Annotated in this window: 89 protein-coding genes, 4 tRNA genes, 3 pseudogenes and 1 riboswitch (2 of these 97 only partly in view); of the genes and pseudogenes, 31 read left to right on the top strand and 65 right to left on the bottom strand. The window is 51.9% G+C overall.

Features of this window, described 5'->3' with window-relative positions; all coding sequences use genetic code 11:
• The 16 genes from PORAS_RS07400 to PORAS_RS07325 all read left to right on the top strand — a co-directional run.
• Nucleotides 1–715: the 3' portion of a PBP1 and LysM peptidoglycan-binding domain-containing protein gene (locus PORAS_RS07400; RefSeq protein WP_013760774.1), read on the top strand. It extends 809 nt beyond the left edge of the window; only the last 715 of its 1,524 coding nucleotides appear in the window; the start codon falls outside the window, past its left edge; the stop codon is at nt 713–715.
• 9 nt (nt 716–724) lie between these two features.
• Nucleotides 725–1,402, top strand: a complete 678-nt coding sequence (locus tag PORAS_RS07395; protein WP_013760773.1) for a porin family protein — start codon at nt 725–727, stop codon at nt 1,400–1,402.
• Nucleotides 1,402–2,091: a CPBP family intramembrane glutamic endopeptidase gene (locus tag PORAS_RS07390; RefSeq protein WP_013760772.1), complete on the top strand. Its 690-nt coding sequence runs from the start codon at nt 1,402–1,404 to the stop codon at nt 2,089–2,091. The genes PORAS_RS07395 and PORAS_RS07390 overlap by 1 nt, the downstream gene beginning before the upstream one ends.
• On the top strand, nt 2,081–5,071 hold the full coding sequence (locus tag PORAS_RS07385) for a PD-(D/E)XK nuclease family protein (protein ID WP_013760771.1): 2,991 nt from the start codon (nt 2,081–2,083) through the stop codon (nt 5,069–5,071). The genes PORAS_RS07390 and PORAS_RS07385 overlap by 11 nt, the downstream gene beginning before the upstream one ends.
• Before the next feature lie 40 nt (nt 5,072–5,111).
• Nucleotides 5,112–6,509, top strand: coding sequence for a T9SS type B sorting domain-containing protein (locus PORAS_RS07380; protein ID WP_013760770.1), 1,398 nt, complete (start codon nt 5,112–5,114; stop codon nt 6,507–6,509).
• 18 nt (nt 6,510–6,527) lie between these two features.
• Entirely contained in the window at nt 6,528–7,142 is a 615-nt protein-coding gene (locus PORAS_RS07375; protein WP_013760769.1) for an IMPACT family protein, read from the top strand.
• A 137-nt stretch (nt 7,143–7,279) separates the two neighbouring features.
• Nucleotides 7,280–8,011: a 16S rRNA (cytidine(1402)-2'-O)-methyltransferase gene (rsmI, locus tag PORAS_RS07370; protein WP_013760768.1), complete on the top strand. Its 732-nt coding sequence runs from the start codon at nt 7,280–7,282 to the stop codon at nt 8,009–8,011.
• Nucleotides 8,008–8,859: a Cbp1 family collagen-binding glycoprotein adhesin gene (locus PORAS_RS07365; protein ID WP_004331234.1), complete on the top strand. Its 852-nt coding sequence runs from the start codon at nt 8,008–8,010 to the stop codon at nt 8,857–8,859. Before rsmI ends, PORAS_RS07365 begins: the two co-directional genes overlap by 4 nt.
• A gap of 99 nt (nt 8,860–8,958) precedes the next feature.
• Nucleotides 8,959–9,687, top strand: a complete 729-nt coding sequence (locus tag PORAS_RS07360; protein ID WP_013760767.1) for a YjjG family noncanonical pyrimidine nucleotidase — start codon at nt 8,959–8,961, stop codon at nt 9,685–9,687.
• Complete coding sequence (gene recO, locus PORAS_RS07355; RefSeq protein ID WP_013760766.1) at nt 9,684–10,415, top strand: DNA repair protein RecO; 732 nt, start codon at nt 9,684–9,686, stop codon at nt 10,413–10,415. Before PORAS_RS07360 ends, recO begins: the two co-directional genes overlap by 4 nt.
• A 663-nt stretch (nt 10,416–11,078) precedes the next feature.
• Nucleotides 11,079–13,961, top strand: coding sequence for a T9SS type A sorting domain-containing protein (locus PORAS_RS07350; protein ID WP_013760765.1), 2,883 nt, complete (start codon nt 11,079–11,081; stop codon nt 13,959–13,961).
• 103 nt (nt 13,962–14,064) lie between these two features.
• A complete protein-coding gene (locus PORAS_RS07345) occupies nt 14,065–15,504 on the top strand; it encodes a hypothetical protein (RefSeq protein ID WP_013760764.1) in 1,440 nt (479 codons plus the stop codon).
• A 99-nt stretch (nt 15,505–15,603) separates the two neighbouring features.
• Nucleotides 15,604–17,220 (top strand): hypothetical protein, encoded by a 1,617-nt coding sequence (locus PORAS_RS07340; RefSeq protein WP_013760763.1) that lies wholly within the window; start codon nt 15,604–15,606, stop codon nt 17,218–17,220.
• Between the two features lie 22 nt (nt 17,221–17,242).
• Nucleotides 17,243–17,956, top strand: a complete 714-nt coding sequence (locus PORAS_RS07335; protein ID WP_004331248.1) for a hypothetical protein — start codon at nt 17,243–17,245, stop codon at nt 17,954–17,956.
• An 86-nt stretch (nt 17,957–18,042) separates the two neighbouring features.
• On the top strand, nt 18,043–18,495 hold the full coding sequence (locus PORAS_RS07330; protein WP_004331207.1) for a DUF4494 domain-containing protein: 453 nt from the start codon (nt 18,043–18,045) through the stop codon (nt 18,493–18,495).
• 86 nt (nt 18,496–18,581) lie between these two features.
• Nucleotides 18,582–19,247 (top strand): YggS family pyridoxal phosphate-dependent enzyme, encoded by a 666-nt coding sequence (locus tag PORAS_RS07325; protein ID WP_013760762.1) that lies wholly within the window; start codon nt 18,582–18,584, stop codon nt 19,245–19,247.
• Nucleotides 19,248–19,539: 292 nt separating this feature from the next.
• On the opposite strand, the gene PORAS_RS07320 is transcribed toward PORAS_RS07325, so the two are convergent.
• The 10 genes from PORAS_RS07320 to PORAS_RS07275 form a co-directional block, all read right to left on the bottom strand.
• Nucleotides 19,540–21,816 carry an NADP-dependent malic enzyme gene (locus PORAS_RS07320; protein ID WP_013760761.1) on the bottom strand — a complete coding sequence of 759 codons (2,277 nt, stop codon included), beginning with the start codon at nt 21,814–21,816 and terminating at the stop codon, nt 19,540–19,542.
• Between the two features lie 99 nt (nt 21,817–21,915).
• Nucleotides 21,916–23,106: a hypothetical protein gene (locus tag PORAS_RS07315; protein WP_013760760.1), complete on the bottom strand. Its 1,191-nt coding sequence runs from the start codon at nt 23,104–23,106 to the stop codon at nt 21,916–21,918.
• Complete coding sequence (locus PORAS_RS07310) at nt 23,106–24,038, bottom strand: methyltransferase domain-containing protein (RefSeq protein ID WP_013760759.1); 933 nt, start codon at nt 24,036–24,038, stop codon at nt 23,106–23,108. Before PORAS_RS07310 ends, PORAS_RS07315 begins: the two co-directional genes overlap by 1 nt.
• A gap of 12 nt (nt 24,039–24,050) precedes the next feature.
• Entirely contained in the window at nt 24,051–24,842 is a 792-nt protein-coding gene (gene mazG, locus PORAS_RS07305) for a nucleoside triphosphate pyrophosphohydrolase (RefSeq protein ID WP_044211435.1), read from the bottom strand.
• 180 nt (nt 24,843–25,022) lie between these two features.
• Complete coding sequence (locus tag PORAS_RS07300) at nt 25,023–26,690, bottom strand: sulfatase-like hydrolase/transferase (RefSeq protein WP_013760757.1); 1,668 nt, start codon at nt 26,688–26,690, stop codon at nt 25,023–25,025.
• Nucleotides 26,687–28,375, bottom strand: a complete 1,689-nt coding sequence (locus PORAS_RS07295; RefSeq protein WP_245528018.1) for a phosphoethanolamine transferase — start codon at nt 28,373–28,375, stop codon at nt 26,687–26,689. The genes PORAS_RS07300 and PORAS_RS07295 overlap by 4 nt, the downstream gene beginning before the upstream one ends.
• 150 nt (nt 28,376–28,525) lie before the next feature.
• A complete protein-coding gene (locus PORAS_RS07290) occupies nt 28,526–29,035 on the bottom strand; it encodes a low molecular weight protein-tyrosine-phosphatase (RefSeq protein WP_004331215.1) in 510 nt (169 codons plus the stop codon).
• On the bottom strand, nt 29,016–29,765 hold the full coding sequence (locus PORAS_RS07285; RefSeq protein WP_245528017.1) for a lysophospholipid acyltransferase family protein: 750 nt from the start codon (nt 29,763–29,765) through the stop codon (nt 29,016–29,018). The genes PORAS_RS07290 and PORAS_RS07285 overlap by 20 nt, the downstream gene beginning before the upstream one ends.
• A gap of 145 nt (nt 29,766–29,910) precedes the next feature.
• Nucleotides 29,911–31,155 carry a M16 family metallopeptidase gene (locus PORAS_RS07280; protein ID WP_013760754.1) on the bottom strand — a complete coding sequence of 415 codons (1,245 nt, stop codon included), beginning with the start codon at nt 31,153–31,155 and terminating at the stop codon, nt 29,911–29,913.
• A gap of 159 nt (nt 31,156–31,314) precedes the next feature.
• Nucleotides 31,315–31,908, bottom strand: a complete 594-nt coding sequence (locus PORAS_RS07275) for a 30S ribosomal protein S16 (RefSeq protein ID WP_004331221.1) — start codon at nt 31,906–31,908, stop codon at nt 31,315–31,317.
• Nucleotides 31,909–32,453: 545 nt separating this feature from the next.
• Between PORAS_RS07275 and PORAS_RS07270 the strand changes: the two genes are divergently transcribed.
• Nucleotides 32,454–33,683, top strand: coding sequence for a THUMP-like domain-containing protein (locus PORAS_RS07270; RefSeq protein WP_013760753.1), 1,230 nt, complete (start codon nt 32,454–32,456; stop codon nt 33,681–33,683).
• A 73-nt stretch (nt 33,684–33,756) separates the two neighbouring features.
• Here PORAS_RS07270 and PORAS_RS07265 read toward each other — a convergent pair.
• Nucleotides 33,757–33,827, bottom strand: a tRNA-Cys gene (locus PORAS_RS07265).
• Nucleotides 33,828–34,162: 335 nt separating this feature from the next.
• On the opposite strand from PORAS_RS07265, the gene PORAS_RS07260 reads away from it, so the two are divergent.
• Nucleotides 34,163–34,735, top strand: coding sequence for a DUF4252 domain-containing protein (locus tag PORAS_RS07260; RefSeq protein WP_013760752.1), 573 nt, complete (start codon nt 34,163–34,165; stop codon nt 34,733–34,735).
• A 738-nt stretch (nt 34,736–35,473) separates the two neighbouring features.
• On the opposite strand, the gene PORAS_RS07245 is transcribed toward PORAS_RS07260, so the two are convergent.
• The 11 genes from PORAS_RS07245 to rdgB form a co-directional block, all read right to left on the bottom strand.
• The gene (locus tag PORAS_RS07245; protein WP_004331214.1) at nt 35,474–36,658 is read right to left on the bottom strand and encodes a universal stress protein; all 1,185 of its coding nucleotides are present in this window, start codon (nt 36,656–36,658) and stop codon (nt 35,474–35,476) included.
• A gap of 118 nt (nt 36,659–36,776) precedes the next feature.
• Nucleotides 36,777–37,037 carry a hypothetical protein gene (locus PORAS_RS07240; protein WP_004331210.1) on the bottom strand — a complete coding sequence of 87 codons (261 nt, stop codon included), beginning with the start codon at nt 37,035–37,037 and terminating at the stop codon, nt 36,777–36,779.
• Nucleotides 37,038–37,197: 160 nt separating this feature from the next.
• Nucleotides 37,198–39,147 (bottom strand): glycoside hydrolase domain-containing protein, encoded by a 1,950-nt coding sequence (locus PORAS_RS07235; RefSeq protein WP_004331209.1) that lies wholly within the window; start codon nt 39,145–39,147, stop codon nt 37,198–37,200.
• The gene (locus tag PORAS_RS07230; protein WP_004331232.1) at nt 39,144–39,434 is read right to left on the bottom strand and encodes a DciA family protein; all 291 of its coding nucleotides are present in this window, start codon (nt 39,432–39,434) and stop codon (nt 39,144–39,146) included. The genes PORAS_RS07235 and PORAS_RS07230 overlap by 4 nt, the downstream gene beginning before the upstream one ends.
• A gap of 128 nt (nt 39,435–39,562) precedes the next feature.
• Nucleotides 39,563–39,646, bottom strand: a tRNA-Leu gene (locus PORAS_RS07225).
• A gap of 52 nt (nt 39,647–39,698) precedes the next feature.
• Nucleotides 39,699–40,052, bottom strand: coding sequence for a hypothetical protein (locus PORAS_RS07220; RefSeq protein ID WP_004331226.1), 354 nt, complete (start codon nt 40,050–40,052; stop codon nt 39,699–39,701).
• Nucleotides 40,036–41,574, bottom strand: coding sequence for an AMP-binding protein (locus tag PORAS_RS07215; RefSeq protein ID WP_004331238.1), 1,539 nt, complete (start codon nt 41,572–41,574; stop codon nt 40,036–40,038). The genes PORAS_RS07220 and PORAS_RS07215 overlap by 17 nt, the downstream gene beginning before the upstream one ends.
• The gene (locus tag PORAS_RS07210) at nt 41,571–42,398 is read right to left on the bottom strand and encodes an SDR family NAD(P)-dependent oxidoreductase (RefSeq protein ID WP_013760751.1); all 828 of its coding nucleotides are present in this window, start codon (nt 42,396–42,398) and stop codon (nt 41,571–41,573) included. Before PORAS_RS07210 ends, PORAS_RS07215 begins: the two co-directional genes overlap by 4 nt.
• Before the next feature lie 246 nt (nt 42,399–42,644).
• Nucleotides 42,645–44,051, bottom strand: coding sequence for a C1 family peptidase (locus PORAS_RS07205; RefSeq protein ID WP_013760750.1), 1,407 nt, complete (start codon nt 44,049–44,051; stop codon nt 42,645–42,647).
• A gap of 13 nt (nt 44,052–44,064) precedes the next feature.
• Nucleotides 44,065–46,398 carry a type IX secretion system anionic LPS delivery protein PorZ gene (gene porZ / locus PORAS_RS07200; protein WP_013760749.1) on the bottom strand — a complete coding sequence of 778 codons (2,334 nt, stop codon included), beginning with the start codon at nt 46,396–46,398 and terminating at the stop codon, nt 44,065–44,067.
• Nucleotides 46,395–46,985 carry an RdgB/HAM1 family non-canonical purine NTP pyrophosphatase gene (rdgB, locus tag PORAS_RS07195; RefSeq protein WP_013760748.1) on the bottom strand — a complete coding sequence of 197 codons (591 nt, stop codon included), beginning with the start codon at nt 46,983–46,985 and terminating at the stop codon, nt 46,395–46,397. Before rdgB ends, porZ begins: the two co-directional genes overlap by 4 nt.
• A 45-nt stretch (nt 46,986–47,030) precedes the next feature.
• Here rdgB and PORAS_RS07190 point away from each other — a divergent pair, with 45 nt between their 5' ends.
• The 3 genes from PORAS_RS07190 to PORAS_RS07180 are packed head-to-tail and all read left to right on the top strand — an operon-like array spanning nt 47,031 to nt 48,960.
• The gene (locus tag PORAS_RS07190; protein ID WP_013760747.1) at nt 47,031–47,432 is read left to right on the top strand and encodes an MmcQ/YjbR family DNA-binding protein; all 402 of its coding nucleotides are present in this window, start codon (nt 47,031–47,033) and stop codon (nt 47,430–47,432) included.
• On the top strand, nt 47,413–48,162 hold the full coding sequence (locus PORAS_RS07185; protein ID WP_013760746.1) for a biotin--[acetyl-CoA-carboxylase] ligase: 750 nt from the start codon (nt 47,413–47,415) through the stop codon (nt 48,160–48,162). The genes PORAS_RS07190 and PORAS_RS07185 overlap by 20 nt, the downstream gene beginning before the upstream one ends.
• A 9-nt stretch (nt 48,163–48,171) precedes the next feature.
• Nucleotides 48,172–48,960 carry a TrmH family RNA methyltransferase gene (locus PORAS_RS07180; RefSeq protein ID WP_013760745.1) on the top strand — a complete coding sequence of 263 codons (789 nt, stop codon included), beginning with the start codon at nt 48,172–48,174 and terminating at the stop codon, nt 48,958–48,960.
• Nucleotides 48,961–49,498: 538 nt separating this feature from the next.
• Here the strand turns inward: PORAS_RS07180 and PORAS_RS09020 are convergent.
• The 5 genes from PORAS_RS09020 to PORAS_RS07155 form a co-directional block, all read right to left on the bottom strand.
• Nucleotides 49,499–51,013 (bottom strand): leucine-rich repeat domain-containing protein, encoded by a 1,515-nt coding sequence (locus PORAS_RS09020; protein WP_013760744.1) that lies wholly within the window; start codon nt 51,011–51,013, stop codon nt 49,499–49,501.
• Nucleotides 51,014–51,027: 14 nt separating this feature from the next.
• The gene (dusB, locus tag PORAS_RS07170) at nt 51,028–52,023 is read right to left on the bottom strand and encodes a tRNA dihydrouridine synthase DusB (RefSeq protein WP_013760743.1); all 996 of its coding nucleotides are present in this window, start codon (nt 52,021–52,023) and stop codon (nt 51,028–51,030) included.
• A 2-nt stretch (nt 52,024–52,025) separates the two neighbouring features.
• Nucleotides 52,026–52,586: an RsmD family RNA methyltransferase gene (locus PORAS_RS07165; RefSeq protein WP_013760742.1), complete on the bottom strand. Its 561-nt coding sequence runs from the start codon at nt 52,584–52,586 to the stop codon at nt 52,026–52,028.
• 13 nt (nt 52,587–52,599) lie between these two features.
• Entirely contained in the window at nt 52,600–53,454 is an 855-nt protein-coding gene (locus PORAS_RS07160; RefSeq protein ID WP_013760741.1) for a DUF3822 family protein, read from the bottom strand.
• Nucleotides 53,455–53,638: 184 nt separating this feature from the next.
• Nucleotides 53,639–54,280: a hypothetical protein gene (locus PORAS_RS07155; protein ID WP_013760740.1), complete on the bottom strand. Its 642-nt coding sequence runs from the start codon at nt 54,278–54,280 to the stop codon at nt 53,639–53,641.
• 589 nt (nt 54,281–54,869) lie between these two features.
• On the opposite strand from PORAS_RS07155, the gene PORAS_RS07150 reads away from it, so the two are divergent.
• Complete coding sequence (locus PORAS_RS07150; RefSeq protein WP_013760739.1) at nt 54,870–55,769, top strand: Ig-like domain-containing protein; 900 nt, start codon at nt 54,870–54,872, stop codon at nt 55,767–55,769.
• A 205-nt stretch (nt 55,770–55,974) separates the two neighbouring features.
• On the opposite strand, the gene PORAS_RS07145 is transcribed toward PORAS_RS07150, so the two are convergent.
• From PORAS_RS07145 to rpsU, 4 genes are all read right to left on the bottom strand, one after another.
• The gene (locus PORAS_RS07145) at nt 55,975–57,288 is read right to left on the bottom strand and encodes a hypothetical protein (protein ID WP_013760738.1); all 1,314 of its coding nucleotides are present in this window, start codon (nt 57,286–57,288) and stop codon (nt 55,975–55,977) included.
• A 20-nt stretch (nt 57,289–57,308) separates the two neighbouring features.
• Nucleotides 57,309–59,921: a TonB-dependent receptor gene (locus PORAS_RS07140; protein WP_013760737.1), complete on the bottom strand. Its 2,613-nt coding sequence runs from the start codon at nt 59,919–59,921 to the stop codon at nt 57,309–57,311.
• Nucleotides 59,922–60,311: 390 nt separating this feature from the next.
• Nucleotides 60,312–61,349 (bottom strand): IS110 family RNA-guided transposase, encoded by a 1,038-nt coding sequence (locus PORAS_RS07135; protein ID WP_013760735.1) that lies wholly within the window; start codon nt 61,347–61,349, stop codon nt 60,312–60,314.
• A 618-nt stretch (nt 61,350–61,967) separates the two neighbouring features.
• Nucleotides 61,968–62,165 carry a 30S ribosomal protein S21 gene (gene rpsU, locus PORAS_RS07130; RefSeq protein ID WP_004330390.1) on the bottom strand — a complete coding sequence of 66 codons (198 nt, stop codon included), beginning with the start codon at nt 62,163–62,165 and terminating at the stop codon, nt 61,968–61,970.
• A gap of 546 nt (nt 62,166–62,711) precedes the next feature.
• Between rpsU and PORAS_RS07125 the strand changes: the two genes are divergently transcribed.
• Nucleotides 62,712–65,348: a TonB-dependent receptor gene (locus tag PORAS_RS07125; RefSeq protein WP_013760734.1), complete on the top strand. Its 2,637-nt coding sequence runs from the start codon at nt 62,712–62,714 to the stop codon at nt 65,346–65,348.
• Nucleotides 65,349–65,443: 95 nt separating this feature from the next.
• Here PORAS_RS07125 and hemH read toward each other — a convergent pair whose 3' ends face one another.
• The 26 genes from hemH to PORAS_RS06990 form a co-directional block, all read right to left on the bottom strand.
• The gene (gene hemH, locus PORAS_RS07120; RefSeq protein WP_013760733.1) at nt 65,444–66,433 is read right to left on the bottom strand and encodes a ferrochelatase; all 990 of its coding nucleotides are present in this window, start codon (nt 66,431–66,433) and stop codon (nt 65,444–65,446) included.
• Nucleotides 66,434–66,440: 7 nt separating this feature from the next.
• A complete protein-coding gene (locus PORAS_RS07115) occupies nt 66,441–67,589 on the bottom strand; it encodes a metallophosphoesterase (RefSeq protein WP_013760732.1) in 1,149 nt (382 codons plus the stop codon).
• Nucleotides 67,590–67,601: 12 nt separating this feature from the next.
• Nucleotides 67,602–69,014 carry an MATE family efflux transporter gene (locus PORAS_RS07110; RefSeq protein WP_013760731.1) on the bottom strand — a complete coding sequence of 471 codons (1,413 nt, stop codon included), beginning with the start codon at nt 69,012–69,014 and terminating at the stop codon, nt 67,602–67,604.
• Between the two features lie 122 nt (nt 69,015–69,136).
• On the bottom strand, nt 69,137–70,189 hold the full coding sequence (locus PORAS_RS07105) for a transposase (RefSeq protein ID WP_245528015.1): 1,053 nt from the start codon (nt 70,187–70,189) through the stop codon (nt 69,137–69,139).
• Nucleotides 70,190–70,226: 37 nt separating this feature from the next.
• Nucleotides 70,227–70,619: an ISAon1 family transposase N-terminal region protein gene (locus PORAS_RS07100; RefSeq protein ID WP_013760729.1), complete on the bottom strand. Its 393-nt coding sequence runs from the start codon at nt 70,617–70,619 to the stop codon at nt 70,227–70,229.
• 426 nt (nt 70,620–71,045) lie between these two features.
• A complete protein-coding gene (locus PORAS_RS07095; RefSeq protein WP_004330404.1) occupies nt 71,046–73,202 on the bottom strand; it encodes an elongation factor G in 2,157 nt (718 codons plus the stop codon).
• A gap of 310 nt (nt 73,203–73,512) precedes the next feature.
• Nucleotides 73,513–75,174: a DEAD/DEAH box helicase gene (locus tag PORAS_RS07090; protein ID WP_013760728.1), complete on the bottom strand. Its 1,662-nt coding sequence runs from the start codon at nt 75,172–75,174 to the stop codon at nt 73,513–73,515.
• The gene (locus tag PORAS_RS07085) at nt 75,171–76,475 is read right to left on the bottom strand and encodes a 3-phosphoshikimate 1-carboxyvinyltransferase (RefSeq protein ID WP_013760727.1); all 1,305 of its coding nucleotides are present in this window, start codon (nt 76,473–76,475) and stop codon (nt 75,171–75,173) included. Before PORAS_RS07085 ends, PORAS_RS07090 begins: the two co-directional genes overlap by 4 nt.
• Nucleotides 76,476–76,507: 32 nt before the next feature.
• Nucleotides 76,508–77,482: a methionyl-tRNA formyltransferase gene (gene fmt, locus PORAS_RS07080; RefSeq protein ID WP_044211553.1), complete on the bottom strand. Its 975-nt coding sequence runs from the start codon at nt 77,480–77,482 to the stop codon at nt 76,508–76,510.
• Between the two features lie 10 nt (nt 77,483–77,492).
• Nucleotides 77,493–79,289: a chloride channel protein gene (locus tag PORAS_RS07075; RefSeq protein ID WP_013760725.1), complete on the bottom strand. Its 1,797-nt coding sequence runs from the start codon at nt 79,287–79,289 to the stop codon at nt 77,493–77,495.
• A gap of 10 nt (nt 79,290–79,299) precedes the next feature.
• Entirely contained in the window at nt 79,300–80,697 is a 1,398-nt protein-coding gene (locus PORAS_RS07070) for an exopolysaccharide biosynthesis polyprenyl glycosylphosphotransferase (protein WP_013760724.1), read from the bottom strand.
• 71 nt (nt 80,698–80,768) lie between these two features.
• Nucleotides 80,769–81,356, bottom strand: a complete 588-nt coding sequence (locus PORAS_RS07065; RefSeq protein ID WP_013760723.1) for an L-threonylcarbamoyladenylate synthase — start codon at nt 81,354–81,356, stop codon at nt 80,769–80,771.
• 426 nt (nt 81,357–81,782) lie between these two features.
• On the bottom strand, nt 81,783–82,718 hold the full coding sequence (ribF, locus tag PORAS_RS07060; protein WP_013760722.1) for a riboflavin biosynthesis protein RibF: 936 nt from the start codon (nt 82,716–82,718) through the stop codon (nt 81,783–81,785).
• Nucleotides 82,719–82,767: 49 nt separating this feature from the next.
• Nucleotides 82,768–84,069, bottom strand: coding sequence for a murein hydrolase activator EnvC family protein (locus tag PORAS_RS07055; RefSeq protein ID WP_013760721.1), 1,302 nt, complete (start codon nt 84,067–84,069; stop codon nt 82,768–82,770).
• 33 nt (nt 84,070–84,102) lie between these two features.
• Nucleotides 84,103–84,924: a lipoprotein insertase outer membrane protein LolB1 gene (gene lolB1 / locus PORAS_RS07050; protein WP_013760720.1), complete on the bottom strand. Its 822-nt coding sequence runs from the start codon at nt 84,922–84,924 to the stop codon at nt 84,103–84,105.
• A 27-nt stretch (nt 84,925–84,951) separates the two neighbouring features.
• Nucleotides 84,952–86,715: a tetratricopeptide repeat protein gene (locus tag PORAS_RS07045; RefSeq protein ID WP_013760719.1), complete on the bottom strand. Its 1,764-nt coding sequence runs from the start codon at nt 86,713–86,715 to the stop codon at nt 84,952–84,954.
• Nucleotides 86,712–87,146 (bottom strand): dUTP diphosphatase, encoded by a 435-nt coding sequence (gene dut / locus PORAS_RS07040; RefSeq protein ID WP_013760718.1) that lies wholly within the window; start codon nt 87,144–87,146, stop codon nt 86,712–86,714. Before dut ends, PORAS_RS07045 begins: the two co-directional genes overlap by 4 nt.
• 20 nt (nt 87,147–87,166) lie before the next feature.
• Entirely contained in the window at nt 87,167–88,882 is a 1,716-nt protein-coding gene (locus PORAS_RS07035; RefSeq protein ID WP_013760717.1) for a flavodoxin-dependent (E)-4-hydroxy-3-methylbut-2-enyl-diphosphate synthase, read from the bottom strand.
• A 102-nt stretch (nt 88,883–88,984) separates the two neighbouring features.
• On the bottom strand, nt 88,985–89,494 hold the full coding sequence (gene purE / locus PORAS_RS07030) for a 5-(carboxyamino)imidazole ribonucleotide mutase (RefSeq protein ID WP_004330380.1): 510 nt from the start codon (nt 89,492–89,494) through the stop codon (nt 88,985–88,987).
• A 12-nt stretch (nt 89,495–89,506) separates the two neighbouring features.
• Entirely contained in the window at nt 89,507–89,887 is a 381-nt protein-coding gene (gcvH, locus tag PORAS_RS07025) for a glycine cleavage system protein GcvH (protein WP_004330374.1), read from the bottom strand.
• Between the two features lie 13 nt (nt 89,888–89,900).
• A complete protein-coding gene (galE, locus tag PORAS_RS07020; RefSeq protein WP_013760716.1) occupies nt 89,901–90,995 on the bottom strand; it encodes a UDP-glucose 4-epimerase GalE in 1,095 nt (364 codons plus the stop codon).
• 128 nt (nt 90,996–91,123) lie between these two features.
• Nucleotides 91,124–92,371, bottom strand: coding sequence for a hypothetical protein (locus PORAS_RS07015; protein WP_013760715.1), 1,248 nt, complete (start codon nt 92,369–92,371; stop codon nt 91,124–91,126).
• Between the two features lie 353 nt (nt 92,372–92,724).
• Complete coding sequence (locus PORAS_RS07005) at nt 92,725–93,765, bottom strand: IS3 family transposase (protein WP_013760460.1); 1,041 nt, start codon at nt 93,763–93,765, stop codon at nt 92,725–92,727.
• Complete coding sequence (locus tag PORAS_RS07000; RefSeq protein WP_013760714.1) at nt 93,752–94,141, bottom strand: helix-turn-helix domain-containing protein; 390 nt, start codon at nt 94,139–94,141, stop codon at nt 93,752–93,754. The genes PORAS_RS07005 and PORAS_RS07000 overlap by 14 nt, the downstream gene beginning before the upstream one ends.
• Before the next feature lie 222 nt (nt 94,142–94,363).
• Nucleotides 94,364–96,034, bottom strand: coding sequence for a formate--tetrahydrofolate ligase (locus PORAS_RS06995; RefSeq protein ID WP_004330360.1), 1,671 nt, complete (start codon nt 96,032–96,034; stop codon nt 94,364–94,366).
• Nucleotides 96,035–96,126: 92 nt separating this feature from the next.
• Nucleotides 96,127–96,199, bottom strand: a tRNA-Thr gene (locus PORAS_RS06990).
• Between the two features lie 626 nt (nt 96,200–96,825).
• A riboswitch (cobalamin riboswitch) is annotated at nt 96,826–97,050 on the top strand.
• A 54-nt stretch (nt 97,051–97,104) separates the two neighbouring features.
• Here PORAS_RS06990 and PORAS_RS06985 point away from each other — a divergent pair.
• On the top strand, nt 97,105–99,504 hold the full coding sequence (locus PORAS_RS06985) for an anaerobic ribonucleoside triphosphate reductase (RefSeq protein WP_013760713.1): 2,400 nt from the start codon (nt 97,105–97,107) through the stop codon (nt 99,502–99,504).
• 29 nt (nt 99,505–99,533) lie between these two features.
• Nucleotides 99,534–100,007, top strand: a complete 474-nt coding sequence (gene nrdG / locus PORAS_RS06980; RefSeq protein ID WP_013760712.1) for an anaerobic ribonucleoside-triphosphate reductase activating protein — start codon at nt 99,534–99,536, stop codon at nt 100,005–100,007.
• Here nrdG and PORAS_RS09150 read toward each other — a convergent pair.
• Nucleotides 99,976–100,509 carry a S41 family peptidase gene (locus PORAS_RS09150; RefSeq protein ID WP_081460338.1) on the bottom strand — a complete coding sequence of 178 codons (534 nt, stop codon included), beginning with the start codon at nt 100,507–100,509 and terminating at the stop codon, nt 99,976–99,978. The genes nrdG and PORAS_RS09150 overlap by 32 nt on opposite strands.
• A gap of 30 nt (nt 100,510–100,539) precedes the next feature.
• Nucleotides 100,540–101,733 carry a hypothetical protein gene (locus PORAS_RS06970; protein ID WP_044211418.1) on the bottom strand — a complete coding sequence of 398 codons (1,194 nt, stop codon included), beginning with the start codon at nt 101,731–101,733 and terminating at the stop codon, nt 100,540–100,542.
• Nucleotides 101,734–101,981: 248 nt separating this feature from the next.
• On the opposite strand from PORAS_RS06970, the gene PORAS_RS06965 reads away from it, so the two are divergent.
• The 3 genes from PORAS_RS06965 (at nt 101,982) to PORAS_RS06955 (ending at nt 104,169) form a co-directional block, all read left to right on the top strand.
• Nucleotides 101,982–102,068, top strand: a tRNA-Ser gene (locus tag PORAS_RS06965).
• A 355-nt stretch (nt 102,069–102,423) separates the two neighbouring features.
• Nucleotides 102,424–103,668, top strand: coding sequence for a site-specific integrase (locus PORAS_RS06960; RefSeq protein WP_013760711.1), 1,245 nt, complete (start codon nt 102,424–102,426; stop codon nt 103,666–103,668).
• 27 nt (nt 103,669–103,695) lie between these two features.
• Nucleotides 103,696–104,169 (top strand): DUF1896 domain-containing protein, encoded by a 474-nt coding sequence (locus PORAS_RS06955; RefSeq protein ID WP_004330397.1) that lies wholly within the window; start codon nt 103,696–103,698, stop codon nt 104,167–104,169.
• Between the two features lie 692 nt (nt 104,170–104,861).
• Here PORAS_RS06955 and PORAS_RS06950 read toward each other — a convergent pair.
• From PORAS_RS06950 to PORAS_RS06940, 3 genes are all read right to left on the bottom strand, one after another.
• Nucleotides 104,862–106,370, bottom strand: a complete 1,509-nt coding sequence (locus tag PORAS_RS06950) for a PepSY domain-containing protein (protein ID WP_013760708.1) — start codon at nt 106,368–106,370, stop codon at nt 104,862–104,864.
• Between the two features lie 203 nt (nt 106,371–106,573).
• Complete coding sequence (locus PORAS_RS06945; protein WP_004330373.1) at nt 106,574–107,200, bottom strand: HmuY family protein; 627 nt, start codon at nt 107,198–107,200, stop codon at nt 106,574–106,576.
• A gap of 30 nt (nt 107,201–107,230) precedes the next feature.
• A complete protein-coding gene (locus tag PORAS_RS06940; RefSeq protein WP_013760707.1) occupies nt 107,231–109,273 on the bottom strand; it encodes a TonB-dependent receptor plug domain-containing protein in 2,043 nt (680 codons plus the stop codon).
• Nucleotides 109,274–109,518: 245 nt separating this feature from the next.
• On the opposite strand from PORAS_RS06940, the pseudogene PORAS_RS06935 reads away from it, so the two are divergent.
• A pseudogene (locus PORAS_RS06935) lies at nt 109,519–109,800 on the top strand (PcfK-like family protein); the annotation flags it as partial.
• Between the two features lie 135 nt (nt 109,801–109,935).
• Here PORAS_RS06935 and PORAS_RS06930 read toward each other — a convergent pair.
• From PORAS_RS06930 to PORAS_RS09015, 3 genes and pseudogenes are all read right to left on the bottom strand, one after another.
• Nucleotides 109,936–111,489: a DUF438 domain-containing protein gene (locus PORAS_RS06930; protein WP_013760704.1), complete on the bottom strand. Its 1,554-nt coding sequence runs from the start codon at nt 111,487–111,489 to the stop codon at nt 109,936–109,938.
• 4 nt (nt 111,490–111,493) lie between these two features.
• Nucleotides 111,494–111,796 (bottom strand): cupin domain-containing protein, encoded by a 303-nt coding sequence (locus PORAS_RS06925; RefSeq protein WP_013760703.1) that lies wholly within the window; start codon nt 111,794–111,796, stop codon nt 111,494–111,496.
• Between the two features lie 157 nt (nt 111,797–111,953).
• Nucleotides 111,954–112,115, bottom strand: a pseudogene (locus tag PORAS_RS09015) (TraQ conjugal transfer family protein); the annotation flags it as partial.
• Between PORAS_RS09015 and PORAS_RS06920 the strand changes: the two are divergent.
• Both PORAS_RS06920 and mobC read left to right on the top strand, forming a co-directional pair.
• Nucleotides 112,092–113,048: pseudogene (locus PORAS_RS06920) on the top strand (relaxase/mobilization nuclease domain-containing protein); the annotation flags it as partial. The pseudogenes PORAS_RS09015 and PORAS_RS06920 overlap by 24 nt on opposite strands.
• 313 nt (nt 113,049–113,361) lie before the next feature.
• Nucleotides 113,362–115,343 carry the 5' portion of a conjugal transfer protein MobC gene (gene mobC / locus PORAS_RS06915; protein WP_013760702.1) on the top strand. It continues 22 nt past the right edge of the window, so 1,982 of the gene's 2,004 nt are visible here — the first part of the coding sequence; the start codon lies at nt 113,362–113,364; its stop codon lies off the right edge, out of view.

Genomic DNA, 115,343 nt, shown 5'->3' with positions numbered 1-115,343 from the left:
GTATCGTGTCACGCAGAGATTGCAAAGAGCTTTTGTCGAGCGTTATGCGGGCTGTCAAGTACTCCTCGTGCGTTGTGGCGAGGGGGATCAGACGGACAAGTTTGAGGCTATAGAGACGGCTTGTCGAGAGGCGGGCATAGCGATGCAGAGTCGCTCTCTACGGGAGCTGGCTGTCGGACAGTGGCCTCGCCAGAGTAGCAAGAAGTGTGTGATCCTGCTTAACTCAAGCAAGCAAAAAGATCTCAAAGCGGTACTAGATGCTATGCGTGATGCGCAGCTCTCGACGAGAGACTATCAGCTTTTCGGCTATCCGCAGTGGCAGACCTATGGCAAGAATATGGATGAGCGTCTGCAAGCGGTGGGGGCTACGATCTTCTCCACTTTTTACTGGGATAGGGACCTCCCCGAGAGTCAGCAAGTTAGAGATGCGTACAAGCATTGGTATGGACGTGATATAGAGGAGGGCTACCCAAGCTATGCCCTGCTGGGCTATGACGTGGTGCGCTACTTCATAGCCGCTCTCTCATCGTATGGACGGAGCTTCCAGCAGTACCAGCATCAGCTGCCTAGTGATGGTCTGCAGTCGGGATTTCTCTTTGCACCAGCTGTCACGGGGCGTGGCTCTAAAAGAGGGGGCTACACGAACTTGAACCTCTTCTTCATTACTTATAGTCCACGGGGAATGCAGCGTCAGCAGATCCCTCTGGCAGAGTAGATCAGCCCTATGCGAAGCTTGATGAAATGGTGGAGCGGACTGCTCCTCATACTCCTCTGCTCCGTACTCCCCGCACAGGCTCAGCGCTCGCAGCTGAAGCCTCTAGAGGTGCGCATAGGGGGTGGTGGAGGTGTGAGTGGCTCAATGCTCGACCTGGTGCCACGTGTGGAGATGCTGCCCCACCTAGGAGCTATGGGCTACGTGGGGGTGCTGCTGACTAATCAGAAATATACGGGTATGACGATGCGTCTCTCTTACGAGCAGCGGGGATGGCGAGAGGAGTATACAGAGCCGATCGCTTATAGCTTCTCAAGAGATATGGACTTCATTGACCTGACGCTGATGGCACACATCTACTATCCTTTTGGTCCCTTTCAGCTGGGACTAGAGGTGGGTCCAAGTGTGGGCTACATCATACGAGACGTGAGCAGTCCCACACCGAGCGAAGAGACGCGAGCCGTCGTGCAGAGACGTCATGTCTATCCGCTCTTTAGCAAGTTCTCCTGGGGACTCAAAGGTGGTCCCGTCATGAGCCTAGACATAGCGCAGAGGCATAGGATCACGCTGAGCGGACACTTCTACTATGGTTTGAGTGACATCTTTGCTACGACCGTGCGCGACGATTACGGTCGTGCGGGCGAACTGGGCGTCACGGTGGGGCTGGGCTATTACTTCAAGGTGCGCTGATGCTGGTCTTACTGCTCCTATACTCTTTAATCCTCTTTGTGGTGACTTACCCACTGCTTCCAGTCTCCTTGGTGGGTGTCATCGCCTTCGGAGGTAGTGCACTACTTGCCTCTTGGACCTACCTATGGGGCTACCGATGGCTCTACCATCAGCCTGCTCCGCAGGAGCCTTGTGCACTACTAGCCTTACCACTCCAACCTCTCAGACGATACTTGATGGGGGTGAAGCCTGTACGCTGCCTCCTCTACGCAATCCTTGCGGTGCTCATCTATCTACTGCTCACATGGGGTAACGAAGCACTCGTCGCCGTATGGCCAGAGGGGTGGGGCGGTGCTTGGCTACGCAACTGGAGCAAGCTGGTCGAGGAGGCGCAGACGACGCTCATAGAGGACTCAAATATAGGATGGTCTCTCCTCATCGTCGGGGTGCTGACGCCGATTGCCGAGGAACTCTTCTTCCGAGGGGCGCTCATGGGGTGGATGATGCTGAGGCACTTTCCACGCTGGAGCGTCATCCTCCTTCCAGCACTACTCTTTACCGTGATGCATCTCAATCCCGTGGGCATGCTGCCGATCTTCTTTCTTGCCCTCTTGCTGGGTTACCTTCGCTGGGCTGCGGACTCACTCTGGCCATCGGTCGCGCTACACATGCTTAATAACCTTTTAGTCTTGGGTATCTATGGACTCTAGTGACAACTTCCTCTCGCAGGTCGTCAGGCGACTGCGCAGTAATGGCACTCCGCTGAGAGAGCAGCTGCTGGTGGTGCCGACGAAGCGTGCCGGCACATTCTTACAGCGTGAGCTCGTCGCGCAACTGGTCGATGCTGCCACTATCCTGCCTCGCATCGTCACTATCGATGAGTGGATCACTGAGATGAGTGGACGGGTTATCCTAGACAATACGGCACTCATATCGATACTCTATGAGGTCTACGCAGCTTATCTAGCGGAGCAGGGCGAGGAAAAGGCGGCGACAGATCAGATGCTCCGCCTGAGCCAGACGGAGCGCATGCTGCGAGACTTCCAAGATATGGATCTAGCCTTGGCAAATGTGGAGATGCTCTTGGGAAATCTCGAGGAGCTGGATGCTTTTGATGACTACTCCTTCTTAACAGAAGAGGAGTGTGAAGCAATTCGAAAGTTTTGGACCACACTGCCTAAAGACTTTTTCAAAAAACCGCAAGGCGAGGAGTATCTCCACTTCTCCGTCGTTTGGAGAGAGATTTACAAGCGATTTAATACGCGTTTAACCGAGCTCGGGGTGGCGTACCGAGCAGCAGCTTATAGGCTCGTTGCAGAGCGAGACTTTACTGACGATGATCTACTCAAAGAGCTACGTCGTCATAGTGGCTCGAAGATCAGCTTGGTCTCCTTCATAGGGCTTTATAACCTAACGCCAGCGGAGCAGAAGATCATCAAGAAGCTACAGATAGCCAGTGCTGAGGCTCTTAATCTGCAGCTTTACTGGCAAAAGGTTTCGCTAGACGCTACAGACGAATTTACAGATCATCTCTATCGTACGATAGAGCAAAATGTCGAGCTCCTCGGGGGCGAGATCATAGACGGAGGAGTGGCTCGTGTGTATTCGCCAAAGATTCATCTGCTCTCGCTCAACTCGACCATTCTCCAGCCACAAGTGGTCAACAGTCTCATCGATAAGATTATCGAGCACGATCCTAAAGCACCTGAGGAGCTGCGCATAGCGATCGTCCTCAATGATGAGAAGACACTCATTCCCTTGATGAAGTCGCTCAAGCAACCGACCTGCACATCGCTCAACGTGACGATGGGCTACCCCCTCCAGTACACCTCTGTGGCGACCTGGATACGTAGGTACCTAAACATCTTCGGTCTCGTGAGTCCCTTGGATAGAGAGCTAGCTCGTGTCAAGCTCACCTGTTCACGCTTACAGCTGTGGCTGGCGGCTCCCTTGACGCGCAAGCTCTTTGGCGAGCTGACGACTACCCTGATGGATCAGATAGCTCTGCACCACTACGCCATCACAGCGTCGGAGCTGCGTAAGATCATAGAGGAGCTTACGAATGGGGCTGATGAGGCGGTGCGACAGCCTCTCCTAGAGATACTCACACCCAGCTTCACTGGTAAAGAGCTACTCGGCCGTGTAGGGCAACTGCTAGAGCTGCTCAAAGGGACCTCGTCAGTGCCAGAGGAAGAGGAGGACGAGCCTGCTGACGAGCCAATAGATCAAGTGATCCTCTCGGAAGCGCTCGACCAGATCATTCTCTATGTCACTCAAGTGTCTAACCTGTTACAACCGAATGAGAGTGATCGTCATCTGCTAGACACGCCATCACATGTCGCCTATCTCTTGGAGCAGCTGTTGGCTGTGGGGAGTATCCCCTTCGAGGGCGCTCCGCTAGAGGGCTTGCAGGAGATGGGCTTCTTGGAGACCCGTACGCTCACCTTTGACTATGTGATCATGCTCAATGTGCAGGAGGGCGATCTGCCTAAGTCGAGCCATACGACGACGCTGATCCCCGACCTATTACGGCGAGCTGCTCACATGACTACTTACCGTACGGAAGACGATACCAATGCTTACCACTTCTATCGACTCATACAGGGCGCTAAGGAAGTTTATCTACTCCAAGATACTCGCCCTAAGAGCATCTCCTCGATGGAGCCTTCGCGCTATGTGGATCAGATACGCTATCTGACAAACTTACAGCTCCAAGAGGCCGCTTATGCAGACCCACTGGAAGCGAGAGACGAGACGGTGTCCCAGATCACGGGCAAAGATGAGGAGGTGCGTGACTACCTAGAGCAACTAACTTCGGGCGAGAGGACCTTCTCTCCATCTGACCTGATCACTTACTACAAGTGCCCTTACCAGTTTTACCTTAAGAAGATAAAGGGTGTTGGCGAGCCACGACCTGAGCCTGGCGTGGTGACACAGATAGAGCTTGGCTCGATAGTGCATGAGTATCTGGAGCAGTTTTACAAAGGACTGGTACAGAAGGCTGGGGACGTGATCACTAGGGATCAGCTTGAGCATAAGGTCTCTCGTCAGACGTTGACAGACATCTATAAAGAGATTGTCTCTGACAAGAGTGCCCCAGACGATATCCTCCTGACAGATCTGGAGCGATACATCAGCAAGGCTCTGGAGATAGACCGGCTCTTGCTCGGATCCAGTGGTACGCTCCAGCTGCTGGCTAGTGAGACGAAGATAAAGAACGTCCCCTTCCAGTGGGGCACGCATACGATATACATGACTGGTCAGCCCGATCGAGTAGACAAAGTCAGTGGCGGTATCTGTCGCATCGTAGACTACAAGACGGGGTCTATCAAGCAGCCTAAGAAGCTAAAGAAACTATCCTTCGATACGCTAACAAGCTGGCGCTTTCAGAAAAACAACTATAAGCTGGGTGGCTATATGCTACAGTCTTATCTCTACGCCTTGCTCTATGCTCAGCAGCCAGAGGTTGGAATAGAGGAGCTGCAGCCTACGCTCTACTCACTGGCTCCTGCTGTACCAGCTAGTGAAGGGGCAATATACTTGGACGAACCCAAAGATCTAAACGCAATCAAAGAGATTGTATTCAAATACTTGGACTTGCTAGTAGACCCTGAGAAGAAGTTCTTCCAAACCCCCGTACAGGACATTTGCAAGGAATGCGACTACAAGACAATCTGCGGACGCAAGTAGCTTGACCTCTTGAGATACCATATATATCGTAGCACGCCACATGAAGACTAAAAGCTTGATCCTATTACTCCTCATACTCGTCAGCTCTGCCGTGACACTCTCGGCTCAGAGCGTCTCAGCCAGCCCATCTGCTAGTCCAGGCAAGCTCAGTCAGCCCTATACCCCGACGGGGCAGCAGGTACAGCTCTTGGCTTATCATCCCGCTGCTGGAGAGGGGAGTGGTGCGGTTACCTTGACCTTCCCCATAGCTACGGGAGAGCAGCTCTACAGCTACACCAACTCGATACAGGAGGCGCAGCCCGTCGCTACGGCGCAGTATGCGGGTACGACCGTCACCGTGCCAAATGCGCAGCTGGAGTGCGGGTACTTCACCGCTCAGCCTAGTCAGATCATGATGACGCGGGCCTATTACTGGATCTTTGACTACAGTCGTGTCTCTCTAGGAGATCTCACTCTGACAGCGGACTACGATGCTGCCGAGCCTTGCCAGCAGGTGACGCTCGCCCTCTCTCGTCCGCTTGCTCCCATATCCTATCACACGCTACAAGGCGCTACCATGCAGGCGGATCGTGGCTTAATAGTGCGCTACCAAGACTTAGTCTACAAGGAGGAGACTCACACCTTCACCGCAGAGCAAAAAGAAGAGCAGCTCCCCGAGACCAATGGTGGAGCGTGGCACCTGATAGCGCCGCTGACGGACACCCCCTTTGCTATCATCGGCGATCGCTTTACCGAAGGTGTGGCAGAGCAGTACGGCTTGCCCATAGAGAGTCCCGTGCTACAAGCTCGTCGTGTCGAGCTACACGCTCGCTATCGGCTGCTTAGCGCTGGTCAGTCGCAGGCGGCAGACTCGACCGCAAGCAATGCGGGACAGCTCCCCTCTAGTCTCTCGGCTCCTGCTAACGTGGAGGTAGACTTGATCGCTAATGAGCCTGCAGCGGTCATTTACCAGATAGTAATCGTCGAGGGAGCCGCCCCCTCAGAGGAAGCTCCCGTGGTGCTGCAGTTCAACGGACGACAAGCTCAGTACACCTTCGACAAGATGGGTACCTATACCCTCTACGGCACAGTGAGCGACCGTACGGCCAGTTGTACAGCTACCTCTCAGCCCGTGGTGGTAACGGTACAAAGCTCAAGGCTCGAGGTGCCGAACGTCTTTACGCCCTTTAGCAGTCCTGGGGTCAATGATCTCTTTCAGGTGGTGCATCAGTCGCTTATCTCTTTCGAAGGGCGCATCTACGACTCTTGGGGCGGACTGATCTATAGCTGGAGCGATCCTAATGGAGGCTGGGACGGCACTTGCCGAGGCAAGCCCGTGCCAAGTGGGGTCTACTACTACGTCATCACCGCTGAGGGTGCCGATGGCGTGCAGTACCACAAGAGCGGAGATGTCAATATCCTAGAGAGCGACTTCTCGCAGCAGCCCAACTTCAACTAATCTGAGGGAGCCTTACCGATGAAAGACTTTTACCACACCATTCAGTCGCCAGCCATTGACGAGCAAAACATTCAGCGGAGCCGCTTCATCGGTTACTGCTATCCAGTCTCTAGTGCTGAGGAAGCTCTGGAACGCATCTCGGAGCTGCGCAAAGAGCACTACAGTGCGACGCACGTCTGCTGGGCTTACTCGATCTATGGAGATGAGGAGTACGCGACACGCTCCAACGATGACGGAGAGCCCTCAGGTACTGCGGGCAAGCCGATCTTAGGACGCTTGCTCTCCCGTGACCTAACCGACGTAGCTGTGGCAGTCGTCCGTTACTTCGGAGGGGTCAAGCTCGGTACCAGTGGGTTGATCGATGCTTACCGCTCCACGACCGAGTTAGTCCTAGACAAGGCAACAGTTAGAGAGGTCATCCTATACAGTCGTGTCACGCTCAGCTTCCAGATGGATCTGATGGGATCCGTGATGCTCCTAGTCAAGAACTATGGTGCCGAGATCATTGCTCAGGACTACACCTCTCAGTACCATCTCACGGTACAGCTACGACAAGGTGAGATGCCCACGTTTGTTGCTGCAGCAGGGGAGATCTACGGGGTCACACTGCAAGAAGAGCAAGCTAACGAATAAGTTAGCACGCTCGTAAAAGGTTTGTAGACAACCGCCTTCTCCGCTCAGATCGGAGCAGTGATGCTAGATTCCACGAGTTTTTTGTAAGTTTGCATTGTAATTGTCTCTTGACAAGTCAAGAACGCAGTATAACTACAATGGCTCAACTAACGGTCGTACCGACCCCTATAGGTAATCTAGGAGACATCACCCTGCGTGGATTAGAAGCTCTACGTGAGGCTGATCTGATCCTTGCCGAGGACACACGCACCTCCTCCGTATTGCTGCGGCACTACGAGATAGCGAAGCCTATGGAGAGCCACCATAAGTTCAACGAATACAAGACCTCAGAGCGACTAGCTCAGCGCATTGCCGAGGGTACTTCCGTAGCGCTCATCAGCGATGCCGGTACGCCAGGCATCAATGATCCAGGAGCTATGCTCATACGAGCTTGCATCGATGCAGGCGTGACGGTCACCTGCTTGCCTGGGGCTACTGCTTTCGTTCCGGCTCTAGTCGCTAGTGGACTAGACACGTCTCGCTTTTGCTATGAAGGCTTTCTCCCCGTCAAGAAGGGGAGGCAGACACTCCTCACGGCACTAGCCACCGAGACACGCACCATCATCATCTATGAGTCGCCATATCGAGTCTGTCGCACGCTCTCAGACTTGATCACATACTTTGGCGCAGAGCGGCAGGCGGCTACTTGTCGCGAGCTGTCTAAGCTACACGAAGAGGTGCGGCGAGGTACGCTACAAGAGCTAAGCGACCACTTTGCGGAGACGGCTCCTCGAGGGGAGTTCGTCATCGTTGTAGCAGGCGCCACGCCCACCAAAACTCCCAAAAACAGCAGTAAACACATAACAGAAGATACAACTATACAATTATGAAACAGTCACTATCTCTCACTTTATCAGCATTGGTAGTAGTGCTACTAATGCTCACCGCTTGTGGTAAAAACAGTAAGCAGGAGGAAGAGCGACAGAAGGAGCTCACCGAACTGCAGTCTCTCCGCACGCAAGTTGCTGAGCAGGATTCACTAATCAATATGGTGATCCAAAACTTCGCTCAGATACAGCAGCTAGAGGGTATGATATCGCTAGATAGCAATAGCGAGGTACCCCAGTCTCAGCGTGCTAAGATCGAGGACAATCTGCGCCTGATCAATGAGAAGCTAGAGTCCAACCGTCAGACGATCGATCTTCTAAACAAGAAGCTCGCCCAGTCTGGAAACAAAAACAGCTCGCTAAAGCGTACCATCGGCACGCTACAAGATCAGCTCAATGCTAAGAATGCTGAGATCCTAGATCTCACTGAGGAGCTCAAGCGCAAGAACTACGCCATCGGTGTCCTTGACTCTATGGTCACAGGTCTGAGCAATAACGTAGAGAATCTAAGCAAGACCTCTGCAGCACAGCAAGCTGAGATAGAGCGTCAGGACGCTGCTCTCAACACGGTACGCTACTGTATCGGTACCTCTCGCGACCTTAAGGATATGAACATCGTCCGCAATGGCGAGGTCGTCACAGAGGGCTATCAGTCAGACTACTTTACGCAGATCGATCTACGCAAGGTTACTTCGATACCTCTCTATGCCAAGAAGGCAGAGCTTAAGACGAAGCACCCTGTGTCTAGCTACAAGCTGGTCAAGGGAGAGGACAAGATGCTAACTCTTGAGATCACTAATCCTAAAGAGTTCTGGAGCCTCTCTAAGATACTTGTCATACAGATCTACTAATCAGTTTCTTTACACACTACATTGATGCAAAAGGGGAGGTGCCTGAGACACCTCCCCTTTGAAGTTTATGAGAGACATCACTAGTTTGCTAGCAACCCTATGAAGTATAAAGCACTACTCTTCGACCTCGATGACACGCTCTGGGCTACCTTTGACAATAATAAGGCCAGCCTCCACAGGCTTTACGATGAGGAGGGGTGGGGGAGCTACTATGCGACCTTTGAGGACTACTTTGCCGTCTACTTCCCTCATCAGGAGCAGCTCTGGGACGACTATCGCAAGGGGTATATCAGCAAGGAGCAGTTGCTTCTAGACCGTCTGCGCTATCCACTACGGGGGCAAGTCTCGTGGAGCGACCAGCAGGTCAACATGCTCAACCAAAGGTTTATGCAGTACGTGCAGCAGCAGACGGGTCTTATACCGCATGCCCTAGAGGTGCTCGCAGGGCTACATAGAGACTACACGATCTGTATCATTAGTAATGGATTTGAAGAGACGCAGTACGGCAAGATCAATGGTTCGGGCTTGGCACCCTACATTGACAAAGTGATACTGGTCGACCATGTCGGGGTGCCTAAGCCGGCGCCCGAGTTCTTTGACTACGCACTGAAAGCAGTATCGTGTAGCCGCCAGGAAGCTGTGGTCATCGGGGATAGTTGGCCGAGTGACATCGTGGGAGCACTCAATAGTGGTATCGACTCCATCTGGTACAACCTGTGGCAAGTGCCTATGCCTCAGTATGACGATCAGCGTCACTTGGTCGATGAAATAAGGGATCTACGTGAGTTGCCCGAGATACTTGCACTGAGAGCGTCGCTAGTCTCATGATCACCACTGTCGAGGGCATCGTGCTGCGTGTCATCCCGTACTCAGACCGCTCACTCATAGCTACGCTCTACACCGACCTGTGGGGGGCTACAGCCTTCTCTGTGCCTATAGGTGGTAGGAGCCGAGCCACGAGCAACCTCTTCCAGCCACTACGAGGTCTGCAGATTACAACCCCTTCGCCAGCTAGTCAGCCCGTCAAGCTCATTCGTCAGGTACAGCTCGTCCGTGGTGCGCTCCCCTTAGCTCAGCGACCAGCCGCTAGTGGTTACTTCCTCTATCTATCCCAGCTCCTCAGAGAGTTGCTTGCACAGGAGCCTGAAGATCTGCACCTATACAATATAGTTGCGCAAGCCTTGGAACAGCTAGACGGCATGGAGACTCTTGAGGAGCTACAAGGCTTTGACCTAGCTCTGCTCGTCTCTATACTGCGTGCCAAAGGGTATCTACCCGAGGGGCTAGAGATGCGAAGCCTTGACTCAGAGATCCATAGGACACACTGGCTAGACCTCGAGCAGTGGACGATACTCCCGCTCCAGACCGACTACTCCGTGCCACTTACGCCAGAGCTCCAGAGCTCCTTGCCGAGACTCCTGCGATACGATCTAGAGCACTTTGCACCGAATAGCTTCTCGACCGCAGAGTACGAGACCCTGCGTAGACTACTGCTCCACTTCACCGAGCTCCACTCGCCCTCCTTCCGTATCAAGCACATCATGCCACTGCCCTGAGCCAGAGGAGATACGAGTAGCCTTATGTAGGGGAACTCTTTGATCTGTCGGCTTATTCCTCTTTTGAGGAGCTGGAAGAAATTTAGACTGACCTATTCTAATCAACTGAGACTATAGAACAGAATATCCACGTGGAGATTCTCAATTCTCCACGTGGATATTTTTTATTCTCCACGTAGGGACGAAACGATTCCTCCGAAGTTTCATTTGATTCCTCCGAAGTTTCATTTCGTCTCCACGTGGAGAATTTTTATTTCCTCCGTGGGGATTTATAAATCTCCACGTGGAGATTTACCCCTTCTAAGGGAAAGTCGTATCGGGGCATAAGAGATCCTGTCGATCACCTGTCAGTGCGGTCCCCTTTCAGCACCTCAAAATAGGGATTAGCCATCTGTTTCCTTCTGAGGTTTAGCGTTGTGTTGCTCAGTCACAAAACATTTTATACCTTTGCTAGAAGTCTAGAATTTGATCGAATGTGAGGCTAATAGAGCTAAATCATACTATCATATTAGTGTGTAGACACCAGTCCAGCGCCACGAGCTTGTGTGTGGTCGCTGGCGTGTGCCATGACTATGTTTGATCATGATTTATCCTCCTCATCTGAGACCTCAACAGATAATTCTATTTACGATTTAAACGACCATATAATCCTAACGAAAACTAATGAATCACCTAACGAATCGACTGATCTTACTGATCCTCATTCCGCTCTGCCTCCTCGCTGGAGCTAGTAGTGGTATCGCACAGCAATCCTTCGGAGGCACTCCACAGCTTCTAGGAGAGGGTACGCTACGTACCGCAAAGGCCGGCATATCGCTTGCTCCAGACTTCAATCCTCAAGATCTCATCCGCAAAGAGACCTGGCGCGAGGGAGAGATACAGCGCAAGACTTACAACGTTGGCAAGGTAGTCCCCTGCTCCATAGACTTCGCCACAGAGGCTGAGCTAATCGGCTCCGCAGCAGGCACTGACATCTACCGCCTAGAGATCGATATGGAGCAGAGTCCTGTAGGTCTGAACCTATACTACTCAGACTTCTTCATCCCCCAGGGCGGACGTCTCTACATCTACACCCCTGGTGGCAAGCAGCTCCTCGGAGCTTACACGCACGAGACGCACCCTAAGCATGGAGCCTTTGCCTCCGAGCCACTCAGTGGTAGCAAGCTGATACTAGACTACGAGGCTCCCCGTGGTGTTGCAATGCCCTCTGTTCAGATTAGTGGCGTAGGATACCTCTACCGCTCTGTAATGCAGGCTAAGGTGGGGCATGGTATAGAGAGTGAAGACGCATCAGATCCAGCTAAGGATAGGTACTGCCAGATCAATGTCAATTGCCCCGAGGGCGATAAGTGGCAGGAGCAGAAGAGTAGCTCGGTCATCTATATGCCTGTCTTTGCTGATGGCAACATAAGCTGGTGCTCGGGCAATCTCATCAACAATGTAAATGGAGACTTCAAGCCCTATATCCTCACAGCAGCACACTGCTCAGGCGAAGAAGCTACGGACGACCCTAAGGTGGGAAAGTTCAACGGAGGCTTTGGCATAGATCAGAGCAAGATGGATCAGTGGCTCTTTGGCTTCCACTATGAGAAGCCTCGCTGCAACAATAGTGACTATGGCTTTCAAACCACAAAGACACTCGCTGGCGCTACTATACGTACCTACACCTCCGTCTATGGTTACTCCGATGGTATGCTCCTAGAGCTCAACGAAGAGATACCTCTCGACTACCGTGTCTACTACTCTGGCTGGAATGCGACGGAGCAGACCTGGCAGACGGGAGCTGGCATCCATCACCCAGCAGGAGATGCGACCAAGATCGCTCTTTATAATGGGGGCATGGGTATCGGTCAGTGGGTCGAAGGCTCTGCGTGGCTGACTACAGCATTAGGAGGTCAGGATGATCACTACAAGCTGATGTTTTACAAGGGAAATACTGAGGGAGGATCCTCAGGCTCTCCACTATATAATGCAGATAATGAGCAGATTGCTACCCTCACGGGCGGAAGAACTGCTCCATGTTCTCAAGACGGCTTCTATGGTCGCCTCAGTTCACACTTCAATAAGTACAGTGCCAAGGGTGATCTATACCACATGGATATGTTCCTCGATCCAGACAGTACAGGGGTACTTAAGGTGGCAGGCACATGGCGTGAGGGCTACAAGCCTTTTCTCCCCATAGGAGAGCTACGTGGCAAGCTGGATCTGAAAGATCCTCTCAAGGTAGAGCTCGAGTGGGATGCAGTACCTGCTCACACACAGGGCTACCCCATCACCTATAAGATATATCGCAACGGTACGCCTCTGACAGAGGTGTCTGACACGACCTACACAGACGAGCTCACGCATAGTCTGACGAGTCAAGGCTCTGTCCACTACGCCATAGAGGCACTCTACGATGTCGCGGGCAAGAAGATCTCTACGCCAGCAGCTTACCGTACGATCTATACGGGCAAACTAGTTACAGAGGTAGATGCTACAATCCAAAAAGGAGAAACTACAGGCGTATCAGTCTCTTGGTCAGCTCCTCTCAATACACAGACTATCTCTAAGATTGCTGATAGAGACAAGGTGCATGCGGTGAAAGCATCTTCTAAGTTCGTAAATCAACTTGCTTACTATGGATATTCTGAGATACGTTACTTTGACAAGTTCCGTCTAGGGCACTCACCCTTTGACAAGCCTCTATATGTACATCAGATCAATGTCCTCCCTGTGGCAAGTGCCAATGGTAAGCTACACTACCTCTACCTACGCCAAAAGCTCAATGAGAGCCGTGAATATGCTCAGTACTATAGAAGCCCTAAGGAAAAGGATGTGACAGGAGCTCCTGAGTGGCTCTCGATCCCGCTCAAGAAGCCCTTTAAGCTAAACATGGAGGAGAATCTCGAGGTAGGATTTAAGATCCAGACGAGCTCCCCACACGATGTATACATCGATACAAACTCCAAGGATAAGTACCTAGAAGTAGATGGAGGGCTTATCTCTGTTTTTGTGAGCGGTACGTTCCAGGCGGCACCTAACTTTACAGACCAAGGCTATATGGCTATCGAGCTGGTCGTATCTGACAATCCTACACTCAGCGGTGACACTATTCGCGAGACCCTCACTCGTGGTTCACTGCCCGTACCCTTCCCAGAGGTCAAGGGCTATGCCATCTATCGCAACGATGAGAAGGTTGGAGAGACAGATCCATCCATACTATCTTATCAAGACAACGAGGGCAAGGAGGGTGATAACTACCGCATCGTAGTACTATACGATGCTCCCAAGCAGCTATCTATCGATCAGAGCATGACGGAGGGTAAGAAGCCCTATCTCTACCCATCGGTCATCAGCGACATGGCTACCCTGTCTGAAGCTGACGAGGCACTATCGCTACAACTCTACGATCTCTCAGGGCGCTGTCTCCTGACACTGCAAGGTGATGCACTGCGTAGCTCTATCGATCTGAGAGATCTACCAGAGGGCTCATACATCGCACTCATACGCACTACGCAAGAGACCTTTACGCAGAGAGTTATGATTAAACGAAATCAACTCTAAACACTCTAAGTAAGCAAAGGTGGCTGGGGGGATAAGAGTCTCCTAAGAGACTACTCCTCAGCACCTAACTTAGCAGATTACAAACCCTAAACCAACAAATACCATGATGAGGATAACAAGATCTATATTTCTACTCGTGATCGTCGCCCTCTCATCATATATATGGAGTGCGGCACAGGTAGACTGGGATGACGATGTATACTACGTCCCTTCTAGTACGCCCCAGCAGCAAAGTCGCTCTAACGACCCGTGGAGCGATGATGAGTATCAGTATGATGGGCAAGACCCTCTCGACGCTTACAACCGCCGTGGAGAGGAGTATCAAGGTGAGCGAGGACGGAGCTACTCCTCATCACAACAACCTAAGAAAGGGGTAGGCAAGTACAGCCGTCGCATCATGCGCTTTCACAACCCCGCTACAGTATACATATACGACTCTGACAATGTAGATGTGTACTACGACGAGGATGGTACCTACGGTATCTACAACTATCCCGATCGTTACGACTACGTAGCAGATCGCTATAATCCGGTCGGCATCTCTATCAATCTGTGGAGTCCCGGCTGGTACTCCTCTTGGGATTACTACTATGACTATATGTGGTATAGCTCGTGGTATCCATGGTACACAAACCGATACCCCTATCCTTACAGCTGGGGTGGCTACGGCTATTGGGGACCTTCTATTTGGTACACCAATCCCTGGTCATGGGGCGGTAGCTATTGGTACGGATACTATCCACATTACGGAGGCTACGGTTACGGAGCCGGCTATAACAATGGTTTTTGGGATGGTTACTATGCAGGCATCTACGACCCATACTATGGTAACTATGTCAATCCATCAACTTACTACTCTAATGGTCGTCTAGGTAGTCGATACTACGATAGAGGTAATAGCAGCAATCCGCGTGCTACGCGAGGCAACCAAGGCACGCTCTCGGGCAATGCTCGTAGAGGTTCGCTAGATCAGTCGACTAGTCGCAATGAAGTGGCCAATCGTGGCAACTTCTGGAAGGATGATCGCAATCGTGTCTATGACAATACACAGGGACGCAGTGCTCGTGGATCCTACGATCAGTCTAGCGGCACACGCCGTGGTTCCTCTGAGCAGTACCAGATAGGCTCCGCTCGCTCTCGTCGTGGGTCCTACTTTGAGAATAATAGTACGATGAGACAGGAGCGACCAGTCTCTCCAGCGAATCGCAACTATAATCCAGGGACCACTCGTTCACGTCGTGGTAACTATGAGACGCCAAGTAATCGCAGAAGCTACGACACACCAAGTAACAGCAGACGCTACGATACGCCAAGCAATAGAAGCTCTCGTAGCAACTCCAGCTCCTCTGTACGCTCTAGTCGAGGTAATAGCAGCTGGCAGGGAAGCTCTAGCTCCTCCGCTCGCAGCAGTCGTAGTTATGACTCTCCCAGCAGCTCTAGATCATCCTCTAGTAGCTTTGGATCTTCGTCCTCCTCATCACGGAGCAGCAGCTCGTCTGGTAGCTCCTCTTCTTCTGGTCGTAGTGCTAGAGGACGCCGATAATAGACACTTCTAAGTATGAGACTTGTATCATTAGCCACTGCACGCAGGTTCTGACTAATGGTCAAGTCTCATTCGTTTATACACCTATACTTATAAACTATGCTTCGACACTATTTCATTCCCCTCATAAGCTCAGCACTCCTACTCATCACTGGGAGCTATCTATCTGCACAGACTCATGATAATGCGCTACGCTTTAGCACCGAGACACTCGATGGGACGGCTCGTTACCAAGCTATGGGAGGAGCCTTCGGCGCAGTAGGTGCTGACTACAGTAGCTTGCGACAAAACCCTGCCGGACTAGGACTCTTCCGCAGTAACGAGATACAGGGTACCATTGCCTTCGGACAAAACCTCGACAAAGCTACCTGGTACGAAGAGCAGTATAAGAAGGGACGCACCGCCTTCAGTGGCAATATGTCTGTCGTGCTAGCGACACCGCTCAGAGGGTCTGGCCTATCCTTCAATGTAGCCCTAGGCTTCTACCAGCGTCAGAGCTTTGCTCGCACCTTTGACGTTAGTAACCATCAGGTTACTAAGTACTCACTAGCAGACTACGCAGCCTTTATCACGCCGACCAATGTCTCTTCCAAGGATCTCCTCGGTAAGAACGCTTATGGTAGCGTCCCCGCACCTTGGCTTGCCATACTGGGACATGGGGCTGGCTGGACAGTGCAGCGTCCTGAGGGCTTCTATGAGAGCGCCTTCAACTACAGCGACAAGGGGGGAATCTTAGGACCGAGCAATTCGCAGTTACGAGTTAACGAGCGTGGGGGTATCCAGGACTTTGACTTCACCTGCGGGCTTAACTACAACGACCGCCTATACTTCGGTCTAGGTCTTAAGATCAGTGCGCTAGACTATCGCATGAACTCTTACTACGGCGAGGACTTCATAGACAAGGATTACCTAGAGCTAGCCAACGAGCTTCGCACCTCTGGGTCAGGAGCATCGGTTAGCTTTGGTTTGATCGCTCGTGTCTCAGACCATCTGCGCCTAGGAGCTGCCGTCCAGACACCCACATGGTTCACGCTGCAAGACAACTACGTAGCAGGAGCTGCATCTCGCTACTCACGAGCCGTAGACAACGATGGCAAGCCGCTACCAGAAAAGGATTGGACGGTCAAGGATCAGACACCTAGCGATGCCGCTTGGCGCTATCAGCTACAGACTCCCACCAAGATCGTCCTCAGTGGAGCCTTCGTCGGACGACGAGGCATGCTAAGCCTCGACTATGAGCTGGCCAACTACACAGGCATCCAGCTCAAAGACACTTACGGGCCTTTTGTTGATGACAATAAGCTCATGAAGGATTACTTCACACCGATGCAGAGCACGCTACGTCTCGGTGGCGAGCTGAGAGTCTCTCCTCAGTTCAGCCTCCGTGCGGGAGGCTACTGGCGACAAGCTCCTATGAAGGCAAGCTTCGACTCCGATCCTAAGCAGAGTGCCACGATCCCTGTCAACGAAGCTGGTACCGTACCACACTACGAGATCGTTGGTATGGGCTACGGTATCACGGGCGGACTAGGCTGGCGCTTCTCGCCCTCCTCTTATATAGACCTAGCGGTCGTCTATCAGGGACAAAAGTCTCATATGTACCCCTTCCCGACTCGCTACTATGCGGACAATGGAGAGCAGCTCACGACTCCTCAAGCTATCCAGCTACAGAAACAGCGCATCTACGGGGTCGCTACCTTCGGCTTTAAGTTCTAACCCTCTTTATATCCACAGAACCATGTCACTATCTTCCAAAGCTTGGGATCGCCTCCTAGACCTTATCCTCGGGTCCAATATGGCGCAGATCAATCGTGTCGAGTGGCTCACCGACACGCTCTACCCCTTTCTCTCTATCTCAGAGCTAGAGCAGCTCGCCACGGAGCCTCCCCACCGCTTCCTCTCGGTCAAAGTCCTGAACCATATAGCCAATCAGGAGATAAGTCGTCACACCGAACTCCTAGCTATGGGCTCGGCAGGTAGCAGTCTCACCGGCTGTATAGCTACATGGGTCGGCATACCGACAGAGTTAGCGCAGTACAGTGTCAATCTGGTCCTCCTCATACAGAAACTCGCTTATCTCTACGGCTGGGACGACTTCTACTCCTATGGAGCCGTAACGACAGAGACCAAAGCACGTATCACCTTTATGATGGGCAGTATGCTAGGCATACGAGAGGCTGATGCGTTGCTTCGTAGTGCTTCTCGCTCGTATCGAGGTCAGGTCTCCATAACGCCTATGCCCTACGTAGGTGACCGTTCTCCCATCGACAAGGTCATTGTAGAGATTTCGAAGCGTCTCTTGGTCCTCTCCGCCAAGGGTGGCGTCACCGCCTGGATCGGTCGCAAGGCTCCGCTCATCGGTGTAACTATCGGAGCGACGACCTCTTATCTCCTCGTCAAGCCCTCACTCGTACGTCTCAAGGTGCTCCTACGTGACCTCATGCAGGAGTGATCTCCGAGACTTTGGCTCTTTCGTGCATCTCAATAAATCCGTACCTTTGCCCACATCAATTCATTTTTTAGACGAATAGCAACTATATGGCCAATTGGTTTGAATGCAAGGTGACCTACGAGAAGATGGTCGACAACGGAACGCCCAAGCGTACCTCCGAGGGGTATCTCGTTCAGGGCGACACCTATACGGAGATAGAAGAGAGACTCACCAAGGAGCTCACGCCCTTTACCTCTCTAGGCGAACTCATCATCAATACGATCAAGCGGATCAAGCTCGCTGAGCTCTTCCTCTCTGATCACCCCGAGGACGACCGCTTCTATCGCTGCAAGGTCAACTTCATCTCTCTAGACGAAGCCAAAGGCATCGAGAAGCGCACCGCAGCAGCTATGATCGTGCAGAGCGACAGCCTGCCCAACGCCCTCAATCGCCTGGAAAAGGAGATGTCCACGACCCTCTCACCCTACGAGATAGCCTCCATCACCGAGACTATCATTATGGATGCGTGGCCGATAGACTTCTCTAAGCCCAACGAGTAGCCCATTCCTATTCCGAGACTGTTACCGAGAGACAGGTAGCAGTCTCTTTTTGTATTGTACCAATCCTCATTTTTCCCCCACACATCATGATCGCAGAGCGTCTAGCAGAGATCCGGAGTCAGATACCAGAGCAGGTGCAGCTGGTGGCAGTCTCCAAGTTTCACCCCGTAGAGTCCGTCCGTGAGGCTTACGAAGCCGGTCAGCGACTCTTTGGCGAAAACCGAGCACAAGAGCTTGCCGAAAAGGCTCCCCAGCTCCCCGAAGACATTCAGTGGCACTTCATCGGCACACTCCAGCGCAACAAGGTCAAGTACATCGTCCCCTACGTCTCCCTCATCGAGAGCGTCGACTCCGAGGCTCTCCTCCAGGAGATCGTCAAGCAGGCGAACCGCTTCGACCGCCAGCTGCGCATCCTCCTGCAGTACAAGATAGCACAGGAGGAGAGCAAGAGCGGACTAGACCACACGGAGCTCCTAGCACTCGTAGACCACTACCTAGCGACTCCCGAGTGGCGGGAGCGCATCACCATCTGCGGCTTGATGGGTATGGCGACGCTGACGGCAGACAAAGAGCAGATACGTCACGAGTTTGACACGCTACGTGCCCTACAGACGGAGCTACGTGAGCGCTACCCCGAGATCTCGTGGGATGAGCTCTCCATGGGTATGAGCAGTGACTGGCCCCTAGCCGTAGAGGCCGGCTCTACGATCGTCCGCATCGGCACCGCCATCTTTGGCGAGCGACAATACTAGCCCAGCCCCGCTCTCAACCATTCCACCCTGACGGAAGTCAGACGCAGCACCACGAGGAGGAGACTTAATCGCTGATTAAATGCGGTTAAGTCTCCTCTTTTTTGTCTTCCTCTTCCACCCAATCTTGCGATTGGTCTGATAAAGCTAGAGTTTCCTCCCGTGGAAAGACAACGTCCCTCCCTAGGGACGAGGCGTTTCATACCTAGGAAACTGAAGTTTCTCACGTCGGAAACTAAAAAGGGAGACCCACCATCTGGTGGATCTCCCTCTTATTGTCGTATGGCGCGACGGACTAGACGAAGCAGGAGTTCGAGTCTAGCGAAGCCATCGCTGTGATATTGACGATGTCCTTGACGTCTGCATCGTGGTCGGCGAAGTAGATCGGCTTAGCCAGTCCGATCTGGATAGGACCGATCACATCCTCCGCTATGTCTAGGTGCTTGAGCAGCTGATAGCACGCATTCGCAGCCGAGAGACGGGGGAAGATGAGCACATTGGCTGGCTCACCCTTGATGCGATTGTTCGGGAACTCCTCATCGCGTCGCTGGTAGTTGAGCGCAGTCTGTAGCTGCATCTCACCGTCCACCACAATATGCGGGTAGTCTCTGTGCAGGATCTCCACCGCCTTGCGTGCCTCCACCGAGGACTCGGCATCGGTGCTGCCAAAGTCTGAGAAGCTAACCATAGCAATGACCGGCTTGATGCCAAAGCAGCGTACCTTTTCGGCAGCCAGGAGCGCAATGTCCACCAGTGTCTCAGCCTTGAGGTTTTGATTGATCAGCGTATCAGCCAGGAAGAGAGGTCCACTCTTCATCATCACGAGGTGCATCGTGGCAAAGTGCTGGTGACCTGGTGCTATACCCACCGTATCACGAGCCACATTGGAGAGGTAGGCATAGTTTGAGTAAATACCTGTGATCAAGCTGTCGGCATCGCCGCACTGTACCATCATCATGCCGAAGTAGTTCGGGCCAAACATCTTGTCCTTAGCTTCACTCAGGATACCGCCCTTGCGCCAGTTTTGCTCTGTGTAGCGGCGGGCATACTCCTCACGCTTAGCCTTCCACTGCTCGTCATGCTGATTGATAATTTCGATCGTGGAGAGATCCAAGTCATGCTCCTTGGCAAGCTCTCGGATGACCACGGGGTCACCCAGCACGATAGGATGAGCGATGCCCAGCTGAGCCACCTCAGCAGCAGCACGCAGCACGAGTGGGTTCTCACCCGCAGCGTAGACCATACGCTTGGGCGACTTTTGCGCAGCCTCGTGGATACGACGTAGCAGGTGACTCATACCTCCCGTGCGCATCAGCAGCGACTGCTCGTAAGCCTCCCAGTCGGTAATCTCACGACGCGCTACACCCGTACGGATAGCTGCACGAGCCACGGCCATCGAGACCCTCGTGATGAGGCGTGGGTCCACAGGCTTCGGGATAAAGTAGTCAGGGCCGAAGTGCAGCGGCATGTGTCCGTAGGCACTAGAGACTTCATCGGGGACAGGCTCCTGCGCTAGGTCTGCGATTGCTATTGTGGCAGCCATCTTCATCTCCTCATTGATCGCCGTGGCACGCACATCGAGTGCCCCTCTGAAGATATAGGGGAAGCCGATCACATTATTGATCTGATTTGGATAGTCCGACCGGCCCGTAGCCATAAGTACGTCAGGGCGTGCCGCTTTTGCATCCTCATACCTGATCTCAGGCTCTGGATTGGCTAGCGCAAAGACAATCGGATTGGGTGCCATCTTCTGCACCATCTCAGGCGTTAGCACACCAGGCTGTGATAGTCCGAGGAAAAGGTCAGCCCCTTCAATCGCATCGGCCAGTGTGTAGATACCCTCACGACTGGTCGCAAAGAAAGCTTTGCGTTCATCTAGGTTGGGGCGATCGGTGCGAATGACCCCCTTGGAGTCGATCATCACAATGTTCTCCCGCTTAGCTCCCAGTGCTATATAAAGCTTGGTGCAGGACTGTGCTGAGGCTCCTGCGCCACTGACTACGATCTTAGTCTCTTCGATCTTCTTGCCGACGATCTTAAGTGCATTGAGCATACCCGCAGCGGAGATGATGGCGGTGCCGTGCTGATCATCGTGCATGACGGGAATGTCAAGCGTAGCCTTCAGTTCCTCCTCAATCTCAAAGCACTCGGGGGCCTTGATGTCCTCGAGGTTGATACCGCCGAAGGTGGGTGCCAGCGAGCGAACGATCTCGACAAACTTCTTGGGGTCCTTCTCGTCGACCTCTAGGTCAAAGACATCGATACCCGCATAGATCTTGAAGAGCAGTCCCTTGCCCTCCATCACCGGCTTGCCTGCCATAGCACCGATGTTGCCCAGTCCTAAGACGGCGGTGCCGTTGGAGATAACCGCAACGAGATTACCCTTGGAGGTGTAGTCGTAAGCACGCTCAGGATCAGCCTCTATATCTTTACAAGGCACAGCCACGCCAGGGCTGTAAGCAAGCGTCAGATCCTGCTGTGTATTGTGCGACTTAGTGGGTCGCACCTCTATCTTACCAGGCTGTGGAAGCGCATGATAGGCTCTCGCAGCCGCTTCTAGTTTTTTGTCCATTATGCTATCTTATAGTATGATACATAGTTCTTCGTGGCAAGGATCTCTCCTCACCTCGCATACAAAGCTACAACTTTTGCGCCACTCTAGAGCGCATCGCTAAAGGATTGTCCAGTTGTTGCAAAAGGTGAGTGTCAGGGAGATCATGTGGCTCAGCTGGCTCCGTGTGGCGGTACGCTGACTCCACCAGAGCGCACCCTCTAGGCGCAATGCTCCGAAGCTGGGAATGGGTACTTCTAGGGCGGGATAAAGGCCTAGTCGCCACTGCTCCTCGGCTGTACGAGCGGACGCTAGGAGCGGTCCCCCGTAGGGCGCATAGTAGCGGTGCCCGTAAGTGGCATCTGTCGCTAGTCGCAGCATCTTGTGTCGCCAAGCTAATCGACCATAGAAGCCATATCCGAGTGGTGGCTCAGACTTGCCGTCACGGAGCGAAGAGCCTAAGATGTGCAGAGAGCCTTCGACCGTCCCCTGCGCTGCATACTTATATTGTGTAGTCACCCCAGTGGCTCCCGCTAAGTAGGTGTGTAGCGTGTCTGGAGGGGACATCTGCTGTATCTCTCCTGCCCGATGGTGAGCCGTAGCTTGCAACTCTAGTTGCGTTTTCCAACTATCGCTGCTGTGGAGCCGATAAACTGTGGATAGTAGGGCTGAAAAAGCCTCCTGATGAGTTTCTCCAGGGAAAATAAAGCCTTGCCAATCCACAAGAGCTTCTAGAGCAAAGCGAGGATAGCGTAGTTGAATCATTGCGCCCTGAGCGGGGTCTCGTGTGAAGCTGTACTCAGGATCGTAGAGCGGTGAGACGAGCGAGAGCGACCCGTCTTGATCGACCGTGGAGGACGCGACACCTCGTAGTGCCACTGTCTGCGCTCCGAGGAGTGTCCCCATCGAGACGGTGATATGGTCGTTCGGCCTGTATTGTAAGGAGAGGATAGGACGTAGATGCACACCACGCCCCTGCTTCTTAGGATCGCCGCTCCAGTGCGGCAAGTGGTCGTACCAACCACCTCGTGGATAGCGCTGTGCACCCAGTAAAGTGAGGTTGTATACGCCCCCCACGAGACGCACCTGGCGATGCTCGAGCGCCACCGTGGGAGCCAATTGCCACCCGGGGAGCGTATAGCCGAGCTGGTAGTCGGCGTGGTACTCATTATTGCGAAAGAAGGTCGTTGCTTCTACCCCCACACTCAGACGCAGGGAGTCCGCACTCAGCTCCGCAACGTTGCTAGCGCAGAGTACGGGGATCGGGGCTAGCAGTAGGAGGATCGTCCCGAGTAGCTGTCTCGCCTTCATCACGCCTGACGGACGAAGTGGTAGAGCAGTGCACTCGCTCTCATCGGGGTAAAGAGGGAGCGTATGTGGTAGGAAAAGCCGACGCCAAAGGCTTTGAGCCAGGTAATGAAGTTGATACGTCCCCCCTGCTTGTAGCTTTCGCTCAGCAGTGCAATGTAGTAGACATCTAGTCGCTGCGGACGAATCTTCTTTAAGGTGAAGTGGTGCGCCTCAACCGTTTGTCGCATAGAGTGTGGCGTAAAGTGCCACAGGTGACGCGGCACATCGTAAGCAGCCCAGAGTGCACGGTAGTAGCTAGCGTCAAAGCTCTGCGCATTAGGCACAGCGATGCAGAGCGTCCCCCCAGGCTTGAGTAGCTGTTGGTAAATCTCTAGTTGATCGGCAAGATCTGGTAGATGCTCTAGGCTATGCCATAGACAGATAAGGTCTAGCTGACCAAATAGTTCGGAGTGGTGTGCCACAAACTCTTGGGTCGTGGCAAAGAGTTGCTCGCTAGGGATCTGCTGAGCGCACAGTTGCCGTGCCGCTTTGCTCTGCTCCACGACATACGCTTTGCACCCATGCTCCTGCATAGCATGGGCAAAGGCTCCAACGCCCGCCCCGACCTCCAGCATCATCTGCGGAGCTGTCGCACAGAGCTTGCGAGCCGTCCGAACCCGCCGTCCTACGCGGTAGCGCTTCACCGCACGATAGATGCGAGCCATACCGCCCCGGCCCTCTGTCTGATGGCTCAGATAGTCGGAGCTGTCGTAGTAGTGCCCTAGCTCCTCTGCGGGAGGAGGTGTCAAGGTCTGTAGCAGTCCACATTCGTTGCAGCGTCCTATGGCATAGTGCTCGTGCGAGACGAGGTGGTCCTCACACTCCCACAGCTCGGTATAGCTACTATTATGGCAGTGTGGGCAGGTTTGATCGGAGAGACTACATGCTATCATAGCTAGACGAGACTATTTGCTGGTACTCTTTTTGGCCTCCTTCCATAGCGTCTCCATCTCCTCTAGTGAGAGATCGGTGATGCTCTGACCACGAGTCTTAGCCGTCCGCTCGATATACTCAAAGCGGTCGATAAACTTACGATTCGTCCGCTCTAGGGCATTGTCGGGATTCACTCCATAGAGACGAGCCGCATTGACAATGCTAAAGAGCAAGTCCCCTATCTCGGCCTCTAGGTCGTCAGCACTGCCCGAGGTCATCTCCTGCTCGACCTCCTGCAGCTCTTCGCGCACCTTCGCCCAAACCTCCTCGCGCTCCTGCCAGTCGAAGCCGACGGCCCGCGCCTTGTCCTGTATGCGGTACGCCTTGATCAGTGCAGGCAGAGCCGACGGCACGCCCGAGAGGACCGACTTATTGCCGTCCTTCTCCTTTTGCTTCACCTGCTCCCAGAGCTGTACCACCTGCCCCGCATCTTCGACCTCCTCGGTAGCATAGATGTGCGGGTGGCGAAAGATGAGCTTGTTGCACAGCTTGTTGCACACATCTACAATGTCAAAGTTGCCCTGCTCGTCCCCTATGCGCGCATAGAAAAGGACATGCAGGAGCACGTCGCCTAGCTCCTTAGAGATAGCATTCGTATCTCCTTGCTCTAGCGCCTCGCTCAGTTCGTAGACCTCCTCGATGGTGTTAGCCCGTAGCGACTCATTCGTTTGCTTGCGATCCCACGGGCAGTGCGTGCGCAGATTGTCAAGGACATCCAGTAGGCGGGAGAAAGCCTCCAGCCGTTCATCTTTGCTGTGTATCATAGCTTGTCTATTATTATAGTGCAAAGGTACCACTTTGAGGACAAAGCACCTTACGAGCCGAGCTGTAAGGTTTGCACTATGGACTTTGTGTCCTACAGATTTGTAAGTCTGTAAGAGTAGGAGCATACTCTAGACTTCAGAGTATATCAGTGATGGGCGAGGAACTATGAGAGTGTTTTGCTACGATAGGGATACCTTGATGCCAGAGAGACGCATCAGTAGCTGGGGCAGGTCGCTGAGGTTGTGTCGCTCGGCATTAAGCTGTAGCAACTGATCTCGTAGGGTGGGAGAGATGCGCTGCATGGCAGGGGAGAGGTATAGTAGCATAGGCACCTGACCTCTAGTCTCGGGAGCCACCTGATCGCCTGAGTAAGGGTGCCACTCACTATAGGCCCCTACAGGGCTGCAATAGATAAGTATCGTGGGGGTGTCTTGGTAGTGTGCGATGAGTTGCTTGAGTAGGTCGTCCTGGTAGTAGACGACGTTGTAGTATTGAGCCAGGTGGTCTAGAGCATCGCCCGATAGATCTATGTCAATGTTTGCCGACAGGCGATTGTACTTACAGAACTCCTCGGGGATACGCCACCAGATGTTACTGCGAGCTCCCAAGAGATGAATGGTTGTGAGACGAGACTGACTCTCTAGCTGCTTGAGTTGGTCAAGGACCGCGTCATCATAGGGAATTCTGCTGGTCCAGTCTTGATCATCTGCACGTAGATTGGTAAAGAAGTGGTCGTCGCAGTCGGCTGCTAGCTGTGGGTAGACATCTAGTCCACGTGCTATGCGCGGGGTGTTGTCTAGCCAATAGGTGTCGTAGCCTGCTGCACGAAAGATACTATAGATAGAGGGATAAGTGTCCCAACTGTTAGGGCTATCCTTAGGACAGAGGGAGAATGTCCAGGCAGCAGCTAGAGCCGCATTGTCAGAGGCACTGTAGACGCTGTCAAGCCTGATGAAAGAGCCCATCTGTAGGAGCGAGTCTATGACAGGTGTATTGTCATTGACGATAGGATTGTAGCAGTGCATCAGATGCGGGTAGATGTTTTCAGCAACGACCAGCACGACATTGTGCGGCGGTAGGAGTGAGTCTACGGTTACCTCTTGGGGAGTCGCTTGCCGAGGTCTATAGTCAAGAGCACAGCGCTTAGCATCATGACGCAACACCCGATGGCTCAAGTAAAGGCGAGCTAGAGGTGCATGCGCATTGTACTGTATGACTCCTGCACTGGTAGCGATACGCGTCTGACGCAGATAGTTGATGCCGAGTATGTGTGCGCCAACGAGAACTACTATGAAGAGGAGTGTAGAGCTGTACCGTTGGATGCGCTTGTCCCAAGGGGTGGGCTGCTCTTTAGTACGCTTGGTACGACTTATGAGCCAAGAGATGCCGAGCGGTAGGAAGATAGCCACTAGGAGCTTGACTCCCTCGATGAGCATAAAGGGCATCTCCAGTCGTAGCGACTTGAAAAAACCGCTAGCCTCTCCAGGGTTGGTCGCAAAGATCGGGATAGCGATCGCATCGCAGTAAGGCATCTGATAGGTACTGACGAGGTAGAGATCCATGATATGTATGGCACTGATCAGTACCAGCTCGATGATGAGGACCACCCGACGTGTGATGCGATGGGGGATCAGAGTGGGGATGATGTAGAGTAACGTAGCCATCCAGAGGGTGTCCCATAGTAGGGGGAGATTCTCTCTAGATAGATAAGTGGCACTCCTAGAGAGCAGGCCTCTGATGACCAGGTTATTGAGCGTCAAAATCGCTAGCATCGCAATCAGTAGCCATACTAGCTGTGGAATCCTTGCTTTGACTCCCTGGAGGTAGTGTAAGAGTGCTTTTCTCATAGCTGATCTGGATGCTTAGGTGAGAAGGTAACCTCAGAGCCAAAGCCCTTGATACATCTAGGACGGGTCGCATCGTACGATAGACTCCATAGCTGTAAGCGGGGGATGGTATAGTTTGACTCGATGCCCATAAGTCCCATGAGTGAAGAGGTGAAGAGGTCGGTCATGAAGGGCTTGTACCGAGCACGCTGTACGGCGAGTAGGACGTCGGGATTCTCTGCAGCGAACTGATCGGACATGTAGACCATAAAGGGTATCTGCAGAGCGCTCTCGCAGACTCCGTGTGCTGCTTGAGTAGGAGCCTTAGGATTGTCATAGCGAGAGATAGCATGATCCGAGAAATAGATCACGATGGAAGAGCTCTGGCTATAGTATTTGATAATTTCGGAGACGATGGAGTCGTTGTAGAGGATTGAGTTCATATACTCAGCCGAGTTTTGCGCCTCTCCTGAGCTGAGGCGAGGCTCTATCTGCTTTACGTCCTTAGCCGTAAAGCGACTAAAGCGATCGTTGGGGTATCTATCGGCAAAGGAGGCATGGCTCCCCATCAGATGCGCTACGACGAGAAGACTCCCATTAGGTGAGCTGGTCTGTCGGTAGACGATCAAATGCGGGAGGATGAGTTCATCGTGCTTGACCCGTCCAGCTTTCCAGTGCAAGGCACTAGAGGTACTCCCATCGGTGTAGTAGGAGCTATCGGCCGTGGAGGCTATGAGCGACACCTCTTCGATCCAGTCTCCAGCCATCTCCTGATTGCTACACCAGTAGGTCTTGTAGCCAGCAGAGGAGAAGGTGATAGGGAGTGTCGTCGTGGCATCCCAAGGTGCTTGCTCGTCCTCTCCTCGTATGGTGAGGACGCGTCGCAGCGAGGTGAGCGTGTTCGGTTGAGGGCAGACGACATCATCGTAGAGAACTAGTGAGCCAGCCTGGACGAGTGAGTCTAGGCGTGGCGTATTCTCTAGCGGATAGCCGTAGCAGTGCATGTCTAAGCGACGTAGAGACTCGCCGATGATGACCACCACATTGTGCGGCTGACGCTGAGGCATGAGGCGAACGTTGGTCGGAGTGTTTTTCCATAAGTTCTGCCCCATCTCGTCGTATCGCTTTTGATTGGTAAAGACTCCCAGCGTGGTAGCTACGTAACGACTCATCATATTGTACTCATGAGCGAGCGTGTAAGCCTCTTCATTGGAGATCCCTCCGGCCACTATTGGGCTTAGCTGCGTAGCATGCGGTATACCGGAGATAAGTAGTAGCAGTATCATGAAGAGTAGTCCCCAGCCCTTGTTGGTTAACCAGGTCACAAGGCTGATGCCACAGAGCAACCCGATGGCCTCCAGTAGCGTGTGCATCGGCATACTCCATGGTAGTAGCGAGCGACACACCTCATCGGCCCAGGGCGTGTAGTACTGTAGCAAGACGGTCTGCGTCAGGAGCGTGCCGTGCTCGGTGAGCAGATAGTACTCATATATAAATAGTACAGCCGAGAGCAGTACGATGAGGCTAGTCCAAGTGATGCGCCACCATCGTTTAGGTAGGATGGCGGGGAGCGTCATCAGTATCGCAGTGCCGGCGATATAGCCTCCCAGCCAAAGGAGTAGAGGCATCTCCATGCGAAGGTGCAGTATCATTAAGCTCCCCATAAGCACTTGCAGGAGTGTCAGGAAGGTAAAGAGAGTAGGCATACTACACATACGCCCCAACAACTGCTTCAGATAGCCCCCACAGATGGAGAGAAGCCTTTTTATCTTAAGAAACATCGGAATAAAAGATTGCTCGTTAACAAGGTCGTAATAAGTCCAGCGCAAAAGTACGAAAAGTAGTGCTGCCCCCGCTTACTTATCGCTCTGCGTCTCGTAACGATGATATAAATTGGTACACCCCTCAGTGAGTAGATCTAGGACGAGCTCAAAGCCCGACGCACCTCCGTAGTATGGATCGGGAATGTGATCCCACGGCATCTGCTCTAGGTAGTCAGCCATACGCACGACCTTCTTCTGCTGCTCTAGCGTCGGAGCCAGCTCGCGCAGAGCCTCATAGTTGCCATCGTCCATAGCGATGATCTGGTCAAAGGTCTCAAAGTCTCCATCCTTAATTTGCCTCGCACGGTGCGTCATCTCGATGCCACGCCGTGCTGCATGGGCACGCATACGTGGGTCTGCTAGCTCTCCCTGATGCCATCCACCGATGCCTGCCGAGTCTACTTCGATCTGAGACGAGCTGGCGGGGTCTTCGGCTAGGAGTTGCCGCATAATAGCCTCTGCGAGTGGCGAGCGACAGATGTTGCCTAGACAGACGAAGAGAATGCGGTAAGGAGCCTTGCTACTAGAGTTGCTCTGTGCCATCGTGGATGCCTTGCTGTATCGTGTGGTAGACCCCTTCGCGTAGATCTTGCATCGGCTGATCGGAAGAGCGATAATCACGAGGGTGGATAGGTGGGTGTATATCTAGATAGAGGCGACGCCAGTGGGGTAGGAACGAGCCTGCGCGCATCACGCCATAGGAGCCCGAGATGGAGACAGGGATGATCGGGATGTCTAGCTCATCGGCGATCACGAAGCCACCCTTTTTCAAAGGCTGCATACGTCCCGTGCGAGTACGACTGCCCTCAGGAAATATAAAGATCGAGTAGCCATCACCGAGCGAACGCTTAGCTTCGTCTAGTGAGTTGCGGATGTTCTGTATGCTATGTCCGTTGACAAAGATAAAGCCCGCAACCTCACACGCTTTGCCCACGAAGGGGACACGCCGCAGCGACTCCTTCATCACCCACTTGAAGGGGATGCCGAGGAAGCCGTAGAGAAGGAAGATGTCGTAGGCTCCCTGGTGGTTTGCCATGACGACATAGGGACCAGACTTCTTGTCGTAGTTCTTACGCCCTCGCACGGTGACGGGACAGAGGGATAGTATCAGTCCTAGCCACGACCAGATGAGTCCTGGGTAATAACTAAAGAACTTGCCAAAGCCTAGCAAGCATCCCACCGTCATAATAAGTGCTAAGATGATGGTTATCACCGCATAGATGGGCGCCGCAAATAAGACTATGTATATAATGTATAGTATCCGTAGTAGCATAGAGGAGTAGGGGGTTGTCTCACAAACTGAGGCCATAGCATACGAGCCTCAGTGCTTGTATCTCGCTCACAAAGGTAATGAAAAAGCCCCTGACGGTTACTTCCTTTTGAACTCAGTGAGCGTAACTGCTTTCTTTATCGCTCTGCTACTTGTAGATGAGCGTATGTCGCTGCGCTCTCGTGAGGTAGCGACCGACCGTCTCGGTGATCTCCTCAGGCGTGATCGCCTGTATGCGCTCTGCCACCTCGGCGACGCTACTGACTCTGCCGAAGTAGAGGTAGCTCTTGAGCATGGTGATGAGCTCGCTATCGTGCTGATCGTTGGCGAGGAGTAGCTGCCCCACGATCTGCTGCTTACTGATGGCTAGCTGCTCCATACTCATAGGCGTGGTGACGTAGCGATCCAGGATGCGATGCACTGCCTCCACAGCTTGTTGTAGCGTGTCGCCACCCGTGCCGAGGTAGACGTTCCAGACGCCATCATTCAGGTAGGGCGTGTAATTCGCCTCGACACTGTAAACCAGTCCCAGCTCTTCACGCAGATGAAGGTTCAGCTGGGAAGAGATGGCGGGACCTCCGATGAAGTTGTTGAAGAGCGTCATAGCGTAGCGCTCACGATTGTGCAGGCTCGGAGCATGTGTTCCTATGATGCAGTGGCACTGGTTGGTGCGGTAGTGGTGCGTCTTAGCGATGAGCCGCTCGGGAGTGGTCGTGGGTTTGACCTTTGGCACTTTAAATGGATCTCCTGCAGCTACTCGTGGCTCGCTGTATAGATGCTCGATCATCTCCACCGCTTTGTCAAAGTCTATCTTGCCCCAGATGCCCAGCACCATATTGTCAGGGCGGTAGTACTGATCCATAAAGCGCCGTACGACTGTCGAGGAGATACGCCTGACTGATTGCTCAGAACCTAGTATATTGTGCGCTAGCGGCGTGCCGCTAAAGAGTAGCTCCTCAAACTCATCATATATCCGCTCACTTGGAGCATCTAGGTAGCTAGCTATCTCCTCAATGATCACCTCCTGCTCCTTGCTCAGCTCTTCGGTCGGTATGTAGCTGTTGAGCACGATATCTGTGAGCAGATGAACGGCCCTGAGCGCATAGCGTGAGGGGATGGTTATGTGTAGGGTTGTATCCTCCTTGGTAGTGAAAGCGTTGAGATCAGCACCCACCGCCTCGACACGATTCACTAGGTGTAGGGCGTGTCGTTTATGCGTCCCCTTAAAGAGCATGTGCTCCGTACAGTGTGCCAGTCCATGGTAAGGTTGCGGATCCTGAGCTGAGCCTGTCTGTACCATGTAGCCTATATAGGTGACCTGGCTGGGAATAGGGTAGTAGACGATACGTAGTCCCTGGGCAGTGGTGTGGTATTGTAGTTGTGGAGATGTCATGATGAGAGGGAAAGACGGTCTCGTAGATCAGTCTGCTCAAAAAAAAACCCAGACCACACAAAGTCATGCAGTCTGGGCCTCATAGATGTTATGACACATAGATACGTATCATGGTAGATACGACTAGATATGTCGTAGAGGTGTTGTGTAGTTGTCAGCTTACTCAGCAGCGGGAGCCTCTTCTGTGGCAGGAGCCTCCTCAGCAGCGGGTGCTTCCTCGGTGGCGTTAGCCTCCTCGTTAGCCTCAGCTTCAGCCTTTGCAGCAGCTTCGGCCTCAGCCTTCTCGCGCTCGATGGCTGCTTTCTTCTCCTCTAGAGCCTTGCTACGCTCCTTGTTTTGCTCTTCCTCAGCCTCGTGCTGCTTCTGAGCTATATCTTGAGCCTTCTGCTGGTCACGCTCTGCGACTCCCTTGAGGAGCTGCTGCTTGTTCGTGAGCCATGCCTCAAAGCGCTGGTCTGCGACCTCCTGTGTGAATGCGCCCTTGGCGACACCACCATCGAGGTGCTTCTTAAGGAGGACACCCTCACGTGAGAGGATGCGACGTACGGTGTCACTAGGCTGTGCACCGACCTTGAGCCAATAGAGAGCGCGGTCAAACTTCAAATCTATTGTAGCAGGATTAGTGTTCGGATTATAAGAACCTATCCTCTCAATAAACTTTCCATCCCGTGGAGCCCTGCTATCAGCGATGACGATACGGTAGAAGGGGTAGCCACGACGACCGAATCTTTGTAGTCTGATTTTAGTTGCCATTGTTGATATTGAGATTTGAATGATTTAGATGTCCGTGAGAACTTTCGTCTCATACGAACTGTGCAAAGGTACGCAAAAATCTTCATTCCACCATAACCTCTGCGAAATCACAATCTGCCTACACATGTCACGGCTAAATTCTATTTTGAGGCCCTGACAGGGGACCGCACTGACAGGTGATCGACAGGATCTCTTAGGCTCCGATACGATCTTCCTTTAGAAGGGGCAGATCCCCACGTGGAAATTCTCAAATCTCCACGTGGAGAATAAAAAATCTCCACGTGGAGATGAAATGAAACTTCGGAGGAATCAAATGAAACTTCGGAGGAATCGTTTCGTACCTACGTGGAGAATAAAAAATATCCACGTGGAGAATTGAGAATTCCCACGTGGATATTCTGTTTTATAGTCTCCGTTGATTAGAATACGTCAGTCTAAACTTCTCCCAGCACCGCAAAGTAGAAATTAGCCATGCCACTGGCGGATGCTTTTTGCTTGTAAGGGGGCGTTGTCTTAACTTTGCGCCATAAGACCATCAAGTCAATATGCTATCACAACAACAGATGGAGCAAGTAGTGGCTCTGAGTAGGCAATGGGCCGATAGATCGCCCGACAGGATACTCTTCGAGCGGAGTGAGCTGGAGCCTGAGCTCAAGCGACAGATCGCGCTACAGGTTTCTCTGCTGCCTAAGATGCAGCGTAAGATGCCACGCTTTGCCGAGAGCGGTGGGTATATACCACATCGAGTCAACTTCGAGCAGAGTAGTAGCGAATTGACAGCCCGCTACAAGCAGCAACTGATAGCGCCTCAGGAGCATATCCTAGACATGACGGGAGGGCTAGGCATCGATGCACTAGCGATGGCATCTGTGTCAGAGCAGAGCGTCATCTACGAGATAGACCAGACGATGGCAGAAGCCTTGACCTACAATATGCACAAGATCTTGCAGCAGGATCATGTCACGGTACACTGCGGGGATGCACTGGCAGCGATGGAGCGTGCTACACTCGAAGGTGTGACACTCGTCTATGCAGATCCGGCTCGGCGAGACATGGAGGATCCTAATCGCCGTCTCATTAGTATGGATGAGTATAGTCCATCACCGCTACAGATCATGAGTCGGCTACAAGAGCTGGGTTATCAGGGACGACTGCTCCTTAAGTTGTCGCCAATGCTAGATATACAGTGGATATTAGAGCAGCTCCCGCAGGTATGCGCCGTACATATCGTACAGGTGCAGGATGAGGTCAAAGAGCTACTGGTCGCAGTCTCTATGCAGCGACAAGAGACTGATCCAGAGATTTATCTAGCTGTCGTGGATCGCCTGGGACAGGTGAGCCGTTGGAGCTTTCCGTACCAGCACTTATCGTCAGTTCGTACAGCTTATGCGACTAAGGTCGAGGAGTATATACACATTCCACAGCCACTCCTGATGAAGAGTGGTGCCTTTCACCTCATCGCTGAGGAGCAGTCGCTCACCTTACTCGGCCCCAATAGTCATATCTACACCTCTGCAAAGGCCTCTCCCAGTCCTCTCTACAAGAGCTATAAGCTCATAGAGGAGATCGACTACAGCAAGTCTGTCCTCAGAGGTAAGGAGCTTCAGGCTCTCCGTCAGCACTATCCAGCACTGACCATCATGTCTCGACACTTCCCTCTGACTGCTCAGCAGCTCAAGCAGACGCTCAAGACCGATGAGAGCGATACCTACTATCTGCTCGCCACGACTATGGGAGAGCGTGCGCGTAAGCTCTTGATCCTAACCTCTTGCTAGGATGCAAAAAAGTCCCTCCACAAATAACTCGCAGAGGGACTTCACAAAGAAATGAAAATCTATTTATTGTAAGAGGTTCGTGGCGGATTTGAACCGCCGTACACGGTTTTGCAGACCGTTGCCTAACCACTCGGCCAACGAACCATTGCTGACTTGATTGCGACTACAAAGGTACGACAATTTTTTGACAAACCAAATACTTTCTCGTCTCAAGTAGATTTATCGGACGGTAATAGTCTGAAATCTCCACGTGAGGAATTGGAAATTCCTACGTGGGGAAGTCCCTCAAGCGTCTACAGAGGCTTCTAGCTTTCCATGGTTAGTCGCTTTTTCTGGTGTTGCATTTTTAGGAACCTTTGCAACATTTCCATCTCATGCTCGTCTATCATACAGTAGCGCCTACATTGCCTAGGACAATGGAGACGTGGCATGATATGAAATAGTTGTAGACTAATTATTTATCAACCCAGTATTCTTATATGAAACGAATCTCTTTACCCCTGTTGTCTAAGCTAGTTGCTATGCTTCTAGTGCTGACCGTAACGCTAGGTGCTATGGCACAGACTAGCCCCTTCAAGTATGTAGATGCCAAGGCACTCCCCACGGCTGCGGATGGAGTGCAGGTCTTCTCCCTCAATGAAAACATGCTGGATATGATCCCTATGGAGAGTATCATGAAGACGATCAAGGAGGATAGTAACTCCTCTGTCATGGCTAACATCAAGACGCTCTTTAAGAAGCTGAAGTCTCTCGACGTATACATCGCCTCAACGCCTGAGACTATCGACAAGCTGCAGAAGGCGTTTGCCCCGATGCTGACGCCTGGACTGCATCGCTCTATCAAGCCACTGCTTACGGTCAACCAATCAGAAGATAATCTCAAGGTGCAGATCGTCTCTCGTGAGTCTGGCATCTGGTGCTGGCGCAAGTGTCCTGAGCTACTCATCTCTGTCCTAGATGAAGATGAGTACTATATAGTCGGTCTGACGGGCGACTTTACTCCGAAGGACATCCAGAAGCTCGTCTCCTCAGCTTTTCCATCAGACAAGTAACCCAAGCGTAGCGGCTGAACCCGCTATATAAAGAGAGCTCCGCAAGTCTACGCAGACTTACGGAGCTCTTCTTGGTATGACGGGCATGTTATACATCTGTGGTGAAAGTCCACACGGGGCGCAGTTGCCAACGAACCCCATAGCGACTTGCAAGTTTCAAGGGGTGACCCTTGGGAGAGAAGAAGCAATAGCGAATTCGTGGCCTGACGAACAGAAACCTAATACTAAGGCGTATCAAGTGGACAAGCTGGCCAAGGACAGTGAAGTTCCAAAAGGCAACCGTAACCTTGATGCGTAAATTAGGCAGGTAAACGATGAAAGATGTATGACTTATCCCGCGAGGCCTCGGCAGTCCTATAGGATAGTAACAACGAATGTCGAGGAGTCAGCAGAGGTCGAAGTAGCCGTTCTCGCGCAGAACAAGGCGAAGGACCGAATAATTCGTAACGTCAATCAAGAATGTATGTTCCGATGTACATTGCTGACGAGTGGCAACGGTCAAAACGTCAATGCGATCGACCACATAGAGCTAAACAGGTATCCATCGGAAGCGGAAATTAAGAAAGACGGAAGATGAAGCTAATCAAACATGATTAGAAAGTCTTTGAAAACGAATTAAACCGCCGTATGCCGAACGGCACGTACGGTGGTGTGAGAGGGAAGGAAACGAAAGTAGGTCAGAAAACTTTCGTTTCCCGACCTACTCGATTAGTTGTTTATCCTTTAGCTAGGACTGCTCTATTGTGATGAGTTGCTGTGCATCACGAGGATAGGCGTCCCTGCGTGGAAGAGCATACGTCGTGCCATCGTCGGATTGAAGAGCTTGGCGAGTACACGGCGCTTGTAGGTATTGACCACAATCAGCTCGACTTGATGCTCTGTGACAAAGTTCTCAAGAGCTGCATAGAGCTCACCCTCGTCTAGCTTAGTCCACTCAATGTGTGCATTGGGATACTGCTGCTTATTGTACTCCTGTATAGCTTGTAGCTGTACGTCTCCCCACTTGCCTTCAGAGCGTGACACATTAAAGAGTCTATACTCAGGCTCTAGGGGAGCCATCAGTTGCATCATCTGATTAAAGAGTACCAAGTCTCGCTGGTCGAAACTGGTTGCTACGCCTACATGCTTGACCTGCATGAGATCATCTATGGCGACCCGCTCTGGGACAACGAGTACGGGCGCTTGTGCTCGATCAATGATTTCGGCAGCGACACTACCGACGATATAATCACTATCTTCGGTCTTGCCCCGTGTACCCATGATGATGATAGCTGGGAGGTTGCGCTTAGCATAGCGTAGTATCTCATCGGCAGGTATGCCGTCACGTATAGTCGTGCGGTAGGTGACCTCTGGGAGAGTACCCTCAGACATCTTAGCATCGATCTCCTTGGTCAGCTCGTTCATCTGCTGCTCAGCTTTTTTAGCCTCTTGGTTAGAAGCCGCTTGAATCTGTGGCAGGAGAGCTGTAAAATCTCCATAAGGGAAGTTCATCTGTGGCAGTGTGCCCGTATATACGTGCATGAGTAGTACGTGCAGCTGCCGGCGGGCTGCAAAGTGGAATCCGAGCTTGACAATCTTGTCCGTATAGACGCTGAAGTCGACAGGGATGAGGACATACCCTTTGTATGCAGCAACGTGAGCTGAGTCTGGCGATTCGTTGGCTAGCTCTGTCTTCTCCTGTAGGTCATCGTATGCCTCGTCTAGATCCCACTTGAGATCCTCTATGTAGGCTAGTGCACGAGGTAGGTCACGCTCTGCGATGCGTACACGTACGCCTGTTGAGAAGATAGGCTGTACTGTATTTACATTGTGTAGTGTAGCTGGTATCCCTTGGCTTTGTAGCAGGCTCTGGAGTATCTGCGCCTTCTCGTAGGTGTGTATAGCTACAGTCACCAGCTTGGACTGGTCTTTGTCTTGTGGCATAGATGTGGTGTTAATGGTGGATGTAAGAGGACTGTCGATACGTCACGACAATCCTATAATAAGATCATAGGGGAGCAGTCAGTGACTGGTAAGACACTGACTGCTGATTGCTTTTTCCCTAGAGGACAGGTTCCTCTCCTATGATGGCACGTGCCTGATTGAGGATGGTGTTGTCATCGATGACTACGATGCCACCTTCGGGACCTGCCTCGATATGCACTCCGGCGCCACGTCCCTCCTCGTAATTGGCTCCTCCGAAGTAGTTTCTGACAGTGTCTACACGGAGACCCAGCTTCTCAGCGATCTGATGAATAGAGCCATCGGGTAGGCTATCCTTGATGCGACGCAGTTCGTTGAATGAGATTGTTTCCTTTGCCATAACTGTATGTACTTAATGATTTGTATGAGTTTTCTTAATCCGCTACTAACTTACAACATTTTCGCTAAATGTGCAAGTACTTTGAGGAGAATCTCAATCTCGCAAATCATTACTCATCTCATCGGACTATCTGATTCGCGAAATCTAGAAGAAGAAAGCATCAATTTTCTGCATCGGAGAGAAACATGGAGATGGTACCTCCGCTGGCTATCTGGCTGTGTTTGACCCAGTAGACCGTACGTGGTCGCCCTCCGATGGTAAGATCAGAGATATACTTATTGACTTGGGAGGCTCCCTGCGCTTTGATCGTGAGATGGCGTCCGCCTCCCATATTGATATTGATCTCGTTGAAGGAAGGCGCGACGATCGAGTATCCGTTGATGCCTGGTGCCACTGGATATAAGCCCATCATGGCGAAGACAAGCGATGCGCTGAGAGAGCCGTAGTCATCAGGTCCAGGATAGCCGAAGGAGCCTACACCAAAGAAGTAGTCGATGGTATGGCGTACGAACTTCTGCGCATCATGTGGACGACCCATTAGGTTGTAGGTAAAGAGAAAAGCGAAGAGATCGGGATCTACATTGAGTGAGTGTAGCGAACTGCTGAAGAGGCTATCAATATTGACCTGCCCCTCTGGAAGTAGTATAGGCGTAGCATCACTAGGATGCTCTAAGATCGATGCGACTTGCTGTGCTGATAGTCGACCTGGTGATGGGCGATAGGTATCGCTGAGCTCTGCGTACTCTCTCGCGAGGGCGGTGTAGCCGATACTGTTAGCTAGCTGTGAGAGACACCAGAGCTTGTAGCCCGTTCGTCGCTCAGGTTCGGCGTCGATGGCGATACGTAGTACCTCAAAGGCTTGCTTGATGTCTTGATCGAGGAGCCCCTTGGCGAGTGCATCGGTCAGTAGGAAGAGGAGAGGTGACTCCTCCGTGTAGACCACACTGCCTAGGTCGAGCGTCTCTAGGAGCTGTCCACCTGAGTCGCGTATAGCACGTAGATACGACACGATGATCTCCTCCATCATGTCTGGCGCATGGAGCATCAGTAGGGGGTAGTTGGTCTCGTAGGTGTATCTTAGGTCGTCTTGGCTGTACTGGGTGATCCCCTCATCGCTATGTACCGAATCGTCGATAGGAGAGTAGTACTGTCCATCTTCGGAGATGCTGACAGGCCATAGGTGCGAGCGGTATAGCGCAGTGTAAAACTTACGCATGTTTACCTCTGTACCGCCCGATACCTCCACGCGGCGAAGTATTTTCTGCCACTCGTTGCGGGCCGACTTGACCAGTGGCGAGTATTCGAAGCTCTGGATCTGCGTGGTTAAGTTTCGCTTAGCTTGCTCGCAGCTGATGAGAGAGATAGCGTACTTGGCGACGATCCGCTTGTTTGGCTTCTGTAGCTGTAAGGTGAGGTGCTCATAGGTTGTGTCGCTGGGGGATATGCTACTCGTCATCTGCGCTATATTCGTATTGAGCTGCAGGTAGAGGTAGATGCGTGTCGGTGTGGTGCCCCCGTAGGCGACCTCAGCGGCGATAGCGTCGTCGCCCACTTGCTCCCACGTAGTCGAGTCACGGCGGTCTATATATAAGGAGAGCTGACGTGTGTCCCTACCATTATAGTCCCGTGATGAGAGATCATAGAGACCACTCATAGAGGTGAGCGAAAAGTCCACATTGACCTGTAGCTCATCGAGGTACAGGTGGTAGCTGTATGGGGTGATCTCCTGAAAGTCGAAGCTCAGTCTCCCCGAAGGGTCTTGACTAGGATGGGCACTCTCGGGGATTAGATAAAAGAGCGGGCGACCATCGATGTCAGGTGTGTAGAGTGGCAGCCCCTTGATGCGAGCCGACCGTAAGCTCTCCTTGAACGGGATGATGCGCAGTAGGCTATGAGGAAGCTGTACGATGGGAAATATCTCCTCGCTATGCTCGGCATCCCATGTGCCCTGATGCACATCGACATAGTCTACGAGTAGGGGGGCAGAGCTGAAGACGCTCTCTCCGACTTTGCTACAACCAGTGCTGAGAAGTAACGGGAGCAAGAGTAGCATCGTCAGGAGCGTGTACTTGCTAGTATGAAAGAGGAGGTAAGAGGGTCTCTGCTTCATCGGATTATGATTTCGTCTATAAGGTCGTACTGTAGCTGTGCGTTGATCTGCTCTATGAGCTGCTGCTGTGTGAGCCGTATCTCTTGTCTCAGGCTAGCTGAGGTGATGCGCATCTGCAATGTGTGGTCTGAGATCGACAGCTCACGTATCTGTCGTCTGAGCGGGTAGAAGCGTGTGCGCAGGTATTGGAGTGCCTTGAGCTCGAGAAGACCTTGGTCTACCTCTGGACTCTCGGAGAGCCAGTCGGATATGATTTCCCCTAGAGGCTTAGGATCTTTGCGCTGCATGTGAGTTGTCTATCGTTAGCTAGGTGCAAATATAAGAAGAAAGCTAGAGATTAGACTTTAGAGATTAGAAATTAGAGAGCGAAGGCTAAGTGGTTGAGATTACCGCTTAGCCTTCGCTTTCATTTGTGTGCCCAGAGCCGGGATCGAACCGGCACAGGTTTAACCCCATCGGTGTTTGAGACCGACGCGTCTACCAATTCCGCCATCTGGGCGATTCCTCTCGCTAGACGGTTGCAAAGGTACGAAAAAAGATTTTAGAACTACCTACCTCCGCCAATAGTTGAAGAAAGCATATAGTCTGCGCTGCTGAATGTACTCAGGGTCGTCTTGATGGGCGTAAGCCTCCTGCTCGAATGAGATAGAGCGGTAGGCACTCTCGGTATCACGACAGATAGCGAGACGTACCAACCACTCTACTATATATAGGAGGTAAAAAGGGATCACCAGCAGCTCCACCATCTGACGGGTGTGGATACGCTCGTGACGTACGATGGTCTCCAGCCAGAGCGGATCTGACAGATGCTCCTCGGGTAGATCCTTGCGAACGAAGATAACTCCGAAGAGGTTGATAGCCCAGAAGCCCTTGAAGGGGATCCACCTATTACGCACGATCTTCATACCGCTCCTCTGCTTGTGCTGTTACCTCCATCATCTCTCTGAGTGTACCCTCTGCCACTTTACCATTTTCCAGTCGTGGCAACACTGCTAAGCGTATGATCCTCCCAGGCATCTGGTAGCGAGGCAGCTTTGCTGAGAGCAGAAGCCGTAGATCCTCCTCAGAGGTAGAGTCGTGATCTGCCTTTAATACTACGAATGCTGCCAACCGTGTGCCAAACTCTAGATCTGGATAAGCTATCACAGCCACGTCCATCACCGCATCAAGAGCTGCTAGAGCTTCGCGGAGTACCTCTGGGTAAGCGTTTTCGCCACCTGACAGAATCATCGAGTCATCTCGTCCTCGCAGGAAGAGCACCCCGCTTTCGTCCATCCATACTAGATCGCCCGTCTCCTGCCAGCTCCCCTTACGCTCATCCATAGCCCAGCCACTGCGGACGGCTAGCACGCCTACTCCTTGACTATCAGGTCTGACAATATTGCACCGCACACCACGTATAGGCTTGCCTAGTGCTAGAGGTGCGTCGTACAAGATCTCAGGCGTAGCCAATATAAAGAATCCGGCCTCGCTCGTCCCATATAGATTGTAGAGTACAGCTCCCCAGTGCTGCTCTACGGCTCTCACTAGTGGTGTATCGAGTGGTGCTCCGCCCGAGAGTATACGTCGCAACGATCGTATTTCGCTTGGCGACTCATTGATCAGTCGTCGTAGCATGAGTGGTACAGCTATGAGTACTTCAATGGAGTGCTCCGAGAGTAGTCGTGTAGCGGACTGAGCGTCAAAGCGCTTGCGTAGGTAAACGCTACGTCCCATCACCAGAGCTACAATCAGCGAAGCTAAGCCAAAGCCGTGGTAGAGTGGTGGGGCGATGTAGACCGATCGGCACTCATCTAGTCGGATCTCTCTGAGCAAAGCTAAGAAAGGATGCAAGAAGGCGGTCACACTAGGCTTGCGTGCCGCTACCTTGTAGTGACCCGACGAGCCACCTGTCAAAACGATGATACGACCTCCACGACCTTTCGGGATGCGCCTTGGGCCGGGACTTTCATCGCTCTTGTTCAAGTCATCTAGTAGCTTGACGTCTAGATCGCTAGGCATTCGGTCGGCATACTCCTCCTGCACGAGAGCCGTCTCTATCTGTCGCTCTTGACATAGTTGTCTCACTTGCTCCTTGCTTAGATCTGTACTCATATAATATATGTGTACCCCGAGACGCGAGAGAGCTAGAGAGGCGACCACTATCTCTGACGAGTTACGCCCTAGCAGTGCACAGCGCATGCCTTGTCGCCAGCCTTGCTCGTAGAGGACAGCAGCCCACGCTCTAGCTTTGGCATAGAGTGCTGTGTAAGTGTAGTGATGCTGCTCATCAGCGACAGCCAGCACAGAGGGGTAGTAGTGTGCAGCAAAGCGCGTCACCGCCATCAAGTTGACGCCCTCACACCATAGCGCGTGGAGCAAGCGTGCGACACCGCTCGGTGAGAGCAGGTGCAGGCGATATAGTTTGTGCAGTAAGCTCCGACTCATAGATGACGCATAGCAATAGACTGAAAAACTGGACGCAAAAGAGACATAAACGGACGAGCTAACCGCACCCACCACGGGATAAAGCTAGTTCGTCTACTACAGAGTAGGCAAGCTATACGCTCGGCCGCCTCTTCGGGTGTGAGAGCTGGCGCAGAGCGGTACATCTCAGTCGGAGCGATCATCCTCGTGCGTACTAGGGGCAAGTACAGTAGCGATACCACCACCCCTCTCTGTCGTAGCTCTGGACGAATAGCTCGTAGATAGCTGTCTAAAGCGCTCTTGGAGGCTTGATAAGCAGACCACCCTGGCGCTGGAGGCATCAAGGTGCTAGCTGCATTGGAGGCGATAATCTGACTACCATGGGGTAGGAGCGAGGCTAGTCCCATGATGAGCTGCACGGAGCTGGTGTAGTTCGTCGTGATCGTTCGCGTCACATCGTGATACCTATCTAGCGAATCGTAGAAAGCACGATGTATCGACTTACCCGCATTGAGTATTAGCGCATCGAGCTGTGAATAGTTTGCTCGTACCCATGTGATTAGATCTGCCACCTCTTCTTCATCTCTCAGATCCACGCTCCGCCACTGCACGGAGGCTGCCGTCGTCGCTAGATCATCTGCTAGAGCCTCCAGACGCTCAGCTGTGCGTGCTACAAGGATCAAGTGTGTACCAGCCTCAGCAAGACGATGCGCTAAAGCCTCCCCGATACCATACGATGCACCTGTGATGAGGATCGTCTTGCCCTGTACCGCCTCTACGAGCACATCGATAGCGAGATGCCTCGGAGGAAACAACAGGTTATGTAGTAGTCTGGAGGTCGGCATAATAGTTGATGATCAGCATGTTCATTGACTGAACGTAGCTGACTGCGAAGGTAATGCTTTTCGTTTAACTGTAAGAGAAGCTATTGTTGTCTATCGGTATGAGATAAAGTGGCAAGCCCAACCGCCTCATCGAAGCGATTGGGCTTGCTCTAGGTACTCTGTACAATTTGGCTTAGATAGCGACCAATGCGATAGTTATGCTATCTGATGACCTTAGGAGATGATGGTCACTGTGCGACTACTCGACTACTCTTCGGCACGAAACATAGGACTCCATGGGGGGAGTAGCTTGGGCGTCTTGCCCTGGAGTGCCTTGGCACGTGGCGTGAGATACTTCTTATGGACTACAAGGCGGAAGGTGTATGCGTCAAACCATTCGTCCGTCATGATCAGATACCCCTGATGTCCTGCAGTAGCTCCCCAGCTGTTCTCGACCATCCACTTGGTAGGCTTGCCTGACTTGTCTAGGTCCACTGCTACGAGTGTCATAGCGTGTGTGGAGCCACTGTCAAAAGATGCGATGCGCTCGCCCTTTGTCATAGTCATCGGGACGCCCGTGATCGCCTCGTAGTCGTCGTAGCCGAGGGTGAGTAAGCCAGACTCTTTATTGAGCTCCTTGCCTACGTCACAAGAGTAGTACATCATGTTGCCATCCTTGAGTGAGGCGATCGCCATCTCTTTGATCTCTTCCATGGGGAGGTTGAGGTAGGTCCAGTCCTTGCCGTCCCAGGCGTGGCGGTCATACTCGATGGCGTAGGTCTCGTAGTAGGGCTGCGAGGGGTCGTTCATGATCATCACGTAGTCATCCTTGAGGTTGACCCCGACATGCTCTTGATAGAAGCTCAGCGGGGTGTATTCCCTGGTCGAGAGAACCTTGCCGTCGGCATCTCTGAGAGTGTACTCAAAGGTGGTGGGCGGTGTGCCAAGGTTGAGGCAGAGGAGACGGTAAATAGCTTGTAGTGTAGTCTCCTTATTCTTGCGAAGCTCTGCTAGTGTGGCACCTTGCTCCGCTTTGCTACGTAGCTCCATGCCGCCCTGACGGAGGAGCTTAGCAATGAGTGAGGAGAGGCGTGCGGTATTGTTGCTACTGTAGGTCTCGGGCATCACGTCACTGGGCACGACACCATACTTGAGGAGGTTGTCCGAGATGCCGGTGAACTGTCCGCCGTCATTGATCGGGTGCTGAAAGAGCCACTCCACCTTGCGGTCAGTAATGGGGAGCGTACGGGTCTCGAGGATCCCCTCGAGGAAGAGGTTAGCCTTCTCTAGCTGATCCCAAAAGAAGGAGTAGCAGTGGGAGAAGTAAAACTCTCCGAGGTTGTTGTCCTTGATAAACTGAGCACGTAGCACATTGAAGCCGGTAAAGAGCCAGCAGCGACCAGACTTCTTCTGATCGGTGATCCCCTTCGTGGGTACTCGGTAGGTGAAGTGATCATCGGGCGGTGTCATAAGCTCGGCATTGGCGAGTACCATGCCGTTTTGGGCGATGCTGTTATAGAGGGCTCGCTCTGCAGGTGCTTTTGGAGTAGCTTGCTGGAGTTTCTGCAGGAGCTCGGGCGTGATGGCTCCGTCTGTGCGACTGGTACTTTCACTCTGTGCTAGTAGCATGATGCTGGATAGTAATAGGAGTAAGGGTAAGAGAAGTTTCTTCATAAAGTCGTATGTATTATATGACGGCAAAGGGTATGGAGTAGCTGTGCTTGCCCTCGCTGTCTGATAGTAATGCGTAGTAAATGCCTGAGGGGTAACGCTCACCACTCGGCAGGCGTGTGCTGATGGTGAGCTGTCCTGTTAGTGCTACCTCCTGATAGATCAGATTGCCAGCACCGTCTAAGATGCGTACCGTAGTGCCTGCGGGTAGCTTGGAGAGGGTGACTTGGTCGGGATCTTCGGGGCGTAGCGGGTTGGGATAGATGTAGACCTCTTTGCTCTGTGCGGACCAGTCGCTCGTCTGACCTATGTATAAGGAGACAAGTCCTGCCGAGCTGGCTATGTAGAGTTCTCCTCGCTTCTGATCAATGGCGAGAGAGAGCACATCATTGGTGAGCAGAGGACTATTATCCTTGGTGTAGTGAGCTAGTAGCTGCGTGCCGTCTGGCGAAAGGAGGTAAAGACCGTCAGAACCTGTGCCGCACCATTTATTGCCGAGCGCATCGATAGCGATGGCGGTGATGGGCATATTGTCTAGGACATAGTAGAGGTTGGGCTCCTCGCCGCCTACGGGTCTAGAGGCTAGCGGGGTACTCTGCGAGATGAATGTGCTGGGACTAGCAACACTGATGGGACCTTTGTCTGTAGCTATCCAGAGACTGCCAGAGGGATCTAGAGCTAGGTCGTAATAGTACTTGGCAGCGATCTCCTTGCCTGTGCGATCGACAAACTTAGTGACGAGGCGGTACTCATCGTCTGACTGATCTAGTGGTGTACCCTTGTCATCAAAGATGAAGACCCCGTTATTGCCATCCGCGCTTCGGTGGAATATGAGCAACCACTTGACGCCATTGGGTAGAGCCAGCATAGGACCGAAAGCATTAACCAGCTCTATGTCTGGGTATGAGATAGCTTTCATCGTGCCATCAGGAGTGCGCACTACGAGGGGGTTGGCTATCAAACCTTGACCCTGTGCCATCCATAGATTGCCTCTATGATCGTAGCATAGCGAGCCGACACGGACATTGTGTGCTGTGGGTGAATCATCGTTCCAAGCTCTGACGAATGGCGCATTGTCTGGAGTGTATCGATTGATGACTTGGTCGCCTTGTATTTCGTAGAGACCATCTCCCCACGAGCCGACGAAGTAGTGCTCTGCGTCACGAGGGTCTACGGCTATGGAGACGAGGTCGTAGACAGGGATGTCGCCCGTCTGCTGCCGGATCTCGCGATAGTCCCAGGTGCGCCAGAGGGGTGGGGTATAGATCTGTATGTAACCAGGCTGCCAGTAAGCGTTGGTGCGACGTCCTCCACTGACGGAGTAGAGCTTGCCGTGCTGGTGTGTGAGGTAAAAGTGCTTGTTGGATTTCGGGGCGTTGGCTTCGAGGGTTAGCTTTTCGAGAGAGACGCTCCCATTGCTAGCGGAGGCGAGGTTAGCTTTGTAGAGAGCGCCATCGGCCGTGAACCAGAGCTTGTCTGGAGAGCTGTCGCCTGATAGGCTGTGCAGATGAGCGGGCAAGTTAATGCGTATGCGCTCGCCACTAGCTCTCCATACGAGAAGCGAGTCGGCTCCTGCGACAGCCACACCATCAGCTAGCGGGAAGAGTCGCTCGGCCCATCCGCTCTGCGCCATCATCTGAGGGGTAGTATTGGCTTGGGCTAGCGTGGTGCGATAGAGATTGTTAAGGTTGTCGATGTACCAGAGCGAGCCGTCGGGTAGGGCGGTGATAGCGGTGATCCCCCTCTGCGGTAAGCCCTCGACGAGACTCCACGAGGCGGGGTCTTGCAAGTTTTGCGAGAGGGTACTAGAGCGTAGCCCTTCGTTGGTCAGCGCATAGAGCTTTTCGTCTAGAGCAAAGGCGTCTAGCACCTCTTTGCCTAGAAAGGCCGTGGCTACGATCTGATGATGGCTGAGGTCGATCTGCATGAGCCCGAAGTGACCTGCTATGAAGGCAAACTCCTTGTAATAGAAGATGCGTGTGGCGGTCTTGTCGTTGAGCATGCTATTATCGCTGATGCCCACTAGGTTGTAGATGCGGTCGCTGTATATGAGGTCTATACGCCCCGATGTGTAGTAGGCGGTAGTGACCTGCTGGCTGGGCGAGTAGCGGATCATCTCGGCATCAAGGTCGCTGATAGGGGTCATGCCATCGAAGAGATGGATCTCATCAGGATGCTCTGGAGATACGGTGCCGATGACGCCCCCTGTGGTGAAGAGTACTTGCTCAGGCAGATCTGCCACGAGCTCTACATCACCTACGGCTAGATGCCACTGCCACAGTTGCTCCTGAGCTGCTAGAGGCAGGGTGCATAGAAGGAGCGGGAGGAGGAGGTGTATAGGGGCTTTCATAGGCTGTGTCTGGTAAGGTATGTGCGGAGCTGATCCACGGCTCGTGTGCGGTGGCTGATAGCATTCTTCTCTTGCGGACTCATCATAGCAAAGGTCTTGTCAAAGTCCTCTGGCACGAAGAGGCTGTCGTATCCAAAGCCCTCGGCACCCTCCTCGTGGTCAATGATCCGTCCCGCTACACGCCCCACGAAGTGATGCTCCTCGCCCTGGCTGTCGATCAGTACGATGACGCACTCGAAGTAAGCTCGCCACGGCTCGGGGTGTGAGGCTAAGGAGTCTAGGAGGTGCTTCCTATTAGCCACATCGTCGCCATCACGACCTGCGTAGCGGGCTGAGTGTACGCCTGGGTCACCGCCTAGCGCCTCGACAAAGAGCCCCGTATCGTCCGCAATGCAAGGCTTGTGGTAGAGGTCGTAGAGAGCTTGCGCCTTGATAGTTGCATTGCCTAGGAGCGTAGAGGCGCTCTCTTCGGGAGCTGTGTAGTGACCTAGCGAAGAGGCTGAGCGCACCTCGCAAGTCTCTTCGAGCATCGACTGGATCTCGAGGAGCTTGTGAGCATTGTGTGTGGCGAGGTAAAGGACTTTCATGTAACTTTGTGGAGGTTCTATAAGACTGATTACAAAAGTACTGAAATGAATGGGATAAGCCAAATAGATGAGCTCTGTCGCCAGTTGCCCTACTGCGAGGCGGATGCGCCGTTTGGTCCAGAGGTGGTGACCTACCGTCTGTCACGACGCATCTTTGCATTGCTCTGGCTGGAGCATGACCCAGGCATGGTATCGCTCAAGGTGAACCCAGACTTGATAGAGCCTTTGCTAGACCGGCATAGCGACCTGCAGCCCGCCTTTCACCTGAATAAGAAGCACTGGATACAGCTGGAGCTACCGACTAGTGAGTCTGAGGAGTGGATCGCTCGGCTCCTACGTCACTCCTATGCGCAGGTGTGGCGCAAGCTCCCGAAGGTTCAGCAGCGTCTTCTGCCTCTCGGAATAGAAATCTACAATCAAGCACAGAATGAGCAAGATCTCCTTTGAGATAACCGAACTAGACCACCCCATAGCGAGTACCTACGACTACCTAGTCAAGCTCCTGCAGGAGAGACCCGACCTTCCCTCGGGGACGGTCATACATACGGACTATCAGACGGCGGGACGAGGTCAGCTAAACAATAGCTGGTTTAGTAGTCCTCGGCTCAATGCGCTCCCTTCTATTTACCTTCGTCTAGATCGACCTTTGCAGCAGATATGGTCTATCAGCGAGGCGACCGCCATAGCGGTTTATAAGAGCTACCAGGAGCAGCTTTCGAGCGAAGATACCATTGAGATCAAGTGGCCCAACGATCTCTTCGTCAATGACCACAAGATTGCAGGTATACTGATCCACAACGCTCTGGCGGAGGGCTCTGTCGCAGAGACGATCATCGGTATCGGTATGAATATCAATGAGGGAGCTTTCCCGCCTGAGCTCCCGCAAGCGATCTCTTTGCACCTCGTGACGGGACAGCCCCACGATGTGAAAGCTTTCCTCCGTCAGATGCTCCGTCATCTAGGGGAGCAGCTCGCTCGTCAAGACTATGCGGCACTGCATGCAGAGTACAACGATCTCCTCTACCAGCGAGGCATCCCAGCTCGCTACCGTGATGTCGCCACCGAGGAGGAGTTTGAGGCAACGATCCAGGAGGTAAGTCCTCAGGGGCTGCTCGTCCTAACTACTGCGAAAGGTGAGGAGCGACGCTACGCCTTCAAAGAGATTGTTTACCTATAATAGAAGAGTATGTCTGAGCGCACAAAGATAGAGCACCGCCCCCTCACCCATGCAGAGGTGAAGCTGATTAAAAGCTTGCAACTGGCGAAGCATCGTAAGCAGTCGAACCTCTTTATCGCTGAGGGCGAGAAGCTGATCGGCGAGATGCTCCCAGCTTACCAGTGTCAGCTACTAGTTGGTACAGAGGAGCTAGTCAAGCCTCTGCTAGGGCGATGCCCAGAGAGCATTGCCGAGGCGGTGATCCTGCCTGATCCGAAGCAGATAGAGCGGGTGAGTGGTCTGAAGAGTCCTCGTCCGCTACTGGCGCTTTGCGAGATCCCAATCATAGAGGCTCCCCAAGCGCTACAACAACCCACGCTCCTTCTAGACGATGTGCAGGACCCTGGTAATGTCGGGACGCTGCTGCGTACTTGCGACTGGATGGGCATCAGACAGGTCCTCTGTACAGAGGGATGCGCAGACGTTTATTCTCCAAAGGTGCTACAAGCGACTATGGGTGCTCTGGCGCGAGTGCAAGTTTATCGCTACACCGATAGGACGGCTCTGCTCACGATGCTAACGCAGACGGAGATACCCGTGATAGGGACCTTCATCGATGGCGCACCGCTTCGCACGTTGCGACTGGCACCTGAGCAACCTTATATATTGGTACTAGGGAACGAGGGCAATGGTATCTCGTCCGACCTCTCTGCGCTCGTCTCTCAGCGGATTACGATCCCGTCGCCTGTCGATAGCCACTGCGAGTCGCTCAATGTGGCGGTCGCTGGGGCTATCGTTATGGCGCATCTGATGCTTTAGCTAGTCTGGCTGGGGAAGATTCGACGCCAGCTCGTTACAATAATTTAGAACCGACTACATGTCGACACGGTGACGTGTCGGGGAAAACTGATTTCCACGTGGATATTTCGAAATCTCCACGTGGAGAATAAAAAATTCTTCGGAGGAATGAAATGAAACTTCGGAAGAATGAAATGAAACTTCGGAGGAAATGAATGACGCCCACGTGGAAAATAAAAAATATCCACGTGGAGATTTGAGATTTCCCACGTGGATATTCGAGAAAGGAGGGAATCGGACGAATTTCCCCGTAAAGATATGTTATTAGAGATTAGAAGTTAGAGGAGACGAGTAACCGTTACTCGTCTCGCTCTAACTTCTAGCCTCTAGCCCCTTCGATCACTCTGATAAGAAAAGGACCTCGCTAGAGGTCCGACGCATCGTAGCCGTCGGTCGGAGGGGCAAAGCCCCGAACGACCGATGGATAGGCGAACGTGCTAGAAGGTCGACCCCTTGTGGGTCGGACTAGACGAAGCTTACAGTCCCACTCAGGACGCTTTTATTGTCGAACTTTCCAGTTTTTCCTCTTTGCGGTAGTTACGTCAGCAGCGCTACACCTGTTTTTATCGCTTTTCTTAGAGGAGCTATCTACTATAACAATAGTACCATTACTCTTTCCCCTTCGATTGGGAAGACTATTCACCAGCTTGGTCATAGCCTTGCCATTGATATAATTGTTGGAGCAATTAATAACCATCAAATTAGCACACCCAGACATGTTCAAGTTAGTCAGCTTATTGTCGTTGCAACCAAGCGTTGTCAAGGCGGTGTTCTTTGACACGTCCAAGCTCGTCAGTTGATTGTAATCGCAGTTAAGCCTTGTCAAGGCGGTGTTCTTTGACACCTCCAAGCTAGTCAGTTGATTGCTGAAGCAGTTAAGCACTTCCAAGGCGGTGTTCTTTGACACGTCCAAACTGGTCAGTTGATTGCTGAAGCAGTCAAGCACTTCCAAGGCGGTGTTCTTTGACACGTCCAAACTGGTCAGTTGATTGCTGAAGCAGTCAAGCACTTCCAAGGCGGTGTTCTTTGACACCTCCAAGCTGGTCAGCTGATTGTAGGAGCACTCAAGCGATGTCAAGGAGGTGTTCTTTGACACGTCCAAATTCGTCAGTTGATTGTATAAGCAGTCAAGCACTTCCAAGGCCGTGTTCTTTGAGACATCCAAGCTGGTCAGTTGATTGCTGTGACAGAAAAGCTCTGTCAGGGCGGTGTTCTGAGACAGATCCAAGCTGGTCAGCTGATTGTAGGAGCATTCAAGCTCTGTCAAGACAGTGTTCTTTGACACGTCCAAGCTGGTCAGCTGATTATTGATGCAGTTAAGCTCTGTCAAGGCGGTACAGCCAGAGACATCCAAGCTGGTCAGTTGGTCGTAGGAGCAATCAAGCTTTGTCAAGGCGATATTCTGAGACAGATCCAAACTAGTTAGTTGATTGTAGGAGCACCAAAGCTTTGTCAAGGCGGTGTTCTTTGACACCTCCAAGCTAGTCAGTTGATTGCTGAAGCAGTTAAGCACTTCCAAGGCGGTGTTCTTTGACATGTCCAAACTGGTCAGTTGATTGCTGAAGCAGGCAAGCTTTGTCAAGGCGACATTCTTTGACACGTCCAAGCTGGTCAGTTGATTGCAGCAGCAGTCAAGCTTTGTCAAGGCGGTGTTCTTTGACACGTCTAGGCTGGTCAGTTGGTTGTAAGAGCACTCAAGCGATGTCAAGGCGGTGTTCTGAGACAGATTCAAGCTGGTCAGTTCGCTCTCCCCGCAATTAAGCGATGTCACATCGCCTCGGATGGTAATCGTCTGGCTTTTAATCGTGTAGAACTTGAAACCATCTTCGTTCATTTCTCCAGTCTCTAGAGCCCCCTCGATGGATACGTTGCCATTCGCTACGACTCTTAGTAAGATTGTCTCTCCGATGGCCTTGGAGGTGGTCATCGTGATGATGCCTTCGGCGAGGAGGGAGCTGGAGGTGAAGAGCGTGCCGAGGAGGACAAAGAGCCAGATGCGGAGTTGTTTGCTCATAATGTAGCTAGAGATTAGAGGTTAGAATTGGGGGGGAGCAAAGGCTCTACCTGCGCTAGCACATCGTCCAGGTCGGCTAGGGTAGGGGCTTGGAGCATCGCTATGCGTAGCGCACGGAAGTTGGGGATGCCCTTAAAGAGGGGTGTGGCGGCTAGGTGGCGACGACTATGCAGGATGCCTCTGCGCTCGTCTAGCTTCTCGATATTCTTGTGAACGATCTCTTTTAGGATCTCTAGCTGTTGCTGGGAAGTTAGCTGAGGAGCGGTAAAGGTGGGGTCGACGGCAGCTCGCATTTCGCCAAAGATCCACGGCTGTCCGATGGCTGCTCGTCCGACCATAACCCCATCCACTCCATAGGTGTCAAAAGCGTGCCGTACCTCCTCGCCTGTCGTTATGTCGCCATTGCCGATGATCGGGATCTGGATCTCAGGATTGGAGCGCACCTCTCCGATCAAAGTCCAGTCGGCACTCCCCTTGTACATATCGCTGCGCGTACGCCCATGGATGGTCAGAGCTGCGATGCCACAAGCTTGTAAGCGTGGTGCCAGCTCGGTGATGATAAGGCTGTTGTGATCCCATCCTAGACGCGTCTTGACCGTCACGGGGCAACTAGCCGCAGCGACCACTGCGGCGGTAATTTCGAGGAGTAGCTCGGGGTCACGGAGCATACCACTGCCCGCCCCCTTGCCAGCGACCCGCTTGACGGGGCAACCAAAGTTGAGGTCGAGTAGATCAGGCTCCAGTTGGCAGGCGATACGAGCCGCCTCGCACATCGTCTCCACCTCACGACCGTAGATCTGTATGGCGACGGGACGCTCTGCCGGGTCTATACGCATCTTGCGCATCGTGCTGGGTACGTAACGCACAAGCGCATCGGCACTGATGAACTCGGTGTAGACGAGGCTAGCACCAAACTGCTTACAGAGCAGGCGAAAGGGTGCATCGCTCACATCCTCCATCGGTGCGAGCAGTAGCGGTCTAGAGCCTAAGTCAAGGGTGCCTATCTGCATAGCTATTCGTCTGTCGGGGCGAAGCAGGTGAACTGCACCGCGCTGTAAGACTTGTGCCAAGCAAAGCGAGGGGACTCAGCAAAGTCCACCGTGTCGGGGTGCTCTAGTACGAAGATAGAGCTAGGGCACCACGCTTTACTGGCAAAGAGTAAGTCGGGGATATCCTTGATCCACGGCAAGTTATAAGGCGGATCGGCAAAGATCAGGTCGTAAGGCTCCCCATCGTACTGACGTAAGTACTGCTCTACCGAGCGGTTGAGGACTAGGAGCTGCTTAGTCGAGAGGATCTCCTTGTCTAGCGTGTCCGCGGCCGACCGGATGAAGGCTGCATGCTTAGGATGCTTCTCAATAGAGGTCACTGAGGCTGCTCCCCGTGAGACAAACTCTAGAGAGATACCTCCGATGCCCGCAAAGAGATCCAGCACCCGCACACCCTCTACGTCATATTGTGCCGAGAGGCTATTGAAGAGAGCCTCCTTGGCTATATCTGTCGTGGGGCGGAGCGTCAACCCTTTAGGTGGGGAAAGACGACGACGACCATATTTGCCTGCTATAATGCGCATGGTAATAACTCAATCAAGCGTACCAATAGTCTATCGGCATGACAGATACGCTCCAGTCGGCAGTCGTGAACTGTCGGTGAAGTGCCTGCAACAGCTCACCCACCAAGCTATCAGTGCCAGCCGTCCCATCGGATAGTATTATCGATACAGGAGCCGCGTGATCCACGGAACTATCCAAGTATACCTTACTTAAGAAGTAGAGGACTTGGTAGAGATGATGCTGCCAGGTGCGGTAGCGAGGCCAACTGTAATGATTCGCCCGAAGCAAGTTCCCCGACTGACATAGTACTAGATCGCAACCGCCCTCGACCAGCTCGACACCTAGCGAGAGCCCAGTCTGAAGAGACGACTGTCGCAACACCCGCTGTGCAAAAGGTAGGATCGTAGGGATAAATCGACAAGCTACGAAGCTACGCTGTAGAAAGCCTTTGAGTAGATGACTAAAGCCCACAGCCAGACTAGGCTTGCCGTCGCCTAGGGCGTACGAGTCGCTATAGTACTGCTCCTCGTCGGCAAAGATAGGAGCCGTCAGTCGCCACCAGTGTACATCCTGCTCCCCACTCATGCCACTCGGTATGACTACATAGTGAGAGGCGGGGTAGAGTATGCGTACCTCTCCCTCAGGATCGCTGAGGATAGGATGTCGTGCGATAATGTCTCCCCATAGTGCGGAGACACGAGACCAGTCTAGTGGCACAAACTGGCTCTGACTCTTAGTGAGATAGCCTTCCTGTGCACCCGCTTTCGTCTTCGTCTCTTCGTCTGAGAGGGTATATAGATAGACAAAGCCATCTGCAGTCAGTCGCAATGTGAGCGATGAGACTGCAGATGTCAGTGTGTCTTTAGGGAGTGCTGGAGGCTGCTGCATAGTAGCTATAAGTAGCGTCAGACAATAGGCTTCAAGCTCTCAAATCTGCCCACCCGTCGAGAGATAGACTCTCCCCGACAATGAGAACCAGCGGGCTACACTTTGAAGTCTATTGTCTGAATTGGTAGATCAGTGTGTCTCATACAGATAAAGTATAGAGACGTAGAGAGAGCTACCTCGAGAGTTACTCCCAGTTGCCTGTGTTCTTGACTTCTTTGAGAGATCCTAGAGCGAGTCCAGGGTATCCCGTGCCTTGATAGCGAGCCTCAGCATCCTTGATGGCTGTGTTGAGGAGCTTATGATCTTGATCAGCTAGGTAGACAGATAGAGGTACAGCTGTACGGAATACGGGTACCATAACGACATCCTCCCCGATCTCCTGAGCGACAGATGCTGTGTCGATCTCTATGATTGACTCGGGGAAGCCAGGTACTTGTAGAAACTCCTCTGGTGTCATACCATCCTTGAGTAGAGAGTCGCGTGCGCTAACCCATACAGTGTCACGTACGATCAGCCCCTTAGCAGCGGCCTGACGCTCATTCATGCCAGCCTCACGCATAGCATCGGTGTAGTCACCCTCAGAGCGAACGTAAAAGATCTTACCATCAGTAAGGAACTGACGAAGCTCATCTACAGGAGCATAGCGGTTGTAGACATCATGAAAGGCATTCTCAACGTGTGCCACCTCTTTCAGACGTACCTGAATAGGTGCCTCACGAGCAATGCGTGTCTTGGAGAATCGTTCCGGAGTTAGAATGCTCATGACTGCTAGATAGCCCACGACAACTGCTGCTATGAGCAGAAGGACGGTCATTAGTTTTCTCATAATATCGCCTATAAGTTTTGTTGTGTTGATTACGCTAGTTAGATAATGTGTCAGTTAGACACCTCCAAAGAGTACGAATCAAAGGAGGACAAACCATTCACGCCACAAATATACGCTTTTCTCAATAGATAGAGCAACATTGGAGAGGCAACTGCTCTAGATAGTTTGTCACTTATCCACTCGTACTCCTCTCTTAAGGGTGGCTAATTCCTATTTTGAGGTGCTGGGAAAACTTTAGGATGACGTGTTCTAATCAACTGAGACTATAAAACAGAATATCCACGTGGAGATTTTCGATTTCCCACGTGGATATTTTTTATTCTCCACGTAGGGACGAAACGATTCCTCCGAAGTTTCATTTGATTCCTCGGAAGTTTCATTTCATATCCACGTGGATATTTTTTATTCTCCACGTGGAGATTTGAGAATTTCCACGTGGGGATTTACCTTCTCTCCAGCACCTCAAAATAAAAATTAGCCCTTAGGGTAGATAAAATGACTTTAGCCTCAAGACGATTAGGGTATGGGTTAAAAGCGTTACCTTTGCGCCACAAGGTAATCACATAATACTAAGCAATACAATTTTCCTATGAAACAAAAGATCTGTATGCTCTTAGTGGCTCTAGCCACGCTAACGCTCTTCGGAGCTTGTAATAAAAACAACGAACCAACGAATGACTCCTTCGAGCTAAGCGTAGCACCTGAGATGTTGCAGCTGGGAGTAGGCGTTCAGAAGCAACTAACTATCACTCCTGAGGGGATCTCCTACAGCTGTAGCTCCTCAGATGAGTCTGTCGCTACGGTGGACAATAAGGGTGTCGTCACTGGAGTCAAGGAGGGTGAGGCTGTTGTCACGGTCATGGCTAAGGATCAGACCAAGACTGTCAAAGTGGTCGTCGGTAATCGCTATATGGGTCTATATAGTGGCGATGACAAGATCGTTCCGATATACATACCATTCTTCCCTGATGTACCTGTCAGTAAGGAGGCTCAGAAGCAAATAATAGCTGCCAATGAGAAGTATGACTGGGTGCTCTTTAGCTATGACGATGGCGAAGATGATCATGAGGACGATGGCGACACGGGGGGACATAGTCATAAGATGATTCTGATGAAGGCGCCTAAGTATGCTAACGGAGCCTATATGGACAATCGACTCATCACAGATCTCTATTATCACTATGTAAAGGAAGATGATATATACTTCGACTGCTGGACGAGACCCCTATTTAAGAAGGATGTAGTCCAAGCTGCTCACGATGGCTCTGAGAAGGATATCAAGCTACTCCGTGACATCTTGACGCTCTACGGCTTTACAGAGAATTTGCAACCATCGAAGTACAAGAGCGGGCAGCTGAACTTCGAGGGCTACAATATGACTCAGTTCCCCGAAGGACCAATGTGGGGCTCTATCTATTGTACCAATGTTGAGGGTACAGATTCATACTACTTAGAGTTTCAGGTCGTCCAAAGGGCTCCAAAGAAGTAGTCCTCTCCTGCTAAGATAATAGACTCGCATAATAATTAATATAGAGAGATGCCCAATCACTGAAATCATTCAGTGGTTGGGTATTTCTCTTTTTGCTTTCAAACGAATAGAACTGCTTTCAGACGAATAGAACTGCCTTCAGACGAATAGGGGCAATCGGCCGATAAGCCGACTGCCCCTAAGCATTTCTAGTTAGACTGCTGATTTAGAGCGCATCTGGGCCGGAGACGTACTCAAAGTTGCCACCGCCGAGACCCTTGTAGGTGAAGGTGATGGTGCTATTGGCATAGTTTTGCCGTAGACCTGTGGTGATGACGTACATCTGGTCGATGCCGTTGGTCTGTGCAGGCTTGTCCGCATAGTGCGCCTTGAGGATGAGCTTGAGACCCTCCTTGATGCGCTCTAGGCGTAGCTTGAATAGCTCGTCGGTAGACTTGCCCTCCTCGTCGGGACGAGCGCCGACGCTCTTGCCACCGTCGATGTTGAAGTTCTTGTAGTAAGCACTACCGCAGAACCACCACTCCTCATTGTCGGGATACTTCTCGCTGATGTAGTCGGGCTTATTGGCCTTGACCCAAGCGTGCAGTATCATAAAGTCGTCGGCCGTCAGCGTGAAGCGGATGGTCGGGTCGAAGATCCACTGCTTGCCGATGTTGACAAACTGGCTTGAGGTCTGAGCCACACGCCACTGATTGCCCTCTAGCTTGAAGCTCTGGTACTCAGGCGTGGTGACCTTGTTGTCAAACCACTCGTAGACCACGATAAGCTGGTTACCTGGCTGAGCGTACGGCATGCTCTGCTGCAGTAGCTGTGGTATGTACCGCTCGGGGAGCATCGAGCTACTGAAGTTGCCGTACTTGCTGCCCATGGCTTGGTACTCAGCTGGTGAGATGACCTTGTAGGTGCGGCTATCAGCGAGACGCTCTCCGATGAAGAGCATGTTGCGCTGCCCATCAGCGAGAGACACTTTAGCTAGGTAGCTAGTACCCTTGTCTGCATAGGTGGTGGCTAGGTACTTGCCCAGCTTAGCGATCTCATCTTTAGAGAGCTTGTTAGGGTCAGTTGCCGTGAGACCAGCTTTGGTCGCATCGTCGGCTGAGACTTTGACAGATATGAGCTTGTCTAGAGCAGCGTCCTCTGCGGGGTGCTGCTGCATAGCGTAGGATACGGTCACGGCAGAGCCCTTGCCCCACTCGGGGTACATCTTAGCCATGAGAGCTGGGACGTACTTCTCCGGAGAGACCCAAGCGGTGAGTGTGCGGTTCGTCTTGACATAGTTCGCCTCGTGCTTGACCTCTTTCATAAACTCCTCCTTGCTGGAGCCAGTGTAGCCTGCCTCCTCTTGCTTGGTAAAAGCTGAGGCTATCGTCTTGTAGTCGGCATCCGTGAGGGCGTAGGCAACACTCTTCTCTATTGGATGGTCTACCGAGTCTAGTTCTTTATATATCTGCTCCATTGGATTGCAGGCGGTGAGCAGCAGGAGTGCTGCGACTGCGAGGAGCTGTGTGATCTGTTTCATATTAGTTGCGTGTCTTAGAGTTAGAAGTTGATGCGTAGACCAGTCGCCCAGTTCGTGCCAAAGCCGTAGTAGACGAGTGCTGACTGCATGTCGTGGTTCTTACCATCGCGAGCATCAGAGATGTACTCGGTGTTGGTCACGTTGTTGACGTTGATGTAGACGGTCGCATCGCAAGAGCCGATGTTAAAGCGGTAGTTAGCACCGAGATCGAGCGTGCAGTAGTCGGGTATGCGCCAAGCGTCCACCTTGTCGGTCTCCTTGGTACGATTCGTCGGGTCAAAGTCTGCGTAGTTCTTGCCAGCATAGTTGAGGTCAGCCTTGAGGCGGAAGTCCTTGAGTGCCTCCCACGAGATGCTGAGCGCAGAGGTCATCTGAGCTGAGTTGCCCACGTGTACGCCCTTGACAAAAGCATTGATCGTGCCTACATACTGCTGCGCATCGTCGAAGACATCGGCCTTGACATCGTCAGCCCAAATCCAGTCGCCCCAAGAGAACATGAAGCGAATGTCTAGCGGCTTGATCGGTGTGTAAGTAGCTTCCAGCTCGACGCCCGCGTGGCGAGCATCTAGACCAGAGATGTTGGCCGTCGTGTTGTTGCCCATACTACGTGTGAGGCTCTTGTCCAGCCACTTGGTATAGTAGCCGTTGAGGTCGATGCGGAGGTTTTGCATCTTAAAGCCGTAGCCGACCTCGCCCGTGAAGACGCGCTCATACTTAGCTCCCGTATTGATGGTCGTGTTGTAGCGGAAGAAGACATTGCGGAAGTATGGAGCGATGGTGAAGTAACCCGCATTGACGAAGACGTTGCTGTGCTCGAGGAACTTGTAGCTCGCACCAGCCTTGACACTCCAAGGCAGGTAAGTAGCCCACGGAGAGACGATCTTGTCGGGAGGGGTCAGCGAGTCGTACTTCTCGCCCGTACCGCCGAGGTTGACGTAGCGGTAGCCCTTGTGCGATACAGCGCCAGAGATGAAGGCGTTGAAGTTTTCGCCCGTGAACTCACCCTGTGCAAAGAGTCCGTTCCAGAGTACCTCGCCAATGTTGTCGTACTGGATATAGTCGCCCACCTGTAGAGGCTGGTAGGGCTTGTGGTACATAAGCTTGGTAGAGGAGTTCTGAGGCTCGATGTAGTAGTCACCACCGAGTAGGTTGTCGATAACTTCGCGGTGTATGCCCTGGTAGAAGCGTCCGTCAAAGCCAGCGGTTAGCTTGAAGAGGTCGCTAAACTTATTGGTGTAGTAGGAGAGTAGGCCGTACCAGTTGTGCGAGTTCATTGCATTACTGAAGATGAGCTGCGAGCCGTTGTTTGAAGCTCTATTGGCCTCCATGACACGATCGAAGTCTAGCAAGCCATCGGGAGTACCCATGAAGGCTGCGGGGTCTTTCGGGCGACCGGTGTTGTAGTCGAGTGTGAGCCAGTCTGTCTTAGCACCACGTATGCGACGGCCACCACCCTGGGAGATAGAGGCGTAGATAGAGGTGTAGATGCTGCTCTCCTTATTGATATCCCAGTAGTGGTTCAGCGAGAGCTGAGGCTTGTGGTAGAAGTTGCGCGCGTAAGCACCGCCCTCTACACGTCCATTGATATATCCGTAACCACGATTGAGGCGACGACCCTCGGGGGCGTTGTGATAGTCCTCGATGAGGTACATCTGTCCACGCTGGTTGTGCCACTGAGGCGCTCCAAAGGCGGTGAAGGATAGACGGTGGTGATCGTTGATGCGCTTAGAGACATTGACGAAGTAACTCCAGCCTACGAAGTTAGTCCCGTCTACGTAACCATCGCCTTGGCTACGAGAGCCTGCAAGAGAGATCGCCCAGCCATTGTCCATAAGGCCCGTAGAGACATTGAAAGAGGTCTTCAGGAAGCCGTCATTACCTACACCTGTGTAGATGCTACCACCCTTCTTGGCATCGGTGCTCTTGGTCACCATATTGATGGTACCACCGACAGAAGAAAGACCTAGCTTAGAGGCACCTAGACCACGCTGCACCTGTATGAAGCTGCTGACGTCGTTGAGACCAGCCCAGTTGGACCAGTAGACTTTGCCTGACTCCATATCATTGATAGGCACACCATTGATCAGGACACCTATATTATTAGAGTCGAAGCCACGCAGGTTGATGCGGGAGTCGCCAAAGCCACCGCCACCCTTGGTCACGTAGACTGAGGGTGTTGCTTTAAGTAGCTCGGGGAACTCAATGTTTGGAGCTTGCGTCTGGATAGCTTTCATCGTGACGTTGGAGACGGGTACTGGCGTCAGTCGGTCCTTGGGTACGACCGATGCGATGACGCGCACCTCGTCTAGTCCGATAGCACTAGTCGCCATATAGACCTTGCCAAAGTCATAGCTACCCCGTGCAGAGGCTGGGACCCGTAGCGTTAAGGTCTCATAGCCTATGAAGCTCACGGTAAGCTGACTGCCAGCTGCTACATTGAGCTGGAAGGATCCATTGCCCTCTGTGTAGGTTCCTGATGCTCCTCCATCTGTGTAGACCGCTACACTAGGTATAGGCTCATCTGAGCCCTCCTCTAGTACTATACCCGTCACCTGCACCTGCGCAAGTGCCGAGAGGCTACTCGCTAGTAGGAGTGCGAGTGCTGTGATGATAAGTGATAAACGTTTCACCATATATTCTGTAAGTGTTAGTGATTAGTATACTTAGTATTAGTTTGGGGCGTTCATGATGTAGCCTTTAGAGAGAACTCCTAAGAGATGGCACTCCACACCCATTTACTTGCAAAAGTAACTAAACATCTTAACAAATACCACTCTAAGCTGTTTCGTTATTGTTACGACGAGATCCCGCAAATTAGGTAGCTCGATGAGATGTGTTACGATATACAGTTCCATTTGACGAGTAACGATTTGCTTTCTAAGTTCATATGCAAGTAAAATGCGAAGTTTTTTCTCGTTTCGCGAGCTCGGTCGACTGCTCGGCGGGGAACCGCTCGGCGGGGTGGGGGCTCCCACCCCTTGCCGCGGAGGCGCTCCCCGAGCGAAGAGTTTCCTTCCCTTGGACTAGGCTCGAGCAGCTCTCTTCGTCTCGTGGTCTAGCTCGAAGTCACAGTCGTGCAGAACCAAAGAGAAGAGAATGTGTACGAGCTTGTTGTTGACATTGTTGAGGATAACCCCGTAGGGCTTGCCTTGGGCTTTCATGCGTAGGTAGTATTGTCTTAATGTTGGGTTATGCGTTATGGCACTTCGGGCTGCTTGGGTCAAGATTCCTTTTAGCCGTCGGTTACTGTAGCCTCCTGTGTTGGCTTTGTGAAAGACTGAGCTCCCAGAGCTCTCGTAGAAGGGCGCTATACCGCAGTAGCTAGCCATCTTCTTGGCACTCCAAGTCTTGAAGTTGTCGGTGTAGATGATCAGCATGACGGAGGTGACGAGACCCACTCCTTTGCAGGAAATGAGGTGCAGGTAGTTGCGGTACATCTCCTCGTCTGCCTTGATGATCTCAAGCATTCGGCGCTCGCACTCTTTGATGCTTTTGGTCAAGAGGTCGATAGCCTTTTGGGCATCTCGGTAGATGAAGCTGTCGGCTTTAGACTTGCTAGAGATGTGCCGTTTTTCCTTGGCACTAACTAGCTTAGCCTGCCTATCGGCAACTAGTGACTGCCGGTAGAGGAAAAGGTCGCGTAGGTTGCGCATATTCTCGTCCAGAGGTTTATAGAGAGTGGCTTTGGAGCGGAAGCGTAAGGCGTAGTAAGCGATCATCTCCGAGTCAGCTTTATCGTCCTTGCCTTTGCGCAGACCCATGCTACGCTTGATCTGCAGGGCGCTCTCGCGCCAGATGTTTAGCCCGTTGCCATAGAGCCAGTCACAGAGTGCGCGATCGTATCCTCCTGTAGTCTCACAGCAGAAGAGCATGGCGTCGGTCTTGACTCCTCGACCTGCGTTCTTCTTGCTCCAAGAGACAAGGCTCTTGAATCCCTTAGGGTTGTTTTCTACAGTGGTGTAGGCGAGCTGTTGCTCGCTGTCTGATTCGGATTCGTAGTGAATCAGGGTGGCGTCCAATTTTTCTTTGGAAACGTCGATGCCAATAAAGTAGTATTTCATAACTTTGTACTTGAATCTTGATAAGGCAGCTAGGCTACATTAGGCTATTACTTTAATTAGGCTCTGAGCCTTCCTTTCTAATAAGTCTCGAGTAGCTGAACTCCAGAGGGTCTCTAACAAGTCTTAGGCTCGAAGCCTCGTAGGGACGATAGATTACCTTCTGGTTGCTGTCCTTACCTTACTACAACAAAGGTAAGAACAACCCGTTCAACTGACCTATTCTCGGGTCGATTCCTTTTCACTCTGCAAACTTAAAGTAGGGACGCACGGCTCGTGCGTCCGTTGTCGAACAGCGTCCATCTCCTTCCGTTGTGTCAAAGCGATACGAGTATTGACATCTTAACCTTTGATACAACATAACCTTTGATACAACGGACGCACGAGCCGTGCGTCCCTACAAAGGGCTAGTTGTAAGATTTGCTATATCTAGGAGGAGATGACACAAGAAAGCCCAGCACTTCACAGCGTATACGGCTGAGTAGTACTGGGTATAGAAGACGTAGGGAGTGTCCCCGATGGGGGGACTCCCTACGCAAATATTCTAGTCATCGATGAGACTTCTCTACTCGCTGAGCCATAGAGGCTGCTCGGAGCGTGGAGTCTCTAATAGATCTTTTTTTAAGCGTCTAGCTCCTCTTGACGAAGTGACTGCACGTAGCGAGCCTTCTCCATCATACGACGCTTGACGTCTGAGGGCTTCTGAAATGCTTGGCGCTTGCGGAGATTGCGAATGATACCGATGTCGTTGTACTTACGCTTATAACGCTTGAGTGCACGCTCGATGTTTTCGCCCTCCTTGATTGGTACAATTATCATACTTGCTATTCTTTGTATTACGTTTGTTGTGATGAGAATATTTCAAGGACAGTACGTCTGTCCTTACTTCGGAGGGCAAAGGTACGAACTTTATTTGAACTAGCCAATAGTTTAGTGCAGCTTAATAGGTCTGATCGCACATTATATCAGACGACTGGTGCCGATTAGCCACGTGAGGATGCTCAAATATCTCGGGGTTCGTTTTTTTATTCTCCCCCTAGGCGAGAAACATTTCCTCCGAAGTTTCATTTCTCGCCTACGTAGGAGTTTTCATTCCCGACGTGGAGATTTGAAAATTGCCACGTGGGGATCATCTTTTTCAGAGGCAATAGCGTATCGTGTCATGGAAAGAGGTCTCGGCTCTTATTGGAGCTGTGTCATAAGGTCTACTAATAGGTAGGTATAAGAAGGGGGAAGTGATACCCAGTAGCTAGTAATTTTGTGGCTAAGTGGTCTTAGGGAGTGAGAGTTGTCTTATCTTTGCCCCTCAAAAAAAGAAGACAATCTAGCAAGCAAATATATCATCTAAACAATCATAATCTATCTATGCAGTACAGTAAACTACCAATCAGGGCTATGAGCGCACTCCTTGCGACTCTCTGCTCGTTGTCTATGGCGGTGGCTACGCCTGCAGCTCTCTCGGCTGAGCGTATGCTACCCATCGTATCTACCCATGCCGATGCCCACATCACGGGTCACGTGGTGGATGCCGCAACAAAGAAGCACATCGCGGGTGCTACCATCATCATCCAGCAGTACAATGTCTCGGTCACGACCGATGCTTCGGGACACTACTCCTTTCGCAATCAGAAGCCTGGCAAGCTAACCCTGACGATGCTCGCTGACGGATACTTGACGCAGGTCAAGGAAGTCACACTAAAAAAAGGGGAGACACTAGAGGTCAACTTTGAGGCGGTCCTTGATGACACCCAGCTTGAGGAGGTGGTCGTCACGGCCAACCGTCAGCGCACGCTGCGCCGCTACGCTCCTACACTGGTCTCGGTGATCGACAGCAAGAGCTTCCAGCTCAACAATGCGGTCAACCTCGCAGGTGGTCTTGCCTTCAAGCCAGGCATCCGTGTCGAGAACGACTGTCAGAACTGCGGCTTCAACCAGGTGCGTATCAACGGTCTCGATGGTCGCTATTCGCAGATATTGATCGATAGCCGTCCTGTCTTCTCTGCCTTGGCTGGTGTCTACGGTCTAGAGCAGCTCCCCGCTAATATGATCGACCGTGTAGAGGTCGTACGTGGCGGTGGCTCTGCCCTCTACGGCTCGTCCGCTATCGCAGGTGTGGTCAACGTGATTACCAAGGAGCCTACGACCAATAGCTTCTCACTGAGCGAAAACCTCTCGCTCATCGGTGGCAAGGAGCCAGACAATACGATCGCTTTCAATGGTACCATCCTCAGCCCTGACCGTGAGATGGGGGCTATGATCTTCGGACAGCATCGTACGCGTACGGGCTGGGATGCCAATGGCGATGGCTTCTCCGAGATAGGGCAGCTAGAGAGCCGTGCACTCGGTACGCAGCTCTTCTTCCGCCTCAACCCATACAACAAGATTACCGCTGAGATCCACTCGATCCAGGAGAAGCGTCGTGGCGGTGACCACTTCGAGCGTCCTGAGCATGTGGTCGCTGTCGCTGAGAGTGTCGGTCACTCGATCCTGAGCGGTAATCTACGCTATGACGCTCACTCGACAGACTACAAGCACAACTTCCAGCTCTACGCCTCTGGCCAGCGTATCGTACGCAACAGCTACTATGGCGGTATCGATGAGGAGAATGTAGCCGACGACAAGCATGCTACTCCTAAGGAAGCTTATGGTGATAACTACGGTCTGACTCATGGCAATGTAGCTATGGGGGGTGCTCAGTACTCCTACAAGACGGATCGCCTCTTCTTCATGCCTGGCAACATCCTCGTCGGTGTTGAGTATCTTTACGACCACCTCAACGATCAGATGCCTATCCTCAAGTATCAGAAGCTCCCTGACGGTAGCTCTCGCGCTCCTGGTCTAGATCAGCGCATTCATAACCTTAGCCAGATCGCTCAGATCGAGTGGACGAACAAGGTCTTCACCCTCCTCCTCGGTGGTCGTCTTGACGAACACTCAGCGATTAGGAATGACAAGGGAGCCGTCAAGCCTGTCTTCACACCTCGTGCTACGGTACGCTACAATCCATTCACCTGGATGAACCTCCGTGCTTCGTATGCACAGGGCTTCCGTGCTCCTCAGACCTTCGACGAGGATCTACACGTTGGTGTCGTATCGGGTGAAGCACAGAAGGTGATCAATGTCAAGGGCCTCAAGCCTGAGTACAGTCACAGCTTCAACCTGAGCAACGATATGTACTTCTCTCATGGAGCTATGCAGGCTAACCTCCTCCTCGAGGGCTTCTTCACACGTCTCCAGGGTGCTTTCAATACACGTCCTATAGAGGAGCGTGAGGGCTTTACACTCTTTGAGCGCTACAACGCTTCGGACGCTTCTGTCTATGGTGCAAACATCGAGGGTAAGGTTGCCTACAAGCGCTTTACCGTACAGGCTGGCTTTACCATTGCCAAGAGCCTCTGGGACAAGCCCGAGAGCACAGGTGTAGAGCGTTCACTCATCAAGGGTGAGAACGAGAAGACTCCTAGCGACATCAATACGCTTGAGAACAATGGCCCAGAGAAGGCTGCTGGCTTCTACACAGATGGTGACGGCAACTTCGTCAGCACAGAGCTGAAGAGCCGCAACTTCATGAGGACGCCTATGACTTACGGCTACTTGACGCTAACCTACAATCCTGTATCTACGCTCAATCTAACTGCTACGTGCAACTATACGGGTAGCATGCTAGCTCCTCACGTGATCGAGTATGGTGCTGAGAGCGCTGTCCTAGATCGTGAGCTCGTTGCTGCCGGTAAGCGTGAGGCTGGGGCAGCGGATGCTAGCGAGGCTGCACCTAAGTGGGGACGTATCGAGAAGACTCCTTCGTTCTTCGACCTAGGGGCTCGTATCTCTTACGACTTCGATATCTTCACCTCTTCATCTCTGCAGCTCTTCCTCGGAGCTAACAACCTACTCAACTCATTCCAGAAGGACTTTGACCTAGGTGGCGGACGTGATAGTGGCTATATATACGGACCTATGCAGCCTCGCACGGTCTATATGGGTATGACGATGAAGTTCTAATCCCTCTAGACTGAGACTGCGGTCTCAAAGAAAGAAAAAGGGTGCAAGCTAGAGAGATGTCTAGTTTGCACCCTTCTTGATTTACGGAAGTGGAGCTAGCACTGTCGTTGTACCCGCTCGACTAAGCTAGCAATGAGCGCGCCACTATCAGGGTGGGTGGAGAGACAGGGTACGTAGATAAGCTCTTCGCCACCTGCTGCGAGGAATAGTTCACGAGCCTCTAGATCCAGATCCAGCTTCGTCTCGAGGCAATCTGCGACAAAGCTAGAACTAAAGAGCACGACGCGGCGTACTCCCTGTGCTACGAGCTCTTGCAGTACGCTGACGAGTGTCGGCTCTAGCCAGCGCCCATGCCCCATGGCGGAGTGAAAGGTGAGATGGACCCGCTCCTCAGGTATGCCTAGTTTGCTGATCACCGCTTGTAGCGTAGCGACACACTGCGCATGGTAGTCCCAGCCATGCGTCTGGTCGTACTTCTGATGCGCCTCGGGGATACTATGATAGGAGGCGATGTAGTGGTAGCTGTCGTCGCTCGTATCTACATGCCTTTGGATCAGATCGGCGAATTGCTCGATATAGCGCAAATCGGTACCCCAAGGAGTCAGCACAGTGGTCTTGAAATGTCCTCCAGTAGGCTTGGGTAGATCCGAGAAATAGGTGATAGCACTGCCTGCATTGCTTCGTGTGTACTGAGGAAAAAGCGGGAGCAGTAGTACCTCCACATCGTCCGTCCCGACAAGCTGGGCGATACGTTCGCCCCACTGTGCACGGCTTGTCTGTGCATAGCGGGGTGTGTAGAGCGTCGGGAGCTGCGTTAGTTGAGCAACTAGCTCTGCGAGTCGCTGCATCTCTGCGGTCAGAGGCATGACTCCCTCAGAGAGTGCTAAGAGCCGACGGTATCGCTCTGCCGAGTAGTGCGTGCGACGAGGCACGATGATACCCCGGACCAGTAGCTGTCGCATTAGATAGGGCACGGAGATGATGTCCCCATCGGTGAGAAACTCCTGCAGGTATCTTCGCACGTCCTCCTCATTAGCCGTCCGTGGAGAGCCCGTATTCGTCAGTAGTATGATCTGCTGTGTCAAGGTCTTATTACTTGCTAGTGCTGTACAAATCGAAGACCGCCACCTCGCTATTGGTAAAAAGCCTCATCGCCGGCCCCGCAGCACCATATCCACTAGAGACGTATACAGGCGTGCCGTATCGCTCGGTGAAGCCGTGCGCTATCGGATAGTAAGCACGTACCAGTAGGGAGAAGGGGAAGATCTGTCCATCGTGGGTATGTCCATAGAGTGCCAAGTCAATGCCGTTGCTCGCGAGGCTGTATAGCTGTCTCGGCTGATGCTCGAAGAGGATGCGCGGTAGTTGCTGGCTCTCCTGCGGTATCTGTCCGATTAACTCAGAGAGCGAAGCCCGCTCGCTCTGCGTATAGTCATCTCGCCCAATGAGCGTCACCGCTCCGCCAGGCGTTGCGATAGAGTCCACGAGGAGCGTCCCCCCGACGAGCTTGATCCAAGCCTTCTTCTTCGCCATGTCGGAGCGGTACTCGTGATTGCCCAGTACGTAGTAGCAGCCCAGTGGTGGGGTGATCTGCTGCATGATCTCGGGGATGCTGTCTAGATAGGCGGGGTCGGGGTAGTAGTCAAAGATATCTCCACCCACAAGCATCAAGTCTGGCTCTGTCTTTTTGTAAAGCTCCAATAACCTCTCCGCAAAGGGTCGGCCGATCGTTTCGCTAAAGTGGAGGTCCGACACGAAGAGCACCCGCAGATGCTCTCGGTCAGCGCCGAGCGGCTTGGTCAGCTCCACCTTATGCTCCACCATGTGCGGTGTCGCAGCTTGCTGGTAGCCATACATAAGGATCAAAGCCGAGATCGCTACCGTAACGAAGAAGAGAACCCACTTAGCTCGCTGGTATACCGTGTCACCGAGCCGTGCGCGAAGCGTTTGCCCCGTGATGCGCTTGTAGAGCAGTCGTCCGCCATTGATCAGGAGTGCTAGGGGTACTATATATAGGAGTACGAAAGCCCACGAGCAGACGAAGACGATGCTAAAAGTGAGTAGATCCGACGAGAGCTGATGGCGCAGCAAAACGACCACAAGGACGAAGAGCAGGTCGGCCAGTAGCACCCCACGCAGCGACCGTCGCCACCAGCCACGAGGTACCGCCTGCCCGCCACGCCACACGAGGTAGAGGATACCGATGAGCTGTATAAAGAGCGTGTAGAGGAGTACGTGCATATTTAGAAGGTCTTACGCTAAGGGAGAGGTTTGCTCGCTAGTCCACTTCTTGAAGTAGTAGATAATCATCGATGTCGAGACAACCGTTGCCAAGAGATCACCCAGAGGTATCGCATACCAGACGCCATCGATACCGTAGAAGTGGGGGAGGATCAGCAGCGCAGGTAGGAGGAAGATGACCTGACGTGTCAAGCTGATGAAGATAGCCTGACGGCTCAGCCCAAGGCTCTGGAAGAGCTGCGAAGTGGTAATCTGAAAGCCTACAACGAAGAAGACCGAGAAAACTATTCGTATGGCACGCTGACCTATCTCAATCAGCTCAGGCGATGCATTGAAGAGCATGAAGAGTTGCTCCGGAAGCAGCATGGCGGCCGCAAAGCCTAGTACAGAGATGACCGTATTGACCCCGACAGCGAGCTTGTAGCAACTGAGTGATCGCTCGATATGTCCTGCACCATAGTTATACCCCACGATAGGCTGCATACCTTGTGCTACACCGATGATAGTCAATGCGATGAGTGTCGTGTAGTTGTTGATGATACCATAGGTTGCTATAGATAGATCCGCCTCAGCCACTGTTTTAGCAAAGTGTGAGAAGTTATGGTTGAGCACAAAGCTTACAGCACTGCCCGCCACCTGCATCGCAAAGGGAGCTATACCGACACTGATGATCGATAGGAGGATAGGTCCCGAGGGCTTCATGTTCTGACGCTTGAAGCGTACCACGCTCTTGCGCTGGAAGAAGTGGTACTGTACGAAGACCATCGTGCAGGACATAGCAATCACCGTAGCCCAAGCAGCACCCTTGATGCCCCATCCCAAGCGCATGATAAAGAGGTAGTCTAGCACCACATTGACCACCGCTCCGAGGAGCATTGTGATCATCGCTTTCGTCGGATAGCCCGATGCACGCATCACATTGTTGTACCCATAGGTCAGGTTGCTCAGTATGATGGCTGGCAGATAGATGTGGAGGTAGTCCTTTGCTAGGGGGATGATATTGTCGCTTGCCCCGATGAGTCGCAATAGATCATCTAGGAAGATGATAGAGGGTGTGACCGCTAGGATGTAGAAGCTAAAGGTCAGATAGACCGCATTGCTCAAGATGCGATCCGCACGATCCGAGTCTCGCCTGCCTAGTGCTATCGACACGCCCACAGAGGCACCCGTACCCACGAGCATACTGAAGCCGACGAGCAGGATGATCAATGGGAAGCCAATGTAGACCGCAGCAATGCCTAGCTCGCCACTACCCTGGCCGATGAAGATCGTGTCCACGATGTTGTACAGTGCCTGCACGACCGTACCCACCACAGCTGGTATAGCATACTGCAGGAGTAGCTTAGGGATCGGTTGCGTGCGCAGGTCATGCGTCCGCTTATTGTCTTCGGCTTGATCAGTAGCCTCTATCTCTCTCTCATTCATCAAATGCAAAGGTAGCAAATAATAGATTTTCCACCCTTGGAAAACTAATTTTCCACCCTTGGAAAACTAATTTTGGCTAATTCCTATTTTGAGGTGCTGGGGAGAAAGCCACACGCAAAAAACTAACTGAAGTGAACGGCGATGCGGTAGAGGAAGAAGTCACTATTTCGGGTTCCATAGTTGATGGCGATAAAGCGTTGGAGGTTCTGGTTGAGTGCTTCTGCTGAAGCGTTGGTCTTATAGCCGAGGAAGTAGTTGCAGATCTCTCCTATGTGCTTGACCATAAAGTGAGCGATGTTCTTGACCTCTTCACATGGACTACTGAGGTGATTAGTGATGATCTCTAGAAGTGCTTTTTTCTTACACTCCAACAGGTGTCGGGAGGGTGTTATGGAGGTACCATTTCGCATAGGACGTTGGTACCACTTCCGTAGCGCTACGGAGAATTTGTACGCTTCTTTGATGTCTGGGAAAAGTCTAAAGAGTAGCCGAGCGCGTAGCTTTTGACTGGCTGTGTGCTCGTTGTGAAGCTTGTGTAGTAACCCTTTGCTGCGCTGGAGGAGCTGTAGCTGGGTATCTCCATTGGACAGCTCTTTTTTGAACTCTTTGAGCTCTTGCTGGATTTTGGGGGCGGGCTGCAGTTTAGACCGTTTGCGACTCGCCTCCTCCAGCTCCCGTTGCTTGCGTAGAAGCTCTTGGCGGTAGCGTATTCTTACTGACTGGACTTGATCAATGATGTTTTTGACAACGTGAAATTTGTCCGCAACTTGATAGGCATTGGGGAAGAGTTCACGAGCCACCCAGTCGTAGTTTGGAGCCATATCACGGGTTACGCAAGAGACTGCGAAAAGTGCTTCTTGGGAGATGTTTGATCTCATTAGATAGACGATCTGGGAGGCTCGGAGCGTGTTGACCATCAGGACGATTTTATTCGTCTCTGGGTTCGACACGATGGTGTAGCAATCCCCGTTGATGTTCTTTTCGTCTATGCAGATGATGGATCCCATATTCTTCTCATTGAGAATGGGGATCTTTAGATCAGAACTTACAGGGCTTTTAGCAGAAGACCCTAGAGATCGTGAGGCTCCAGTCTTCTGCAAATGGCGTTGGTGCCCTGGGCTTTTGTATCCGCTCAAGACATCTTTGTACCAGCGAAAGAGTTTCTTCGAGCTCATCCCCATACAGTAGGCGACTTGCCCGATACTGGTGGGCTTAGACCCAATCAATTTCTTTTAAAAAATTGCCGAAAGCCTTGGTCGCTTTCATGCCTTTTTCATTGTATGAGTAGCTGTTGGAGTAGCTCTTTTCCTCTTGTCGCTGGTCCTGTTTTACCTTCCAGCGACGACGCTTGAGGTAGAGGAAGACCTCCTTGCCCATAGCTGGGAAGGTCTGCAACTCAATGTAGTTCGTATAGCCGTCTAGGACTATCTTTGAAAGATCTCCGTTGACCTCTTTTTTCAACTCTGCGGGGATATGGGCAGCGTCATCTTTCTCTACCATAAAGATGCGGTAAATGCCGTTTTCTTCAACCAACTTCTCGAAGTTAAAGTCTCGGAGAATTTCTTGTGGAGCGAATAGCTCAATCCAATCTAGTTCTTTAGTCATATTTGAGGTGGTAAGGGGGAGGGCGAAAAGCTCTCCTCATTCATTTGGGGGTGCAAGTTAATCAATTCACTTCAGTTAGTTTTTTGCGTGTGGCTTCTCCCCCAGCACCTCAAAATAGGAATTAGCCCTAATTTTCCTCCCTTGGAATCGAAAAGTTCCTGCCTTGGAACTAAAAAGTTCCTCCGTTGGAACCGAAAAGTTCCTCCGTTGGAACCGAAAAGTTCCTGCCTTGGAACTAAAAAGTTCCAAGAGAGGAATTGTTTTTGGAACTCGTATCTATTAAGAAATCAGCATGATACGAAGCGGCGACAAGTAACTTTAGAAGAGCTGTCGACTACACTCCCGAGAGCACATAGAGAGAGCGGCCTCAAGTCATTGTGACCTGAGACCGCTCTGAGACTTAGTTGGTCTGCGGAAAGAGCTCTGTTACTCCTCCTCGCTCTCCTCTGTGTAGGCCTTCAGGAGTGCCTCCTGTACATCTGACGGTACGAGCTCGTAGGCGTCAAACTTCATGACAAACGAGGCGCGTCCACCCGTCAGCGAACTGAGCGAAGTAGCGTAGTCGCTCATCTCCTTGAGTGGCACCTTGGCAGAGAGCTGCTCGTAGTTGCCATCGCTGCTCATACCCATGATGAGTGCACGACGTCCCTGCAGGTCGCTCATCACATCACCTAGATAGTCCGCGGGCACGGTTACATTGACGCTGTAGATAGGCTCGAGAATCTTAGGACCTGCATTGCGGAAGGCTTCGCTAAAGGCGTTGCGTCCAGCCAGCATGAAGGAGATCTCATTGCTATCTACGGGGTGCATCTTACCATCGTAGACGATCACGCGCACGTCACGAGCATAAGAGCCTGTCAGTGGGCCACGCTCCATACGCTCCATGATGCCCTTGAGGATGGCTGGCATGAAGCGGTTGTCGATGGCACCGCCCACGACACTATTAACGAAAATAAGCTTGCCACCCCAGGCTAGTTCGACGGTCTGGGTGTCACGAGGCGTGATCTTGAACTCCTGATTGTTAAAGCGGAAGACACTTGGTAGCTCCTTGCCCTCCTCGTAAGGCTCGACAATCAGATGCACCTCGCCAAACTGCCCAGCACCGCCCGACTGCTTCTTGTGGCGATAGTCAGCGCGTGCTGCCTTCGTGATGGTCTCACGGTAGGGGATGCGTGGCTCCTCAAAGGTAACGGGGATCTTGTCATTGTTCTCCAGTCGCCACTTGAGCGTACGTAGGTGAAACTCTCCCTGACCATACACGATCAGCTGGCGTAGCTCCTTGCTCTGCTGAGCAATCCATGTGGGGTCCTCCTGCTGCATACGGCTGAGTGCCTCGCTCAGCTTCTCTGCATCGGCACCATTGACCGGTGCGATAGCACGGCGGTACTTAGGTGCGGGGTACTCGATATTGGGGAACTGGTAGTCCACGCCCTTATCATTGAGGGTGGCTCCACGACGTACATCCTTGAGCTTTACAGCAGCTCCGAAGTCTCCAGCAACGAGCTGGCTCACTTTCTCCTTTTGCGCACCAGCCACCACATTGATCTGACCAAGACGCTCCTTAGAGCCATTCTTAGCATTGGTCAGGTCCATACCCTCCTTGAGGGTACCGCTCATGACCTTGAAGTAAGAAACTTCACCGATATGTGGCTCTACGGTACTCTTGAAGAAGTAGAGACTCACGGGAGCCGTAGCGTCAGGTGCTACCTCGACGCCCTCCGTCGTGACGGGTAGTGCAGACTCAGTGACGCGGGGTGCTACATCGCCGAGGAAGGTCATCGTACGACGTACGCCCATATCCTTGAGGGCGCTAACGCAGAAGACGGGATACATATCGCCGAGGACGATACCCTTGCGCATGCCCTGTACGATCTCCTCCTCGTCGAGAGATCCCTTCTCAAAGAAGGTCTCCATCAGATGCTCCTCATGCTCAGCTGCTGACTCAATCAGTGCTTGACGCAGCTCCTCAGCACGTGCTTGCTGATCCGCTGGGATCTCTAGCTCCTCGGGAGTACCGCCCTCGGGCTTCCACTGGTACATCTTCATATTGAGCACGTCGACCACTTGGTGGAAGTCAGGCCCCTCCTGTACGGGATACTGAATGACAACTACCTTGCCGCCATAGCGAGCTTTGAGTCCAGCGACTGTGCTGTCGTAGTCTGCTTTGTCACTATCCAGCTGATTGATCGTAAAGAGCACAGGCTTATGCAGTTGCTCTATGATACGCATTTGGTTGATCAGGCCGACCTCGACGCCCTCCTTAGCATTGACCACAGCTAGAGCCGAGTCGGTCACGTGGAGTGCAGCAACAGTGCCACCGACGAAGTCATCGGAGCCTGCGCAGTCGATGAAGTTGAGCTTGCGATTAGCAAACTCGACACTAAATAGGGTGGAGAAAACGGTATAGCCATACTCCTTCTCTACGGGGAAGTAGTCGCACACGGTGTTTTGTGCTTCGATAGTCCCGCGGCGCTTGATGACGCCACTCTCATAGAGCATAGCCTCGGCAAGAGTTGTCTTGCCGCTACCCGAGCCGCCGATGACGGCGATGTTTCGAATGTCTGATGTCTGATACAATTGCATAGCCTGTTATACTTAGAGTGAATAATTTGATTGCAACCACCTAGACGTCGCTAGCTAGCGCAGCGATCGTCATTGTGTCTGTCTAGCGAATGTACTACTCGGCGGTGTGCGAAAGTGGGGAATCGTAATGCTTTGCTTCTCCCCTTACTTAGGCTTACTTGACTAGCTTCTCACTAAACTTGTCGCAAGGTAGCAAATAATTCACAATTTTGCAATACCTAACAGCTGCCTCTACAAGGGAAAGAGAGAGGCTGGCGTCTCTTTTGGCTATGCTTTGGTGAAAGAGGGTTGTGATACAGGCTGGTGGCTTTTATCGATCTTTCTGGATGGTGACACGGATGGGGCGTCCGTTGTACTCCTCCTCGCTCAGGGCTGCTGCGACTGTCTCGGCCCATTCGCTAGCTACCTCAAAGTAACTGTAGCTAAGGCTAAGGTCTATCTTCCCAATGGTGATCTGATAGGGGAGCGTACGGTTGATCAACTCTAAGAGACGATTCGGATAGAGCTTGTCTCGCTTGCCGAGGTTGATCCGTAGGGAGGTCATCGGCGGTAGATCGGTGCGGCTACGCTTTTTGGGTGATTTGCGATGCTCTTCAGGAGTGTTTTTTGTCCTATACTTAGGCTCTTCGGTCGCCAACTCTTGAGCCGAGAGGTCGGGCGTATTGGCGTAGTAGCGCATGATACGGTCAGCCTCCAGCGTGAGCACACGACGTATGATCTCCTCGGGAGGAAGCCAGGCGAGCTTCTGCACGATCGCATTGAGCAGCTCATCGTACTGGGTGCCATGCTCGTTGCTGTCAGCATACTCGATCTTGGTCGCTAGGGCGAAGAGTTGCTTCTTGCAGATCTCCTGACCAGAGGGTAGGGGCATGGCCTCAATCCGAATGCCAGCATGCCTCTCGATGATGCGTATCTGCTTGCTGTCGCGTAGATGGCAGATGGCTATCGAGAGACCTGTTTTGCCGGCACGAGCGGTGCGTCCGCTGCGGTGTGTGTAGCTGTCTGGGTCGGCGGGTAATCCATAGTGAAGCACATGGGTCACATCGTCTACATCAAGCCCTCGTGCTGCTACATCGGTCGCAACGAGTAGCTGCAGGTTGCGTATGCGGAAGCGGTTCATCACCATATCCCGCTGCGCTTGGCTGAGGTCGCCATGTAGCGCATCGGCATTGTACCCATCTCGTATGAGCCACTCGGCGATCTCCTTGGTCTCGGCTCGTGTACGGCAGAAGATGATCCCGTAGATATTGGGGTAGTAGTCGACGACACGCTTCAGAGCGGCATACTTGTGCCGTGCTGGGACCGCTACGTAGAGATGCTTGATGTCCGCATTCGCTTTATTGAGCGCACCTATCTGCACTTCGTGGGCATCGCTGATATAGTTGTCCGCTATCTCTCGCACCTCTCGGCTCATGGTGGCGGAAAAGAGCCAATGCTCCACCTGCTGCGGCACCGCCTGCAGGATCTCCTGCAGATCTCGCTGGAAGCCCATGTCGAGCATCACATCGGCTTCGTCGAGGACGACGACCGAGACCTTGCGCAGCTTGACAGCTTTGCGCCTAAGCAGGTCGCATAGTCTGCCTGGAGTGGCAACTATAATATGGTATCCCTTGGCGAGCTGACGGATCTGCTCCTCGATGGAGGCGCCACCGTAGAGGGCTAGGATCTGACGAACGGATGTGTACTTAGCCAAGGCGACTAAGTCGCTCTGTACCTGTATAGCCAGCTCTCGTGTTGGCGTGAGGATGAGTCCACAGGGTGCGGAGCCTTTTGCCTGAATGATTCGCTCTAAGAGAGGCAGTCCGTAGGCTGCGGTCTTGCCCGAGCCGGTCTTGGAGAGCGCGATCAGATCCCCGCGATGGCTAGATAGGTATGGGATGACCTCCTGCTGTACAGGCATCGGCTCGGAGAAGCCTAGGTCGGAGGTGGCACGAAGGAGTTCGGGCGAAAGGTCTAGTGTATCAAAGGTCATAGTGAAGGGGATTCGTGCTCATATAATAAAGGTGTTGCGATGACCTCGCAGAGCTTGCGAAGGTCTAGCCAGAAGGTGGGGTAGCTCTTGTCGACTGCTTGTGGAGTCTCTATCTCTAGCTGGTGATACCAAGCAAAGGGAGCCCACGCCATCACCATACGGTGGTCGGCATCTGTGGCAATGGGTACTGGGGTGTGAACGGAGCTTGGTGCGCTACCAGCTAAGCCGAAGCCGCTCTCCGTATCGTAGGTGAGCTGATAACCGAGCTGCTCGCCATTGCGCAGAATGAGGGCGATGCGATCGCTTTCTTTGAGGCGTAGGAGGTCCAGTCCGTGGAGCTGAGCTTTCTTTTGATAGTAGAGGAGGAGCGCAATGAGTGTGGGTGCGAAGTCAGGATTGTTCGACAGGAAGAGACTTCCGAAGGTGAGCTTACGCAGATGCTTTTGCAGGAACTCGCTGTCAAGGCAGAGGGTGTCGCTGCCTGTGCTTAGCCATTCGGGGGAGATCTGCAGCAGCTCTAAGGCACGGGCGTCTGGCTGTAAACTCTGCGCTGGGATATTGGTCAGCAAGATCTTGCAGGGACGTGGCGTCATAAGTGCCCACTGGAGAGGGTACTGCGCTGAGGACCAGTCACCGATGGGGTTCGAGAGTAGGCGTGTGAGCGTTCTCTCGCAGTAGGCTCCTGGAGCAACATAGATCCCGTGGCGATCAACTGAGAGGTCGATACCGCACGCCTGCATCAGGGAGCAGGTCAACTGGATGTAAGAGGCACTGGGGAGTTGGTCGTCTTGCCAGCGAAGGGCTAGTCCGTGGGGCAGATAGGGAGCAATGAGGAGCAGAGCGGTGACCGTCTGGCTACTCTCTAATCCGCTTGGTAGGGTTAGCGTGGGGAGACCTTTCTGCTGTAGGCTCATAGGACGAATGGACACCAGAGGGTAGAGCGCATTGACAGGCTCCTGAGACGCAGGTTGGGAGAGGTCAGCACCGAGCTGCGTGAGTAGTGCGATGAGCTGTGCCAGTGGTCGCTCCGTCATACGACGAACAGGCGAAACGAGCAGCACTTCTCGCTCTGTGGTCAAAGCGAAGAGTGCCGTCAAGAGGCGCATAGCCGTGCCCGAAGCCCCTACGGATATGCGCTCCTCGCTACTCCCCGAGGCGTGTAGCATCACCGCCAAGTCTTCGCAGAGATCTAGCTGATGCCATAGCGAGGGGATGGGCATATGCGCCAGTCGTGCCATCACAAAGAGCCGATTGTAGAGACTCTTCGAGGGAGGTAGGGTGATGGATAGCTGTGGGGTCACTAGAGATGTGCTACTTGCTTGTGTGTAAGCTACTAAACATAGCGGACATCCTCGATAGAGACTTTGAGACCATTGAGCCAGTCACGTGCCGAGAGGAGCTTCTTGCCCTGAGGCTTCAGCTGCTCGATGAGGAGAAGTCCATCGCCACACTGCACGGCTAGCTGACCTTTGCGAGGAGAGACGCACTGTCCCACGGGTCGCTCTACTGCTTCCTGCTGCGAGAGGGTGGTCGCGTAGATCTTGACGAGAAGAGGTTCTTCGTTGGGGAGCTCCAGCATCGTCCAGGCACCAGGCTGAGGAGCCAAGCCACGTACCAGGTTGTGTATCTCATGCGCTGACTGGTGCCAGTCGATGCGCGTATTCTCCTTCGTGAGCTTAGGCGCAGGATGTAGGTCGGAACGCTCCTCTTGTGGTAGTGCTTGCGGGTAGCGACCTTCGTGCTGCGTCAGTAGACTCAAGCCGTGAGCCAGTAGCTCAGCGCCCAGAGCCATCAGCTTGTCGTAGAGGGTGCCAAAGTTGTCCTCAGACTCGATCGGACAAGCCGAAGCGGCAATGATATCTCCCGTATCGATCTCGTGACGTAGCTGGAAAAGGGTCACGCCTGTCTCGCTTTCACCATTGATTAGCGCCCAATTGATCGGAGCGGCGCCACGATACTGCGGAAGCAACGAGCCATGTATATTGACCGTTCCCCACGGGGGCAGGCTCCACACCTCACGAGGTAGCATACGAAAGGCGACCACTACGCCGAGTGTCGGCTTTAGCTCCGTAAGTTGCTGGACAAAAGCTTCGTCTCGTAGGTTTGTCGGCTGTAATATAGGTAGTCCGAGCTTGGTCGCACAGAGCTTTACCGCCGAGGGTTGCAGGCGATGTCCACGTCCCGCAGGTTTGTCTGGAGCCGTAACGACAGCGACAATAGGGTAGCCCTCGTCGACGAGACGCTCTAGACACGCCGTCGCAAAGGGAGCGGTGCCGTAAAAGATGATGCGAACTTGATCTTTCTTCATAGCTAGCTGTTTATTCGTCAGGTGAGAGGACATTGAGCACCTCTCGGTAGGTGTTGAATATCTTAGACTTAGAGACATAGCCGAGGTACTGTCCCTCGGGCGTTACGACGGGGAGGTTCCACGCCTTGGTCTCGTCAAAGAGGTGCATAATGTGATCCATATGCATATCGCTCTGGATGCGGGCTGGCGGGGAAACCATGATACGGTCCACCTTGTAGCGATCGTATAGCTCAGGGCGAAACATGATGTTGCGTATATCATCGAGCGAAACCACGCCGAGGAGCTTGTCGGTCTCACGCTCCACCACGGGGAAGAGATTGCGCTTAGCACGTCCCACTACCTGGACCAGTTCACCGAGCGTCATATCGGGATAGACCTTATCGAAGTCTGTCTCGATCACATTATCGATGCTCATCACTGTGAGCACCGCCTGATCCTTGCTGTGAGTCATCAGCTTGCCCTGTTGTGCTAGACGTAGGGAGTAGATACTGTGAGGCATGAAGATGCGGATCGTCCCGTAGGAGCAGATAGCGACCAGCATGAGTGGTAGGAGCAGGTTGTAGCCCCCAGTCAGCTCAGCGATGAGGAAGGTGCCCGTCAGTGGCGCATGCATCACGCCCGCCATCACGCCCGCCATGCCCATGAGGACAAAGTTCTTTTGCGGTAGGTAGACCTCAATGAAGGGGAAGAAGTTTAGCGCATAGGCAAAGACAAAGCCACACAAGCCCCCCACGAAGAGGCTAGGCGCAAAGAGTCCGCCGCACCCGCCACCACTATTGGTCGCTACGGAGGCAAAAACTTTCACCAGCATGGTGCAGAGGAGGAAGGCGAAGATAACCCAGTAGTTACTCCCGAAGGAGTCGAAGATACTATTGTCCGTCACGGAGCTGTATTGTCCCGCCATTAGGTCGCTGAGCGTGTTGTAACCCTCGCCAAAGAGCGGAGGAAAAAGGAAGATAGCCACACTGAGGATGAGCATCGAGATGCCGTAACGCTTGAGGAAGTTGCTGCGCCTCTTGAGCCAACTCTCCAATGCAAACATCACCTTGGAGAAGTAGAGCGAGGTAAAGCCACAGGCGATACCGAGCAGGATCACGTAGGGGATGCGCTCTGCCGTGAAAGGGTCACTCTGGTAAAAAGAGAACATCGCCTGCTGTCCCGTCAGCAGGTAAGCCATCGTGGCCGATGTGACGGAGCTAATCAGTAGCGGTAGCACGCTGCTCAGCGTCAAGTCGAGGAGTAGCACCTCCACCACAAAGACCAAGCCCGCAATGGGTGCCTTAAAGATCCCCGCGATAGCACCCGCAGCACCGCACCCCACGAGGAGCATCAGTTGACGCTGCTCCAGCTTGAAGAGCCGTCCCGTATTGCTCCCGATGGCGGCGCCCGTCATCACGATAGGCGACTCGGCTCCGACCGATCCACCGAAGCCGATGGTGATCGAACTAGCTAGGAGCGATGACCACGTGTTGTGTGGCTTGATACGACTCTTGCGTTGTGACATAGCGCCCAGCACCTTCGTCACACCGTGGCTTATGTCGTCACGGATGAATAGCTTGACCACGCCCGCCGTCAGCAGGACGCCAATAGGTGGCAGGATCAGGTACCACACATTAGCCTGGCGTATGGCGGGCATCAGGAGATGCTGTATCGTGCCGATCAATTGTTTGAGCGCAAAGGCAGCCAGGGCGGTCAAGATACCGATGATAAAAGATAAGATCAGTACGAAGATGCGCTCACTGATGTGAGCCTCGCGCCATAGGATGAAGCGTTGTAGTAGTGATATGCGTGTAGTCGTAGTCGTCATCGCAGCCGTGTTACTTTCCTTTTCCCTTGATAATAGTGCCCACCGTGCAGAGCAGCACCGCTAGGTCGAGCTTGATCGACATGTGCTCGTAGAAGAGCCAGTCATAGTAGAGTCGCTCGACCATCTCATCGACCGTCGAGGCATAGCCGTACCTCACCATACCCCACGACGTAATGCCCGGTCGTAGCTGGTGTAGCAGGTAGTAGTAGGGTGCCCGCTCGAGGATCTGCTTGATGTAGTAAGCGCGCTCGGGGCGAGGTCCTACGATAGACATATCGCCTCGCAATACGTTGTAAAACTGGGGCAGCTCGTCTAGTCGATATTTGCGCAGCTTGGCACCCAATGGTGTGACTCGCTTGTCTCCCTCGTGGCTAAGCTGGGGACCCGCAGCCTCTGCGTCTGTGTACATCGTGCGAAACTTATAGATCCAAAAAGGCTTCCCTCCACGCCCCACACGCTCCTGACTGTAGAAGACGGGCCCCTCCGAAGAGCGCTTGACCAAAACAGCCAGCACCGCAAAGAGAGGCGACAAAAGCACCAGCAAGATTAGCGAGAAGAGACGGTCGAAGAGCCACTTCACATTTTGCTCCATCTCGCTCATCTGCGTCTGCGTCACATCGTGCAGCGGTAGTCCTCGTAGCGTGCGCGCTTGTAGTGAGGAGCGTACGCCCATCACCCCCTCTAGGTATATTTTGATTGGTAGCTTGCAGCGGTACAGCTCGTAGAGCAGATGCGTAGCTCGTAGCGTGTCCGCCTCATTGGCCACCATATAGATTGCTTCGATGGGCTGAACTTTATCCTGCTCCTCTAGTATTGCCTGCACCCGCTCTAGTGTGACAGGCTCAGAGCCGAAAGGTAACTGCGCCACAGCGTGGTAATGCATCTCCATACGCACCGCCTGCAGCTTGGAAATCACCTCGGGTGTGCCAATGAGCAGGATCTGTGGCCAATGCTCTGGCATGCGGTCATACCTGATCTGCTGCAAAGTGATCGTCAGGCGACCCGCATAGATAAGGAGAAAGTGCGTCAGATAGAGTAGGGCGAAGAGAAGCAGGTGCGCACTACGCCCGTCGATCACATCGTCCACCACGAGGAAGAGGTACTCGATGACCACCCCCACGAAGACACTCCCAGCTGTCAGGAAGAACTCATCAATTCGGCTCTTCGCTAATACCTTATTATAGTACCCCGAGAGCGTTAGGAAGCCCATCCAGAAGAGCACCACCACGAGCGTCACCCAGTACATCTTCGTGTTGAAGAGGAAGAGCGACAGCTCGCCAAATGTCGCACTCTGATCCTCGACCACGTAGCGCACTACGTTGAAGAGCGTCGTCGCCAGCAGGACCGCCACAAGGTCGGAGACGATGTAGCGCAGGCGTACCGTAGCTTGTCGAGACTTCTTCGTCATAGATTTTATGGTCAGGCAGCGATTAGTAGCCGCTAAAGGGTCGTTTAGCGGCTTTTGACCAGCCTTATTACTTAGCGAATGACCCGCACCTCATTATTGATCCCCAGCTTGATAATGTCTGAGGGCATGCCGTCGATATGCTCATCTTGGCGTAGCGGGACCACATAGTCGACCATCTTGATCAGTGCTGGATCAATCTCCGAGTAGTTGTGTGGTGAACTAGTCCCCGCTAGATTGGCAGAGGTTGAGACAAGCGGTCGGCGTAGCATGCGGCAGATCTCCTGACAGAGCGTATCACTTGCGATGCGTATCCCGATTGAGCCGTCATCCGCGAGTAGTTGCGGAGCCACATTGCGCCCCTCGGGGTAGATAATAGTGAGCGGACGCACCGCTACATCGATCAGTTGGAATGCCATCGATGGTACCGTACGCACATACGACTGTATCCGCACGTCGCTATCGACCAGCATCAGCATCGGCTTGCCTGTGGGGCGACCCTTGAGAGCCGAGAGGCGATCCACCGCCTCCTCATTGGTTGCGTCGCATCCCAAGCCCCAGATCGTGTCGGTCGGGTAAAGGATGATACCACCACGCTGTAATACATCGACCGCTTCACGCGCTGCGGATAGAATCTCAGGAGAAGGAGCTACTTGGTTCATAAAGCTATGTAGAGAGGTAAATGCCTCCACGACATTGTGAAGACTTCCAGCACAAAGGTACAAAATCAGACGGGATACCGCTAGAGCAAACAGTGCCACACCGATGAAACGCCAGTTTCCTCCGTTGGAAAAAAGAATTTCCTCCGTTGGAAAAAAGAATTTCCTCCGTTGGAAAAAGAAATTTCCTCCCTAGGAACTGAAAAGTACCTCCCTAGGAACTGAAAAGGTCCACCCTTGGAACTAAAAAGTTCCAAAAGAGGATTTAGTTTTGGAACTCGTATCTATTACAAGATCAGTATGATACGACTAGTGTAGACGACAGCTTCTGCTCGAAGGTGACTCACAGGTAAAGGGGGAGCGGGCAAAAAGAAGGGGCTATACCGCAGCGTAGCGATATAGCCCCTGAGGGTTGGGTGTCGGATTGGATCAGTCGGAGAGGTGGAAGTAGCGTCGCACTGCCTCTTCGTCGCGGGTGATCTGCTTGCGCAGTGCGTCTAAGCTCTCGAAGTGTAACTCCTGACGTAGTCTATCGCAGAGGGAGATCTGCAGCTCCTGACCATAGAGTTGGTACTCCTCGCCGCCCATCAGAAAGACCTCGATCATCGTCTCCTCCTCGGCTAGCTCGAGCGTAGGGCGTGTGCCGATGTAGAGCATGCTCGGTATATCTCTCTGCTGGCTCGCTCCAAAGGGGTCGATGGTCGTGCGTGCCATATAGACGCCTGCAGGAGGGAGCGCTTTGTGAGGAGAGGGTACCTCTATATTGGCTGTCGGATAGCCCAGTTTGCGCCCGATCTGAAGCCCCGTCTTGACCTTTCCTAAGATGGTGTAGGGGTGTCCTAGCTGTCTCTCCGCCTCGGTCACGGCTCCAGTGTCTATCCACCGGCGTATAGCTGTCGAGCTGATGGGGTCTTGGCTTGTGCTGTCTTCCAGGGTGTACGCCTCTCCTCGTATGCAGCGTATGCCGTAGCGGTGCGCTATCGCCTGATAATCCTCAAAGGCTAGCCCCTTGTCATGCCCGAAGTGGTGGTCAAAGCCTACGACGAGCGTGTGAATCTGTAGCTGCTCGTCGAGGTAGGTGCGGAGAAACTCCTCGGCACTCATCTGCGACAAGGCTACTGTAAAGGGGATAACGGCGACCCGCTCTATGCCCATCTGGTGCAGGAGTAACTCCTTCTCGCGCTCTAGTGTGATGAGGCGGAAGGGTCGCTCGGGGTGAAGCACTAGCTGCGGGTGTGGCTCGAAGGTGACGACCCCTGAGGTCAAGTGATCTTGCTTGGCTATCGTGAGGACTTGGCGGATCAGCGCCTGGTGCCCTAGATGTACGCCATCGAAGGCCCCCATGGCAACGACTAGATGCCTCATAGACTCTGCTCTCTGCATGAATGAACTGCTCTAAATAGTGTGTGGAGGATTAGCGTATCCAGGCTTGGGGATTGAGCTTGTTGCGCTCGTGCCACACTTGGAACTGCATGACCCCATACTGCCCCCCATCGTCACTAGCCACGGTGCCTAGCACCTGACCCGTCTTGACCTTTTGCCCTGCTCGTACAGAAACGTTTTGCAGATTGGCATAGACGGTCAGATAGTTACCATGACGTATGATGATAGAATTATGGTAGCCTGGCACGACGAAGACCTTGCTGACTACACCATCGAAGATGGCGACTGCCTCGGTGCCACGTGCCACTTGTATGTCAATACCGCCATTGCGCGTCTGCACCATGGCTAGATCGTCGTGCTGCTGGAGACCAAAGCGTCTGATGACACGGTAGCGACCCTTGACAGGTGGGGGCAGCTGTCCCTTGTTGGCCGCAAAGGAGCTGGCCAGCTTACGCTCGGCAGCGTCCATCGCATAGCCGTCCTTAGTCTCGGCGCGACGCTCTGCCTCTTTGGGCACCTTCTTGCCTTTCTTACGAGCCTCACGCTCAAGACGCTCACGCTCTTCACGCGCCTTGCGCTCTGCCTCGGCTATCTCACGAGCTATCTGATCTTGGATAGCTTGGTTGAGCTGCTCCGCCTTGCGTTGCTGCTGTTTGAGCTTCTTCTGGAGTGATTGTCGCTCGGTAGATAGCTCCTTGACCTCAGAGGCGATACTCTTCTGTTGCTGTTCTAGCTTGACACGCTCTTCGGCACGTAGCTGTAGAAGCGTGCCTTTTTGTTGTTTAGTTGCTATGAGTTGGTTTTGGCTCGCTTGCAGCTGCTCACGGGTGGTGTGTAGCTGTGCTGCGACCTCTTTGTGAGCTCTAGCGTAAGCCGAGAGGTAGCGCACACGACGTATGCCCTCGTCAAAGCTGGAGGCGGAGAGGATGAAGAGTAGTCGATCCTCAAAGCGTGGACGCTGTTGGAGTGCTTGCAGCGTCTTGGCGTATCGCTCCCGGCTCACCTCCTCCTTTTGCTGTAGCTTGCCTATCTGTATGGCTAGCGAGTCGATGGAGATGTTGAGCAGAGCCACCTCTTGATCTAGAAGGACGATGACCTGACTACGATCTTTGATCTGCTGGCGAACGAGTTTGTCTTGCTTGGCTTTTTCCGAAAGGTTCTGACCGAGGGATTTGATCTCTTTGTCGGTCTTCTTGATCGCATTGAGTAGCTCGGTGCGCTGCCGCTCGAGCTTGCGTACGGCAGCGGACTTCTTGGGTTGCTGTGCCAAGAGGAGAGTACCTGTAAGCGTGAGTAAGCAGAGGGTATAGAGTAACCGTCGGAGGTGTGACATAGATCGATGGAGGAGTGGAGTGTGCGATATAATCTAAAGGAGCCGGAGCAACTCGTCTAGGGACATGGTCGTGTAGCCGCCCTGAGGCTCGGTGAGACGATCTTGCAGTTGGGCTGGAGTGAGCTCTTTGCTCTTGCTATACTTTAGCTGTATGGAGAGACGCTTGCGCGGTGTGGAGACGAGGAGCTGTGTCACGTCGGGCTTGCTGGAGCCACTCTGGTAGCTGTACCGTCCTTGCAGATAGCCTCCCTTGCTTTGGTCGGTGGAGGCGATGCGTATAGTGCCTAGCTGGCATTGCGGATTAACCATATAGTCGACGACCCAGGGCTTGCTCTTGAGGCTACGCAGTGAGATCTCTAAAGAACCTCTCCCGACTATGTACTCACGATCGGCTAGGTAGGTGGGCTGGCCAAGGAGTAGGTCACGCAGGAGCGTATACGACACCTCGGTGTCAAGACGCTCGCTCAGCGCATAGTAGCTGATGGTGACCTTGGCTTCGTGCATCATATCGTACAGAGCGATATGGTCGGGGAGTATGTAAATGCGGAGAGCCTCCACGAAGGGGAGCGGACGAGCCGAGAGCATTAGTCCCTCACTCTGACCTACAAAGAGATCCATGCGTGTCGATAGCTGCGAGTCACTTAGAGATAGCTCGGCGCTAGCGATGCGATGCTCGGGCGTATGGTTGATCTGGAGGATTTGGTCAGAAAGCCATGAGTCGCCTAGAGCGCAACCACCCTCGTCTGCGACCGTAGGAGCCTTTGGGGAGCTAGAGTGACTAGCGCGTGTGCCACAAGCTAGAAGCAGTAGCGTGCTACCGACGATGAGGAGGAAAGATCTTAGAATGTGTCTCATGATAGGTCTATAGTTAGTGTATCACAACTAAGGGGTCAGCGAATCGATCTTCTGCTGGAGTCCCTCCGTGGGAGCCAACTTGTAAGCTCGCTGCCACTGCTGGAGCGCAGCTTGTCGATCACCACCCTGCAGATAGGCGTCTCCTAGTCGCTCGATGTAGCCCGCATTGGGCTTGCCTATTTGCTTGGCTCGCTCTACCGCTTGCGAGAGCATGAGCTGCGCCATAGTCGTTTGCCCCTGAGCTAGGAGGATCGTGCCGTAGGTGTCGAGGATGTTGGCCTCTTCGGGGGCTAGTCCGTAGGCTGTTGCGGCTAGTTGCTCAGCTTTTGCTAGGTAGCTGCTGTCTTGTGGGGATAGGGTGTAGAGGTAGTAAGCGTAGTTGTTGAGTAGGATAGCATCTCGGGGGAAGAGTCGCTCGGCAATCTCAAAGACCTCTAACGCTTGTGCCGACCGCTCTTGCTTCTCGTAGATAAGAGAAGAGTAGAGGAGTAGCATGCGCAGCCCCTCGGTCGGCTCAACACTTTTGGCTGTCTTGAGTTTGGTCAAGTCTAGCTGGCTACTGATCGCTTGCTGCGCTTCGTCTAGACGATCATGAGCGATGAGTTCTCCAGCGTAGAGTGCCAGTATCTGAAGGTCTGCGGGGTAACGCTTTTGAACTGAGGTCAGGTAGTCTATTCGCTCCTGCTCTTGCATCTGCGAAGCTTTTACGATGACTGCACTATAAGCGGTCTTGGGGTTGTCGTAAAACTGCTTGACCAGTTGCTCCGCCTGCGCTTTCCCCTGTTGTGTCGAGACGATTAGGTAAAGGTCGGCGAAGAGCTTCGGATCGCTCGGCTCTAGCTCTGCGAGGCGTGTCAGAGCGGGGATAAACTCTGACGGGATCTGGCTAATGTCTGAGAAGTCAGGTAGCAGCATAGAGACAATGCGTGCCGAGACAGGAGAGATGCTATCTTGACGCTCTAGGTAGTGGTAGAGGTATTCGGCCGATTGCTTGGTGTCTCGGCGCGAGGCGATCAGCTCGGCACGCGTCACATCGATGTAAGCATCGGGTAGGGAGAGCGTCTGCTGGAGCTGCGCTAGGCTCTTGTCTATCTGGTCGTCTAGTCTCAGTGCGTTGAGTGCTTCTAGACGTGTGTGGTGATTGCCAAGACTACTCGGATCCAGCTCAACGAGTCGCTCTGCGGCTTGGAGCATACGCTGATAGTCTCCTTGCTTGGAGGAGGACTGCGCGATGAGACGGTAGTAGGTATCTTGCTGCTGAGGGGTTGTGAGCTGTGTCGTGTCGAGTAGTGCTATCTGCTCTAGTAGCTCTTGGTTTTTGTCTAGCATCGCTAGGCTCGTCAGATGGACTAGCAGTATGTCGGGATGACTGGAAACCTCTCTTGGGAGCAATGCAAAGAGCGAGTCCGCCTCATTAATATCTCCGTGACTGTAGAGGAGTGTGAGGTAGTAGCGTACGAGCTCTTGATTGGCACGAGCTTGATCGCTTCTCTTGGTGAAAAGTGTCTGGAGTAAGTCTCTAGCGTCATTTTGGCGATCCGCTAGGTCAAGCCAGCTGGCAAGCGGTACAGCCGTCCGAACCTGCTGGTCGGGATAGGCGTCGTAGAGATAGTAGAGATAGCCGATAGCTGGCTCCTGCGCTCCTGTGAAGAAGAGGATGTTAGCGTAATCTTCAATCTGCGCATAGGCTGCCCCCTCCGTCTCTGTAGCTTGCGCAGAGAGTTTAGTAGAGCTTAGCCCTATTAGAGCTAAGAAAAAGAGTAAGAGTGTCTGACGACCAATGCTTTTCATACGCCCGTATGTCCAAAACCGCCACCGCCTCGCTGGGTGTCTGAGAGGCTCTCCACTTCGATCCAGTCACACTGCTCGTGGCGGGCGAAGACTAGCTGAGCGATCCGATCGCCAGGTGCTATCTCCACCGTCTCCTGAGATAGATTGATGAGGATCACCTGTAGTTCGCCACGGTAGTCTGCGTCGATCGTGCCAGGCGCATTGAGTACGGTCAGCCCCTGCTTGAGGGCTAGCCCACTGCGTGGACGCACCTGTCCCTCGTAGCCGGCGGGGATCTCCATGTATAGACCTGTGGGTACCAGCCGACGCTCTAGGGGTGCTAGCGAGACGCTTTGCTCTAGGTTAGCACGTAGGTCTAGCCCTGCAGAGAGCGCCGTAGCGTATTGGGGCAGGGGATAGGAAGAGCGGTTGATAATCCGAATAGAAAGCATGAGTAGCGTTGGTATAAAGGTTATTGCTGTGGTGGGTCGCACCACTTGCCGTCGCTCTTGATGAGCTCAATGAGACGATCCACAGCTTCTGCCGAAGGGATGCCGTGTACGAGTCGCTCCTGCCCTCGGTATAGGTCGACCTTGCCGACGCCTCCACCCACGTAGCCGTAGTCAGCATCGGCCATTTCGCCAGGACCATTGACGATGCAGCCCATCACGCCGATCTTGAGATTAGGCAGGTGCGCTAGTCTTTTCTTGACCTGTGCCACCGTCTGCTGGAGGTCAAAGAGCGTGCGCCCACAGCCTGGACAGCTGATGAACTCCGTGTGAGTCATCTTGATACGTACCGCCTGCAGGATACCATTGAGCAGGTCTAGACGAGCCTTAGGACTCATAGCCGCTGCTGAGAAAGCGACTGCATTGCCGATCCCCTCTAGCAGCAGGGAGCCGAGCTGCGTAGCGCAGTCGATCAAGATGTCGTCATAGCCTCTCGCATGGGACGTATAGTGCAGCAAGATGCGGGGCATCGTGCCTCTTCCCGAGAGCTGATCCACGGCATAGCGTACCCTATATATATAGTCCAGCTCTGCGCCTCGTAGCTCTAGCCAAGAGTGTCCGTCCCAGTGAGCTGCAAAGTCTTCTAGATGCTGTAAGAGCCGATCCAGAGGTGTGTCTAAGTCGATGATCTGTAATGTCTGTTGCTCATTAGAGAAAGCCAGTTGTGTCTCCTCCAGTCGAGCATCAAAGCCCACGTCGAGAGCTCTCCCGTCACTGTCTAGCGTTAGCACAGCGGGATAGTGAGTCAGTGTCTTAGCACCCTGCGCTTGGTCACGAGTTACGGAGCGATAAGTATGGCTCCCGTAGATAGGTCTTGCCTGGTCAAAGGCGGCCAACTGATCAATGTAAGCGATGAGCTTTTTGCCAAAGCGAAGCTCCGCCTCAGGCTCCTCGCTTAGAGAGACTCTCAGCGTGTCGCCCAGCCCGTCAACGAGCAGACTAGCAATACCTATACAGCTCTTGACACGCCCGTCCTCACCAGCTCCCGCCTCGGTGACTCCAAGGTGCAGTGGGTAGTGCCAGTCTAGCACATCCATACGCTCTACCAGTAGCCGCACGGCTTGCGTCATGACTAAGACGTTAGAGGCTTTCATCGAGATGACCACGTCACGCATCCCTAGACTGTCGCACACCTCTAGGTACTCCATGCAGGAGGCGACCATCCCCTCGGGCGTGTTGCCATACTGAGCTAGGATGCGCTCAGAGAGGGAGCCGTGATTGACCCCAATGCGTATAGCTCGGTGACGAGCTTGCGCTTCGCGAACAAAGCGTCCGAAGACCTCAGCGATCTCCGCCCGTGCCGTCTCATCGTCTAGCGAAGCCTTCTGATGAAGAAAGTTGCCCGGGTTGATACGTACCTTGTCCACATGCTTGAGCGCCTCAAAGGCGGGTTCGCTCCTGAAGTGTATGTCTGCCACAAGAGGCATACGACACCCCTCGGCGTGTAGTCGCTCAGCGATCACGCCTAGATTGGTAGCTTCTCGCACGCCTTGAGCGGTGTATCTAAAGAGTTGACACCCCTCGCTGGCACAGCGTAAGGCTTGTGCCACACAGAGGTCCGTCTCCATCGTACTCACATTGGCCATGCTCTGTAAGAGCAGTGGAGACTCGCCTCCTAGACGAGCCTCGCCGACAGGTATGGTGTAGCTATGACGACGCTGGTATCTACAGAGAGACATAAACGAATAGAGCGTGTGGTAGGTGTGTATAAAAGATAGATAGACGAGGAGAGGAGGAGGGCAAAAAGTTATGTCGCCCTCCGCCTCTACATCGTCATATCGTTAGTTCGTTTTGTACTTGTAGTCAGAGATCTGGGCTAGCTCTTTGTTAGCCTTGACGATCTTCTCCTTGAGCGAAGCCTTCTGAGCTCTCACTCTTTGAGCTATCTCAGGATCGCCTAGAGCGAGCATCTGAGCAGCTAGAAGAGCTGCGTTTTGAGCAGCATTGACTCCGACCGTTGCTACGGGGATGCCAGGAGGCATCTGTACGATAGCCAGCAGAGCGTCTAGTCCCTCTAGTGAGGCATCAATAGGCACTCCGATCACAGGTAGTGTAGTCATCGAAGCGATGACACCGCATAGGTGTGCTGCCATACCAGCAGCAGCTATGATGACACGTACGCCACGCTCCTCGGCACCTCGTGCGAACTCAGCTACCTCATCGGGAGTACGATGGGCAGAGAGTGCGAGTAGCTCGAAGGGTATCTCCAGTGCCTCCAGTTGCTTGGCGGCACGCTGCATGATGGGTAGATCACTCGTGCTACCCATGATGACACTAACGAGAGGTTGCATCTGCTCTAGGTCTTACTTACCGATCTTCTCTTGATAGCCAGCAGCGTCCAGGAGCTCGTCAGCCTCTGCGGGGTTTTCGATAGCTATCTTGATGATCCAGCCCTTACCGTATGGGTCCTCGTTGACCAGCTCAGGAGCATCCTCGAGCTCCGCATTGACCTCTAGGACCTCGCCCGTCATAGGCATCATCAGGTCAGAAACAGTCTTGACAGCCTCGATAGAGCCAAAGACCTCGTTGCGGTCGATCTTCTCACCCTCGGTGTCAACGTCTACGTAGACGATCTCGCCTAGCTCGCTCTGAGCAAAGTCGGTGATGCCGATGACAGCCTCGTTGCCATTGATGCGTACCCACTCGTGGTCAGCCGTGTACTTTAGTTCGTTTGGGAAGTTCATAGTTGTTTATTCGTTAAATAGTTAGGATTGTATTCTCTTTAGTTGTGTTGTCTTTGTCTCGCTTGTCTAGAGCCTCTTGCCAGTGCCAAGCACGTCGCAAGCTCTCCTCGATAGGTATCTCAGCGTGCCACTGTAGCTCCTGCTCACCGTAGCTTGTGTCGGCCCATATCTGCTCTATGTCGCCCGCTCTGCGGTCGCCCATGCGGTATGGCACCTTGCGACCTGTGGCGCGCTCGAAGGCTTGTATCAGCTCCAAGACGCTCAGCCCACGCCCCATACCTACATTATATATATAGTGTGCTGGAGCAGTCTGCACATCGCTGCGATGCAGACGACGTAGTGCTGCTAGATGAGCCTGCGCTAGGTCCATCACATCAATGTAGTCACGGATGCAGGTGCCGTCAGGCGTGTTGTAGTCATTGCCGAAGACAACGAGCTCCTTGCGAAGCCCAGCCACCGTCTGGGTCAGGAAGGGGATGAGGTTTTGCGGTGTACCCACAGGCTCCTCGCCAATGAGTGCCGAGGGGTGTGCCCCGATAGGGTTAAAGTATCGTAGTATGACCGCTTGTAGCGGCATACCACTCCGTACGGAGTCTATGATGATATCCTCGTTGATACGCTTCGTATTGCCATAAGGCGAGGTGGCATCTTGACGCGGAGCCGACTCGGTGATCGGCAGGTGCTCAGCCGTGGGCTGTCCGTAGACCGTACAGGAGGAGGAGAAAACCAAGTGCTGCACACCATACCGCTCCATACAGCGTAGCAGCGTGATGAGCGAATTGATATTGTTGTCGTAGTAGCGTAGTGGTTGCTCGACCGACTCTCCGACTGCCTTGTGCGCCGCAAAGTGGATGACACCCTCTATCTCGTCCTTATGATGCTCGAAGATCTCACCCATAGCGGCCGCATCGGTACAGTCCACCTCGTAGAAGAGTGGTCGTATCGAGGTGATCTGAGCGATCGCATCAACTACCTCACGACGCGAGTTCGATAAATTGTCCACGAGGATGACATCGTATCCCGCCTCCTGCAGGACGACTGCGGTATGGGAGGCTATGTATCCACAGCCACCAGTTAGTAGGATAGACTTTTTGGCGTGTTCTTGCATTGTCATTAGCACTAGCAATTCATTAGGACAAAGCTAATGACGTCTTGTGACCCCATTAGCTTTCCAAAATTACGACAAATCCACGACATAGCGGATTGAGCGAAAGATAGTAGATTGAGTGCAGGATGCTAGCGCTTCACTTTGACCGCCTGCTGACCTACCGTGAGAATGTAGTATCCGTAAGGTAAGTGCGCAATGTTGACCCACTGCTGCATGTCTGAGAGGATGCCCTGCTCGACTAGTAGTCCCTCTGCGGTGTAGATCTGGTAGCTCGCACCGATGAGATCAGGAGTCACTGCAATAGCTAGCACTCCATTGGCATCAGAAGAAGCGCTGAGAGCTGCCTGCTGGGTGGGGGCGAGGATACCCGTCGAGGTAGGCTGTCCCATCATACAGCGTATACAGGCCGCGCTATAGCGTCCCATGACATCCTCGTAAATAGCTACGCCCCCATCACCGAACTCCTCATCGTATGGATAGCCCCACACCGTCGGTGCAAAGCCTTCCTTCGTCTGAGAGGCCGCTGCTGACCAATAGTATAGGTCTCCGTATTGCTGATCGGCTAGTCCAGTAGAGCCTGATATATACCCTGTAGCAGGTAGGAAGCGTGTTACGATGCGCTCTTGGTCTGTCGTCCAGAAGTCTGTCTCAGCAATGAGCTCCTCAATGGTCGCATACCTCTGTCCGATCCACTTAGCCTCGATTAGCAGTCCGTAGTCTGACCACCTCCAGCGGAAGGCGGTGCGATACTTCCCGCTTTCATCGTTACACTTGATTCCGATGATTTCGTTTTTGGTCTTGCTGTAGTAGTCAGCTTGATAGGCCTTCGTTTGCCCCTGTATGGTGATAGACTCGGTCGTGTGCTTGATGCCTGTCTTACCCGTGAAGTTGGCCACCTCAAAGGAGCTAGGCATGACAGCTGACCACTCAGTGTAGCTCGGTATGTGCATCCCCTTAGGGCAAGGATCACCACCATTCTCCCCACGATAAGTCGCTGGGGCATCGACCGCTAGAGCGACGATGTCGGTCCACTTATCTCCGAGAGTACCAGTGGTGAGCCAGTCGTACTGAGTCTGCCCCTCGGTCTTCGTCAAGAAGCTCTTACTCCACACCTTGGGATCGTTGCCCGATACATTAGCAGCCTCACGAGGAGCCTCGCCGTTGTAGTCAAAGGGTACATTACGCCCAAACTGAAAGAGAGCTCCCCACGCCTTGCCATCTTCATTGGGCTTAGCTAGAAGACCTACATCCTGTAGGTTGTACTCACTCAGGAGTGATAGCGGGTTAAGACTTTGCGAAGCTTCTTGTGCCGAGAGACTCTGGCAGTAGAGTAGGGGCAGGGTTAGTAGGATAGCCGAGACAAATTTTCTCATCATAGATGTTTCAGTAAACGTTTATAAAAGCGCAATCTATCATCACCTCAGTGTGACTTACGCAGCTAAGCGCAAAGATACTAAATTAGGTTACTATGGGTCCCGCACATTACAGTGGTGGATGCGTTTCTACCGAGGAATTCAGAAATCTCCACGTGGAAAAGAAAAATTCTCCACGTGGAGACGAAATAAAACTTCGGAGGAATCAAATGAAACTTCGGAGGAAATGTTTCGTCTCCACGTGGAGAATGTCCTCTTCCTGAAAAAAGTACACAGTTGGGAAGGTGTTACTGAGATGATACACGGGTTGTTTTTGTTAATCCTGTGAGCGTTCTCATCTGTTAGTTTTGCTCCTGCTAGGGTACACGACTTGTCGTCGTCTTTACTGCGGAGGTACACAAAGATAGGTCTTTGTTGGGAGTTAAGCGGCATGAGCTCGGAGATTTGAGGCTCAGAGCTTTGGGAGAATTGTTCTTAGCTATCTGGTTCTTAGAGGGTTGGGTGGTTAGAGGGTTGGGGTAATTTGGTATGAGCATCTGCATCGGAGTCTTCTTGTTGATGGCTCGATGAGGTCGCGCTGTGTTATAGAGAGCAATCGTTTGAGAGAGGATCTCTCGAACTTGATCTATGGGCTTATCCTCGAAGTTGTAAAGCCAGTCGTTCTTGATGATCCCGTTAAGTCGCTCAGCCATAGCGTTGTGAAGGGGGTTTCCGGTCTGGGTGACGCTGGTTACGATGCCTAGGCTGGCCTCGTAGTCCGTCATCTGCTTGGAGACATATTGACAGCCTCGGTCGCTATGGAAGATGAGCCCTTTGAGGTCAAAGCCATGCTTCTGATAGAAGTCAACGGTCTGTCTTAGTGCGTTGTAGGGACCCTCTGTGGAGAGCGTGGGCTGCAGGTCAAAGCCGGTGATGATGCGGCTATAAGCGTCCATCGTCAGGGAGAGATATGCGAAGCCCCCTAAACATTTGACGTAGGTTATGTCTGAGACGGTGAGCCGGCAATGGTCGGTGGCTATGTACTTAGGGGTGGTGTTCAGGTGGTCTTGGAAGCCGTGATTGACCACTCCCTTGGTCGTCTGGGGTGGACGCTTGCGCTTGCGACTTCTTAGTAGCATATCGTTGGCTCCTAACACTTTGTAGAGCCAGTCTCGACCTACTTGGAAGGTCCCTTTGAAGTATTCGTTGGCACACTGCTGGATGGTGTCTACGCCTGCTTTGGGGAGCTGACCGCGCACATACTGGCAATAGTGTAGGACGGAAGCTACTTTGACATCTTCGTCTTGCTCGGTGAAGGTGTGCTTGTAGTAGCCTTTGCGGCTGACTTCTAACAGCTGACAAAGGTAGGTTATGGAGAGCTTTTGATCTCTCTCTTTGGCGGACTCAAGCTGTCTCACGGCTGCAAATCGGTCTTTTTTTTAGATCAATGTGGTAGCGATTCAAGACCACTTCGAGTAGTGTCTTGTTGACTAATGCCTTGCTCTCAGCCTGGAAGAGGGCTGCTTTGAGACGAGCGTTTTCACGCTTGAGTTCTGCGTACTCTGGATCTACGTCTTTGTTCTTGTTTGTCTTGCTCATAGTGCTACTGGTGCTTTGGTTGGGTAACTCTACATCAAAGGTACGCAACCAATTTCGAATGGTGCGTGTGGTAATGCCGTAGCGCTGGCTGGTGGTGGCAATGCTGTCACCGGTGGCTAGGAGGTCGTCAATGACTCTCCACTTGAAATCTAGGGGATATCCCTTTCGTCCTAGTTTACTTTTTTCTTGTTTCATAGTTGTTGGGGTTGGCTTCCCCAACTGTGTACTATTTCAGGAGAGGACAGAATAAAAAATAGCCACCGAGGAATTTTGTATTTCCTCCGTGGCTATCGAATTAGAGATTAGGAATTAGAGGTTAGAGACGCGTAGCAATCTGTAACTTTGATGCACCGAACGCACCGAACGTGCGTTTCTACAGCGGGTTACTCGTCACGTCAGATTCCCCGACTTGCTTTTTTAGCTCAGACCCTCGATGACGCCATCGACGATGTCCATGTGGACGGCTTGTGGCTCCTTGGGCAGTCCTGGCATACGCATGATGCTACCCATGATGACGACGATCATCTCGGCACCACTATTGAGGACGATATCCTCGACCTTCATATCGAAGTCTCGTACGTCGCCATAACCCTTAGGATCTGCTGAGAAGGAGTACTGCGTCTTGGCAATGCAGATGGGGTAGCGCTCCATGTTGAGCTCTTGGATACGAGCGAGCTTCTTCTCCGCTTTGCTACTATAGGTTACATTGGCAGCCCCATAGATGCGCTTGGCGATATGCTCGACCTTTGTCTTGACAGGCTCACTGAGCTCGTAAACGTGGTCGATAGGCTCTGAGGGGTGCTCCTCGATAGTCTTGACGACAAGCTCAGCCAGCTCAGTAGCGCCCTTGCCACCCTCACTGTAAGCATTGTTGATTGCAAAGCCGCAGCCTAGGACCTGCTCGCAGTGATTGCGTACGATCTCGATCTCCTCGTCGGTATCGGTAGCGTAGCGGTTGAAGGCAACGACCACCGTCTGCCCGAAGTTGTGCAGGTTATGCACGTGACGATCGAGATTGGCAAGACCCTTACGTACGCCCTCTATGTCCTTCTCGTAGATCTGCTTCTCGTGGACATCGCCGTGCATCTTGAGACCTGCGAGGGTAGCGACGATGACTGTCAGCTTAGGCGTGATACCAGCTACACGGCACTTGATGTCGAGGAACTTCTCCGCACCGAGGTCGGCACCGAAGCCGGCCTCCGTGATCGTGTAGTCGCAGCAAGACATAGCCATCTTCGTAGCGATGATCGAGTTACAGCCGTGAGCGATATTAGCGAAAGGTCCGCCATGGATGAAGGCGGGTGTCCCCTCAGTGGTCTGTACGAGGTTCGGCTTGATCGCATCCTTCAGGAGGATGGTGATAGCACCTCCGATGCCTAGATCCTTGACATGAAATGGCTCCTTAGTTTTAGTATAGCCGAGGAGGATATTGTCGATACGACGACGTAGATCCTCTAGGTCTGATGCGAGGCAGAGGATCGCCATGATCTCACTCGCGGGAGTGATGTCGAACCCGGTCTCCGTGGGGATGCCATTGCCTACGCCGCCTAGACCGGTGATGCAGTTACGCAGGGAGCGGTCGTTGACGTCTAGGACACGCTTCCAGAGCACCTCGGAGAGGCCCTCGCAGCTATTTCTATTCTGATAGATATAGTTGTCTAGAAGTGCGGTGATCATATTGTGCGCTGAGGTGATAGCGTGAAAGTCGCCGGTGAAGTGGAGGTTGATACTCTCCATCGGGAGTACCTGTGCGTAGCCACCACCGGCGGCACCACCCTTCATACCGAAGCAAGGTCCGAGAGAAGGCTCACGCAGAGCCACGGCGGCACTCTTGCCGATCTTGTTGAGACCGAGTGCGAGACCGATGGAGACGGTGGTCTTACCGACACCGGCCTTGGTTGGGGTGATAGCGGTCACGAGGATGAGGTTGCTCTGGGCTATCTTGTCTGGGTCCATCCGCTCGTGTGATATCTTGCCGATGTAGTGTCCGTAAGGCTCTAGCTCTTGATCTGTGATGTTGAGCTGGTGAGCGATCTCCTCAATGGGCTTGAGCTGGCACTCACGAGCTATCTGAATATCTGATTTCATTGCTGTACGATGTTAGTGTATAACGAAAAAAAGGCACCCCCTACAGGGTCGGGTAGACCACTATAGACGACACCCTTAGGAAGTGATATAAGAGCCGAAAGCCGGACTCGAACCGGCGACCTACTCATTACGAATGAGTTGCTCTACCAACTGAGCTATTTCGGCGTCTCATTGACGGTGCAAAAGTACAACAAACTTTTGATACTACAAAACTTTTGGCGAGATAGTGATCCCGAGCAACCAAAGTCAAAGCGAGACGAGTAACGATTTTGTAGGGACGCACGAGCCGTGTAACCCGCTGTAGGGACGCACGGCTCGTGCGTCCGTCCCCGTTAAAACCCTGACGCTGTAACGCTTTGACACAACGGACGTACGGTCTGTCCGTCCCCACAAAGGGTTACAGCGTCTGATGGCCGGATTTGTCGTGTTGATGTGGTTTGTGTATGGGCGGACCTGCGTGTCCGCCCATAGAGCAGACAGCGCTCCGACGAGGACGGGCGGACACATAGGTCCGCCCCTACAAATCGCTGCACGTATCATCGCTACGCGTCTTGATATTTGACAATTTGGTGTGCGAGACAATGCATCTAAAAAATCTAATTGGAGAACTTATCGGAGGTACTATTTATGCAAATGGCTAAACCTTAGCGTGTTGTGTATTTGTTTTGGATAACTTTTCGACAGTTATCGATTTCGAAGTTGTTTTATTTGGCTATTTCGTAGGAAAGCTGTAATATTGCACTTGTAACAAATGAGGGTGCTTTACGTCGTCTTCCTTTCGTTCATTTGCGATCTCATAATACTATAAGGGTGGACTAGTGCACATCGCCTAGTCGCTGGGAAACTGGTGCAAGTCCAGTACAGAACCCGCTGCTGTAATTCTCGCCATAGAGGAGGATCACATATCCACTGTCTTAACTAAGATGGGAAGGAGATCGCTCCAAGCAGGGCTACGCCACACACTGCATAGTCCCGACGAGATAAGTCAGAAGACCGACCCTAGTAGACGGAGATCGCACGAGAGAAGGAAGAAACGTGAGCGTCTTAACATTACTTTCGGGAATTGAAGTATGACAACAACTATCAAACAAATCATCAAGCGGGATGGGCTGCAAGAGCCATTTACCCCGTCGAAGATTGAGAACGCCGTTCTCAAAGCCTACATTGCCACAGGTCAGACTGAGTGTCTCCAAGAGGCGAAGATCGTTACCATGGGCGTCCTAGCACGCATCGAGCAGGAGGTCATCTCTGTCGAGGAGGTACAGGATCTCGTCGAGAGCGAGCTCATGAAGGTGCAGCCGGAGGTGGCTAAGCGCTACATACTCTATCGCGAGTGGCGCAACACGGAGCGCCAGAAGAAGAGCGAGCTCAAGCGCAACCTCGATGGCATCGTGACCATCGACAGTAATGATGTCAATCTGAGCAACGCCAATATGAGTAGTCACACGCCCGCTGGGCAGATGATGACCTTCGCCTCTGAGGTCTCTAAGGACTACACCTACCGCTACCTGCTCCCCACGCAGTACGCTGAGGCGCATCGTCGCGGGGATATACATATCCACGATCTCGATTACTACCCTACGAAGACGACCACTTGTATCCAGTACGACCTGGCGGATCTCTACGAGCGAGGCTTTCATACGAAAAATGGTAGCATACGCACGCCTCAGAGCATACAGAGCTATGCAACGCTGGCGACGATCGTCTTCCAGACAAACCAAAACGAGCAGCATGGCGGGCAGGCGATACCAGCCTTTGACTTCTTCATGGCACCGGGCGTTTACAAGACTTTTCTCAAGCATGTAGCCGACACGATCTGCTTATTCCTCCACTGCATAGGAGCTACCGATATTCCCTCGTCACGGGAAGTACGAGAGCTAGCTAAGCAGCATCTAGACTGCATCGTCCCGACTTCGACGGCTGTGACGAACTTGTGCCAAGCTCTGTCCCAGCGGGTTGATAAGGAGATTCCTCGTAAAGAGGTGGTCTACCTAATTAACCAAGCGATAGAGCGTACGCGTCGTGACACGCATCAAGCTATGGAGGGCTTCATACACAATCTCAACACGATGCACTCACGAGGAGGTAATCAGGTGGTCTTTAGCTCGATCAACTATGGTACCGATACCTCGGCCGAGGGGCGTATGGTGATCGAGGAGCTGATGAAAGCAACGACCGAGGGGCTAGGCGTAGGTGGCGAGGTACCAGTCTTCCCGATACAGATCTTTAAGGTCAAGGAGGGGGTCAACTACTCCGAGGCGGACTTCGATCGTGCGATGAAGGACTTCGACCGTGCCGTGGCTGGGGAGATGGAGTTTGAGACGCCAAACTTTGACCTTTTCCTGAAAGCTTGCGAGACGACGGCGAAGGCACTTTTCCCAAACTTTGTCTTCCTAGATACCCCCTTCAACCATAATGATGAGTGGAATGCGGAGGATCCGCTGCGCTACCGTCATGAGCTAGCCACGATGGGATGCCGTACGCGTGTCTTCGAGAATATCAATGGTCCTCGTACCTCGATAGGTCGTGGCAACCTATCCTTTACAACGATCAACCTACCTCGCCTAGCGATCGAGGCGATGCGCTATGCTAAGGAGCAGATGGGTACGAAGGAGGATCTAGGCAAGATGCGCAGTATAGCGATCAATAAGCTCTACACCTCGATACGTGAGATGGCTCGCCTCGTGGGCGAACAGCTACACACGCGCTACGAATTTCAGGCGACGGCCTTGGCACGTCAGTTCCCCTTTATGATGGGCAATGATGTCTGGAAGGGTGGGGGAGCTTTGCGTCCCAACGACCCCGTCGGTCACGTGATAGACAGCGGTACGCTCGGCATCGGCTTCATCGGGGGGCACAACGCTATGTGTGCGATCTATGGTGAGGGGCACGGCACCAACGAGGATGCTTGGCATACGCTCTACCACTGCATCGAGATCATGGGTGAGGTAGCACAGGAGTTTAAGGAGCGCTATCACCTTAACTACTCGGTACTAGCCACGCCAGCTGAGGGGCTCTCGGGTCGCTTCACACGCCTCGACCGTAAGCGCTACGGTATCATCGAGGGGGTCAACGATAGAGCGTACTATGTCAACTCCTTCCACATTGATGTCAAGGAGGAGATCCGCATTGCGGACAAGATACGCCTAGAGGCTCCCTTCCATGCGCTCACGCTAGGAGGGCATATCACTTATATAGAGCTCGATGGCGAGGCTAAGAAGAATGTCAAGGCGATTGCTAAGATCGTCAAGCTGATGCAGGACAACCACATTGGCTACGGCTCGATCAATCACCCGATAGATACTTGTCGTGAGTGTCACTACAAGGGCGTCATCTATGCTAAGTGCCCGATATGTGGTGGCGAAGACATACTACGTATGCGTCGCATCACGGGCTACCTGACGGGCGACCTCGCCTCGTGGAACTCTGCCAAGCGTGCTGAGGAGGCTGATCGCGTCAAGCATCACTAGCCACTCGCTTCTCGCCTCTATCCTCTCGAATGAACGTCCTCAAGGTCATACCCGAGACCATCCTTGATGGTGATGGGATACGCTGCTCGATCTACTTAGCGGGCTGCTCCCATCACTGCCCAGGGTGTCACAACCCTGAGAGTCACAATCCGCTCGTAGGTACGCCCCTGACGGAGGCGTACCTGCAGCAGATCATTGACGATATAAACAACAATCCCCTCCTCGACGGCATCACGCTGAGTGGAGGGGATCCGATGTTTAGTCCTGAGGAGCTGCTCACGCTCCTCAAGCGTCTCAAGAGCGACACGGGGTTAGAGATCTGGTGCTACACAGGCTACACGCTCGAGCAGATAGAGCAAGACCCCGCACGCGCCCCACTACTAGACTATATAGATGTGCTAGTCGACGGACGCTTCGTGCAGAGCCTGTACGACCCACAGCTTCCCTTCAGAGGTAGCTCTAATCAGCGCATCATAGCCCTGCACAAAGGGTCAGCTCAATAGCTTTTGATAGATATGGGTCTACATTGGCTGGAATAGTATTTGCATCGAGAAGAACTGGAACGTCGATCTTGACACCTCTCCCATTCATTGGGAAGTAGTTTGAGTCCAAAACCCCTAAGCCTGTCAAGAAAGTCGCGACCCCTCCTGGGAATTCGTATAGATGTACGTTTCCATTTGCTCCTGATGAAGGAGTCCCTACGGTGATGGCTTGGGGGGCCTTTTGTAGCATCATGCAGAGATACTCCGAGAAGCTCTCGGTCTGATTATCTACGAGTAGAATAACATTACCCTTATAATAGTGCTCACTGCCTAGATGCTGAGGCCCGGCCACATACTTAAACTCTCCTGGGCGCTGACTGTCAGGGTAGACTATGTACGAGAAGTTTTTTATTCGGGGGATAAAGCACTTAGACAATTCCCAAAAGGATGATGGGTAAGGATAGCATCTTAGGTCGAGAATAATGTATTGGGCGTCGCAAACTTGACGATAGAAGCTCTTCACATTGTCTTGCCTTGCTGATGCTAAGTGCCATTAAGCTACGGAGTCATTAAGCCACTGAGGCTTCATTTTACCCTCTTCCTCAAGCTTTAGAGAGTTGAAGTAATCCATATGTTCGCTTCTCTCCTTAACTTCCAAGGTGTCGTTGTTTCGTCGGATCTTCAGGACGAAGCTCTCTTTAGGAGTCGACAAAATTGCATTGTTGAGGAATTTATCTCGAGTTGAAGCGTTGCTCGCAGAGACAAAAAAAGCAAGACTATCACTGAGCTGTTTTATAGGAATGGAGTTTACAGAAAGAACTTCATCGCCCACTTTTACATTGGTGGGATAGTTAGCGGATCTCTTACTATACACAAACCATCTCCCCGATAGAGATCTCATCCTAAACCCAGCCCTCCGCTCTCCAAATAGAAGCGTATCCATGGCTGTCGAGTGAGACGCATGAGAGTCATTTAGTCTTGCGGTGATATAGCGGATTGCCTTGTGGTAATCAACAGTGCTCTCTGCATATAAAAACATAGGGATAGCCTGTTGCAAAGACAAGTCCCAAGGTTGCTCTAACAACTGCCTGTTTGGATAGAAATAATAGACAAAAGAGTAGAAGTCAAAGAGCCCGATAAGACGATTAAGAGGATTACGCCAATCAAGATCTCGATAAGAGTCTTTCCTCCTTATGGGACCATTACATTTGTTGTAAGTGGCAAAGCTCGCACGAGTCTTATCTATCTGAGTGTAAGCATGAACGAGCCGGTCGAGGAGCTTCTTGCTTTCTTGAGTCAGATCAGAAGACTTTTGTACCCACACCTCTTCGCATATAGTAAAAAGGCTGTCTCTCTTCGTCTCCGCTCCTATGCGTGCTAGTTCTCTCTGTAATGCTTTCTGGAGCTTGTCATTAAAACTCTTGATAGAGACATGCTCCTCAACCACCTCTTGCAATATGGGATAGAGCAGATCACATGCATATTGCTCTTTGTGGCATGTTGATTTGTACTCAATTAAGCCATATGCCTTTGCTATATAAAACAGCTCTCTTTCTCTTTCAGATACCGTGCTATCTGGCAAACAAACAGGATGATCCGTCAGCTTATAGTATGGATCTGAAGGGGAAATACTTGCTTCAAAAGAGTTCTCAAGAAGTCGGGCATAACGAACGATCCCATACCCTAAAAGGATGAGAACGAAGACAACAACCAACCAGAATAGATACTGAAACTTCAGTCTCTTCATGAGTAAAATAGCAAGAAGATTATGTGGAGAGAATGCGTATGACAAGCTCTATGCGCATTCTTATGTTCACCGCAAATGTACTTGTTTTTAAGGGAATATGACACGATGTAGATGCCACTCACTTCGAGGGGGGCAAGCCTTCGGCTAAGTCTTATCGTATGTCCCATTCTAGGGGGCGTCGAAGGTGCGTCGAACGATTTTGCCAAGTCAAATAAATGTAGTACCTTTGTGCCAGCAAAGCCCAAAAAGGAAGTGTGGGTGAGTGGCTGAAACCAACAGTTTGCTAAACTGTCGTACGGGTAACCGTACCGGGGGTTCGAATCCCCCCGCTTCCGCAAGAGGTCTTATTTAGAGTTTCAACAAGGTATTCAAATAAGGCTTCAAATCAAGGAAAAGTCGTTGTAGAACAAGCTTCTACAGCGACTTTTCTCGTATACACTGACTACCGATGAATACCTATAGGTGGTGTTAGGTATTCGCCAAAAGGTCATTTTCTGCTACATTTTCTGCTACACTAACTTTGGGTAACCGAAAAATGTAGCAGTGACTACCAAATGACCACTAAATTGACCGCTGTAAGTCGCTTGTTTTCAGAAAGATATTTACGAACTTTGTGGCAGTTATGCTACATTAGTTTTGGCGCATTTTGCTACAGAATTAGTGTGCTTCTGCTACACAAAACTAAGTGACATGAGAAGACAGTTTAAGGTATCCTTCTACCTACGCTCTAACTACGAGAATAAAGAAGGGAAATCTCCAATCATGCTTAGGATCTTTCTCAATCGAGAAATGGCAAACCTTGGCACTACAAAGCTCTTTGTAAAGAAGAGTATGTGGAATAACTCCACTAGCCGGATGAAAGGACGTACGGCTGAGGCACTAACCCTTAACGCCTCCTTAGACTCACTTTCCACCTCTCTATATGAGATGTTTGGGAAAATGAAAGAAGAGGAGGACTTAACAGTCGAAAGACTAAAGCAAGTATATCTTGGCAGAGACAAGGAGTTTACTACTTTACTCCCAGTCATAGATAGATATCTAGACCATATAGCACAACAAGTGGGAAAGTCTCTTAGTAAAGACAGCTTGCAGAAATACACCGTGGTTAAGACACACTTCGTGCGATTCTTAAAATCCACCTACAACCGAGAGGATATAGGTCTCTTAGAGTTTACACCCTCAGTGGTTATGGACTTTGAACTCTATCTTAAGACGAAAGCTAATTTAGCTCATAACACGGCACAGAAGAAGCTCAAACTTCTTAAGACAATGACAATATTCGCACAAAAGAGGGGCATAATCATGCATGACCCTTTCCTTGACATCAAATTCCACACGAAACCTGTTGACAGAGGGTTTTTAACGGAAGATGAGGTATCCCTTATTGTTGCCAAAGATTTAACAAGACTGCCACGGTTGGAACTTGTAAGAGATATATTCATATTCTCTTGCTTTACTGGTTTGGCTTACATTGATGTACGCAACCTAACGCCTGAGGATATAGTAGTTATGGATGACAAAGAATGGGTTATGTCAAAAAGGAAAAAGACTAACATTGCATTTAATGTCCTACTCCTTGATCTTCCCAAAGCCATTATTTCTAAGTACAACCATGACACATATAGAGATGGGAAGCTCTTTCCTATTCTTAGCAATCAGAAGACCAATTCATACCTCAAAGAGATTGCAGACATTTGTGGTATCAAGAAAAACTTGACTTTCCACCTAGCTCGACATACCTTTGCTACTCTCTGTCTCAGTAAGGGTGTTCCTATGGAGAGTGTCTCTAAAATGCTAGGTCATACCAATATCCGGACAACGCAAATCTATGCCCGTATCACCAATAAGAAGATTGAACATGACATGGAGCAGTTTGCTGACAAGCTAGGCAAGTTCAATACGGCAATGGGTATCGGGGAGAATAGCTGGCAATAAGAGCAACCATTAAAACCAAATAAGAAGATGAAGACAACGAATAAGAAAGAATTATCCTACTTCCGCTTAAAGCTAGAGAACTACCTTAGTGAGCATTTTCCTAAAAAGGTGGAAGACAAGCCATTTGTCAAGGCACGAGCTGATGAAGCTCTTACCACCTACTGTGATGCTGTGGAAGAAGGATTCTCATATCCCGAAGCAGAGAGTATGGCGAGTGAAGTGCTGTATCGTGACCTGCATTTCTCCAAATATGACACGCTTGTGTCCGTCTTGGAAAATGAGTTTGAAAAGGAGCTCCCCTCCCCACTCCCCGAACGACTCTCTCAGATACTTTTCGGGAACAAGGCGATACAAAACCTGTTTGACAAGTATAACCTTACGGATGAATTTGTTGCAACACCTGAGTATGATACGCTCTACACAGAACTGACAGGAACAGTTGTACTTCTTATCGAAGCTAATCAACTTCCCACGGTAGGCAATGTGAGTGCATTAGAGTAGACAATGTAGCTTATCCCTATCTCGTGAGCCTTTTGAGCTTCAAGAGCCAAGATAGTCTCTCTGCTCCATACGTCAAGAGTATATTCTATCTCTTGTCTTTATGTCGCATAGTCTCTTGGCTCTGCTCTTGAAAACTCTAAAAGACTCCGAATATGAATAGATCTCTCATGAACAAAGACCTGCACAGTCCAGCCTTCATATGGGCAAGTGTTCCTGTAGATAAAAAGGAACGTTTTCTGACCTACTTTCGGTATGACATGCCCGTCATACCAAAGGGGGTGACCAGCCTCGCAAGAGAGCCAGTCACCCAAAGAGTTGTTTCTCAGAAGTGATAGAGGTGCTATATCATAACACGCAAAGCAGTATTACGGCTAGTACAACAATCCAAAAGAGGTAGCGTAAAAGCGTAAATGTGATTTGCAGAACGGTACGAACGATGAATCGTAGTACCACAAAGCCAATCAGTATCAATAGAGCTGTTACGACCTGTGCTGTGACTAACTTAGAGAGTAAGTACACCTCACCCGATAGGATACCCATAAGTAAGGTAAGTCGGATGATGCGAGACCATTTGATCTCGTTGCTTGGAGTTGTTTTGGACGCAACTTGTAATGGTTCGTTTCCCAACCTACTCGATTGTTGATGGTTATTGGCTTTTCTCTAGCCACTTGTGACAAAAGTCTCTCGGTGGATTACTTCTTTGGCTTTTTCCCTCCTCTCCGCCGGTAATACCGTCTGTAGAGCATCCATCCAGTGCCCAAAGCTAAGGTTAGGAGTAGGGCCGAAAGGAATATGTATAGAGGCTGGAGCGGACCGAGTATTTTCCCATACAGTCGGCCGACATGCAACTCAAGTGCGGCATGCCAGAGTGAAATCCTACCGGGACTTATCTCTGTTGGCATTGGTGGCATAGTGTCGGTCGCGTTCTCCGCTTGGAGTTCACCGGAGGAGTAGCTATAGAATCGCTCTCTCCCGTCAGAGTCAATAGTGTACCCACTGATTGGGGTCCCAAAGATGGGCATGCCTTTTCGTCCGGATTCGGTGTAGGTCTTGCCTGTCAGCGCATCGTAGACTTGCCCTTCTTGTCGACTCCATTTGAATGCTCCACTGAACGATCCCACCACCCACAGTGAGTCTCGGTCACTCCACTCCCAGACATTGAGTCCCATGACACTGACAGGTGGAGTGCCGGTCAGTCGCTTGGGGGCTTTTCCAAACTGCTCCAGCGCATAAAAGCCCCGAGAGGTCGATAGCAACCACTCTTTTGTGATGGGATCGCGACGGATCATTCTCAGTTTGTTATTCCACGGGTTGGTGCTGTAAAGGTTTGTTCCCGGAATGGTCGGGACCTGTGCCTTGATGACTGTAATCATCAACGGAGGACGTAGAAATGCGCCTGTGATCGTCACAAAAAGCAAACCCCAAAAGCACCATTTGCCCCACCTATTGTGTTCCTTGAGAAATTGCTTCCACACCTTTGCTTTTTTGGGGACAAAGGTGATCAAAACGCCGGTGATGGAGAGGAGGATGAGTGCCACTCCCATCAGGTCAACAACTAGTCGTCCTATTGTTCCAAAGAATGCTCCACTATGTATCTGCCAGATAGTGCTGAATAGCGATACCCGTGGCTCATAGTCGTCCGGTGCGGGAAGGTCTGCGCGTGTGGGGGATTCTTGAGAGGGAAAGATAAGGTATAGGTGGCTTCGACTCAGTAAAACAAGGGTGTCGCCTTGCGTTTCCAGATCTGCCAAGCGTTCGTTTTTGGGTGTAAGCTTCGGTTGTTTCGCCCACTCCTTTTTGTCGGCTTGCCACTTGTATAGGTTGTATGCGGTGAGGGCGTAGAGGTCGCCACGGTTTGTCCGGACTACTCTTTGGACCGATCTCCTGTCGGCAGCAGGGTCTAGTCCATTGCTCCGGTTGTCGTAGCTTTTTAGCTGTGGGTCGTAAGCCCATACTCCAGTAGCTCCATAGATCCACTCCTCGTCAGGGGTCACTCGGATCTTCCCGATGAGGCTGCCACCGCTCCAGGATTTATAGTGGTAGGCCTTGGGCTGCCAGGAGCGGGGTAGGTCAATACCCGACACCAGGTCTCTGTGGTTTAGGATAATGCCGGATCCGGCAAAGCCTAGTACGAGTATGGTGATGACTAGGCAGATCCACTTGTGCCATCCTTTTAGGAGGGTGTATCGAGAGCGTTTCATTTAGGTTCTTGTCTTACAATCGAGTAGGTCGGGAAACGAAAATTTTCTGTCCTACTTTCGTTTTCTTCCCTCCCACACCATCCGTACGTGCCGTTCGGCATACGGCGGTTTAATTTGTTTTCAAAATATGCTCGTCATACAAAAAGTATCTCAGGTGCGATGTCGCACCTGAGATGCTGTCTGTCCTATTTCGTCCGGATCTCCTAGTCTAGCTTGGTGGAGCCGTCGGGTTGGTAGACGTAGTCAAAGGAGACGATACCGCTCTTGCCACTGTCGTCTATGTAGCTAATCATCTTGACTTTGGCGTATTTCCCGTCGGCTGTTCGGATGATGAATACATTGTCCGAGGGAGTGTATTTTGGGGGTGGACCACTGAATTCGATCATTTTGTTGAGCTCGGGGTTGCCGGATACTTCGGCTTTGATCAGTTCGCCTTTCCAGCCCCATATGGTGATTGCTTCGTCCACGATGTAGCCTTTGGTGGGGGCTTCTTTCACTGCGGATAGTTTTGTCTGATTGGTCATGAGAGCCCCTCCTTTGCCTTTGCCGGATGTGCCGCAGTTGGCTCGGAAGTAAAATGAGTGGATCGCAATGTCCCAGTCGGTACGTTCCTTGAAGTTGGTTTCGTCAATTCCGGGCACCTCTTTGCCAGTGGCGAAGCTGAAGTAGATCCAGTCTTTCCCGAGCTCTCCTTTGCAACGTCGGCTCTGCGTGTAGGTCTTTTTGTTTTTTGAGGATGGTGCGTTTGGCTTGTTGTTTCCGCAGGAGACGATGGCCAATGACAGCACCAGAGCACTGATCAGTGCGAGAATGCATTTTGTTTTGTTCATCTCTTTAATAGGTAATAGTGACAGTTGTTTTTATAGGTTGAAGTGGTAGGACATGAATAAGTTTCGACCAGGGCCGGCATAGGAGTTGAAGGAGACGACGTCTGCTTGGTAGTTGAGTATGTTGTCTACCCCTATGGTGAGTGTGCCCCACTTTGGGTGGGTGTAGGCGATGGTCGACCGTACTAGGGTGTAGCCCGGTATGGTTATTCGGTATGGAGTCTCTTTTGGGATGCCTTCGTCCTCGATGGTTGTCAGTCCAGATAGGCTTTTCTTTCCCATTACTGATGCACTGATATTGAATGCCAGTCGGTGGTTACCCCAGTCCTGTAGGTACTCGATTCGCCCAGTCCCAGAGATCGGTGCCTGGGAAGTGAGTCTCACTCCGTCGTGAAAGAAAGGGTGCAGGTAGTGCGATGCCAGGTGGATCTGTAGGGGCAGGCTGATGAATGGCCTGATGCGCATCTGGATTTGAACACCTGCGAGTGTGGACTTCGAGATGTTGCGGTAGTGGAGCTCTTTTTGGTCTTCGGACCAGATACCCTCGATCTTGTTGGTGAAGAAGTTGTAGTATCCCGAGAGCATCACATACAGTTGGGGATGTGTGTACTCTGTCGTCAGAGAGAGGTAGTGGTTGGACTCCGGCTTGAGCTGTTTGTTGCCGTAGATCCAAAACATACCGAGGTGGTCCCAGTCCATGTAGAGTTCTTTGATACTTGGGGATCGGTAGCCGCGACCATAGTTCAGCCGGATGGTAAAGGGTGACACCTTGTAAAGTAGAGCCAATTTTGGGGAGAGGTTGATGCCGTACCCCTTGTTATAGTCTACCCTTAGCCCGCTGATCATGCTCAGCGAGGTCCCCGGTATTTTCCAGTCATCTTGGACAAATAGAGCGTAGGCCCCCTGTGCTCGGGCCGTCAGTCCATCTTTGCTAAACTTATCCGCATAGAGTACTTCCCGTAGGTATTCAGCTCCGGTGATCAGTTCATGGTCATTGCCTATGGTCCATCTGTACGAAATATTGGGCTGGAGGACTGTGTGCGTGTAGACGAGCTGTTTTTGCATCTTTTTTTGCTCGAATACGGTGTATCTGCGATATCTGTCTCCGTGGATATTTGCTTCCCAAGTACCACCGTTGGGTAGGGTGTATTTTGCAGAAAAGAGTCCGGAGAGGTCTCGGTTGTACTCGTGCTTGTTGTCCAGGTAGAGATCATGTACGCGCTTGGAGTAGTAGTTGCCTTGTGCAGTCAGGGTCAGTGCCTTGATGGGGGTCCACGACAAGGTCTGCTTGGCAGTCATTGTGGTGAACCCAGAAATGTTGGTAGGTGTGGAGCTTTTCTCCTTGGTGACCGTTTTGTTGAGCTCGGGGTAGTATATGGTGCTACCGGCTTTGTCGTAGATGTTGTAGGCATCTTTGGTTTGCATTGAGAGTACGGTCTGGGTGCTCCAGCTTTTCTTTTTGTACCCGATGGTCAGTGCGCCGTCGGCATTTGGCATGTCGGTCCTTGTCTTGTAGTACCGGTATTTGTCATCAGGCTCTATGTGGGAGTAGTTTTTTTGAAACCTCGTCCCCCATCTCAGGTCCACACCCAGACTTAGTCGGTCGGTTGGCTTGCGTGTGATGATGTTGATCACACCGCCCATCGCTTGTGAGCCGTAGAGTGCCGATCCAGCACCTTGTACGATCTCGATGCGTTCAATATTGTTGAGGGTCAATCGGGTGTAGTCGATGTTGTTGCCCGACTCGCCAGCGATCCGCTCCCCGTCGATCAAGAATAATATGTGCTTGGCTCCAAGCCCTTGTAGGTTGATGCTTGTGCCAAATCCCACTTCGCTAAATGAGAGACCAGGTATCTCGTCTTGTAGGAGGGACTTGATGTCCATCCAGCCTTGTCTCTCGATTTGTTTGCGTGAGATGACTTGCGTGAGTACTGGAGAGTCCGATATTTTCTTTGGGGTCCGGGTGGCCGTGACAACCACTTCGTCTAGCTCGTGATACATCATCAAGCTGTCTTGCCCAAATCCTCTTAGGGGAGCAAGAATGAGAAGAATAAGAGCAAAGTGGTAAGCTTTCATGTGTTGTATCTCTCGTGTTTCCGATCAATGCACAAAGGTAAAACAATCCCGTTGGGTGGAAAATACCTGACAGTTGTTGTTTTTCCCCGTTTTTGGTGGGCTCTGTTGGCATGATCTAGGTAGATCTCTCGGGGTGCGTGGCGTTGCCTGCCTTTTTAGTGCGTCCTAATCGAGTCTCCGCTGCATGAGACTACAGTTTTCTGAGACTTTTTTAGACGGGACTTTTGAGGAGTCCGATAAGGAAAATGAAAAGAACAGAACAATTTATCCGAACGATAGCTGAATACCCTAATGGACGTGTGATGACAGACCCTTTGTTTGCGCCCAATCTACAGAAGCCCCATAAGAACATAGAGGAGTGCATTCTCTACATCTTGAGTGAGGTGCAAAGAAGTGCTTGTAATGGCTTTGCCGATGAGGAGATATACTCAATGGCAGTTCACTACTATGATGAAGATGATGTAGAGGAGGACAAAGAAAGAATCAAAGAACTCCAGATGAAAAACCTTATTACTTTTAACAGAGAGCTGAGATGGCTCTGAAAATCAAGTAGGTTGGGAAACGAAAGTTTTCCAACCTACTTTCGGTATGATATGCCCGTCATACTGAAAAATGGGGGCATTATGCACCCTCTAGTTCTCTGTTATTTTAGGATAAGGAATTTATTCCTCTCGCTTATACTTAGCGATGAGTTCTTTTAACATAGAAAGTATGTCATCAAGAGAAATGCCACTGCGCTCGCTCATCATAGCGATGGTTGCTTTAGGAACGATAATGCGTGCGAGAGGCGAATTGAGCATTCTAAAAGCAGAATTCATGCTTGGCAAATCTTGCCGTAGCTTTGGGTAAACTTTGAACAGATCCTGTAAGCGAGTATTGGCAGAGAGTTCTACTATCGAGCCTTCTCTTGTAGCAGGCGTATCGTCTGGAGTAGCCTTTTGCGCCACCATTGATTTTACTCCTTGTATGTCATTTGACCACGTCAGCAACGTACGTGAACCTTGAAGCTCACGAATACGGCTACAATCTTGCATCATTTCGAGTACTCCCCTGAATCGTCCTTCTGAATCACGCACAGCAACATAATAAATATAGATGAACACGCCGGGTTTGTTAATCCAAAAATCCACACTGTCCTGCTCACCTGAGCGGAATTTGGCAATGATTTCCTCAACGAGGTGGACACTGGTGCGCGGATGGCAGTTCTTCACATCACGTCCGATAACATTTTTGCTACGTGGAAAGATGCGGTGGTTGGTATCTGAATAGAAGCGAACGAGTTCGTTTTCATCTACATAAGATATATCTACAGGAAGATGCTTGTAAATGAGGTTGATTTGTTCGAGCGAGAGTTTGCCTGTTGTAACGTCAAAAACTCGGCGTGTATCGTCTCCTCCCAGACCATATTTACTAAGAAGCGCAGATAGTTCTGAGGCGAATCCGTCAGGGACTGTTGTGGGCTGGGGTTCTGTTTTGTCGGTATTTTGGAATTCCTCTACATCAATCCATGCAAAGCCAATTTCGTAATCTCCCGAACGCATCTGTTCGAATTCTTCTGGAGTTATCATTGCCAAAGCAGTTGGATAGAGTACAGATTCTTCTTTCTGTAAAAGGTCCCGCACATCTGCCACAATAGTAAACTGCATCGCCAAAAACTCTTCTTCCTTATCTTCTTCAATAAGTTTTTTAGCATCACGTATTTCGTCTCGCACAAAGTCATCAAGCAGCCACATCGTAGTCGTTGGGCGGTCAAATCCTTTCTGTTCGAGTATGGGGTAGAGCTGATTCTGCTTACGTGAAAGGTGAGTACGAAAAGCCGCTATTTGGTCGTACAATTCAAGCCACTGGTTCTTGATAATCGGATATTGTACAAGATCTTCTATAGAGAGCATAAGGCGACGCATTTCATCGTTCTCTCTGTAGTAGCACATGATAGGGTGGTTGAGAGGAAGATTTGGGCGACTGGTGTCCATCACTTCATCAAACAGCTCAATCATTTTTTGAATATCCTCCTTATGACACTCATCCTCTTCAATGGTTTTGAGTTCCTGTTCTGCCAATGCAATTTCATAAGGGTAGATTTTCCCAACTTGCTCTCTTATTCGGGTTCTACCCTCTTCCAATGAAATATCTCCTCGTTGGTATGCCTCTTTAATCTCGAGTATTTTGCCGAGTTTTTCAAGATCTACGTGCGGCAAATGGTTTTTCATATCCATAACGTCATTGTCTGTTGATGAGATAAACGAAAAAATCACTCTCTTCTATGGCATTTACGCCTACATGAGCTTCGCTGGGGAAATGTAGAACGGTACCTGTGCTGATACGATGTACCTCGGTATCGTCAAGAGTAACCTCTACAGTTCCTTTCACTATGGTGAAGTATACTTCCTGTCCTTTATGGTCGTGTGAGGGAACTTGTTCTCCGCTTTTCAGTTGCAGGTGTACAAGCATGAGTTCCTTGTTGTCAATCACCTTACCTAGAGTATTGATTTTCTTCCCAATGGAATTGATTATCTGTTTCATGATTCTTCTTTATTTGGTTATGATTAATATTTGTCATCTACAAAGATAGGCAAAACAGTTGAATGACGTTCATTTTGAAGTTGTGTTTTTTATGTCGATGTATTACAGGCTGTTATGACTGATCAAAACTAAACAATGTGCTATTACTTTTGCTCTCTTAGTTACTTGAACGCTTGCTTGTATCTTCATTGTTGAAGTTGAAAGTCCGTTGCTGAAGCTGTCCGAAGTTATCCTCCACGTAGATGTCAATCGTTTGGCGGTCGGTAGAGAGTGAAGTGTAATAGAGACGGAAGGTATCTCTCGTGAGCATATACACATCGTATCGCTAAGGGTAGATGGTGATGGTCGAAAGATCAATGACAAGTTCGAGGGCAGGAGAAGTAAGAAGATTACCGATGACTTGGAGCGAAAACACAACCTCATTCCAAGTTCAAAGGTTAGCGAGAAAACCGTAACAGAAACGCCCAAGGTGGATATTGGTAAAGGAACTATCAAGCAGCAGGTAGCATCTATAGCTCGTTCTGTTCTGAAGCATTACCGCTTCTGTTCGCTGGGAGAACTCAATGCCATTCTCGCTCAATATAATCTTGCCGTGGAAGAGGTCAAAACAGAGTTTCGAGGGAAGAAGTACGATGGACTGGTCTATGTACCGACTGATGATAAAGGCGATAAGGTAAGTACACCTATCCATGCCTCGGATATCGGTCGTGGTGTGGGCTATACAGCCGTGCAGAATAGGACGCAACAATCTAAGCAAGCTATCAAGCCACTGATACCAGCCGTAAGGGAGAAAGTCTTACAAGTAATGCGTACTTCTCCCCAGACAGAAGAAGCACTGCGACATCGATTGGAAGAACAAGGCTTGCGAACGGTTATCCGAAAGAATGAGAGCGGGCGTATCTATGGTATTACCTTCATAGACAATGCGAATGGCATTGCACTCAATGGCTCCCGACTAGGCAAGGGGTACTCGGCCAATACATTTAATGCCTACCTCACCAACCCGACCTACAATCCATTTATGGATGAAACATTGTATGGCATTTCTTCCTCTCAATTGAAAGAAGAAGTTCCAACTGTTCCACCGCTACAGTCAGGTGCGGACGAGGGAGACAACCTTGTCGATGAGCTGGTAGATGACATTGTCGGTGACCTTCCACTCGGTAGTAGCAACGATGATTGGAAAGAGGCGGCTTGGCAACGGAAGCTCCGCAGACAGAGCAAGGTTCATCTCAGACGAAGGAAGAGGTAAGTCAAGGCAGGGTATGATAAAGAGGAGGGCATCGCACTCTTCACGGAGGAAATCGGAAATAGAGACGGAGAAAAGAAGAAATCTCCACGGAAGGACAGAGTGATAGTTCGGAAGAATGAAATCAAACTTCGGAAGAATGAAATGAAACTTCCGAAGAATTAGATTGCCCCTCCGTGGAAAATAGAAAATGGTCACGTAGGTATCTAGCATTTTCTCCGTGACGATACAGTTCGGTGAAAAGGGAAAGCAGCGAAGCCTACGCATTTGACTTTGACGAAATAGTGATTAGACAACGTTTAAACAACAGATAACTATGGCACAAGAAGATGATTTGAGAGCATTGGGCAAGATTATGGACTTTATGAGAGGGATCTCTGTACTATTCCTCCTCATTAACTGTTACTGGTTTTGCTATGAAGCATTCCACACCTGGGGATTGACGCTCTCGGTACTAGATAAGATTCTGATGAACTTTCAACGTACAGCAGGACTCTTCTCCTCGATTCTCTGGACGAAGCTCTTTTGTGTGCTGTTCCTTGCCCTTTCTTGCTTAGGAACTCGTGGAGTAAAGGAAGAGAAGATTACTTGGGCTAAGATTTGGACGGTCTTAGCCATTGGGTTTGTACTTTTCTTCCTCAATTGGTGGCTGCTGGCACTTCCGATTGGAGTCGTTGGTGCAGCGTCGCTCTACATATTCACACTCTCTGCAGGGTATATCTGCCTGCTGATGGCTGGCGTATGGATGAGTCGCCTGCTGAAAAACAACCTTATGGACGATGTATTCAATACGGAGAATGAGAGTTTTATGCAGGAGACGAAACTGATGGAGAACGAGTACTCGGTCAATCTGCCGACACGCTTTTACTACAAGAAGAAATGGAATAATGGCTGGATCAATGTGGTCAATCCGTTTCGAGCCTCAATGGTCTTGGGTACGCCTGGCTCGGGCAAGTCTTTCGCCATCGTGAATAACTACATCAAGCAGCAGATTGAGAAAGGCTTTGCGATGTACATCTACGACTACAAGTTCCCCGACCTATCGGAGATTGCCTATAACCACTTACGTACCCATTTGGATGCTTATAAGGTACAACCACAGTTCTTTGTGATAAACTTTGATGACCCTCGTAAGTCGCACCGCTGTAATCCCATCAATCCAGCCTTTATGACGGATATATCAGATGCTTACGAGAGTGCCTACACCATCATGCTCAATCTGAACCGCTCGTGGATTCAGAAGCAGGGAGATTTCTTTGTGGAGTCACCGATTATCTTGCTTGCAGCTATCATTTGGTTTTTGAAGATATACGAGGAGGGGAAGTATTGCACCTTTCCACATGCCATAGAATTCTTGAATAGACCGTATGCCCAGATATTCCCGATACTCACCTCTTACGATGAGCTGGCGAACTACCTTTCGCCTTTTATGGACGCTTGGGAGGGGGGAGCTCAAGACCAGCTACAAGGGCAGATAGCATCAGCGAAGATTCCTTTGTCAAGAATGATTTCACCAGCATTGTATTGGGTGATGACGGGCGATGACTTCTCGCTAGACATCAACAACCCACGTGAGCCGAAAGTCCTTGTTGTGGGCAACAATCCCGACCGCCAAAACATCTACTCCGCAGCGCTTGGACTCTACAATTCGCGTATCGTGAAACTCATCAACAAGAAGAAGCAACTCAAATCCTCCGTCATCATAGATGAGCTACCAACCATCTACTTCCGTGGTCTAGATAACCTGATCGCTACTGCCCGAAGTAACAAGGTCGCTGTGTGTCTAGGCTTTCAGGACTTCTCGCAGCTGACCCGTGATTATGGGGATAAGGAGAGTAAGGTGATACAGAACACCATAGGCAATGTTTTCTCTGGACAAGTAGTAGGTGAGACTGCCAAGACGCTTTCCGAGCGTTTCGGCAAAGTGCTTCAACAACGGCAGTCTATGACCATCAATCGAAACGACAAGTCCACATCTATATCTACGCAGATGGATAGCTTGATTCCTGCAAGTAAGATTAGTAACCTTACACAAGGTATGTTCGTTGGGGCTGTCTCTGACAATTTCGATGAACGCATCGATCAGAAAATCTTCCACGCTGAGATCGTTGTGGATGTTGCCAAGGTCTCTGCTGAAACGAAAGCTTACCAGCCTATTCCTATGATAGCGGACTTCACAAACAAAAATGGCTCCGACAGTCTGCGTGAGACTATTGAAGCCAATTATCGCCAAGTCAAGCAAGAGGTGCTATCCCTCGTAGACTCTGAGACTGCTCGTATCAAAGCTGACCCAACACT

The sequence above is a fragment of the Porphyromonas asaccharolytica DSM 20707 genome (assembly GCF_000212375.1).
GTDB classification, from domain to species: Bacteria; Bacteroidota; Bacteroidia; order Bacteroidales; family Porphyromonadaceae; genus Porphyromonas; species Porphyromonas asaccharolytica.
The sequence above is the reverse complement of the archived record's forward strand: the minus strand, read 5'-3'. Positions and strand labels throughout refer to the sequence as shown.

Coding starts and splice junctions, on each gene's coding strand:
- PORAS_RS07395 (WP_013760773.1), top strand. CDS start 725: ATGCGAAGCTTGATGAAATGGTGGAGCGGACTGCTCCTCATACTCCTC.
- PORAS_RS07390 (WP_013760772.1), top strand. CDS start 1,402: ATGCTGGTCTTACTGCTCCTATACTCTTTAATCCTCTTTGTGGTGACT.
- PORAS_RS07385 (WP_013760771.1), top strand. CDS start 2,081: ATGGACTCTAGTGACAACTTCCTCTCGCAGGTCGTCAGGCGACTGCGC.
- PORAS_RS07380 (WP_013760770.1), top strand. CDS start 5,112: ATGAAGACTAAAAGCTTGATCCTATTACTCCTCATACTCGTCAGCTCT.
- PORAS_RS07375 (WP_013760769.1), top strand. CDS start 6,528: ATGAAAGACTTTTACCACACCATTCAGTCGCCAGCCATTGACGAGCAA.
- rsmI (WP_013760768.1), top strand. CDS start 7,280: ATGGCTCAACTAACGGTCGTACCGACCCCTATAGGTAATCTAGGAGAC.
- PORAS_RS07365 (WP_004331234.1), top strand. CDS start 8,008: ATGAAACAGTCACTATCTCTCACTTTATCAGCATTGGTAGTAGTGCTA.
- PORAS_RS07360 (WP_013760767.1), top strand. CDS start 8,959: ATGAAGTATAAAGCACTACTCTTCGACCTCGATGACACGCTCTGGGCT.
- recO (WP_013760766.1), top strand. CDS start 9,684: ATGATCACCACTGTCGAGGGCATCGTGCTGCGTGTCATCCCGTACTCA.
- PORAS_RS07350 (WP_013760765.1), top strand. CDS start 11,079: ATGAATCACCTAACGAATCGACTGATCTTACTGATCCTCATTCCGCTC.
- PORAS_RS07345 (WP_013760764.1), top strand. CDS start 14,065: ATGATGAGGATAACAAGATCTATATTTCTACTCGTGATCGTCGCCCTC.
- PORAS_RS07340 (WP_013760763.1), top strand. CDS start 15,604: ATGCTTCGACACTATTTCATTCCCCTCATAAGCTCAGCACTCCTACTC.
- PORAS_RS07335 (WP_004331248.1), top strand. CDS start 17,243: ATGTCACTATCTTCCAAAGCTTGGGATCGCCTCCTAGACCTTATCCTC.
- PORAS_RS07330 (WP_004331207.1), top strand. CDS start 18,043: ATGGCCAATTGGTTTGAATGCAAGGTGACCTACGAGAAGATGGTCGAC.
- PORAS_RS07325 (WP_013760762.1), top strand. CDS start 18,582: ATGATCGCAGAGCGTCTAGCAGAGATCCGGAGTCAGATACCAGAGCAG.
- PORAS_RS07320 (WP_013760761.1), bottom strand. CDS start 21,816: ATGGACAAAAAACTAGAAGCGGCTGCGAGAGCCTATCATGCGCTTCCA.
- PORAS_RS07315 (WP_013760760.1), bottom strand. CDS start 23,106: ATGAAGGCGAGACAGCTACTCGGGACGATCCTCCTACTGCTAGCCCCG.
- PORAS_RS07310 (WP_013760759.1), bottom strand. CDS start 24,038: ATGATAGCATGTAGTCTCTCCGATCAAACCTGCCCACACTGCCATAAT.
- mazG (WP_044211435.1), bottom strand. CDS start 24,842: ATGATACACAGCAAAGATGAACGGCTGGAGGCTTTCTCCCGCCTACTG.
- PORAS_RS07300 (WP_013760757.1), bottom strand. CDS start 26,690: ATGAGAAAAGCACTCTTACACTACCTCCAGGGAGTCAAAGCAAGGATT.
- PORAS_RS07295 (WP_245528018.1), bottom strand. CDS start 28,375: ATGCCTACTCTCTTTACCTTCCTGACACTCCTGCAAGTGCTTATGGGG.
- PORAS_RS07290 (WP_004331215.1), bottom strand. CDS start 29,035: ATGGCACAGAGCAACTCTAGTAGCAAGGCTCCTTACCGCATTCTCTTC.
- PORAS_RS07285 (WP_245528017.1), bottom strand. CDS start 29,765: ATGCTACTACGGATACTATACATTATATACATAGTCTTATTTGCGGCG.
- PORAS_RS07280 (WP_013760754.1), bottom strand. CDS start 31,155: ATGACATCTCCACAACTACAATACCACACCACTGCCCAGGGACTACGT.
- PORAS_RS07275 (WP_004331221.1), bottom strand. CDS start 31,908: ATGGCAACTAAAATCAGACTACAAAGATTCGGTCGTCGTGGCTACCCC.
- PORAS_RS07270 (WP_013760753.1), top strand. CDS start 32,454: ATGCTATCACAACAACAGATGGAGCAAGTAGTGGCTCTGAGTAGGCAA.
- PORAS_RS07260 (WP_013760752.1), top strand. CDS start 34,163: ATGAAACGAATCTCTTTACCCCTGTTGTCTAAGCTAGTTGCTATGCTT.
- PORAS_RS07245 (WP_004331214.1), bottom strand. CDS start 36,658: ATGCCACAAGACAAAGACCAGTCCAAGCTGGTGACTGTAGCTATACAC.
- PORAS_RS07240 (WP_004331210.1), bottom strand. CDS start 37,037: ATGGCAAAGGAAACAATCTCATTCAACGAACTGCGTCGCATCAAGGAT.
- PORAS_RS07235 (WP_004331209.1), bottom strand. CDS start 39,147: ATGAAGCAGAGACCCTCTTACCTCCTCTTTCATACTAGCAAGTACACG.
- PORAS_RS07230 (WP_004331232.1), bottom strand. CDS start 39,434: ATGCAGCGCAAAGATCCTAAGCCTCTAGGGGAAATCATATCCGACTGG.
- PORAS_RS07220 (WP_004331226.1), bottom strand. CDS start 40,052: ATGAAGATCGTGCGTAATAGGTGGATCCCCTTCAAGGGCTTCTGGGCT.
- PORAS_RS07215 (WP_004331238.1), bottom strand. CDS start 41,574: ATGAGTCGGAGCTTACTGCACAAACTATATCGCCTGCACCTGCTCTCA.
- PORAS_RS07210 (WP_013760751.1), bottom strand. CDS start 42,398: ATGCCGACCTCCAGACTACTACATAACCTGTTGTTTCCTCCGAGGCAT.
- PORAS_RS07205 (WP_013760750.1), bottom strand. CDS start 44,051: ATGAAGAAACTTCTCTTACCCTTACTCCTATTACTATCCAGCATCATG.
- porZ (WP_013760749.1), bottom strand. CDS start 46,398: ATGAAAGCCCCTATACACCTCCTCCTCCCGCTCCTTCTATGCACCCTG.
- rdgB (WP_013760748.1), bottom strand. CDS start 46,985: ATGAAAGTCCTTTACCTCGCCACACACAATGCTCACAAGCTCCTCGAG.
- PORAS_RS07190 (WP_013760747.1), top strand. CDS start 47,031: ATGAATGGGATAAGCCAAATAGATGAGCTCTGTCGCCAGTTGCCCTAC.
- PORAS_RS07185 (WP_013760746.1), top strand. CDS start 47,413: ATGAGCAAGATCTCCTTTGAGATAACCGAACTAGACCACCCCATAGCG.
- PORAS_RS07180 (WP_013760745.1), top strand. CDS start 48,172: ATGTCTGAGCGCACAAAGATAGAGCACCGCCCCCTCACCCATGCAGAG.
- PORAS_RS09020 (WP_013760744.1), bottom strand. CDS start 51,013: ATGAGCAAACAACTCCGCATCTGGCTCTTTGTCCTCCTCGGCACGCTC.
- dusB (WP_013760743.1), bottom strand. CDS start 52,023: ATGCAGATAGGCACCCTTGACTTAGGCTCTAGACCGCTACTGCTCGCA.
- PORAS_RS07165 (WP_013760742.1), bottom strand. CDS start 52,586: ATGCGCATTATAGCAGGCAAATATGGTCGTCGTCGTCTTTCCCCACCT.
- PORAS_RS07160 (WP_013760741.1), bottom strand. CDS start 53,454: ATGCAGCAGCCTCCAGCACTCCCTAAAGACACACTGACATCTGCAGTC.
- PORAS_RS07155 (WP_013760740.1), bottom strand. CDS start 54,280: ATGAGAAAACTAATGACCGTCCTTCTGCTCATAGCAGCAGTTGTCGTG.
- PORAS_RS07150 (WP_013760739.1), top strand. CDS start 54,870: ATGAAACAAAAGATCTGTATGCTCTTAGTGGCTCTAGCCACGCTAACG.
- PORAS_RS07145 (WP_013760738.1), bottom strand. CDS start 57,288: ATGAAACAGATCACACAGCTCCTCGCAGTCGCAGCACTCCTGCTGCTC.
- PORAS_RS07140 (WP_013760737.1), bottom strand. CDS start 59,921: ATGGTGAAACGTTTATCACTTATCATCACAGCACTCGCACTCCTACTA.
- PORAS_RS07135 (WP_013760735.1), bottom strand. CDS start 61,349: ATGAAATACTACTTTATTGGCATCGACGTTTCCAAAGAAAAATTGGAC.
- rpsU (WP_004330390.1), bottom strand. CDS start 62,165: ATGATAATTGTACCAATCAAGGAGGGCGAAAACATCGAGCGTGCACTC.
- PORAS_RS07125 (WP_013760734.1), top strand. CDS start 62,712: ATGCAGTACAGTAAACTACCAATCAGGGCTATGAGCGCACTCCTTGCG.
- PORAS_RS07115 (WP_013760732.1), bottom strand. CDS start 67,589: ATGCACGTACTCCTCTACACGCTCTTTATACAGCTCATCGGTATCCTC.
- PORAS_RS07110 (WP_013760731.1), bottom strand. CDS start 69,014: ATGAATGAGAGAGAGATAGAGGCTACTGATCAAGCCGAAGACAATAAG.
- PORAS_RS07105 (WP_245528015.1), bottom strand. CDS start 70,189: ATGAGCTCGAAGAAACTCTTTCGCTGGTACAAAGATGTCTTGAGCGGA.
- PORAS_RS07100 (WP_013760729.1), bottom strand. CDS start 70,619: ATGACTAAAGAACTAGATTGGATTGAGCTATTCGCTCCACAAGAAATT.
- PORAS_RS07095 (WP_004330404.1), bottom strand. CDS start 73,202: ATGCAATTGTATCAGACATCAGACATTCGAAACATCGCCGTCATCGGC.
- PORAS_RS07090 (WP_013760728.1), bottom strand. CDS start 75,174: ATGACCTTTGATACACTAGACCTTTCGCCCGAACTCCTTCGTGCCACC.
- fmt (WP_044211553.1), bottom strand. CDS start 77,482: ATGAAGAAAGATCAAGTTCGCATCATCTTTTACGGCACCGCTCCCTTT.
- PORAS_RS07075 (WP_013760725.1), bottom strand. CDS start 79,289: ATGACGACTACGACTACACGCATATCACTACTACAACGCTTCATCCTA.
- PORAS_RS07070 (WP_013760724.1), bottom strand. CDS start 80,697: ATGACGAAGAAGTCTCGACAAGCTACGGTACGCCTGCGCTACATCGTC.
- PORAS_RS07065 (WP_013760723.1), bottom strand. CDS start 81,356: ATGAACCAAGTAGCTCCTTCTCCTGAGATTCTATCCGCAGCGCGTGAA.
- ribF (WP_013760722.1), bottom strand. CDS start 82,718: ATGAGGCATCTAGTCGTTGCCATGGGGGCCTTCGATGGCGTACATCTA.
- PORAS_RS07055 (WP_013760721.1), bottom strand. CDS start 84,069: ATGTCACACCTCCGACGGTTACTCTATACCCTCTGCTTACTCACGCTT.
- lolB1 (WP_013760720.1), bottom strand. CDS start 84,924: ATGAGACACATTCTAAGATCTTTCCTCCTCATCGTCGGTAGCACGCTA.
- PORAS_RS07045 (WP_013760719.1), bottom strand. CDS start 86,715: ATGAAAAGCATTGGTCGTCAGACACTCTTACTCTTTTTCTTAGCTCTA.
- dut (WP_013760718.1), bottom strand. CDS start 87,146: ATGCTTTCTATTCGGATTATCAACCGCTCTTCCTATCCCCTGCCCCAA.
- PORAS_RS07035 (WP_013760717.1), bottom strand. CDS start 88,882: ATGTCTCTCTGTAGATACCAGCGTCGTCATAGCTACACCATACCTGTC.
- purE (WP_004330380.1), bottom strand. CDS start 89,494: ATGCAACCTCTCGTTAGTGTCATCATGGGTAGCACGAGTGATCTACCC.
- gcvH (WP_004330374.1), bottom strand. CDS start 89,887: ATGAACTTCCCAAACGAACTAAAGTACACGGCTGACCACGAGTGGGTA.
- galE (WP_013760716.1), bottom strand. CDS start 90,995: ATGCAAGAACACGCCAAAAAGTCTATCCTACTAACTGGTGGCTGTGGA.
- PORAS_RS07015 (WP_013760715.1), bottom strand. CDS start 92,371: ATGATGAGAAAATTTGTCTCGGCTATCCTACTAACCCTGCCCCTACTC.
- PORAS_RS07000 (WP_013760714.1), bottom strand. CDS start 94,141: ATGAAACAAGAAAAAAGTAAACTAGGACGAAAGGGATATCCCCTAGAT.
- PORAS_RS06995 (WP_004330360.1), bottom strand. CDS start 96,034: ATGAAATCAGATATTCAGATAGCTCGTGAGTGCCAGCTCAAGCCCATT.
- PORAS_RS06985 (WP_013760713.1), top strand. CDS start 97,105: ATGACAACAACTATCAAACAAATCATCAAGCGGGATGGGCTGCAAGAG.
- nrdG (WP_013760712.1), top strand. CDS start 99,534: ATGAACGTCCTCAAGGTCATACCCGAGACCATCCTTGATGGTGATGGG.
- PORAS_RS06970 (WP_044211418.1), bottom strand. CDS start 101,733: ATGAAGAGACTGAAGTTTCAGTATCTATTCTGGTTGGTTGTTGTCTTC.
- PORAS_RS06960 (WP_013760711.1), top strand. CDS start 102,424: ATGAGAAGACAGTTTAAGGTATCCTTCTACCTACGCTCTAACTACGAG.
- PORAS_RS06955 (WP_004330397.1), top strand. CDS start 103,696: ATGAAGACAACGAATAAGAAAGAATTATCCTACTTCCGCTTAAAGCTA.
- PORAS_RS06950 (WP_013760708.1), bottom strand. CDS start 106,370: ATGAAACGCTCTCGATACACCCTCCTAAAAGGATGGCACAAGTGGATC.
- PORAS_RS06945 (WP_004330373.1), bottom strand. CDS start 107,200: ATGAACAAAACAAAATGCATTCTCGCACTGATCAGTGCTCTGGTGCTG.
- PORAS_RS06940 (WP_013760707.1), bottom strand. CDS start 109,273: ATGAAAGCTTACCACTTTGCTCTTATTCTTCTCATTCTTGCTCCCCTA.
- PORAS_RS06930 (WP_013760704.1), bottom strand. CDS start 111,489: ATGGATATGAAAAACCATTTGCCGCACGTAGATCTTGAAAAACTCGGC.
- PORAS_RS06925 (WP_013760703.1), bottom strand. CDS start 111,796: ATGAAACAGATAATCAATTCCATTGGGAAGAAAATCAATACTCTAGGT.